The sequence below is a fragment of the Variovorax sp. GW823-FHT02B07 genome (assembly GCF_058797695.1).
In genome coordinates this window covers 942130-1056490 of the sequence record NZ_JBXAJX010000002.1, presented here as the reverse complement: position 1 = coordinate 1056490, position 114361 = coordinate 942130, and the positions used below count along the sequence as shown (strand labels likewise).

Genomic DNA, 114361 nt, shown 5'->3' with positions numbered 1-114361 from the left:
TCGACGAACTCCAGGCCGCCCGGATGCGCGCGCACACCCGTGACCCGGCTGCTGCGATCCCACAGCGGAACCCATGGTGGCCCCTCGGGTGCGCGGGCGCCGTGGTACGCCAGGAACGGTGGCCCCAGGCAGACCGTGCGGAACACTTCATGGAGGCACTCGCCCATCGCCAACTTCACCAGGGGCGCAGACGCCCCGAGTCGCTGCAGTGTCGACATCCGCAAAGTCTCCACAACCACCGTCATCCTGTGTCCTCCTTGATCTGTTGTCGGCCGATGTTAGCCATGCTCGCCCGGTGCAGCCGCTCTTGTATTCTTGCTTCCACGTCGCGCGACGTTCATTGGCGGACTGCGCGGCCGCTTCAAGCCATGACTCCCTCTCACACCGACTTCTTCACCGACAAGGGCTATGTGCGGTTGGAAGACTTCCATCCGCACAAGCAGATCGCGGGCCTGCGGCAGAAACTGCTCGATGAGATCAAGCGCCTGAAAACCATGTCCGGTGGGAAGAGCCTGTCGGGCGCGCTGCAAAAACTCCCCGTCTTCCAGCAGATCGGCAAGCTGTCGGCGCTCGTCAAGGTGCCCGGCGTGCATGAAGCGCTGGTGACGCCGGCGCTGATCGACTGCGTCACCCGACTCGGTGGACGTGCCCCGACCGCCATCCAGGACACGCAGCTGCTGCTATCCCCGCCCCTTCAAGGCGCCTCGACTTTCACCAGCCTGAACTGGCATGTCGACGTCTCGGTCCGACCGCAAGATCCGCTGCCGGGAATCCAGGCCTTCTTCCTGATCGACGACGTGGCACCCGGCGGCGGCGCGACGCTGGCGTTGGCCGGATCGCATCGCGTCGGCACACCGGGGCGCGTTGCGGCCTCCGAGCTGAGGCAGCTTCTGAAGACGACCGGCGACCTGGCGCAAAGCCTTCACCCGCTGGGCATCGACCTCGTCGAGATGTCAGGACGCGCCGGTGACGTCTTCCTGATGGACCTGCGCCTCTTGCACACGCCCTCCGTCAACTCGACGAAGAACGTGCGGATGATGGCGACGACGCGCTGCTTCCTGAACACCTGAGGCGAGTGCACGACAGCGCCTCGCATCACCAAACAGGTTACCCACCGCACTGGCATCGCGCCCGCCTCAGGCGTAAGCTGACCACCACCCGGCCAGCCAAGGCCATGCCGCCAAGCGGCACCCGCTGCGCCGAACTGTGCGAAAGGACCCACCATGCTGTCCGATTCGTCTGTCACGACCATGCTTCCGGTGAAGGACATGGACCGCGCGCGTGCTTTCTACGAAGGCTGCCTGGGCCTGAAGGCGGGTGGCTTGCGGCCCGACGGCAAGTTCGTCTACACGGTGGGCGGCAGCACGCTGGCGCTGTTCCCTAAACCCGAGGGCACCAAGGCCGACCACACGGCGATCAGCTTCCAGGTGCCGGACATCGCCGCCAGCATCGACAAGCTCAAGCGCGCCGGCGTGGTGTTCGAGGACTACGACTTTCCCGACCTGAAGACGGTCGACCATGTCTGCGTGCTCGGTTCGGAAAAGGCGGCGTGGTTCAAGGACACGGAAGGCAACTTCCTTTGCATCCACGAGGACCTTGCGCCGGCGTAGCTGGCTCGCCGTGAGCAGCTACGGCGCCAGAGATTGGCCGTCCGGCAACTTCCGTCCCGCGGCGCGACGCGTCGAGGCGAACACGCTGGTGCCCAGCCACCGCCACAGGTCTTGCGCGTCGCACCTCGCCCCATCGACACGGATCTCGCGCGACTGAAGCGCCTGCGCAGGCGTGCGATCGCCCGTCCACACTTCGGTCAAGGCGCGCACGGAGGCATCCACCACGAGCGTCAGCTCGCGCCCCGGGTCGTCGCGGCACAGATCGGCCACGCCGTCCTCCACCACGAGCCACCACGTGCGCTCGCGCGTCCGTGCGTCGCGCAGCTGGAAGTGGATGATCACGGGCCGAGGCGGGAACTCCTGAATGCACGCGAACCGGCGCATGTCCCACATGAGCAGGCCCGCATCCAGTTCATCGTCGCGCAGGCGGCTGCCGATCCACTGCGCACCCCAATGGCCCAGTGCCATGACGATGGGTCGAAGTTCCTCGCCGGCCTCGGTAAGGCTGTATTCCCACACCTTGCCGACGGTGTTGCGGCGCACGACACCGAATTCCTCGAGGCGATGAAGCCGCTGCGCCAGCAGGCTGGTGGACATTCGCGGCACGCCGCGATGCAGGTCGTTGAAGCGCTTGCTGCCGCACAGCAACTCGCGCACGACCAGCGGCGTCCATCGCTCGCACAACACCTCGGCCCCCCTGGCGACGGTGCAGAACTGACCGTAGGTGTTTTCCATCGCCTCGTCTCCAGAGCGGCAACGCTTCAGATTCTGGACTTGTTCGCCCGCCTGGTCACGCGCAAGCTGCCCCCGACTTCCTCACTCTTTTCGGAGACGACTCATGACGATCCAACTCACACGCATGGACGGCGGGACCGTGGACCTTTCGCCGGAGATCCTGCAGTCGTTCAAGGCCACGTTCAAAGGCCAGGTGCTGACCGCGGAGGACCCGGCCTACGAGGAGTCGCGCAAGGTCTGGAACGCGATGATCGATCGCCGCCCGGGCCTGGTGGCGCGCTGCACCGGCACGGTCGATGTCGTGCAGGCCGTCCGGTTCGCACGCCAGCACGGGCTTCTGAGTTCCGTGCGCGGCGGCGGCCACAACATCGCCGGGCTTGCGGTCTGCGAGGGCGGCCTCATGATCGACATGTCGCTGCTCCGAGGTGTCTGGGTCGATCCAGCGCGTCGCACGGCGCGCGCGCAAGCGGGCTGCACGCTGGGCGACGTCGACCGCGAGACACAGCTGCACGGGCTCGCCGCCGTGCTCGGTTTTGTGTCTGCGACCGGGATTGCAGGCCTCACCGTCGGCGGCGGATTCGGCTACCTCACGCGCCGCCACGGCTGGACCTGCGACAACGTGGTCTCGATGGAGGTCGTGACGGCCGGCGGCGAGGTCCTGCGTGCGTCTGCGGACGAGAACGAGGACCTGTTCTGGGCGCTGCGTGGTGGCAGCGGCAACTTCGGCATCGTCACCTCCTTCGAGTACCGACTCTTTCCCGTCGGCCCCGAAATCCTGGGCGGTGCGATCGCATGGAGCGGCGACGACGCCCGGCAGGTTCTCGACGCCTACCGTGCGTTCAGCGCAGAGGCCCCGCGCGAACTGACCAGCGTGGCGGTTCTGCGGATCGCGCCGCCGGCCCCCTGGCTCCCGAAGGAGGTGCACGGCAAGCCGATCGTGGCCATCTTCGTCTGCTACACCGGCAAGGTCGAAGAGGGAGAGGCATTGATCGCACCGCTGCGCGCGCTTGGCCGGCCGGTGGCCGACATCGTGACGCGCCGGCCCTACACGCAGATGCAGAGCCTGCTCGACGCCACGCAGCCCAAGGGACGGCGCTACTACTGGAAGTCGCACTACCTGCCAGGCATCGATCAGCGGACCATCGACCTCGCCGTGACGCATGCGGGCCGGATTCAATCGCCCCATTCGGCCATCCTCCTGTTCCAGATACAGGGTGCGCTGGGCGAGCTGCCTGCCGGGCATTCGCCGGCGGGCAACCGGGACGCGGCCTATGTGCTGAACATCGCGGGCTCCTGGGAGAAGCCGGGCGACGACGACATCCACATCCAGTGGGCGCGGGACTGCTTCGAAGCGACGCGCGCCTGCTCGACAGGCGGGGCCTACATCAACTTCCTGACGGAGGAAGAGGGTCAGGACCGCATCGAAGCCGCGTACGGCCGGGCCAACCTGGACAAACTCGCGGCACTCAAGCGCAGGTACGACCCCGAGAACTTCTTCCGTCACACAAAGAGCGTCTCCGGCTGAACCGATCGTCGGCGACTTGTTGGCGGCCCTTCAAAGGTGCATTCAGCGCGGCCCCCCGGTGACCTAGTCCCACGCAGGAAGCTGCAGCAAGGCATCGGTGGGACGGTCCAGGATGTCGACGCCGGCGAAAGCGGTCCCGCCCGGCAAGAGCCGGGCGTCGCAAATGACTTCCCAGCCGTGGTTTTCAGTGCGCCGGGCCAGGCACACCTCCTCGCCGGCCGCAAGGAGCTTGACGCATTCGCCGACGCTGACGCGCTGTGCCGTGCCAAGGGCAAATTCCGTCGAACCGAACTCCTTCTCCACGACCGGGTGAATGGCGACGAGGTCCACCTTTCCGTCCTTGAAGTGAACCGCGGTAATTGCGTGCTGGGCCATCTTCGACCTCCATTCGTGCAGAGAGAGCCCCGACAGGCCCACGCTTCGACTGTACGCCCGCAGCGGCAAGCTCTGCGTCGTCATGGCGAAAAGCCGATGCCGGCGAAGGGGGCGGCCGGCGCGTCAGCAGACGCTACAAGCTGTGGGCGATCTGCTCGCGCAGCCACCGATGCCCCGGGTCGCGATGCCGCCGCTCGTGCCACAGCATCGCCATCTCGTAGCCCGGCACCTCCAGCGGCGCCTCCACCACGCGCAGCCCCGGCGCGCCCCGCGCCAGGCGCTCGGGCAGCATGGCGACCATGTCGGTGCTGGCGAGCACGGACATCATGAAAAGAAAGTGCGGCACCGACAGCGCCACGCGCCGCGTGAGGCCCTGCGCCGCCAGTGCCTCGTCGGTGGGGCCGGCAAAGCCGCCGCCGCTGAGCGACACCACCACATGCTCCAGCGCGCAGAACTGCGCCAGCGTGGGGCGGCGCTTCAGGCGCGGGTGCCCTGCCCGCCCGGCCAGCACGTAGCGCTCGTGGAACAGCACGCGCCGGTGCAGGCCCGGCGGCGCGCCCACGCTGGTGTGGAAGAACAGGTCGATCTCCGCCTGCTCGAGCTGGCGCGCCATGCGCGTCGGCACGGCCTCGACCACGGCCAGCCGCGTGTGGGGCGCGGCCGCGCGCAGACCGGCCAGCGCAGGCAGCAGGATGGCCGACTCGGCGTAGTCGGCCGCGGCCACGCGCCAGGTGGTGGTCGCCTTGGCCGGGTCGAAGGGCTGGCTGGGCGCCACCGCGCGGCCCAGCGATGCGAGCGCTTCGCGCAGCGGCTCGCGCAGTTCGTCGGCGCGCGCGGTGGGCCGCATGCCGCGCTGCGCGGGCACGAGCAGCGGGTCGTCGAAGAGCTCGCGCAGCTTGGCCAGCTGCACGCTCACCGAGGGCTGCGAGAGGTTGAGGCGCTCGGCCGCACGGGTCACGTTGCGCTCGGCCAGCAAGGTGTCGAGCGTGACCAGCAGGTTGAGGTCGAGGCGGCTGAAATTGTTCATGGCGATACCTGGCATTCAAACTATTCATTTCCAATATAGCTTGGCAATACCTAACCTGAGGGCATCTTCACTCGAACCCTTTGACACCGTGAACATCCTGCTGGTCCTTGCCCATCCCGAAGCCGCCTCCTCGCTGAACGGCTCGCTCCATCGCTTCATGGTCGAACGCCTGACGAGCGCGGGCCATTCCGTGCGCGTGTCGGACCTGTACGCGATGCGCTGGAAGCCCGCGCTCGACGCCGACGACTTTCCCGCGCGCGACACCACTGCGCCCTTCGACCCCGTGCTCGACTCGCTGCGCGCCTTCGAGGGCGGCACGCAGACCGCCGACATCGCCGCCGAGCAGGAGAAGCTGCTGTGGGCCGACGCGGTGATCCTGCAGTTCCCGCTGTGGTGGTACTCGATGCCCGCCATCCTCAAGGGCTGGATCGAGCGCATCTACGCCTACGGCTTTGCCTACGGCGTGGGCGAACATTCCGATACACACTGGGGCGACCGCTTCGGCGAAGGCACACTGGCCGGCAAGCGCGCGATGCTGGTGGTGACGACCGGCGGCTGGGCCTCGCACTACGCCCCGCGCGGCATCAACGGGCCGATGGACGACCTGCTGTTTCCCATTCATCACGGCATCCTCTACTACCCCGGCTTCGACGTGCTGCCACCCTTCGTGGTGCACCGCACGGGCAAGGTCGATGCCGCAGCCTATGCACGCATCACCGGCGAGCTGGGCGAGCGGCTCGACACGCTGTGGACCACCGACCCGATTGCGTTCCGCCCGCAGAACGGCGGCGACTACGAAATTCCGGCGCTCACGCTGCGCGAACACATCGCGCCGGGCCGCGCGGGCTTCGGTGTGCACCGCAAAAACAGCGAATCTGAAACTTTGGTTTTCGAGCCCGGCCGCCTTTAACCACGCCGGGAACAGGTGGATTCGCGGGAGACTTCAAATCGTCGCGACAACGCAGCAAGATGCGCATCCGCCGATTCGTCCGAAGGAGCTTGTCCATGTTCGCTACGCCAGAACGCACCGTCAAGATTCCGGGCCCCGACCATGCGATCACCATCACGCCGAATCCGTTGCGCGTGGTGGTGTCGGTGGGAGGCCATGTCATTGCCAGCTCGCGCGAGGCGCTGACCTTGCGAGAGTCGCATTTCGGCACGGTGCATTACCTTCCGCGCAAGGACGTGCGCATGTCGCTGCTGGAGCGCACCACGCATGCGACCTACTGCCCGTACAAGGGCGAGTGCGCCTACTACAGCATTCCAGCCGGCGGCGAACGCTCAGTGAATGCCGTGTGGACCTACGAGTCACCCTATGAATCGGTCGCGCCGATCAAGGACTACGTGGCCTTCTATCCGGACCGCGTGGGCACGATCGAAGAACGCTGCTTCTGACGACCGCCCCGCCCCGTCCGTGAAAAAACCGGCCCTTGCTTTCGCAAGGCCGGTTTTTCTTTCCCTGGCCCGCCGACACCCGCCCCGTGGGGCCGAGTGCGCGTGCCTGCCTGTCAGACCGATCGATTACAGCGGCAGTGCCTCGCCACGTGCGGCGGCACGGGCCTCGGCGCGCACGCTGGCGCGGTCCAGGCCGCTGGCCAGCACCGGAGCCACGCGAGAGGTCACGGCTTCGCTGTAGGGGTTCTCGCTGCGAGCGGCCACCACGGCCTGGGCGCGCACGGCGTCGCGGCTCACGGTCGACACGAACACCTGGGCGGGGCCTGCCTCGGCGCCGGTGGCATAGGGGTCGGCGCTGTGCGCGGCCACGACGGCTTGTGCGGCGACATCGGCGCGGCTGGCGGCCGAGGTCAGGCGATGCACGCCTTCGTAGGTTTCAGCGTGGGCGGCACCGGCGACGGCCATCAGGGCAACAGCAACGGCGGAGAGGATCTTCGAGGCGTTCATGGCGGTTTCCTTCTTCAATTCAGTTCAGTAGTACAAGTGTTTGCTTGGATGGTTTGAACCGGTCTTGGGTGGGTCACCGTCCCTCTTCTTGAAGGGCGGCCAACTCGCTCGGGGCCTGTTCATCCGGATCAGCTCGGGGCCGGTCCGTGAGGTGAATTGTGCGGCGGGATCTAGGTAAAAACCCGCAACAAAAAGAACCACGGCGTTCCCGAAAAGGAAACAATGCGGCGCGCCGGCACCGCCATCACCCCCAGGTCAGCGGGTCGAGCCGAAGATAGAACTCGAGCCGGCCGTCGTCGGGCGCGTCGATGCCCAACTGCGCGAACAGCAAGGCATGCGCGGCGCGCGCGTCGGCCGCATCGCGCCAGCTCTCGCGCGCATTGCCCAGCAGCAGCGACAGGTCGACATACCGGTCCGCCGTGCCAAGCCGCCCCACGTCGATGAGGCCGGTGCATTGCAGCGTCTGCGGATCGACAAGGAAGTTCGGCAGGCAGGCATCGCCGTGGCACACGACGAGGTCTTGCGCCTCCTGCGCCACCCGGCGCGGCAGATCGGCGTGCAACCGCGCCAACAGGTGCGGCGGCGGCACGTCCTGCTGGTCGGGGTCGAGGAACTCCGGGTTCACCGCGCCGCGTGCGACGACATCGGCGGCGCGGTCGAACATGGATGACAGCGGGCGCGCGAAGGGGCACTCGCCCGCCGGGATCTCGTGCAGCGCGCGCAGGCGCCGCGCCATCGACGGCCAGGCGCGCAGCAGCTCGGCCGCCGGCAGGTCGCTGGCCGGCACGCCCGGCACCGCGGCTGTGACCAGGCAGGCGCCCTCGGGCGTCGCGCGCCAGTCGAGCACGCGCGCGGAGCCGACGTTGTATGGCGCGAGCCATGCGGTGCGGCGGCGCTCCTCGTCGAGCTGCGCGGCGCCCGCACCGAGCGACACCTTCGCGAAGGCCGCGCCGTCGCTGCGGCGGAACACCGCATCGCCCGACTCGCCCTCGCTGGCCGGTGTCCACGTCGTGCCGGCGGGCAAGCGGGGCAGCAGCTGTTCGATCGTGCCCATGCCTCAGTGCCCCACCGACTTCGAGAACACGTTGACCACCACCACGCCCGCGATGATGAGCCCGAGCCCGACGATGGCCGGCGCATCGAGCGTCTGGCCGAACCAGAGCCAGCTCACCACCGAGATCAGCACGATGCCCACGCCCGACCAGATCGCGTAGGCGATGCCGGTGGGCAGCACGCGCAGCGCGAGCGAGAGAAAGTAGAACGACACCGCGTAGCCCACCACCGTGGCCACGCTGGGCCAGAGCTGGGTGAAGCTGTCCGAGGCCTTGAGGAAGCTGGTCGCGAGCACTTCGACGACGATCGCGACAGCGAGGTATGCATAGGTCAGGGTCATCGCCGGACTCTAATCGCGCCCGGCGCGGCAGGCGCCGGAGCCCTTGCGCGACCCGGGGCCGCTCAGGGCGGCAGCAGCAGCGGGCCGCAATTGCTGTCGGTGACGAACACCGCCATGAGCTTCGCGGGCTTCACCGGGTCGGGGTTCTCCGCGAACATGTGCAGCGTGTTCGGCGGCTCGAAGAAGGTCTCGCCGCTCTTGAAGGTGCCCACCGGGCCGCCGCCCAGCTGCGAGCGGATGGTGCCTTCGACAATGATCGCGGTCACCGAGCCCGGGTGGCGGTGCGCGGGCGAATAGGCCAGCGGTGGAAAGTCGACCAGCACCGTCGTCACCGACTTGCCGGGCACATGCGGCAGTGCCTCGCACGACAGCACCTTGACCTGCGTGGCCGGCCGCGCCGTCGCCTCCGAGCCTGCGGGCACGGGCGCAGACGCGAACATCGGCCGCGCCACCGAACTGCACACGTCGGCGAACCACTGCACGGCCTCCTGCTGGCCGGTGCGCGGCATCAGCGCCCAGCCGGCAGCGAGCACCAGCGACAGCCCTGCAAGACCCGCGCCGATCGACGGCGTGCGATGCCAGCGTGCGGCCTTCATGACACGACCTCCTGCGACGACCGCAGCGCCGCATGCCACGCCAGTTCGCGCTTTGCCTTCTCGCTGCTGACCTCGGGGCTGTCCTCCGCGATGTTGAAGATGCCGCCGCGGGCATGCCGCATCGCGAGCAGCGCCGCCCAGGCCGCGGCCTCGACATGCACCGGGCTCGCGCCCTTCGGTGCCGCATTCGAAGTGCCCGGCCCATGCAGCTGCCCATAGCGCAGCACCGTGCCCGTGAGGCCGACGGCACCCAGCACGCTGCGCTCCAGCGCCGCCACGCCGTCGATGCTGATGCGGCGACCGCCTTCGGCCCCGCGGTCGAGCGGGTCGTCCTCGGTGTGCGGCGTCGGCCCCGGCGCATAGGCCCAGGCGATGCTTTGCGCAATCAGCTGCTTCGCACCGGCCGCCAGCGTCGCCGCCACGAGGTTCCGCGTGCCCTCGATGCGCACGCGCGCATTGCGTACCACCGCCTCGGCCATGAGCGCCGGGTCCAGGTCCCGGGGCAGATCGGTGAGCTGATGGATGACGACCGTGGGCGCGATGCGCACCAGCGCGTCGCGCAAGGCCTGCGCGTCGAACACATCGACGACGACCGGCGTGGCGCCGCGTGCCTCCAGCGCCGCCGCACGATCGGCCCGGCGAGTGCCGCCATGCACCGTGTGGCCGGCCTCGATCAGCAGCGGGATCAGCGCCGAGCCCACGGCCCCGGTCGCGCCCGCCACGAATACCTTCTCGCCCATTGCGTGTCCTTCTTTCCTGCTGGCTGTTCGAAGCCACGAGCTTAGGATCGGGATGCACCAGATGAAAGAACCAAGAATCGTCAAAATGACTGGGCCATGATCGATCCAAAAGACAACGCCCTCCCCGGCATCGACCGCTCGACCGCGACCCCGCTGCATCGCCAGGTCTACGAGCGCTTTCGCACGGCGATCGAACACGGCGTGCTTCGCCCCGGCGACCGCGTGGCGTCGGCGCGCAGCCTGGCCAGCGAGCTGGGCGTGGCGCGCGGCACTGTGGAAGCGGCCTACAGCCAGCTCGCGGGCGAAGGCTATTTCTGCGCGCAGGGACAGGCGGGCACGGTGGTGTCGCCGTCGCTGCCGATGCAGCGGCCGGTGCGCGCCGGTTCGCGCCCCGTCGCGGATGCGCCTGCACTGGCGGGCCCCGCCGCCCCACCGCCGCTGCAGCTCGGCATCCCGGCACTCGATGCCTTTCCGCGCAAGCTCTGGGCACGGCTGATGGCCCGCCGTGCGCGCGCCATGGGCGCGGCCGACCTTTTCTACGGTGACCCCGCAGGCCATGCGCCGCTGCGCGAGGCCATCGCGGCCTACCTGCGGGTGTCGCGCGGCGTGACCTGCCAGCCGGCGCAGGTGTTCGTCACCGGCGGCTACCGCGCGTCGCTGGCGCTGGTGGCGCGCACGCTGCTCGCCAAGGACGACCGCGTGTGGATCGAAGACCCCGGGTATGCGCCCACGCGCGACGTGCTGCACAGCGCCGGCCACCGCGTGGTGCCCGTGCCGGTGGACGACGAAGGCCTGGTGGTCGCGCGCGGCGTGCGCCGCTCGCCGAAGGCTCGCATGGCGGTCGTCACGCCCTCGCACCAGGCGCCGCTGGGGGTGTCGATGTCGCTGGCGCGCCGGCTGCAGCTGCTCGACTGGGCCTCGCGTGCGAAGGCCTGGATCGTCGAGGACGACTACGACGGCGAGTACCGCTATGCCGGCGCACCGCTGCCCGCGCTCAAGAGCCTCGACGGACACGACCGCGTGCTGTACGCGGGCAGCTTCTCGAAGGTGCTCTACCCGGGCCTCGCGCTGGGCTACCTGGTGGTGCCCGAATCGCTGCGCGAACGCTTCGAGGACGCGGCGCGCATCGCGTCCAACGGCTGCCCGCAGATCACGCAGGCGACGGTGGCCGACTTCATGCGCGACGGCCACTTCTCGCGCCACCTGAAGAAGATGCGCCTGCTCTACGCGCGCCGCCGCGCCCTGCTGGTCGAGGCCTTGCACAAGGCCTTCGGCGACGGCGTGCGCATCGACCTGCAGGCCGGCGGCATGCACCTGATCGCGCGCTTCGAAGGGCACCGCGACAGCGACATGCTGCTCGCGCGCCGCGCGCAATCGGCCGGCCTGAACTGCCAGCCGCTGTCGGCCCGGGGCACCACGTCCGTTGAAAGCCAGGGGCTGTTGATGGGCTTCACCAACGTCGCCTCGCCCACCCAGGCGCGACAGCTCGCGACCCGGCTGCGCGCAGCGCTGGGCTGAAGCTCAGGCGCGCAGATCGACTTCGGGCCGCATCGACGACGCGCCGTTCCAGCGCACCTCGAAGCCCGCGCCGCGAAACTGGCCGACCACCAGTTCGCCGACGCGCTGCATGTCGGCATCGCCGCCTTCGGGCGCACCCCAGAACGCGAGCGAGAGCTGGCTGGTGCGCTTGGCGCGGTTCTGGTCCTGCCGCGTGTAGAAGCAGAAGCCGTGCACGCCGGCCTTCTTGCCGCCGCGTTCGCGGAACGCTTCGGAGCAATCGGAGAAGCCGTCGGACTGCGTGTCGCCCGCGTCCTGCAGCGCGACCAGGCCCGCCTGCGTCAGCGCGGCGAACACGTCGGCGATGCGTGCCTCGGCGGCGCGCCACTGCGCGGCACTCATCTTCACCGGGTCGGGCTCGGGCGGTGGCGGCTCGGGCAGCGCGTGGCCGGTGATGCGCGACAGCAGCTGCGCGACCTCTTCCTCCATCGCGTTCTCCGTGATGTGGTTGCCGTGGCTGTCGCGCACGTCGGGGTTGGCGCCCGCGTCGATGAGCAGTTGCACCGGCTCCGTGGTCGGCGAGAACTCGGCCGTGAGGTACAACGCGGTGCGGCCGCCGGTGCCGGTGTATTCGAGCGGGCTGCCGGCCTCGAGCAGCAGTTGCAGCACGGCGAGGATCGGTTCGAGCTCGGCTTCGTTCGTACCCGCCGCGGCACATTGCAACGCGGTGAAGCCCTGCTTGTTCACGGCGGCCAGGTCGGCCCCGGCCGCGATGCAGGCGCGCACCGTGTCGACATCGGCTTCGCCCGCCGCGTCGAAGATCTTCTTCGGATTCATGGCATCTCCCTGTTGGTTTTTGGATTCTGCCGCAGGCGCCTTGCACTTCACAGACCGCGCGAACCTCGCTACATTCGACGCCTCGATCAACAAACCGGACTGGAGGTGCGCGATGGAAGACACTGCTATTCACTCTCCCTCCCACGTACGGTTCGTCGGGTCGCATCCGAACTGCTGCTGAAGCGCTTTTCGCGCACCCGGTGCCGCTGAAGGCACCACCAGCCAGCCCGTTCGACCCTCGCGGTGTCCTGCCGCGACACGCCGTCCGATTCAGACAACGCCACGCCGGCACACGAGTGCCGTGCGCGGTCCGTTCCCTTTTCGAATCAAGGCTCACCATGCTTGAAACCCGTGCCGCCGATGCGCGGCAGTTCACGACTTCTTCTTTCGATCCGCAGCGGGCGTCCGCTGAAGAATGGGCGCAGGCGCTGGCCTACTGGCGCCAGCGCCACGACGAAGACTTTCCGGGCGAGCCGCAGCCCGAAGATGCCCACACCCAGCAGAACGTGTGCCAGCACACGCCGCTGCATGTGGTGCACCGCGCCTTCGCGCGGGACGCACAGGGGCGCATCGTCGGCAGCCTCAACATGGGCGTGCGCCGCGAAGGCTCGCCCGACTATGCGACCTTCGCGCCTTTCATCGACGTGTGGGGCGGCGTGCTGCGATCGCACCAACGCCAGGGCGTGGCCAGCACCTTGCTGCACCGGCTTCTGGCGCTGATGGAGACTCGCGCCCCCACCACCGCGACCTTCAAGGCCCACTTGCCGGAAGGCCGGGCGTTCCTCGCGGCCATCGGTGCGACCGAAAAGCACCGCAGCATCGAGAACCGCATGGCCTTCGACAGCCTCGACTGGGCGGCGCTCGCACGCTGGCGCGCCGACGCCCTCGCGCCCACGCACGGGCTGCGCCTGGAGATCCACGCAGGCCGCGTGCCCTTCGATCGGCTGGCCACGCTGATGGCGCCGCTGTCCGCGCTGCTCGAAGACGCACCCACCAGCGCGCTGGAACGCGCGCCCCTGCGCTTCGAGCTGGAAGGCTTCCACGCCTGGTACGCCGAAATTGACCGGCGCGGCGGCGAGCACTTTCTCGTGCTGCTGCGCGATGCCAACGACGAGGTGGCCGCCGTGTGCGACGCCAGCTGGAACCAGCTGTACCCCGACCGCATGTTCCAGCGCCTCACCGGGGTTGCCCGCCATTGGCGCGGCAAGGGACTGGCCAAGGGCGTGAAGGCGATCATGTTGCAGCTCGTGCGCGAACGGCATCCCGAGGTGGTGATCGCCGTCACGCACAACGCCGAGGTCAATGCGCCCATGCTCGCCATCAACCACCAGCTGGGCTTTGCCCCGCACAGGCATGATGGCGCCTACCAGATCGGCACGGAAAGCCTGAGGGCCTTCCTCTCGACCCGCCCCCTGGCTGTGCCGGAGGCGCACGCATGAAGACACCCCAAAGACTGCAATCCCTCGTCGACGAAGGGCTGATCGACAGCGTCGTGCGCCAGCTCATGAGCGGCAAGGAAGCCATGGTCTATGTCGTGCGCTGTGGCGAGGACACGCGCTGCGCCAAGATCTACAAGGAAGCCGATAAGCGCAGTTTTCGCCAGGCCGTCGACTACACCGAGAACCGGCGCGTGAAGAACACCCGCGAAGCGCGCGCCATGGCCAAGGGCACGCGCTTCGGCCGCAAGGTGACCGAGGCCATCTGGCAAAGCGCCGAGGTCGATGCGCTCTACCGCCTGGCCGCGGCCGGCGTGCGCGTGCCCACGCCGCACAACTTCCTCGAAGGCGTGCTGCTCATGGACCTGGTGACCGACGCGAACGGCGACGCCGCCCCGCGCCTGAACGACGTGGCCTTCTCGCCCGACGACGCGCTGCGCCACCACGCGAGCCTGCTCAAGGAAGTGATGCGCATGCTCTGCGCGGGCATCGTGCACGGCGACCTGTCGGAGTTCAACGTGCTGCTGGCCGAGGACGGCCCGGTGATCATCGACCTGCCGCAGGCCGTGGACGCGGCCGGCAACAACCACGCCAAGCGCATGCTGCTGCGCGACGTGGAGAACCTGCGCAACTTCTTCGGGCAGTACGCGCCCGCGCTGCTGCAGACGCACTACGGCGACGAGATCTGGCAGCTCTACGAGCGCGGCCTGCTGCGCCCCGAGACCGAGCTCACGGGCACCTTCGTGCGCGAGACCGGCCCGGTCGATCTCAGCAACGTGCTGCGCGAAGTGGACGACGCACGGGCGGAAGAAGCGGCGCGCCAGCTGCGGATGCAAGCGCCGCGACAATAGCGGGCTGACTCCGCCCGCCCCGATGACTTCCAACGCCCTGCCCCAGCGCCCACCTTTTTCTTCCACCGCCGCGCGCCACATCGCCCGGGCCGCGGCCTTCGTGGCGCTGGGCCTCGGCCCGGCCGCGCACGCCGGCGCCATCCGGCTGGAAGACGACCGAGGCCGGGTGCTCGAACTGCAGGCGCCCGCCAAACGCATCGTGTCGCTGATGCCCTCGCTCACCGAGACGGTCTGTGCGCTCGACGCCTGCGACCGGCTCGTGGGCATCGACCGCCACGCCAACTGGCCGGCGGCGGTGAAGGGCCTGCCGCAGGTGGGCGGCATGGACGACGCGAACATCGAGCGCATCGTGGCGCTCAAGCCCGACCTCGTGCTGCTGCGCCCGCGCAGCCGCGCCGCTGAGGCGCTGGAACGCCTGGGCATCAAGGTGCTGGCGCTCGACGCCAAGACCCATGCCGACATGCGCCGCGTGATGGAAACCGTGGCCCGCGCCACCGGCAAGCCGGGCGCGGGCGAGGCCTTCTGGCGCAGCCTCGACGCCCGGCTGAACGCGGCGCGCGCCCGCGTGCCGCTGAACTGGCAGGGGCGGCGCGTGTACTTCGAGGTGCACGGCGGCGTGGCGGCGGCGAGCGAAAGCTCCTTCATCGGCGAGACCCTGGCGCGCCTGGGCCTGGCCAACGCGGTGCCCGGCTCGCTCGGCCCCTTCCCCAGGATGAACCCCGAGTTCGTGGTGCGCGCCAACCCCGACGTGCTGATGGTCTCGGCCCTCGGCGAAATCTCGGCCATGGCGGGGCGCCCCGGCTGGTCGGCCATGTCGGCCATCCAGCGCGGGCGCGTCTGCAGCTTTGCCTCGGCGCGCTTCGACCTGATGATGCGGCCCGGCCCCCGGCTCGACGAGGCGGCCGACGCCATCGTGAACTGCCTCGCGTCGCTGGATGCGCCGCGCAACTGACCTGCAGCACGCCATGCATCTCGACATCGTTCCCGCCGCGAACTTCGGCACCGACGAACTCACCGCCCTGTGGAACCGCTCGTACGAAGACTACTTCGTGCCGATCGCGTTCGACCGCGCGATGTTCGAGCGGCACGTGCGGCGCGCCCAAGCCGACCTTGGCCTCTCCCGCGTGATCATCGCCGACGGCGAGGCCTGTGGCCTCTCGCTCGTCGGCCGGCGCGGGCCGCGCGCCTACCTCGCGGGCTTCGGCATCGCGAGCGCGCAGCGCCGTCGGGGACTGGCGAAGCAGCTCATCGACGCGCAGCTGCGCGACCTGTCGGCGGCCGGCATCGCGCAGGTGCAGCTCGAAGTCATCGAACAGAACCCGGCGCGGCAGCTCTACCGGCAGGCGGGCTTCGTCGAAACCCGCACGCTCGAGGTGCTCGAAGGCAGCTTCGAGCCTGGTGCCGATACAGCTTCGACAGCGCCCGATACCGACGCGCTCGCCGCCCTGCATGCGGCCTGCGCGGCCGTCTCGCGCCCCACCTGGCGCCGCGAGTGGCCGACCGTGCAAGGTGCGCTCGCGCACGACGGCGCCGCAGCCCTCGGCGCGGCAACGGGCGGCTACGCCATCCTGCTGCCGCCGGCCTTGCCGCTGCACATGCTGCTGGACGCCGCCGCGCCCGACGAAGCCTCGGCCCACGCCTTGCTCGACGCGCTCGCGCAGGCACGCCCCGGCGCGCGCTGGCGGCTGGTCGACGAGCCCGAGGGCAGCGCGCTGCACCGCGCCCTCACCGCACGCGGCGCCACCGTTGTCATACGCCAGATCGAGATGACCGCGACACTCCAGCTCCAGCCCACCTCTTCTTCCGATTCCTCCCGCCCCGTCCGTTCATGAAGTCCCCCAAGCGAACCTCGTCCACCCCCTTCATCCGCGTGGGCCCCAGCGGCGTGCATGGCCTGGGCGCCTTCGCCACGCGCGACCTGCCGGCCGAAGCCTTCCTGGGCCTGTACGAAGGCCGCCGCTACACCAAGCAGGAAGTCGCCTCCAAGCTCTGGGACGACCAGCTCACCTACCTGTTCACGCTGACGACCGGCGAGACCATTGACGGTGCCAAGGGCGGCAACGCCACGCGCCACCTGAACCATTCGTGCGAGCCGAACTGCGAGGCGGTCGAGGAGTACGACGAGGCGGGCGAGATGGTGCTGCGTTTCCAGACGATGGAAGCGGTGGAGGCCGGCGACGAGCTCTTCATCGACTATTCGCTCACGGCCGACGACGGCTCGCCGCCGTCGAAGTACCCCTGCCATTGCGGCTCGCCGAACTGCCGCGGGACGATGCTGGCGCCGGTGGAGGCCGTGGCGGAGAAAGACGGTCCGGCCACCCCCGCCGATGTGGCGCCGGCTGTTTCAGACCCGCGCAGGCCGCTCAGCGAGCTGCCCTGGTGACGTAGCTCAGGGCGACTCGCTCTTCACGCTGCGCAGTTGCGCCTCCGCGCGTTCGAGCTCGGTGCGCAGCGCGCGGATCTCGCGTTCCAGTTTCTCGATGCGCGCTTCGCGGCTCATCGGCGCCAGCGCCTGGCAGCGCTGCTGCAGCACGCTCAGGGTGTCGGCCAGCTCGCGCCGACGCAGCATCTGGCCACGGGAACGGGCCAGGGCCATGTCGCGCTCCAGCACGGCTTCCTGCGCCTTGCAGTCGCCGGCACTCAACGGCTGCGCGGACGGCTCGGTTTGGGCAAAGGCGGCAGGCATTGCCAGGGTCAACGCAAGGGCCAGGAGACGGGGTTTCGGACGCATGCCGTACGGTACCCGAACTGCCTGGCTGAACAGGCCTTCAGCCCTTCAGGCTGCAGCTGTTCTGGCGATGCACTTGATCTCGATCAGCCAGTCCGGGCTGCCGAGCCGCGCCACCTGCACCAGCGTCTGCGAGATCTGCGGCTCGCCGCCGAACATCTCGGCGCGCAGGGCGAAGAGCGCGTCGGCCTGGCCGAGGAAGCCGTCGATGTCGGTCACGAACAGGGTTTCGTCCACCACGTCGGCCATCGAGGCGCCGAAGGATGCGAGCACGCTGCGCACGTTGACGTAGGCCTGACGCACCTGCGCCGCGATGTCGCCGGCGCCGAGGGTGCGGCCCTCGCCGTCCACGCTCACCTGGCCCGAGAGATAGATCGTGTCGCCGACCTGCACACCGTCGGCAATGATGTGCTTGAACGCGCCTTCGCGCACCACGCGGCGGGGAGTGACGGACATGGGGTTTCCTGGGTTTCGTTGGGAGCGCCGCAGTATCGAAGGCGCCACCTGCAGCGGTGCGCCACGCGGCGGATGCCCCTTCTCGTCCCAAGTCGATCCACGAGCGCCGGGGCGCGCCCCGCGATCCTGTGATTCAGGCGCTGAGGTAGCGTGCGTCCCACTGCGCCGCCAGCTGCCGGGCCCGGTGCAGCGGCGTGCGGGCGCGCTCGAAGTCCATCACGCAGGCGACGTCCGCCGCGGCGGGGCGCGCAGGGCTTTCGTTGCTGCGGCCGTCCGTCAGCAGCCAGAGCCAGCGCTGGCGGCTCTCGTGCTTTGCCAGCAGCTGCTGCGCGCGCAGCACGCCCAGCGCCAATGGCGTGCCGCCACCGGCCGCGATGGGCGCAACCCAGTCGTCGTTCCAGGCGCTGGCGCGGCGCGGCGGCAGGCGCAGCTCGACCACGTCGCCGGCAAAGCACAGCAGCGCCACATGGTCGCGCCGCTGGTAGGCCTCCTGCATCAGCGCGAGCAGCTGGCCCTTGGCGCGCGCGAGTTGGCCGTCGTGGCGCATCGAAGCCGAACAGTCGAGCAGGAAGCAATGCAACGCACCACTGCGCGCCTCTTGCGGGCGGTGGCGCAGGTGCGCGGCCTGCAGGCGGTCCGCGCCGCGGGCGACGAGCGTGCGCGGCCAATCGAATGCGGTGCCGCGCGCGGCGGCGCCGTGCCAGGCGTCCCGTTGCGTGCCCTGCCTCCGGTCACCCTGGCGTGCGCCAGCGGGTGCGGCGTCCCGGAGGCTCAGGCTTTTTTTGGGGCGGCCTGCTGGGTGGAGATCAGCGGGCGCAGCGGCTTCACGCGCTCGATGCCGACAGGCTCGGGCGGCATCGCGCCCCAGTCGCCGTCACCGGCATCGCGTGCAGGTGCATCGCCCGGATGGCGATGAGGTGCGGGCGACACCATGGGAGGCGCCGCCGCCGCTTCGGCCGCCGGATGCCGCCGGTGCAGCAGCACCGCTGCGGCCACGCGCTGCACATGGTCGTCGGTGATCGATGCCGCGCCTTCCCACGCCGCAAGCGCACGCGCCGAGCGCAGCATCACGAGGTCGGCGCGCAGGCCGTCCACGCCGGCCGCGATGCACAACGCGCCGACGGCTTCGTGCACCGCATCGCCATACGGCAAGGCCGCCGCGTCCGCCACGCGCGCGCGCGCACGCACCAGCGCCGCCGCGAGTTCAGCCTCCTCCTTCGCATGCGCCGCGCGAAAGCCTTGCGGATCGGCATCGAAGGCCAGCCGCGCACGCACGATCGCCTGGCGCTCGGCCGCGTCCTGCAGGTTGCGCAGCCGCACGCACAGGCCGAAGCGGTCGAGCAGCTGCGGGCGCAGCGTGCCCTCTTCCGGGTTCATGGTGCCCACAAGCACGAAGCGCGCGGCATGCCGGTGCGAGATGCCGTCGCGCTCCACCACGTTGACGCCGCTGGCCGCCGCGTCGAGCAGCGAGTCGATGAGCGCGTCGGGCAGCAGGTTGATCTCGTCGACGTACAGCACGCCGCCGTGCGCGCGCGCCAGCAGGCCCGGCGCAAACTTGAGTTCGTGGCCGGCCAGTGCCTGCCCGAGGTCGAGCGTGCCCACGAGGCTTTCGAGGCTCGCGCCCAGCGGCAGCGTGACGAAGGGCGCGCCGGGCAGCAGCTCGGCGAGTGCGCGCGCGGCCGTGGTCTTGGCGGTGCCGCGCGGGCCTTCGATGAGCACGCCGCCCAGCGCGGGATCGACCGCGGCCAGCAGCAGCGCCTGGCGCAGCTGCGGCTGGCCGGCGATCGCGGCAAAGGGGAACGGCACCGGCATCGGGGCGGCTGTGGTCATCGGGGGCTTCCTTCCATCTGCTGCTCGTGGTCGAGCAGCAGGTTTTCCAATTGGTCCTTGTAGTCGCCGGGCGACTGCCAGAGGCCGCGCTGCATGGCTTCGAGCAGGCGGTTGAGCATGTCCTGCAGCGCGCGCGGATTGTGCGCGTTCACGAAGTCGCGCGTGGCCTCGTCGAGCACGTAGGCGTCGGCCACCATCGCGTACTGGTGGTCGCCCACCACGCGCGCGGTGGCGTCGAAGCCGAACAGATAGTCGACCGTGGCGGCCATCTCGAACGCACCCTTGTAGCCGTGGCGCTTCACGCCGTCGATCCACTTGGGGTTGACCACGCGCGCGCGGATCACGCGGCTGATTTCTTCCTTCAGCGTGCGCACGCGCGGCGCCTGCGGGTTGCCGTGGTCGCCGTGGTACATCGCGGGCTGCTGCCCGCTCAGATGGCGCACGGCGGCGGCCATGCCGCCCTGGAACTGGTAGTAGTCGTTGGAGTCGAGCAGGTCGTGCTCGCGGCTGTCCTGGTTCTGCAGCACGACGTTCATGGCGCGCAGGCGGCGCACCAGCGCATCGCCCGCCGGCACGCCGTCGCTGCCCTGGCCGTAGGCATGGGCGCTGCCGCCGACATAGGCCTTCGACAGGTCGTCGTCGCTCTGCCAGTCGCCATGGTCGAACAGCGGCTGCAGGCCCGAGCCGTAGCTGCCGGGCGCGGAACCGAACACGCGCCAGCCGGCCTGCGTGCGTGCCTCATCGGGCGCCACACCCTGCGCTTCGAGCGCCGCGGCCTCGCGCAGGATGCGCGCGCGGATCGGGTTGCGCTCGGCGTCTTCATCTTCCTGCGCGGCCACGGCCTGCACGGCGGCGTCGAACATCTGCACGGCATTGGGAAAGGCGTCGCGGAAGAAGCCCGAGATGCGCAGCGTGACATCGATGCGCGGACGGCCGATGCCGACCGTTGGCAGCACTTCGAAATCGACCACGCGCTGGCTGCCCGGCGCCCACTTGGGCCGCACGCCGATGAGCGCGAAGGCCTGCGCCAGGTCGTCGCCGCCGGTGCGCATGGTGGCCGTGCCCCAGACCGACAGGCCGAGCGCGACCGGGTAGTCGCCATGCTCCTGCAGATGGCGTTCGACCAGCTGCGCGGCGGACTTGAGCCCGAGCATCCAGGCCGTGGGCGTGGGGATGGCGCGCGTGTCGACCGCGTAGAAGTTGCGCCCGGTCGGCAGCACATCGGGTCGGCCGCGCGAAGGCGAGCCGCTCGGGCCCGGCGGCACGAAGCGGCCTTGCAGTGCGCGCGACAGCTGACGCAATTCTTCCCCGCCACATGCATCGAGCGCGGGCGCGAGACGGTGCGCGATGCGGCCCATCACGGCAGCGGTATGCGGCAGTCCGGGCGGACAGGTGTCCGCTTCGAGCAGCTGCTGCGCCAGCAGCTCCAGCCGCTCGCGCGTGTCGCCCTGGTGGCGCCAGGCCTCGTCGCTCACGGCCGCCAGCAATGCGGGCCGCGCGCCCTGCCAGGGCTTCGCCGCGTCGATGTCGAGCGGGTCGAAGGCGTCGCCGGGCAGCAGGTCGGCCGCGAGCGCGCCGAGCAGCCCGGCGTTCTCGCCCGCGCCGTCGCCGGCCGGAAAGCGCGCGAGCGCGAGCAGCGTGTCGCGCCGCAGCCGATCGCGCGGCGACTCGCCGAACACATGCAGGCCGTCACGGATCTGGGTTTCTTTCAGTTCGCACAGGTACGCATCGACACGCGCCAGCACGGCATCGTCTTCCGCGCCCGGCATGCCCAACTCTTCGACCAGGTGCTGGGCGCGCACGGTCGCGAGGATCTGCGCGCGCAGCACCTTGGCGCGGCGTGCGTCGACCAGCAGCGCGTCGTAGTACTCGTCGACCTGCCGCTCCAGGTCCTGCAGCGGGCCGTGGTTCTCGGCGCGCGTGAGCGGCGGCATCAGGTGGTCGACGATCACGGCCTGCGTGCGGCGCTTGGCCTGCGCGCCCTCGCCGGGGTCGTTGACGATGAAGGGGTACACGTTGGGCAGCGGCCCGAGGATGGCGTCGGGCCAGCAGGTGGCCGCGAGCGCCAGGCTCTTGCCCGGCAGCCATTCGAGGTTGCCGTGCTTGCCGACGTGGACGACCGCGTCGATGGCGAACACATCGCGCAGCCAGAAATAGAACGCGAGGTAGCTGTGCGGCGGCACCAGTTCGGCGTCGTGGTAGCTCGCGTAGTCGGCCAGGCCCAGCGGGCCGAGCGCGCGTGCCGGCTGGATGCCGACGAACACGCGGCCCAGCCGCAGCCCGGCGATCATGAAGCGGCCCTGGCGCAGCATCGGGTCGTGCTCGGGCGGGCCCCATTGCGCGTCGATGGCGGCGGCCATGCCCTCGGGCAGCGCCGCCAGGCGCGCGCGATAGTCGGCGAGCGCGTAGCTCTGCCACGCGGGTCGCGCGGCCCATTGGGCGGAATCGTTGGCGATGCCCTCCTGCAGCGTGCGCATCAGCGCGTCGCCGTCCGCGGGCAGCGTGTCGAGCGTGTAGCCCTCGGCGCGCATCGTGCGCAGGATGGCCATCACCGAGGCCGGCGTGTCCAGCCCCACGCCGCTGCCGATGCGGCCTTCGCTGCCGGGGTAGTTCGCCAGGATCAGCGCGACGCGTTTTTCATCCGCGCGCAGTCTGCGCAGGCTGCACCAGCGGCGCGCCAGTTCGGCCACGAAGGCGATGCGGTCGGGCTCGGGGCGGTAGCCGACCACCTCGGTCTGCGTGAGTTCGCAGCGGTGCGACAGGCCCTTGAAGCTCACGGCGCGCGTGACGATGCGCCCGTCCATCTCGGGCAGCGCGATCTGCATCGCGATGTCACGTGGGCGCAGGCCTTGGCTGTCAGCCAGCCAATCTTCGCGGTTGCCGCCGCTCACGATCACCTGCAGCACGGGGGCGTCGCCCGCGAGTGCCAGAGGCTCACCGCTTTCGTCCGAAGCGCCCTGCCCCAGCGCGGCGAAGGCGGTGGTGTTGAGCACGAGCTGCACGTCGTGTTCTACACACAACGCGCGCAACGCGGAGAGGCACAGCGGGTCCTTGAGCGAATCGAGCGCCACGGGCAGCGGGTTCAGTCCTTGCGCATGCAGCGCGGCGGCCAGCGCGTCGAAGGCTTCGGTGTTGCCTGACAGCAGGTGCGAGCGATAGAACACCAGCGCGACCACGGGCGCATCCGCATGCCAGCCGGCGCGCAGGTCGTCGATGCCCGCGACCGTGTGCGTCGCGTCCATGCCGCCCGGCACATGCAGCGCCACCTGCGGCAGGCTGCGCGGCGGCAACGGTGCCTCGCCGTGGCCCAGGCCATGGAAGGCCACCGCGCGCAGGAACTGCGCCGCGTTGCCCGCACCGCCCGAGCGCAGGTACTGCCACAGCTGCCGGCTCACGCCGCGCGCCGCGGTGCCGCGCGCGAGCAGGTCTTCGTCTTCCTGCAGGTCGCCCGAGAACATCGCGAGTTGCTGGCCCTGGCGCTTCGCGAGCTTTTCGAGCTGCTGCAGGCCGTAAGCCCAGGCCGATTCGGCCCCCAGGTGATCGACCACCACCACGCGCGCATGCCGCAGCACCTCGTCGACGTACAGGTCGAGCGACGCAGGCTGGCGCAGGTGCATGAGGTTGGCCAGCCGCAGCGAGGGGTAGCCGGGGTCGGTGGCCGCCAGCGCCGTGCGCGCGGCGGCGAGCAGCGCGAGCGTGGTGTCGGCCGAGCTGAGCACCACGATGTCGCCCGGCGTCTGGTCGAGCCGGGTGACGACGCTCGGGTCGTCCTCGACGAAGCGGCCGGGCTGAGTGCTCAGCAGGTGCATGCGGTCAGGCGGGAACGGCCGCCACGCCTTCCAGTGCCTTGCGCAGCGCGCCTTCGTCCAGGTCTTCACCGATGAACACGAGCCGCGTGCGCTGCGCCTCGCCGTCGCGCCAGCGGCGGTCGAAGTGGTGGTCGAAGCGGCGGCCCACGCCCTGCACCAGCAGGCGCATCGGCTTGTGCGGCACGGCGACGAAGCCCTTCACGCGGTAGATGGTGTGCTGCTCGACCAGTGCGGTCAGCACGGCGATGAGACCGTCGCGGTCCACGGGCGGCAGCTCGATCACGAGCGAGTCGAACTCGTCGTGGTCGTGGTCTTCCTCGTGGTCGTGGTGGCTCTCGCGCAGGTGGATGGTGCTCTCGGCGGCGCGGCCCTGGCCCAGCAGCAGCGCGAGCGGCAGCTTGCCTTCGGTGGCGCCGACGATCTTCACCTCGGGCGGCAGCTCTTCGCGCACCAGCGCCTCGACCTGCGCGCGCGCGGCGGCGTCCATGAGGTCGGTCTTGTTGAGCACCACGAGGTCGGCGGCCGAGAGCTGGTCTTCGAACAGTTCGTGCAGCGGCGATTCATGGTCGAGGTTGGGGTCGGCGCGGCGCTGCACGTCGACCTGCGCGGGGTTCGCGGCGAACTGGCCCGACGCGGCGGCGGGGCCGTCGACCACGGTGACCACCGAATCGACGGTGAAGATGTTCGCGATGTCGGGCCACTGGAAGGCCTGCACCAGCGGCTTGGGCAGCGCCAGGCCCGAGGTCTCGATGAGCACGGCGTCAATCTGGTCGCGGCGCTCGGCCAGCTGCAGCATCACGGGCAGGAACTCTTCCTGCACGGTGCAGCAGACGCAGCCGTTGGCCAGCTCGTAGAGCGCGCCTTCGCGCTCGTTGCCTTCGTCGTCGCAGCCGATGCCGCAACCGCGCAGGATGTCGCCGTCGATGCCGAGTTCGCCGAACTCGTTGACCACCACCGCGATGCGGCGGCCCTCGGCATTGCCGAGGATGTGGCGCAGCAGCGTGGTCTTGCCGCTGCCGAGGAAGCCCGTGACGATGGTGACGGGGATCTTGGCGTTGCTTTGTGTCATGGAATGGATGCTTTCAGGCGCGCAAAGCGCGCGGGGAATCGGGCGCGCGGCGCGTGCGTGGCGCACGCGCCGGCGAACGGCACGCCCTCTTCAACGAGGGGCTGCCGGCGCGAATCAGACGGCGCTGTACAGGCGGCGCTCGACCAGGGCCGTGCCCTGCAGGCGGCGCCAGGCCTTGGCCGCGGCCAGCACGCCCAGGTCGACCAGCGGCTCGACCAGCACGACCGTCATGTAGGCCGCGCCGAAGCTGGCGATCTGGCCCAGGTTCTCGAGGCCCGTGCCGCGACCGTAGAGCGCCCAGAAGCCGACCCACACCACGATGCCGCCCTGGTAGGCCACCGACAGCTTGAAGGCCTGCTGGTAGCTGATGTCCACGTAGGCCATGTTCGCGGGAATGATGCGGCGGGCCAGCGCGGCGGTCGCGAACAGCGGCACGAGCAAGGTCGTGACGTTCATGCCGTACTGCGGCAGGTCAGGCGGTGCGAAGAACAGGCTCTGGATGAGCAGGCCGCCGGCCAGGCCGATGGCCGCGGGCGCGAGCCCGAAGAGGAGCATCAGCGTGGTGCCCAGGATCAGGTGCACCTCGGACACGCCCACGGGATGGTGCGGGAACACCTCGAAGAAGCAGAACACCAGCATCACGGTGAAGACCGAGCGCAGCAGCAGGCCGATGGGGCCGTCCTTGCGCAAGGTGTCGAAGGCGACCTTGCCTGTGTAAGCCAGTGCAGCCGCCCCCGTGGCATAGCTGAGGAAGATCTTGGATCCGTCGACGAGTCCGGGTTCGATGTGCATCGCGCACCTCCTGAAATGCACCGAAGTGCGAAAGTTGATTGTTGGGGGATGGACTGGCTTGCGCAAGTCCCCGTCATGAAACCCGGGAGCCTTGCAGCCCCCGTTGAACAGGCGATGGCTGTGGCTTGCGCCGCAGCCGTCGCCAGCCGATCACCACGCCGCTCGCCGAAGCGACGACACCGATGACCGACAGGAACCACATCACCAGGTCCCAGGCCGGCCGGTACTGGATGAGCCAGGGAAAGTCGAGGCTGTGCGCGGCGTTGAAGAGCCAGCGGCGCAACCGCGCGTTGCGGTCGTTGCTGCCGGCCACCTGGCCGCTCGTCGGGTCGATGTAGAGCCAGCTGCGCGCGGCGTCGTCGAACTCGAGCCGCCACACCGGCAGCACGCGCGTGCGATGGTGGCCGTACCAGTAGAAGTCTTCCTGCGTTTGCAAGGCGGCCTGTGTGATCGCGGCGCCGGGGTGCAGTCGGGCGGCGGCTCGCACGATGTCGTCGCGGGCGATGACGGCTGGTGCGCCGGTGGCGGCATCGACCACCTGCACGCGGGCCTGCGCATCGCGCAGCTGCAGCAGCGGCTTGCCGTCGAACCCCATCAGCAAGACTTCGCGCGGTGCGCCGGCGCCCTCGCCTGCCGGCACCACGGCCGGCGGCCAGGGGAACGGCGATGCGCCGGTGCCCGTGTAGCGCGCCATCGCGGCCGCATCGGCCGGCGCGCGCTGAAACCAGCCGTTGGGGTTCATCGAGAGCCAGCCGCTCACGATCCAGGTCAGCACGAAGAAGCCGCCGATCAGCCCGGCGATGTGGTGCCAGGCCATCCAGCCGGTGTACGGCGTGACCGCGCCGCTGCGAAAGCGCCACCGCAGCCGAAGGCGCAGGATGCCGATGACGATGCCCGTCACGGCCGAGACGATGCAGGCGGCCGACAGCCACACGACCACGTCGTGCCACAGCGGCGGATCGGCGCGCAGCGGCGTGAAGTAGATCCAGTGCGGCACGGCGCCCAGCCAGTTCCAGAAGCGCTCGGTGCGCGTGGTGTCGCGCACCACCTCGCCGGTGCGCGAGGACACATACAGCTCGGTGCCCGCCGCGTCGCCGACTTCGATGCGGTGCAGCGGGCGCAGCGGGTTCAGGCCCTGCGGCACCGTCCACTGGTCGCGCTCCAGCGTCTCGGCCCATCGTGCGCCGGGCTGTGCGGAGAAGTCGCGGGCGATGGCCTCGGCCCGCGCGGCATCGACCGGGCCGAGCACATGGCCGTCGCGCGCGGACACGGCATGCCGCCCGCCGCGCGCATCGACGATGCGCCACACGGGCTGCGCGTCGGTGCCGGCCTGCATCTCCAGCGCCATGCGCCGGGGCGGCTGCGTGCGCACCGCGAGCGGCAGCGCATCGAGCGCGACAGCCGGCGCGACCACCGCCTGTTCGAGGCGTACCGGGGCGAGCCCCGCGAGCCGCTCTTCGTCCGTGAGGTTCGGGTACCCCACGTACATCATGACCACGCCCGAGACGAACCACATGACGAACAGCAGGCAGCCGCCGATGCCCAGCCATCGGTGCGTCCAGTACAGCGCCCGCCGCAGCGGAGGCCATGTGTGTTGCCATGCGGTGCTCATGCGGCCATTCTTGTTCAGAAGGTCACGAACGCCGACAGCTCGAACGAGCGCGGCCGGCCCAGCAGCCACTGGTTGCCGCCGTTCGAGAACGAGACCGGGTACTTGCGGTCGGCGAGGTTGAAGGCGCGCAGCGCGAGCTTGAGCGACGGGTTCGCCTGCCAGCTCACGCCCGCGTCGGCCACGGTGTAGGAGCCGATGCGGCGCGTGTTGGCCGCATCGACCTGCCGCGCGCCGACGTGGCGCACGCCGAGTTCGGCCTCCCACTGCGGCAGGAAGCGCCAGTGCAGCCACAGGTTGGCAGCCACCTCGGGCACGCCGGCGGGCGTGTTGCCCGCGCGCGAGACCAGCGACTTGCCGACCGCCTCGTTGAAGTCGTCGTAGCGCGCACGCAGCCGCGCGGCGTTGGCTTCGAGGCGCAGCGTGGAGGTCAGCGCCAGGTCGAGCGTGGCCTCGATGCCTTCGGACGACTGCTTGCCGATCTGCTGCACGACGGTCGGGTCGTTCGCGTCGCGCGACAGCAGCTTGGTCTTCTCGATGCGGTAGGCCGCCACGCTCCACGCGCCGCGGCCCTCGGCCAGCTGGCGCTTGTAGCCCACCTCGACCTGCTTGCCGACGCTGAGCTCGAACGGCACCTGCGTGGCCGAGGTGCTGATGAGCCCGGTGAGCGGATCGGCCGCGCGCGCCACCTGCGCATAGAACGACTGCGCGGCGTCGGGCGCGTAGACCACGCCCAAGCGGCCCGTGGCGTACTCGAAGGTCTTGTCCAGGCGCGGGGCACGGCCCTGCGGGTCGGTGCGCACGATCTTCGCGTGGTCCCAGCGCAGGCTGCCGACCACCGACCAGTGTTCGTTGAAGGCCAGCTTGTCTTCGGCGAAGAAGGCGTAAGTGCTGGTCCTGGTCTTGTAGCGCGGCAGGTAGGGCGTGGGCGAGACGTAGTAGCCGGGGTTGAAGACGAAGGCGTCGACCACCGAGCGCCCGCCGTAGGGCGTGTCGCTCGAATTCAGGAAGTCGATGCGGTTGGCGTCGAAGCCCACCAGCACCTGGTTCTTCAGGCCGAACAGCGCGTGCTTGAAGGTGGCGTCGGTGCGGTTGCCGATCTGCTCCTGGTCGTGGCCGATTTCCAGGTAGTCGCCGCGCGTCACGCGGTTCGTGGTGGCGCTGTAGGTGTAGGTTTCGCTGTCGCGCCAGTGGCGCTTGCTGTCCAGGCGATAGAGCTGGTTGCGCACGGTGACGGCGTCGTTGGGCGTCCACTGCGCATCGAGGCGGGTCCAGCGGTCGCGGTACTTGACCTCGGCGTCGTCGAGGTTGTAGTTCTGTTCGCGGTTCAGGCTGCTCACGCGGCCGTTGACGAGCGGCACGCCAAAGTAGCGCTGCGGCGTCTGGCGGCCCTCGTCGTGCGAGAGCGTGAACTGCAGCCGCGGCGACACGTCGAGCCGCACCGCGCCGCCCACCGCCAGGCTCTCGGCCTCGCCGCGCCGCATGAAGCCGTCGGTCCTGCGGTGGCTGATGTCGAAGCGGTACGAGAGCATGTCGTTGATCGCCCCGCCGCTGCCGAAGGCGACCTGGCGCGTGGCGTCGGAGCCGACGGTCACGAGTGCTTCGTTGCGAATCGGGCCGCGCGTGGGCTTCTTGGGCACCACGTTGATCGCGCCGCCGATGGCGCCTTCGCCGAACATCACCGAGGCGGCGCCGCGCAGCACCTCGATGCGGTCGGTCGACCAGGTGTCGAACGGGAAGGTGACGGTGCCTGCGCCCACGTACAGGCGCGTGCCGTCGTACAGCTGCATCACCGAGCCGTGGCCGTTGAAGCCGCGCGCCGACAGCGACGAGCCGCCGTTGCCCGGCGCGGGCGAACCCGTGATGCCGGTGGCACGGCTCGCGGCCTCGACCACCGACACGTCGCCGCGCGCGCGGATGGCGTCGCCGGTCAGCACCTCGATGCTGGCCGGTGTTTCGAGCGGCGTGAGGCCCAGGCGGCTGCCGGTCTGCGTGGGCTCGTCCAAGGCCAGCGGCGTGTGGCGGCTGGCTTCGACCTGCACGGGCGTGAGGCTGGGACGGCCGGCCGTGTCGCCCGACTGGGCGAGAACTGGCCCGCAAGCGAGGCCGAGCCCCAGCGAAAGACCTGAAAGACCCGAAAGGCGCACCCGTTGCAGGGGCGGGCCCGAGCGATCGCGCGGCGGCGATGCAATGCGATTCATCCGACTTCTCCTCCAGCCCGCGTCCCCGCAGGCTCTTGACCGATCGCGGACGCCGAGGGAGAAGAGACGAGGGGCGGTGCCGTTTCGCGCGAGGGAAAAGCGGCAGGCCCGGACACGCACTCCCGCAGCATCCGAAGGCGGTTGCGAAGGCCGGTATCCGGGCTCGCGGAGTGCGTCGGGGTGCAATGCATGCACCTCGGCGCCGAAGCCCTCGCCTTCCCACGCCGAAGCGCAGTGGCTGCCCGGGCGAAGAATCGCCGAGACCTGAGGGTGTCGATGTCCGCTGACCGTTGCGGGGGCAGCGCAGGAATGGAAGGGTCGTTCGAAAAAACGACGCCTCGCACCTGCTTCCCGTTTAACCCCGCCGCCAATCCTGTGACTGGTCGTGCAGGGCACCTTCGAACCGTGGGGTGTTGGACGACACCGGTGTGAACCAATGTTTCCAACCGCCGGGATTATAGGGAGCGCCCTCCGGCAGCTCCCTTGCGGGCCCCGTCAGACGGGCTTGCCGTCGGGCCCGAAGAGCCGCCGCAGCACCGCCACGCCGGCCACCAGTGCATTCGAATACGTGCCGTAGGGCTCGTGGGCGGCTTCGAGCGGCACGTACACATGGGTGGAGTCGCCGGGCGAGCCGTCCACGGCCTCCATCAGCACCCAGTAGAACTCCCCTTCTTCCAGTTCGTGGACGGTGAGTGCGATGTCTCTCGGCGAAGGCATGACGGTCAAAAATGAAACAGGGAATGAACCCGCCTTTGAACGGGCAAGGGGCCGGCGCGGTTGTCAGTACTAGGGCTTCTCCTACAGTGCCCGGACGCCGCGCGGCCTAATGTTAGGGGTGGGGAGTTGCATCAGAACAAGGAGTCAGCATGAAACATTTCACGCTTGAACCCAACATGCGCGCCGCCTTCGGTGGCGCGTTCTACCCGACCGGTTACTCCCTGGTGATGTTTCCGAGCGTCGAAGACGCCAGCCGCATCGGCCACGGGCTGATCGCGAAAGGCATCGTGAGCGGCGACGAGGTCTACCTGATACCGGCCGAAACCGTCCTGGCGGAAATCGCGCCGACCGTGCATGCCTCGCACAGTCCCCTGCCCTCCGCCGGCACCGACGGCGACACGGTGCGCGCCTTCATCCAGCTGGCCCACGAAGGCCACACGGGCCTGCTGATCCGCACCAAGGACGGCGCCATCGCCGAGCGCGTGATGGAACTGGTGCGTACCGTGCCCTACTCGATCGCCGAGCGCTACCGCACGCTGGTGATCGAGGACCTTTGAGTTCTCAGGCCGGCACCGCCATCGCGGCGGCGCGCTGCACCACATCGCGGGCCATGGCCTGGGCGAGTTCCTGTTCGCCCAGGAACACCTTCGCGTCGGTTTCGGCGGCCAGCAGGCGGGCTTCCTGCTCGTTGTGGCTGCGCACCACGGTCTGGATGGTGGGGTTCAGCGTGCGCGCGGTTTCGATCATCTGGCGCACGTTCATGGCGTCGGGCGTGGCCACCACGAGCACGCGGGCGCGCGCCACGTGCGCCTGGATCAGCACCGCCGGGTCGGCCGCGTCGCCCCACACGGCGGGGATGCCGGCCTCGCGCAGCTTCTCGACCAGCTCGCGGTTCTGCTCGGCCACCACGTAGGGGATGTCGTTCGTCTCGAGCTCGGCGGCGATGCGCCGGCCCACCCGGCCGTAGCCGACCAGCACCACCTGCCGCGACAGGTACTTGGCCTCGGTGGTCATGGGCAACTCGGCCAGCGGGTCGCTGCGCGCGTCGAGTTCGCGTGCGAACTTCGAATGCGCGTGCAGCCATTTCTGCAGCGGCGCGATGAGGCTGAACCACAGCGGGTTGGTGGCGATGGAGATCAGCGCACCCGCCAGCACCAGGCTCTGCCCTTCCACCGGCAGCAGGCCGAGCGACACGCCCAGCCCGGCCAGGATGAACGAGAACTCGCCGATCTGCGCCAGGCTCGCGCTCACGGTGAGCGCGGTGGCCAGCGGGTAGCGGAACACCAGCACCAGCGCGCAGGCCGCGAGCGACTTGCCCAGCACGATCACCAGCACCACGGCCAGCACCTGCAGCGGTCGCTCCACCAGCACCGAGGGGTCGAAGAGCATGCCGACCGACACGAAGAACAGCACGGCAAAGGCATCGCGCAGCGGCAGCGACTCCTGCGCCGCGCGGTGGCTGAACTGCGACTCGCGCATCACCATGCCGGCGAAGAAGGCGCCCAGCGCGAACGACACGCCGAACAGCGCCGCCGAGGCAAAGGCGATGCTCACGGCCGCCGCCACCACGCACAGCGTGAACAGCTCGCGCGAGCCGGTGCGCGTGACCTGCCAGAGAATCCACGGGAACACGCGCCGCCCCACCACCAGCATCAGCAGCACGAAGCCGCCGACCTGCAGCAGCGTGAGGCCCAGCGTCTGCCAGACCGGCGCGCCGTTGGTGTCGGCGTTGGTGCCGCCCAGCGCGCCCGCCAGCGGCGGCAACAGCACGAGCACCAGCACCATCGCGAGGTCTTCGACCACCAGCCAGCCGATGGCGATGCGGCCGGTGAAGGAATCAAGGATGCCCAGGCTCTCGAGCGCACGCAGCAGCACCACCGTGCTCGCCACCGACAGCGCCAGCCCGAACACCAGCGCCGCGCCCCAGCTCCAGCCCCACCACACCGCCAGGCCGCCGCCGAGCAGCGTGGCGACGACGATCTGCGCGATGGCGCCGGGCAGCGCAATCTTGCGCACCGCGAGCAGGTCGGCCAGTGAAAAATGCAGGCCCACGCCGAACATCAGCAGCATCACGCCGATCTCGGCCAGCTGCGCGGCAATGCCGGCATCGGCCACGAAGCCCGGCGTGAACGGGCCGATGATCACGCCCGCCAGGAGGTACCCCACCAGCGCCGGCAATCGCAGCCGCGCCGCGAGAAAGCCGAACACCAGCGCCAACCCCAGGCCGGCGGCAATCGTATTGATGAGGGAGACGCTGTGGGGCATCGGTCCATTTTGCAGGAACGGCCCCCAACCTTTGAAGCCCGCAGGCTTCTACGGGCCTGCGTCTACACCCCTACGGAAGCGACGCGAACTATCGTAGGCATAAAGCACTTCTATTCGCATCGACACCTTTCTCATCCAGAATTTGAGCGGTCCCCCCGTCCCCCCAACAACAGGAGCCTCCCCATGAGCAACGAGAAAACCGAAGCGAAGTGCCCGTTCAGCCAGGCCACCGGCGCCGGCACCACGAACCGCGACTGGTGGCCCGAGCAGCTGCGCCTGGACCTGCTGCACCAGCACTCCTCCAAATCCGATCCCCTGGGCGCCGGTTTCGACTACGCCAAGGCCTTCCAGAGCCTGGACCTCGCCGCGGTGAAGAAAGACCTCGCCGCGCTGATGACCGACTCGCAAGACTGGTGGCCCGCCGACTTCGGCCACTACGGCCCGCTCTTCATCCGCATGGCCTGGCACAGCGCCGGCACCTACCGCATCGGCGACGGCCGTGGCGGCGCGGGCCGCGGGCAGCAGCGCTTCGCGCCGCTCAACAGCTGGCCCGACAACGTGAGCCTGGACAAGGCGCGCCGCCTGCTGTGGCCGATCAAGCAGAAGTACGGCCAGAAGATTTCCTGGGCCGACCTGTTGATCCTCACCGGCAACGTCGCGCTCGAGACCATGGGCTTCAAGACCTTCGGCTTCGGCGGTGGCCGCCCCGACGTGTGGGAGCCCGACCAGGACGTGTACTGGGGCCGCGAGAAGACCTGGCTGGGCGGCGACGTGCGCTACGCACAGGGCTCGCCCGGCGTCGAGAAAGACCGCGGTGTGCTCGTGAAGGACGACGACAGCAAGGTGCCGCACAGCCGCAACCTCGAGAACCCGCTGGGCGCCGTGCAGATGGGCCTGATCTACGTGAACCCCGAAGGCCCGGACGGCAACCCCGACCCGATCGCCGCGGCCCACGACATCCGCGACACCTTCGCCCGCATGGCCATGAACGACGAGGAAACCGTGGCGCTCATCGCCGGCGGCCACACCTTCGGCAAGACGCACGGCGCGGGGCCGGCCTCGAACGTCGGCAAGGAACCCGAAGCCGCCGGCCTCGAAGACCAGGGCTTCGGCTGGAAGAACAGCTTCGGCACCGGCAAGGGCGGCGACACCATCACCAGCGGCCTCGAAGTGACGTGGACCACCACGCCCACGAAGTGGAGCAACAACTTCTTCGAGAACCTGTTCGGCTACGAATGGGAGCTGACCAAGAGCCCCGCCGGCGCGCACCAGTGGGTGGCCAAGGGCGGCGCCGGTGCCGGCACCATCCCCGACGCGCACGACGCCTCCAAGCGCCACGCGCCGACCATGCTCACGACCGACCTGTCGCTGCGCCTGGACCCGGCCTACGAAAAGATCTCGCGCCGCTTCCTGGCCAACCCCGACCAGCTCGCCGACGCCTTCGCGCGCGCCTGGTTCAAGCTCACGCACCGCGACATGGGCCCGCGCGCCCGCTACCTCGGGCCCGAGGTGCCGGCCGAAGAACTCATCTGGCAAGACCCGATCCCGGCCGTCGACCACCCGCTGGTCGACGCCAACGACGTCGCGGCGCTGACGAAGAAGGTGCTGGCCTCGGGCCTCACGCCTGCGCAGCTGGTGTCGACGGCGTGGGCCTCGGCCTCCACCTTCCGCGGCTCCGACATGCGCGGCGGTGCCAATGGCGCCCGCGTGCGGCTGGCGCCCCAGAAGGACTGGGCCGTCAACCAGCCCGCGCAGCTGGCCCAGGTGCTGAAGGTGCTCGAAGGCATCCAGAGCGAGTTCAACGCGGCACAGACCGGCGGCAAGAAGATCTCGCTGGCCGACCTGATCGTGCTGGCCGGCGGTGCGGGCGTGGAACAGGCCGCGCGCAATGGCGGGCGTGAAGTGAAGGTGCCCTTCTCGCCGGGCCGTGCCGACGCCTCGCAGGAACAGACCGACGTGCCCTCGTTCGAGCCGCTGGAGCCCGCGGCCGACGGCTTCCGCAACTACCTGAAGGGCCGCTACAGCGTGCCCGGCGAAGCGCTGCTGATCGACAAGGCGCAGCTGCTCACGCTCACAGCGCCCGAGATGACGGTGCTGGTCGGCGGCCTGCGCGTGCTCGACACCAACGTCGGCCAGACGCGCCACGGCGTCTTCACGAAGACGCCCGGCACGCTGAGCAACGACTACTTCGTCAACCTGCTCGACATGGGCACGGAGTGGAAGGCGGTGTCGGACGCCAAGGAAGAGTACGAAGGCCGCGACCGCAAGACCGGCGCGCTGAAGTGGACCGGCACGCGCGTCGACCTGGTGTTCGGCTCCAACGCGCAGCTGCGCGCCATCGCCGAGGTCTACGGCGCTTCCGACAGCCAGCAGAAGTTCATCGACGACTTCGTGGCCGCCTGGACCAAGGTGATGAACCTGGACCGCTTCGATCTCGCCTGAGGCGGGGCGCCTCCGGGCGCCTGCGCCGTCCGCGCCCTAAGCCCTGTGCCGTCGGGCGCGGACGCCCACGAATTGGGGGGAAAACTCCCTCGGTACAGCACGCCGAGGCCGTCTTTTTCCTAGGACCGAATCAGTCGAACGGCTCTGCAAGAAAAGCATGAGTTACTGCATCCGAGTTGCGACATAGTCAACGCCATATCCGCTCAGATCCTTCCCTGTTGCTCGAAGACTTGTTGCTGTCAACTCCTGCACCGTGAATTCCTGTGTCGCCCCCTGCGGTGTCACATCTTCAAGACGAAAGCGTGATGCACCTGGAACAGCGGCGGCGATTTGGTCCAGATCGACATCGGCTTTCCCCGATTGGTGCTTCACTGTTTTGACCGTCTTCATGTCGACCAAAGTGATGGAATATTTCCCGCTCGTGGCTCGCCAAGTGCCTGTGGCGAGGATCCTCGACACGATCGCTGCATTCGGCCCGATTTTCTCGGCGTTTCTCAATGTGAGCTCGCCAGTGAAGTTGTAGTGCCCAGTCTGCAGGAATTGAGAATAGCCGCTGGATGTGAGTTCTCCTTCTGGCACAGCGTAGCGGGATATGCCGTGCCACTTGCCTATTAGCGGAGATGCCGTGCTTTGAACGCCCTGCCCTTCCGTGTTCACGTTCACCGTCGCGTTTTGGATCGAGATATTTCCGTACACATCGTTGTTGGTTCCCGAGACGGCAAAACTACCGTTGGTCGCCGCCGGCGGAGTACTCGTGGTGGCGGTTCCTGAGTTAATGAGGGCAACTACGATCCCTCCAATGACGGTGATCACGGAACCAATGAGAGTAAGTTTTGCGGGAGCATTCATGGGTCAGGATGATGGACATCGGCACTGACACAATCGTCCCGGTTTTCGATTGATGCCCGGTCGGAAAGTCGCATGCCGCGAACAACTTGTGCAACGGCAGTATGCCGTCGGCAACCAAAAGCGGGACTTCTTTTGCGTGGAGTTCCAAAAGATTGTGGCTAGAGCAAACGCAACACCTTGCACCTTCGCCACATCGGCGATTCGGATCGCAATGCACGATTGCGCGCCATCGCCGAGGTCTATGGCGCTTCCGACAGCCAGCAGAAGTTCATCGACGACTTCGTGGCCGCCTGGACCAAGGTGATGAACCTGGACCGCTTCGATCTCGTCTGAGGCGGGGCGCCTGCGGGCGCTTGCACCGTCCGCGCCTCTGGGGGGCCGCCCCCCGCGGGCGCGGACTCCCATGAACGAGGTATTCGGTTTCCGGGCCGGGGCACTAGATTCGGCCCCATGAAATTCGCGAAGGCATGGCTTGCCGCCGGCGTCATCCTGGCGGCCTCGCAGTTGGGCGCGCTGCATGCGCAGGACGGCAACCCCGAATGGCGCGCGCTGCGCCAGGAACTCGTTCAACGCATCAACGCCAACTGCTACGACGTCGGCACGCTTGAGCTGGCGCAGCAGGTGCTGCAGACGGCGCAACGCACGGGCGGGGCCGAGTCCGCCGACACGGCCCTCAGCCTCGTGCTGCTGGCCCATGTCCACCAGCGACAGGGGCAGCTGACCCGGGCCGCGCAGTCGTACACGGCCGCGCTCGCCATCCAGGAAAAGACCGCCGGGCCGGACAGCCCGCGGGTGGCGTTCACGCTGAGCGCGCTGGCCGGCCTGCACTACCGCCGCGAGGCCTTCGACCAGGCCATTGCGCTGTACGAACGCGCCCTGGCGATCCACGAGAAGCAGCGGCGCCCCGACGCACACGCCGTGCTGTACAGCCGGCAGAACCTGGCCGCGGCCCATCGCGCCCAGGGCGCCTACGCCAAGGCCGCCCCGCTGTACGAACGCGAGCTCGACGCCAGAGCGCAGCCGCTGCTCGCGGTGGCCCTGGTGCACTGACGTGCACTGAAGCGCACCGAAACGCGCCACACCGCACCGAAACGCGCGGGCCGGCGCCCTGCTCCCGCTACTGCGCCATCTTCGATTCGCGCGCGTTCACCAGCTCCTCGGGCTCCTGCGACTCGACCCAGCTCTCGTTGTTGAGCCCGGCCTGCAGCCGCTCGGTGTCCAGTTCGTTGGTCCACTTGGCGACCACGATGGTGGCCACGCCGTTGCCGATCAGGTTGGTGAGCGCGCGCGCCTCGGACATGAAGCGGTCGATGCCCAAAATGAGCGCCAGCCCCGCCACCGGCACATGCCCCACCGCCGACAGCGTGGCCGCCAGCACGATGAAGCCGCTGCCCGTGACGCCGGCCGCCCCCTTCGAGGTGAGCAGCAGCACGGCCAGCAGCGTGATCTCCTGCGTGAGCGTCATCGGCGTGTTGGTGGCCTGCGCGATGAACACCGCCGCCATCGTCAGGTAGATCGAGGTGCCGTCCAGGTTGAACGAGTAGCCCGTGGGAATCACCAGGCCCACGCAGGTCTTGTGGGCGCCCAGGTTCTCCATCTTCTCCATCATGCGCGGCAGCACCGATTCGCTGGACGAGGTGCCCAGCACGATCAGCAGCTCTTCCTTGATGTACTTGATGAACTTCCAGATGCTGAAGCCGTGAAAGCGCGCAATGAGCCCCAGCACCACGAAGATGAACAGCAGGCAGGTCAGGTAGAAGGTGCCCATGAGCTTGCCCAGCGACAGCAGGCTGCCCAGCCCGTACTTGCCGATGGTGAAGGCCATGGCGCCGAAGGCGCCGATGGGCGCGAGCTTCATGATGTAGTTGACGATCACGAACAGCACGTGCGAGCCCTTCTCGATCACGTCGAACACCAGCGTGCCGCGCCCGCCGAAACGGTGCAGCGCAAAGCCGAACAACACCGCGATCAGCAGCACCTGCAGGATCTCGCCCTTGGCGAAGGCATCAACGATCGTGCTGGGAATCACGTTGAGCAGAAAGTCGACCGTGCCGGTCATCTTGCCGGGGCCGGTGTAGGCCGCGATGGCCTTGGTGTCGAGCGTGGACGCGTCGATGTTCATGCCCGCGCCCGGCTTGAGCAGGTTCACCAGCACGAGGCCGACCACCAGCGCGATGCTGCTCACGATCTCGAAGTACAGGAGCGCCAGCCCGCCGGTCTTGCCGACCTTCTTCATGTCTTCCATGCCGGCGATGCCGACCACCACCGTGCAGAAGATGATCGGCGCGATGATCATCTTGATGAGCTTGATGAAGCCGTCGCCCAAGGGCTTCATCGACTCGCCGAGCGAGGGGTAGAAGTACCCCAGGAGCACGCCGACGATCACCGCAGTGATCACCTGCACGTACAGGGAACGGTAAAGGGGGAGCTTCCTGGGTACTGTGCTTGTTGTATGTGCCATGACTGCCTCCTGAAAAGATGAAGGAAAAACGCTGAAAAAAGGGTTCGTGCCGGGTTGCTTTCGATGGTTGAAGTCGTGTGTCCTGTGGGAGTGGTTCCGGCCCAAATGAAAAAACCCGCCGAAGCGGGTTTTTGTTTTCAGGGCGTGGCGCGCATGCTCAGTGCATGTGGAGGCCGCCGTTGACCGAGAAGTCGGCCCCGGTGCTGTAGCCGCCTTCGTCGGTGGCGAGCCACGCGATGATGGAAGCGATTTCGCTCGGCTCGCCCAGGCGCTTGACCGGGATCGTGGCCACGATCTTGTCGAGCACTTCCTGGCGGATGGCCTTGACCATGTCGGTGCCGATGTAGCCCGGGCTCACCGTGTTCACGGTGACGCCCTTGTTGGCCAGCTCCTGCGCCAGCGCCATCGTGAAGCCGTGCATGCCGGCCTTGGCCGCCGAGTAGTTGGTCTGGCCGGCCTGGCCCTTGGCGCCGTTGACCGAGCTGATGTTGATGATGCGGCCCCAGCCCTTTTCGACCATGTCGCCCACCACCTGCTTGGTGACGTTGAACATGCTGTTGAGGTTGGTTTCGATCACCGCGCTCCAGTCCTCGGGGGTCATCTTGAGGAACATGCGGTCCCGCGTGATGCCGGCGTTGTTGACGAGCACGTCAATCGCCCCGTGGGCCGCCTTGGCGGCGGAGAAGGCTTCGACGGTGGATTGCCAGTCGCCGACATTGCCGACCGACGCGTGGAACTCGAAGCCTTCGGCTTTCTGTTCGGCCAGCCACTTGGCGTAGTCCCGCGTGGGGCCGCAACCTGCGACCACGGTGAACCCGTCCTTGTACAGACGCTGGCAGATGGCTGTTCCGATGCCACCCATGCCTCCGGTGACATATGCAACTTTCTTGCTCATGAGATTTCCTTGATTGAAGCTAGCAAAAAGCCTGAACGGCCGCCTTCACTCTAGCCATTTTCAGGCCACACAACTCTGAGGGAGAACACTGAGCCAAGCTTGCAACCAGCTGTCACGGACATCACCTCGGCGGCACTCTATATGCTTGCGGCTTCGCGCCCGTGACACGGCCCCTGCCGGCCACCCCACCAGGAGTTCGCACGCATGAATTTCGCAATCGTCGTCTTCCCCGAGGTCGAGGAGCTCGATTTCGTCGGTCCCTGGGAAATGCTCACCATGTGGAGCAAGCTGGCCGGCGGCCCCGCGAACTGCCTCGTGGTGGCGCAAACGCACGGCCCGGTCGTCTGCGCCAAGGGGCTGTCGATCAACCCGCATGTCTCGTTCGCCGACTGCCCGCCGCTCGATTTCGTGCTCGTGCCCGGCGGCATGGGCACGCGGCGCGAGGTCGACAACCCCGCCATGGTGCAGTTCCTGGCCGCGCAGGCGCCCGGCTGCAAGGCGCTGCTGTCGGTGTGCACCGGCGCCTTCGTGCTGCATGCGGCCGGCCTGCTCTCGGGCCGCACCGCGACCACGCACTGGGGATCGCTCGACCGCCTGCGCGCACTCGGCGACGTGAAGGTGGTGGAGCAGCGCTTCGTGCAGGACGGCCATGTCTGGACCTCGGCCGGCGTCTCGGCGGGCACCGACCTGATGCTGGCCTTCATCGCCCATGTGGCGGGCGAGGAAGCCGCGGCCAAGGTGCAGCTGCAGGCCGAGTACTACCCGGCCGACACGGTGTACGGCCACACCTCGAGCCATGAGCGCGCGCCGTCGTATGTGCGGCGGCCAGGCTCGCGCGCGGGCCTCGCATGACCGTTCGCTCATTCGTTCACGCGTTCCCTTGATCGATCGAACGGTCGGTCATTTCTTCTTTCTTACTTCTTTCGACCTCCATGTCCACGCCCGACCTCACCGACCTCGAACCGCTTTCCGTGCTCGCCGCCCGCGTGGGGGCGACGCTGCGCGAGCGGCGCCAGACAGTGGCGGTGGCCGAATCGTCGGCCGGCGGCCTGGTCTCGGCCGCCCTGCTCGCCCTGCCGGGCGCCTCGGCTTACTTCCTGGGCGGCGCGGTCATCTACTCGCGGCGTGCCGGCAAGGCCCTGCTCGGCCTCACGCCCGAGGACATGGGCGACATGCGCGGCGAGACCGAACCCTACGCGCGCTTCATCTCGGACCGCATCCGTGATGCCCATCGTTCGAAGTGGGGCATCTGCGAGAGCGGCGCGGCGGGGCCGTCGGGCAGTCCGTACGGCGATGCGCCGGGGCATGTCTGCATCGCCGTGACCGGCGCGGACGGCCTCGTGGTCAGCCGCACGATCGAAACCGGCGCGACCGACCGGCCATGGAACATGGATGTGTTCGCGCGGCTGTTGCTGAAGTTGTTCGAGGAGACCTTGCTGGCGAACGGCGACGCATGACCGAGACAGTGATTTCGACCGCCTCCGAAGAGGAGGTCCGCTCCGGCGTCCTGGGCCGCAGGTTGCGCGAGTTCAACTACGGCTTCGTCGGCGAGTACCCCGATACGCAACCCGTATGGCTGAACGCGAAGGATGCGCAGGGCCGCCTGGTGGGCGGGCTGCGTGGCTTCGTGTTCCTCGAATGGCTGCGCATCGACGTGCTGTTCGTCGAGGAGGAAGCCCGGGGCACCGGCCTGGGCCGCCGCCTGCTCGCGGAGGCGGAAGCGCGCGGCAAGGCGCTGGGCGCCGGGAATGCCGCGCTCGAGACCTTCGAGTGGCAGGCGCGGGGCTTCTACCTGAAGCAGGGCTACGAAGAGTTCGCCCGCATCGACAACTACGCGCGCGGCAACTACCTCGCCTACATGAAGAAGAAGCTGTGAGCCCGGGGCATTGCGGCCCCCGACCCCGAACCTCTCAAGCTGTCGCGCTCAATCCGCCTGCACCCCCGCAGCCCGGATCACCTTCCCCCACTTCTCGATCTCCGCCGCCAGGTGGCTGCGCAGCGCTTCGGGCGTGACCTTGTCCATCGGCACGGCCTCGGTGCTCAGCTCGGCGAAGCGCTTCTTCACGTTGTCGTCCTGCAGCGCGGCGCGCAGGGCCACGTTGAGCTTCTCGATCACGGCCGGCGGCGTGCCCTTGGGCGCATACACGCCGTGCCACACCTTCACGTCGAAGCCCTTGAGGCCCTGCTCGTCGAGCGTGGGGATGTCGGGCATGCTCGACAGGCGCTTGGGCGTGGTCACGCCGAACACCTTCACGCGCTGGCCGTCCTTGATGACGGGCGCGGTCTGCGTGGTCTGGTCGCACAGCAGGTCGACCTGCCCGCCCATGAGGTCGTTGAGTGCCGGGCCTGCGCCCTTGTAGGGCACGGTCGTCAGCTGCACGCCGATCTGGTGCGCGAAGAGCATGCCGCACAGCTGCGAGACGGCACCGATGCCGGCGTTGGCAAGCGAGACCTTGTCCTTGTTGGCCTTCACGTAGGCCAGCAGCTCCTTGAAGTTGTTGGCCGGGAAGTCCTTGCGCGACAGCAGGGTCATCGGCACGTCCATGACCTGGCCGACGTACTCGAAGTCTTTCAGCGGGTCGTAGTTGAGCTTCTTGTACAGCGCGGGTGCGGTGGCCATGCCCATGTGGTGGATGAGGATGGTGTAGCCGTTGGGCGCCGCCTTGGCCACGCGGGTCGGCGCGATGGTGCCGCCCGCGCCCACGGTGTTCTCGACCACCACGGTCTGCCCCAGCGACTTGCCCATGGGCACCGCGAGCATGCGCGCCACCACGTCGGTGGGGCCGCCGGCCGAGTACGGCACGACCATCACGATGGGCTTGTCGGGCCACGCAGCCTGCGCGGCGGCAGGCGATGCGGCGGCGAGCAGGCAGGCGCCCGCCGATGCGGCGATGAGGGCTTTCAGTTTCCAGGTCTTCGTTGCGTTCACTTCTTTGTCTCCTTTTGGTTTGTCTGTGGATCAGTGCGTCACGGATGAATCGCCCGGGCCGTGAGATGTGGCCAGCGCGATCCAGCGCTCGGCCAGCCGCACCACGGGCCCGTCGACCATGCGGCCGTCGAGGCTCACGACGCCGCCGCCGGCCGCGCGCACGGCCTCGGTGACGCGGTGCGCCCAGGCCACCTCGTCGGCCGTGGGCCCGAGCGCGGCCTGCACGGGCGCAACCTGCTCGGGATGGATACACAGCTTGGCGCCGAAGCCGCCGCGCCGGGCGCGCGCGGTGTCGGCGGCGAGCCGCTGCGCGTCGCGCCAGTCGGGCGAGACGCCGTCGATGGGCGTGGCCAGCCCGGCGCGGCGCGAGGCCAGCACGAGCGCGAGGCGCACGGGCACCAGCTCGGCCTCGTCGGCATCGCAGGCCATGCCGAGGTCGGCCTGGAAATCGAGGTGGCCGAAGGCCAGCCGCAGCACCTGCGGCGCACCCGCGATGGCATCGAGCGCGGCGAGCCCCGCGGCCGATTCGATGAGCGGCACCAGCACGGCCTTCGGTCCGACCGTCGCGGCGAGCCGATGCAGTTCGTCGGCGTGCTCGGCCTTGGGCAGCACGACGCCGGCGATCAGGCCATCGGCGATCCAGCCGGCCGCGCGCGCGCAGTCGTCGTCATGCCACGGCGTGCCGCTGGCGTTCACGCGCACCAGAAGTCGCCCTCGCCCTTCGGCGGGCAGCGCCGCCAGCGAGGCGCCAAGCGCGTCGCGCGACTCGGCCTTGCGCGCGGGCGCCACGGCATCTTCGAGGTCGATGATCACGCCGCCCGCACCCGTCGCCAATGCGCGCGCGTGGCGCTCGGGCCGGTCGGCGGGCACGAAGAGAAAGGCGCGCGCAAGAGCGAGCGCTTGATTGGCGGGTCCGCTCATACCGCGCCGGCCGCGCGCAGCGCTGCAATCGCGTCGTCGCCGCGGCCCAGGCTGCGCAAGATCGCGTCGGTGTGCTGGCCGACCGCGGGCACCGGGTCCATGCGGTAGTCGAACGCACTCTGGCGACCGGCCGGCAGCAGCGCCGGAATGTCGCCGGCCGGCGAACCCACCTGGCGCCAGCGCTCGCGCGCCTGCAGCTGCGGGTGCGCCCACAGCCCGGCCATGTCGTTCATGCGCGCGTTGGCGATCTGCGCGGTGTCGAGCCGTTCGAGCACCTGCGCCGCACTGAGCGCTCCGAAGGTGTCGACGATGAGCGTGCGCAGCGCCTCGCGGTGTTCGTTGCGCCGGGCATTGCTGTCGAAGCGCGGGTCGCTCGCGAGCTCGGGGCGCAGCAGCACCTTGTCGCAGAAGGCGCGCCACTCGCGCTCGTTCTGCAGGCCGAGCATCACGGTGCCGCCGTCGCCGGCGGGGAACGGGCCGTAGGGATAGATGGTGGCGTGCGAGGCGGCGCTGCGCGGCGGCGGCGGTGCGCCGTCGTAGGCGTAGTACATCGGGTAGCCCATCCACTCGGCGAGCGATTCGAGCATCGACACGTCGATGTGCGAGCCCTTGCCCGTCTTGCCGCGCTGCATCAGCGCCGCGAGGATGCCGGTGTAGGCGTACATGCCCGCCGCGATGTCGGCGATGGAGTTGCCCGACTTGCACGGGTCGTCGGGCGTGCCCGTCACCGAAAGGAAACCGGCCTCGCTCTGAATGAGCAGGTCGTAGGCCTTCTTGTCGCGGTACGGGCCGTCTTCGCCGTAGCCCGAGATGTCGCAGACGATGAGCGCGGGGTGCTTCTCCTGCAGCACCTGCGCGCCCAGGCCCATGCGCGCGGCGGCGCCGGGCGCGAGGTTCTGCACCAGCACGTCGGCGCCGGCCACCAGCTCCTGCAGCACGGCGAGCGCGGCGGGCTGCTTCAGGTCGAGCGTGAGGCTTTCCTTCGAGCGGTTGACCCACACGAAGTGCGAGGCCTCGCCGTTCACGCGCTCGTCGTAGGCGCGCGCAAAGTCGCCGCCGCCGGGGCGCTCGACCTTGATGACGCGCGCGCCGAGGTCGGCGAGCTGGCGGGTGCAGAACGGCGCCGCGATGGCGTGCTCGAGCGAGATGACGGTGATGCCGTCCAGGGGTCTGGTCATGGGCTTCTTCTTTCTTTCCTTGCGTCAGGCGAGCACGGCCGTGGCCTGCATCGTGAGCCAGCCGTCGGCGTCTTCGCCCCACAGGCTGAAGGTCTTGCCGTCGGTGCTGCCTTCGGCGGGCTTGCCGTGCACGCGGAACGGCGCGATGTCGAAGGTCGGGCGCACGGCGCGGAACTCGAAGCGCGCGAGCTGCGCATCGGCCGGCGCATTGCGGCGCAGCAGGTCGACCAGCAGCGTCGCGATCAGCGGCCCGTGCACGATGAGGCCCGGGTAGCCCTCGACCTGCGTCACGTAGCGGCGGTCGTAGTGGATGCGGTGGCCGTTGAAGGTCAGCGCCGAGTAGCGGAACAGCAGCACGTCGTCGGGCACGAGGTCGCGGCTGAAGGCGGCGTCCTTCGGTGCGGGCGTGGGCGATGGTGCGGCCTCGCCGGGCGCGGCAGCGGCGCGGTAGACGATGTCGTGCTCTTCGGTCAGCGCGAGCCCACGCGCGTTGCGCACCTCGTGGCGAACCAGCACGAACACCAGCTCGCCCGTGCGGCCGGCCTTGTGCGTGACCGAGGCGATGGTCGACGTGCGCTCGACCGCATCGCCCACCTGCAGCGGATTGCCCGGCTCCCACGTCAACCGGCCGCCGGCCCACATGCGGCGCGGCAGCGGCACGGGCGGCAGGAAGCCGCCGCGCTTGGCATGGCCGTCTTCGCCGATCTCCGACTGGCGGTGGTGCGGCAGGAAGTAGAGCCAGTGCCACAGCGCAGGCAGGCGCGTGCCCGCCTCGGGCAGCGGGTCGTCGCGGTCGAGCGTGGCGGACAGGCCGCGCACGGGCGCGGCGGTGAGGTCGTCGCGCAGCGTTTCGCTGCGGCCCTGCCAGGCCTGCAGGTGCGCGAGGGCTTCGGCGTCGATCAGGGGAGAAGTCATGTCGTGTATGGCAAGAAGAGAAATGAGTCGATGGATCAGTCGACCGCGGCGCCCGAGGCCTTGACGATGCGCGCCCACTTGGCGAGGTCGGCATGCAGCAGCGCCGAGAACTGCTCGGGCGAGGTGGGCGCGGCGATCTCCACGCCCTGCTGGTCGAGCTTGTCGCGCAGGTCCTTGGCCGCGAGCGCCTTGCGCGTGGCGTCCTGCAGGGTGGCGAGCACGTCGGCCGGCACGCCCGCGGGCGCGAACAGGCCGATCCACAGCGTGCCGTTGTAGCCCGGCACCTGCTCGGCGATGGCGGGCACGTCGGGCAGCACGGGCGAGCGCTTTTCGCCGCTCACGGCCAGCGCGCGCAGCTTGCCGGCCTTGATGTGCGCCAGCGCCGAAGGCAGGCTCGCGAACACGATCGGCAACTGCCCGCCCAGCACGTCGTTGATCGCAGGCGCCACGCCCTTGTACGGCACGTGCTGCAGCGAGATGCCTCCCATGCTGTTGAGCATCTCGCCCAGCAGGTGGTTGAGCGTGCCGTTGCCGGCCGAGGCGTACTGGTAGTTGGCGCCCTTCTCGCGCGCCAGCTTCAAAAATTCGGCGAAGTTCTTCGCGGGGAACGACGGGTTCACCAGCAGCACGTTGGGCACGGCGCCGATCAGGCCGACGGGCTTGAAGTCTTTCTCGGGGTCGAAGCCCGGGTTCTTGTAGAGCGCGGGGTTGATGGCCTGGCTGCTGCTGATCGTCATGAGCAGCGTGTAGCCGTCCTTCGGGCCCTTGGCGACCAGCTGCGTGCCGATGTTGCCGCCCGCGCCGGGGCGGTTGTCGACCACCACGCTGGCGTTGTTCAACACCTCGCCGAGCTTCTGGCCCACGAGGCGGCCGACGATGTCGTTGGTGCCGCCCGCGGCCTGGGGCACGACGAGCGTGATGGGGCGCGAGGGGTAGGTCTGGGCGGTGGCCGGGCTGGTGGTCAGCAAGGCGGTGGCAGTGAGTCCGAAAGCGAGCAGCGCGCGGGCGCGGAATCTCATCGGGACAGAGCAACGGACTTTTAATCCGCTGGTGGTTGGCTTGTGTTGTGTCTCCATCGCCGCATGGTCTTCTGCCCGCCCCGCCGGCGCAATCTGCGATTTCGGAAGCCAGGCTTCTGAAATTCCGAAGGCTTGACTACCATCGCCCCATGCTCTTCGACCTCACCGACCTGCGCCTGTTCGTGGCCACGGCCGAACTCGGCAACCTCACGCGGGCGGCCGAGCGCCAGCACCTGTCACTGGCCGCGGCCAGCGCGCGCATCAAGGCGCTCGAGACCCAGGCCGGCCTGCAGCTGCTGCAGCGCGAGGCCCGCGGCGTGCGCCTGCTGCCGCCGGGCGAGGCCTTCCTGCACCACGCCCGGCTGGTGCTGCACCAGGCCGACCAGCTGCGCGCCGACCTGCTCGAGTACGGCGGCGGCCTGCGCGGCCACCTGCGCGTGTTCGCCAACACCACGGCGGTGACCGACTTCCTGCCCGAGATCCTGCCCGGCTTCCTGGCCGCCAACCCGCGCATCAACGTCGACCTTCAGGAAAAACCGAATGCTCAGATCCCGCGCGGCGTGCGCGACGGGCGCGCCGACATCGGCATCGTCGCGGGCCAGATGGACACGCTGGGCCTGGACACCATCCACTTCAGCACCGACCGGCTGGTGCTCGTCACGGCGCGCCAGCACCGCTTTGCGCGGCGCCGCCGCATCTCGTTTGCCGAGACGCTCGACGAAGACGCCATCGGCATGCAGCAGGGCAGCACGCTGCAGGCCTTCCTGGGGCAGATCACCGACCACCTGGGCAAGCGCCAGAAGCTGCGCATCCAGCTCGGCAGCTTCGACGCCATGTGCCGGATGATCGGCAGCGGCGTGGGCATCGGCGTGGTGCCGGAGTCGGCCGCGCGGCGCAACCAGGAGAGCATGGGGCTCGCGCTGGTCGAGCTCAGCGACCCGTGGTGCGTGCGCGAGCGCTACCTGCTCGTGCGCGACCGCGCCGCCCTGCCCGTGTACGCCCAGGCGCTGGTCGAGACCTTGTGCAAGCACTACGCCGAGGCGCAGGCCGAAACCGGCTGACGGCCGGTTTTCCGGCCAAAAACAGGCACTTGCAGGCGGCTTGTGAGAAACCCGATGTCTTCCCCATTTTCTGTGCACAACTTTGGGGGTAAGTCAGGGGCAGCGTTGTAAAGCGATTGCAAGTCGTTGTTTTATAAAGGGAATAGTTAGTCTGCTTAAAATTTTTGCAGTGCACAAGTCTGGCGACCGATGGGTCCCAAAATGGCTCTAAAACAGGAAAGTCAAGCGAAAAAACAGGGGGTTGCCTGTGCTAGGCCGCCCTTTGAAACCAACGACTTGCCGCCGGTTGTGAAGAAGTCCGCTTCAATCCCCACTTTCTGTGGGCAACTTTGGGGGTAACTGGGGTGGAGCTTTGTAAAACGAATGCAAGTTGTTGTTTTACAAAGGGATTCCACACATTGCTCAATTTTTGAGCGGTGAACAAGAGCGTCAGCCAGTTGGTGGACCGCCGCTCAAATGAATCCAAAGGTTCTCAGCATGCCGAATCGGGTCGATGCGAGGCGCGAAAGAGGGCCGCTACAGTCGCCCTGACATGCTCGAAGCGCTCAGCTCCCCCTGGTCCTGCCTCGGTGCCATCGCCGGGCTGCTGATCGCCCTGGGGGTCCACTGGCTGGCCCCGGCCGACATCGACACGGTGCACGCCGGCGCGTGGCTGGTGGGCATCGGCTGGCTCGCAGGCCTGGCCTGGGACCTCGTGGATTCGGACCGGTCGAAGTAATCCGCAGGCAAGACCCGCAAACAGCGGGCGCAAAAAAGGGAGGGGAGGCAGCGGCCCTTGCGAGCCCCTGCCTCCCCTCCCCGTACCGGTTCACCCGGTGCTCAGGCTCAGCGCTCGATCGTCAGCGCCACGCCCATGCCGCCGCCGATGCACAGCGAAGCAATGCCCTTCTTGGCGTTCTGGCGCTGCATTTCGTGCAGCAGCGTCACCAGGATGCGGCAGCCCGACGCGCCGATGGGGTGGCCGATGGCGATGGCGCCGCCGTTCACGTTCACCTTGTTCACGTCCCAGCCCATTTCGCGGTTCACGGCACAAGCTTGCGCGGCGAAGGCTTCGTTGATCTCGAGCAGGTCGAGGTCGGCGGCCTTCCAGCCGGCGCGCTGCAGCGCCTTCTGCGATGCCGGCACGGGGCCCATGCCCATGATGGTCGGGTCCAGGCCGGCGGTGGCGTAGCTGGCGATGCGGCCCAGCGGCTTCAGGCCCAGGGCGGCGGCCTTCTTGGCCGTCATGACCATCACGGCGGCAGCGCCGTCGTTCAGGCCCGAGGCATTGCCCGCGGTCACGCCGCCGGCCTTGTCGAAGGCGGGACGCAGGCCGGCCAGCACTTCGGCGTTGGTCTTGCGGTTGATGAACTCGTCCTGGTTGAAGACGATGGGGTCGCCCTTCTTCTGCGGAATGCTCACGCCGACGATTTCGTCCTTGAACTTGCCGGCGTCCTGCGCGGCAGCAGCCTTGGTCTGGCTGGCCAGGGCCAGTTCGTCCTGCGAGGCGCGGTCGATGTTGTACTTCTTGGCCACGTTCTCGGCCGTGATGCCCATGTGGTACTGGTTGTACACGTCCCACAGGCCGTCGACGATCATGGTGTCGACCAGCTTCCAGTCGCCCATGCGCTGGCCGTTGCGCGAGTTGGGCAGCACGTGCGGCGCCATGCTCATGTTTTCCTGGCCGCCGGCGATCACGATTTCGCTGTCGCCCGTGGCCACGGCCTGCGCCGCCAGCATCACGGCCTTCAGGCCCGAGCCGCACACGGCGTTGATGGTGAGCGCCGGCGTTTCCTTGGTGCCGCCGCCCTTGAGCCAGGCCTGGCGCGCGGGGTTCTGGCCGGCACCGGCCGCGAGCACCTGGCCCATGATGGCCTCGCCCACCTGGTCGGCCGTGAGGTTGGCGCGCGCGATCACTTCCTTGATCACGAGGGCGCCCAGCTCGGTGGCGGGAATGCCGGCGAGCGAGCCGCCGAATTTGCCGACCGCCGTACGCGCAGCCGAAACGATGACGATGTCTTCCATGAGGTTCTCTCCGTTGAGGTGATTTGAAATCGGTTGCGATCTTGCGGGAGCTGGCGCCCGTTCAGGCCTTGGCCTTCACGTAGCGTCCCGGCGCCGGTTCGATGGCCTTGTAGGCCTTGCCGTTGCCGTAGCCCTTGGGCGCGGGGATCTGCTTGCCCGCGTGGCCCTTGAGCCATTGTGCCCAGTCGGTCCACCAGCTGCCCGGCTGCTCCTGCGCGCCGGCCAGCCATTCGGGCTGGGTCTTGGGAAACTTGCCGTCCTCGCGCAGCCAATGGCTGCGCTTGTTCTTGGCCGGCGGGTTGATCACGCCGGCGATGTGGCCCGAAGCGCCCATCACGAAGCGCTTCTTGCCCGTGAGCAACTGCGTGGAGGTGTAGGCGCCGCCGATCGGCACGATGTGGTCTTCGCGCGAGCCGTAGATGTAGGCCGGGATGTCGATCTTGCCCAGGTCGACCTTCTCGCCGCACACCGTGAGCGCGCCGGGCTTGGCCAGCTTGTTCTCGTGGTACGTGTTGCGCAGGTACCAGGCGTAGAACGGGCCCGGCAGGTTGGTGGCGTCGCTGTTCCAGTACAGCAGGTCGAAGGCCGGCGGCGTCTCGCCCTTGAGGTAGTTGCCGACCACGTAGTTCCACACCAGGTCGTTCGGGCGCAGGAAGCTGAAGGTCGAGGCCAGGTCGCCGCCGGGCAGCAGGCCGCCCTTGCCCAGTTGCATCTCGCGGTACTGCACCATGGGCTCGTCCACGAAGATGTCCAGGATGCCGGTGTCGCTGAAATCGAGGAAGGTGGTCAGCAGCGTGACCGACGCGGCCGGCTTCTCGCCGCGCGCCGCGAGCACGGCCAGCGCGGTGCTCAGGATGGTGCCGCCCACGCAGAAGCCCAGCGTGTTGATCTGCTTGCTGCCGCTGATCTCCTGCACCGTGTGAATCGCCTTGATGGCGGCGTTCTCGATGTAGTCGTCCCAGGTGGCCTGGGCCAGCGACTCGTCGGGGTTGCGCCAGCTCACCACGAACACGCGGTGGCCCTGCTCGTTCGCATAGCGGATGAGCGAGTTGTCGGGCTGCAGGTCGAGGATGTAGAACTTGTTGATGCACGGCGGCACCAGCAGGAACGGCCGCTCGTACACCTTGGCGGTGAGCGGCTTGTATTCGAGCAGCTGGAAATACGCGTTCTCGAACACCACGGCACCTTCGGTGGTGGCCACGTTGCGCCCCACTTCGAAGGCGCTCTCGTCGGTCATGCTGACATGGCCCTGCTTCATGTCGTGCAGCAGGTTCTGGATGCCCTTGGCGATGCTCTCGCCTTGCGTGTCGATGGCTTTCTTCTGCGCCTCGGCGTTGAAGGCGAGCGAGTTGCTGGGCGAGGCCGCGGCCATCCACTGCTCGACCGCGAAGCGCAGGCGCGCCTTGGTCTTGTCGTCGGCGTCGATGGCCTCGGCCATGCGCATCATGGTGCGGCCGTTGAGCAGGTACACGGCGGCCGAGAAGGCCGCCATGGGGTTGCTGCCCCAGGCCTCGGCGGCAAAGCGCTTGTCGCCCTCGGGCCGGGCACCGAAGCCGCGGCGCCAGAGGTCGGTGGCGTCGCTCAGGTACTGCTGCTGGATGGACTGCAGCTGCTCGGGATCGATGGAGAACTTGGGCAGCTCGGGCATGGCGGCTGCGCCCGGGAATTGCGCCATTTGTGGCAATTGCCATAGCGGCGTGCCGCCGACGTCGAAAGCGGCGGAACCACCTGGGCCCCCAGCTTTCTGGAAAGCCTCCATGGCCTGGGTCCAGCCCTGCGTGAGGGCTTTTTGAAAGGGCGCGAACGCATCGGCCCCCGTGTCTTGTTGCTTCATCATGTCTCCTGGCCGTGGCCTGGGTCGATACGAACGGATGGCTTGCGTGTTTTGAGTATGCTGCATTCGCAAGGCACTCACAACGCCGCGCTTTCACTAATCCCTTGAAACAAAACGTCTGCGCCTGTGTTCATCCATTTGATCGTGATCGGCTGGCTCTATGTGGCCGTGATGATGGCGGTGGCCGAGGCCACCAACACCACGGGCACGGTGCTGGGCGCCATCTTCACATTTCTTCTTTACGGCCTCGCGCCGGTGGCTCTGGTGATCTACCTGATGGCCACGCCGGCGCGCCGGCGGGCGATCAAGGAACGCGAGGCGCAGGCCCAGGAGGCCGCGCGCCGCGCCGCCGCGGAAGCCGCGGCCTCAGACCTTCCAGACCAGCGCGGCGAAACGCCCGCTGACGCCGTCGCGCCGGTGCGAAAAGAACCGTGACGGCTGCGCGACGGTGCACCATGCATCGCCGCTGTCGTTGCCATGGAGCGACTCGACACCCACCGCACGCAGCCGCTGCCGCGCGAGGGCAGGCAAATCGGCCAGCCACTTGCCTTCGCCTGCTGCGGGCGTGAAGCACGACGCCGCCTCAGGCGACTGCGCCTCGAAGGCGGCCTTGACCTCGGCCCCGACCTCGAAGGCCTTCGGGCCGATGCAGGGGCCGAGCCAGGCCATGAGGCGCGGCGCGCCACCGTCGTGTTGCGCGAAGCCGCGCACGGTCTGCTCGAGCACGCCGCCGGCCAGCCCGCGCCAGCCCGCATGCGCGGCGGCCACGCGGTGGCCGCGTGCGTCGGTGAAGAGCACGGGCAGGCAGTCGGCCACCATGACCGTGCAGGCGCGCGCGGTGGTCGTGGCCGTGCAGGCATCGGCGACGGTGCCGTCGGGCACGGCATCGTCGAGCGACACGAGCCCCGTGCCATGCACCTGCTGCAGGAACACCGGCCGCGTGCCGATCGCCTGCTGCAGCCGCCGCCGGTTCTCGGCGACGTGCGCGGCGTCGTCGGCCACGTGGTCGCCGAGGTTCAGGCTGTCATAGCGCCCGGTCGACACGCCGCCGTCGCGCGTGGTGCACAGCGCGCGCACGTTCGGCGGCGCGGGCCACTCGGGCACCAGCCATTGCGGATTCATCGCGACGCGCCGGCTCAGGGTTCCGCGTCGGGCGACTGCGAGGGCTGCGCGCGCTGGAAGGCGTCGAGCTTCATGCAGGCGTCGAAGGCGGCCATGGTGCGCGGCAGGCCGCTGAAGTCGCAGTCGAAGCGGCGGCCGTTGAAGATCTGCGGCACGAGGCAGCAGTCGGCGATGGTGGGCGTGTCGCCCCAGCAGTAGGTGCCGCCCGGGTGCTGCGCGAGCTGGCGCTCGAACGACAGCAGGCCGTCGCGCACCCAGTGGCGGTACCAGGTGTTCTTGGCTTCGTCGTCGACCTTCAGTTCCTTCACGAGGTACTTGAGCACGCGCAGGTTGTTCAGCGGATGGATCTCGCAGGCGATCGACTGCGCCAGCGCACGCACATGCGCGCGGCCCACCGGGTCGCTGGGCAGCAGCGCCGGCTCGGGGTGCGTTTCGTCCAGGTACTCGATGATGGCCATCGACTGCGAGAAGCGCTCGCCCTCGTCCTCGAGCAGCGGCACGAGCATGTCGGCCGAGATCGCCGAGTACGGGCCGGTGCGGTGTTCGCCGCGTGCGATGTGCACGGGCACGTAGTCGTAGTCCAGGCCCTTGAGGTTCAGGGCGATGCGCACGCGGAACGAGGCGGAGGAGCGGAAATAGTTATGCAGCTTCATGATTTCTCGAGGATAGCGCCCTCTCAGGAGCGTGGTGTGGCCGGCAATGCGCAGCGGAAATCGCGCAGCCGGGCTTCGGGGTGTTCTTGCTGCCACGCATCGAGCAGGCCGCGCGCCGCGGCTTCTTCGCGCGCGGCGATGCCCAGGTGCCACGGCCCTTCGGCCGCGGGTGGCTCGCCGGGCGCATGGTTGTGCTGGTCGTCGGGGCGGCCTTCGGAGCAGGCCTTGCACAGCACCTGCATGCTGCTGGTCCAGTTCTCGGCGCTGAGACCCGCTTCCTCGAAGCGGCGCACCAGCGCATCGATCGCCTCGGCCTGCACCTCTTCGACGAAGACTTCGTAGGTCGCGTGGTCCGACGGCGCGATCAGCGCGAGCGCGTCGAACACCGGCACCTCGCGCTCGCCGCGGCGGCGGTAGCCGTTGGCGGCGCCGTCGTGCAGCACCAGGTCGCCGTAGCGGTGGCCGCTGGCGGGCGTGGGCACGTTGCGCAGGATGGCGCGCGCCGGGTCGATGCGGTCGGCCCAGACCACCTCGCTGGCCTCGTCGCCGTGCACGCGGATGGGCGTGAGGCCGACGAAATAGTCGACCGGCCCTTCACCGTCCGGGATGCCGATGCCGTACTGGCGCCACGCGCGCCGCGCCGTGGGCCAGTCGCCCAGCGCGGTGGCCGCGATGCCCAGGTTCCACAGCGCGCCTTCGTTGCCCGGCTCGCACTGCACGGCGCGGGCGTTGGCCTGCAACGACGCGGCCCAGTCGCCGCGGTACTTGTGGATGAGCCCGGCGTTGTACCAGGGCGCCGACCAGTACGGATGGATGGCGCTGGCCTGCGCGTAGGCGGCCAGGGCGCCGTCCTGGTCGCCGGCCTCGTCGCGTTCGCGGCCGAGTTCGTTGAAGGCGGTGGCCTTGCCGGCTTTGCCGAGTCGGATGGGCATGATGGAGCGAGGGAGAAAAGAGGTCGGGGAAACGCGCAGAAGCGCCTATTGTGGGCCGCCGCAAAATCCCGAGTCCGGCGTGCCGGCAAGCGCGCGCCGCCTCTGGCACACTGCCGGTCTCCCCTCCCGCTTCGCTGAAAAAGGACACCTTCCCATGGCTTCCGAGTTTGTTTTCGCCCCGCCGGCCACCGTTTCGGTGCCGGTGGCCGGTCAGCCCGCACGCTTCCCGGTGCACCGCATCTATTGCGTGGGCCGCAACTACGAAGATCACGCCAAGGAAATGGGTTTCACCGGCCGCGAGCCGCCCTTCTTCTTCATGAAGCCGGCCGATGCACTGGTGACGGTCGATGCGGGCCAGACCGGCACCATGGCCTACCCCACGCTCACGAAGAACCTGCACCACGAGATCGAGCTCGTGGTGGCCATCGGCACCGGCGGCAAGAACATCAAAGCCGCCGACGCGCACAAGCACATCTACGGCTACGCCGTGGGCCTGGACATGACGCGCCGCGACCTGCAGAACGACATGAAGAAGCAGGGCCGCCCCTGGGACATCGGCAAGAGCTTCGAGCAGAGCGCGCCCATCGGCCCGATCGTGCCCGTGGCGCAGGCCGGCAACGCCGAGCAGGCCGAAATCTCGCTGCAGGTGAACGGCGAAGACCGCCAGCGCAGCACCGTGAGCAAGCTGATCTGGAACGTGGCCGAGACCATCGAGCACCTGTCGGCGGCCTGGGAGCTGCAGCCCGGCGACCTGATCTTCACGGGCACGCCCGAAGGCGTCGCGGCCGTGGTGGCCGGCGACACGCTGGTGGGCCAGGTCGCAGGCCTGCCCGCGCTGACCGTCAAGATCGTCTGACGCCCGCGCGGTCCCGCTTCATGCTCCTTCGCGTACCCATCAAGCATTGCAAGAACTGCGGCACGGCGGTGGTCTACCGCGTGCCGGACGACGGCGACACCAAGCAGCGCGCGGTCTGCCCGGCCTGCCACACGATCCACTACGAGAACCCGCTGAACGTGGTGGGCACCATCCCCGTGCTGGGCGACAAGGTGCTGCTGTGCAAGCGCAACATCGAGCCGCGCTGGGGCAAGTGGACGCTGCCCGCGGGCTTCATGGAGCTCGAGGAGACCACCGCCGAGGGCGCGGCCCGCGAGACCGACGAGGAGGCCGGCGCGAACTTCGAGATCGAGGGCCTGTTCGCCGTGATCAGCGTGGTGCGCGTGGGCCAGGTCCACATGTTCTACCGCGCCCGCCTGCTCGACGACCGCTTCGACCCGGGCCACGAGACGATCGAGGCGCGCCTGTTCACCGAGGACGAGATTCCCTGGGACGAGATCGCCTTTCGCACCGTGCGCCAGGCGCTCGAACACTACTTCGAAGACCGCAAGCGCGGCAGCTTCGACCGCGTCCACGAACTCAGCATCGTTTGAAAAATTTCCCCATGCTCAAGACCCTGCGCGCCACCCTCCTCTGTGGCGCCAGCCTCGGCTTCGCACTCGCAGCTTCGGCGGCCAAGGCGGACACGGTCGGCGAGGTCGACACCGCCTTCAAGCTCATCGGCCCGGACCACAAGATCGTGGTCGAGGCCTACGACGACCCGAAGGTCAGCGGCGTCACCTGCTATGTCTCGCGCGCGCGAACCGGCGGCATCGCCGGCGCCTTCGGCGTGGCCGAGGACAAGGCCGAGGCCTCCATCGCCTGCCGCCAGGTCGGCCCGGTGAGCATCACGCAGCCGCTGCCCAAGCGCGAAGAGGTCTACAGCGAACGACTGTCGGTGCTCTTCAAGCGCCTGCGCGTGGTGCGCATGGTCGATCCCAAGCGCAACACGCTGGTCTACCTGACCTACTCCGACCTGCTGATCGACGGCTCGCCCAAGAACAGCGTGACGGCCGTGCCGGTCGATCGCGGCACGCCGATTCCGCTCAAGTGAAGGGGCTGCTGAAGGGCTCGGCGATGCGAGTTTGCTAGCATCGTCCGAGCGGCCGACACCGAGATGTCGGCCTTCGACGGAACCCTCCGCAACGAATCCGTTCCAACAGCGTCATGCACCTTCAGACTTTTGTTTTCCGAACCGCCGCCACGCTCCTCGTGGCCGGGGGCATTGCCGCCTGCACCACGCCCGGCCCCACGCCGCCGCAGCAGCCTGTTCCAGGCGCCACGCCGCCGCCACCGCGCCAGGCGCTCTTCATCCGCCCCGCCGCCGGCACCACCGTGGGCCGCTTCGACGGCGTGCGCAACAAGGGCCTGGACATCGCGGGCAACCTGGGCGACCCCATCGTGGCCTCGGCCGACGGCCGCGTGGTGTACGTGGGCGGCGAACTGCGCTCCTACGGCAACATGGTCATCGTGAAACACAACGAAACCTTCCTCACGGCCTACGCCCATGCGAAGACCATCCTCGTGAAGGAAGGCGCCGTGGTGCGCCAGGGCCAGAAGATCGCCGAAATGGGCAACAGCGAATCCGACCGCGTGAAGCTGCATTTCGAGATCCGCAAGAACGGCACCGCCGTCGATCCCGAGCCGTACCTCAACGGCCGTTTGCAGCAGTAAACGTAAAAGCCGTTACAGCAGGCTTTCGGGCACCAGGGGCGCCAGCAGCTCCAGCCGCCAGCGGGCCCAGAAATGGGTTTCGGGCTCGGTGTGCAGGATGGTGTCCGCCCCGTCGCCCGACGCCGGGTTCACCCACTCGATGCCGCCGCGCGGCCCCAGCTGCAGCTGGTAGGCGCCGTCCAGGCGCATGAAACCAATCAGGCTGGTCAGCTGCTGCGCGATCTGCGGGCTGAAGATGAACAGGCCGATCTCCGTGTTGTGCAGCGCCGAGCGCGGGTCGAAGTTCATCGACCCGACGAACACCACCTGCCCGTCGATCACGGCCGACTTGCCGTGCAGCCGCCCGCTGGCCGAGCCGTAGATGCCGAAGCGCTTCGTCTGCTCCACGCGCTTGGGGCTCAGCTCGTACAACTCCACACCCAGGCGCAGCATCTGCGCGCGGTAGCGGCGGTAGCCGATGTGCACCAGCGACTCGTCGGTGGCCGCCAGCGAATTGGTGACGATGGTGTAGCCCACGCCGTTGCCGCGCACGATCTGCATCGTCTCCATGCCGCCGCGCCCTGGGATCAGGTACGGCGTGGTCAGCAGCACCCCGTGCTGTGCGCCGCGCAGGTAGCGCTGCACGTTGTAGAGCACGCTGTCGGCGGCCTGGTCGGCCGGCAGCCCGCGCCCTTCGTCGGTGGGCGCCAGCGCCTTGGCGGGCGCATCGGCATACGCCTCGGCGCGCGCCCAGCTCAGCGCGAGCTTGCCGGCGTTGAGGTCCTTGGCCAGCGGGTTGTGGCCCAGCAGGTCGGTCGATTCGGGCTCTTCGGGATGCAGCGTTTCGGGCCCCGTGGTGAGCCGGTCGAAGCGCTCGCGCAGCGCCTGCGCCGACTCGTTGCCGCGCGACACCAGCGACTCGATGGGGTACACGTACAGGCTGTTCCAGTACATGTCGAACAGCGAGGACAGCCGGGGCACCACGGCGCCGGCCACCAGCGTGTCGATGTCGATGAAGTTGGAGCCGCCGTCGCGCAGGAAGTACTCGTTGGCGATGTTGCGCCCGCCCATGACCGCCATCGTGTTGTCGACCACGAACAGCTTGTTGTGCATGCGGCGGTGCACGCGGTCGAAGTCCAGGATCGACCAGGCCCAGCGCGTGCCGAAGCGCGAACGCCCGGCCGGGAACGGATTGAACAGGCGCACCTCGACGTTCGGGTGCGAGGCAAAGCTGGTGAACAGCGGGTCGGCGCCCGCCGTGTACAGGTCGTCCACCAGCAGGCGCACGCGCACGCCGCGGTCGGCCGCGTCGCGCAGCGTGCGCAGCAGGTAGCGGCCGGTCTCGTCGTTCTGCACGAGGTAGTACTGCACGTCGATGGAGCGCTGCGCGCGGCGCGCCAGCTCGATGCGCGCGTGCAGCGAAAACTGCGGCATCGGCAGCAGGCGAAAGCCGCTGAGCGGCTCGCCCGGCGGCGCGGCGGCCCGCACGAGGCGGCCCAGCGCGGTGTCCGCGCCGTCGGTGATGGCAGTCGAGGGCTTGCGCACCACCTCGGTCGGCAGGCCGGCGCAACCGGCGAGCACGAGCATCGCCAGGCTGCACAGCAGCCAGGCGAACCACCGGGCGCGCGGCACGTCAGCCCGGGGGGACAGGTTGCGCATGAACGACAGAAAAGAGGGAGGGCAAGGGCACGGGAGCGAAGGAGAAAAAACGCCGCTGCCGCGCGGCGCGGTGCACGACCGCGCCCACGGGTGGCGGTTTCTACCACGCGCGGCGCGAGCGCGCAGCCAATGCCTTCGTCAGTGCGCGCGCTCGGACCACTGCCGCACGAAGTGCTCCGCGCGCACGTTCGCGCGCGCCACGGCTGAGTCCCACGACAGCTGCTGGGTGATGACCAGCGCGCAGCGCGGAATGCCGTCCAGGCTCAGCGCCGCGATGCCGGCGTAGGTGCCCTTCGGGGTGCGCGTGAGTTCGAACCATCCCGTCCAGCCACCTGGCACGTGAAGGTCGAGTCGGGCGGAGTCCATGATGAATTCATCATAGGCCTTTAGTTTTCATTTGCAAACATTGCATACAAAAGCAACGGCTCAGGCATGCATGTCCGAGCGGCGACCGGTCGGCAGGCGCTGCAGCGCCTGGCGCAGCGTGGAATCCACCCGCCGCAGCGACAGCCCGTGCCGCACCGCCACCTCGTGCCGCGTCAGCTCGTGCACGCGCAAGGCCACGAAGATGTCCTGATGGCGGTGCGGCAGCCCCTGCATCGCGCGTTCGACCGCCTTCAGGTCGGAGCGCGCCTCGGCGATCAGCTCGGGCCCCGGTGCGTGATCGGCCAGCTGGGCGAGGGTGTCGTCCGCCTCGCCCGCGTATTGCCAGGGGCGCTCGGCGCGCAGGCGGTCCATCGCCGCATTGCAGGCCACGCGGAAGATGTAGGCCACGGGGTTCTGCAAGGTGTCCGCGAAGGCGGCCTCGCCCAGACGCAGCCAGGCATCGTGCAGGCTTTCGGTGGCGGCGTCGGCACACCCCAGGTGCAGCGACAGCCGCCGGTGCAGCTGCGCGTAGTGCGCCACCAGGAGTTGCTGGACGTCCGGCGGCGCAGGGGCGGTCCCCGCGGCATCGCCGCGGGGCAGCAGGCAGGCGTGCGACATGGTGCGTCGCCGCCTAGCGGCCGCGCGGCAGGCCGCGTCGTTCGGGCTCGTTCAGGCGCGTCAGTTGCGCGTCGGTGAGCGCACCGTGCCCCACCATCTGGACGAAGCCCGACGGGTCGTAGCTCGCCTGCTCCGCCGGCCTGCGCCGCACCTCCGGGGCCTCGGGCGCGCCGGACGCGGGCTCGTTGCCGAAGCCCAGCACGCGCACCGAGAACACCGACGGCAGGCTCTGGCGCGCCGCCGCGCGTTCGCGCTGCATCACGTCCTGCGCCGCCGCCGTGGCCTGCGAGGCCGCGGCGCTGGCGTTGGTCAGGGCTCCGACATTCACCGACGCCACCACCGGCAGCCCCGTGCTCTTGCCCTGCACCGCCATGTTGTCGGCATTCACGATCTGCAGCGCCGCCAGGTTCACGTTGCCCGACACGCGGATGCCCGCCTCGCCCGCGTCGATGGTGCCCAGCGGCGCGATCAGGTCGATGTCGCCGGCCGGCACCTCCGGAATCGGGTTCAGCGTGGCAATGCCCGCGCCCGTGCTCGGCACGTCCGACGACAGCACCACGTTGCCCCAACGGTCGTATACGCGCTTGGGCGGCGTGTAGACCACCGTCGTCTTCGAGCCGCGACCGGCGTTGATGTCGCCTTCGGCCGACCAGCCCAGCACGCTGCCGCCGAAGGTGGTCATGATCCGGCTCTGGCCCAGCAGGATGCTGCCCAGCGCGTACAGAGAAATGTCGCCCGCACCCTGCGTGATGACGCCCGGAATCAGCGTGCCCACGGCCTGGGGCGCTGCGCCCTCGATGCCGAACACCTGGCGTCCGCCCGGCGTGAGCAGCGCGATGTCGCCGCCGAACAGCGTGTTGATGCCGGCCGCGCCGAACATCGTGATGTCGCCCCTGTAGCTCGTGCCCGGGAACAGCGACGCGATCGCGTTGCGCCCGCGCAGGTAGCTGCCGTAGCGCACGCCGGCCTCGTCGTTGTATTCGCGCCCGCCCTCCTTCAGTTCCGCGAAGTACACGCCGCGCAGGTAGCTGCGCTGCTGTTCCGGCGGCAGTGCGTTGAAGAAGGCCAGCGCCTCCTGTGCGCCGCCCTTGCCGCTGTAGCCCTGCGAGGCTTCGAGCCAGTTCACCAGGTACAGCTGGCTCGCCTGCCGGTAGTCGTTGGCGAGCACGCGGCGCGGCGTGCCGGTGTCCGCGTCGAGGCGGGCTTGCCGCTGCGCCATCCAGGCCGCCGCGCCGTTGTCGTCGCCGCTGTAGCCATGCTCGGCGCGCAGCCAGTCGCCCAGCGTGAGCTGGCGGTTGTAGTTCTTCACCACCTTGCCGGCCTGGTCGGCCAGCGGCTGGCCGCTCTGCATCAGGTGGGCCGGATCGAGGTAGCGCTGCGCGAAGCCCGCGTAGTCGGGCCCGTGGGCGCCCACGCCGGCCAACATCGCGATGCCCGCACCAGGCCGGCTGTCGCCCGGCACCACAGCGCCGAGGCTGCTGACCGAGGCCCTGTTCTCCATGCGAATGTCGCGCCCGGCCGTGATCTCCAGCGTGCCGGGGCCGGCCACGTTGAAGGTGCTGAACAGGATGTCGCGGCCCGCCGAGACCACCGAGATGTCGCCCGGCTTCTGGTGCGCGAACAGGTTGCCGCTGCTCGCGAAGTAGGTCTGCGCAATGCCGCCCGAATCCTCGGCCTGCCCGATGGGCGTGCCGCTCGCCACGATGTCTCGCCCGGCCATCATCCACACCGGCTGCGCGCCCTCGTACCAGGTCTGGCCGGCACGCGTCGCGTCGTCCGGCGCGAAGCGCAGGATGCGCCCGCTGCTCACGCCGACCAGGTCGCCGTGCACGGCGTAGAACCGCGCCGGCTGCGTGCCCACCGCTTCACCCGACACCGTGTTGGGGCCGAAGGCGAACAGCGGACGCACGCCGTCGCCGGCCAGGTTGTTGCCACCCGACAGGTTGCCTAGCACCGTGCCGTCGCTGGTGGTGCCCTGGAACGCCGGACGCCGCGGCGTCGCCAGCGCAGAGGCCGCCGCGCCCGACTGGCTCACGGTGTTGCCTCCCGCATAGATCGAGTCACTGGCCAGGAACTCCAGCGTGCCGTGGGCCGAGGGTGCCAGTACCAGCGGCGTGCCCGTGCCGGTGTTGTCGAAGGTCGCCGCGTCGCCATAGAACAGGCTGCCGCTGGCGGCCACCGCACTCAGGATCGAGGGGTAGACGAACGCCGAGTCGGTCACGGGAATGCCCGCGCCGCCCGTCACCGGCACCAGGTCGCCGCCCGCCCCGAAGAGGCGAATGGCGGTGTGCGGCGTCCACAGGGTGAACCAGCTCTGGCCTTGTCCCGCCAAGCCGTTGGCGCTGAACGGCGTGGCATTGGCGAGGTCCACGCGCGTGGGGTCGATCACGCCCTTGACCACCAGGTCGCCACGCGTGGCGAGCGTGTAGTTCGCATCGCCCGGCGCCAGCACGATGCCGCCTTGCGCCATGCCGCGGGTCGCGGTGTAGGGGTCATAGGCGCGGGTCTCGCGCGGCGACTGCGTCCGTTCGGTGAGGCCGTAGACCAGGGGCAGGCTGCCGAGGGTGCCGGCCTGCAGCTGCACGTCGCCCCGGAGGTTGACGATCGCCCCGTTGAGCCCGGCGTCGGTGTCGCCACCGGCACCCTCGACGTAGGGCCTGTGGAGCGGATTGAAGGCACCGCCCACGCGCACGAGCACGTCGCCGCCGCCCGTCAGGCTCAGGCTGCCGTCGGCCAGCACACGGCCGGTGCCGCCCACCGCCAGCACCAGGCCCTGGCTGCGCCGGCTGTCGGCGTACGAATCTGTCTTGGCGCCGCGCCGTCCCTGCAGGCCCGCGTTGCCGCCCACGTCCACGCGCAGGTCGCCGCCGCCCAGCGTGCCGAAGCCGGTGAAGCCGAGCAACTTGTCGGCCGCCCCGGTCGTGCCGACATACGAGCCGAAGTTGATCCACCACGCCGTGGGCTGGTCCTGCGCGCCGCCGAAGCTGTCGCCCGTGCCCTGGCGCCACAGCCAGTTGCCGATGGCGCCGCTGCTGAAGCCCTTGTCCGCGGGATTCGGCCGCCCCGCACCGCTGCCCCCGGCGACCAGCATCATGTCGCCGGTCAGGTCGCCGCCGGCCTTCAGCGTCAGGTTGCCGCCGGAGGCGGGGTACCAGGCGCGTGCCAGGTTCTGCGTGCCGCCATCGACGAACTTCTCGTAGCCACCGCTCGCGTCGTTGAGCACCGTGCCCTTGGCGCCCACCGCGCGCGGCAGGTTGTAGGGGTCGCCGGCCCGCGTGGCCTGCGACGAGGCGCCGGCGGTGTACACGCCGAACAGCGAATCCATGCGCAGGTTGCCAGCAGCCAGCAGGTCGAGATCGGCCGCGCCGGTGCGCACCACGCTGAAGCGCGTGCTGCCCGGCAGGTAGCTGTACTCCGGGGCGGCGATGACGCAATAGCTGGGAAGGTCCACGCAAAGCTCCGGGTACTGGATGTCCGCGAAATCGATGGGCTTGCCAGCCATGCTCTCGTCGCCCACGAAGTTGATGGACCCTTCCACGCTCCACAACTCGCCGCCGGGCTTCAGCTTGCCGAACATGCCGTAGTGGCTGTCCGCCAGCCGCAGGTCGCCCCGGCCCGCCGCCGGATGCACCTGCACGATGCGGTTGTCGGCCGCGCCCAGGTCCGCGCCGGCCACCAGCCGCACCGACCACGACTGCGAACCTTCGGGCAGCATCGCCGCCGCGGCCCACAGCCTGCCGGCGCCGTCCGGGCGCAGGTTCACCGAAGTCACGCCGGCGGGCAGCTTGATGTTGGTCGCGGCCGGGAGCAGCGCGCCCAGCGGCAGCGTGAGGGCGCCGTTGAGCACGAACTTCTTGCCGTCGCCGGGCAGCGGCACGCCCTTGGGCCACACCACGCCCGACAGCGTGGCTGCCGACGGCAGGCGCATGCCGGCTCCCAGGCGCGTGCCCACCGGCAGCGTCACCTTGGCGCCGCTGACGATGCTGCCCGCCGCGAACAGCAGCGCGCCCGAGGCGTCGCGCACGTCAGCGCTCAGCACCGTGCCCACCTTCAGTTCGAGCGCCTTGGCCAGCACGCTGGCCACCGGCATCACCTGCCCGGCCCCGAAGGCCGTCGACTTGATCGGCAGGTCGTAGTTGAGCGTGCCGGCGCCTCCCTCGAAGGTCGTGCCGTCGGCCAGCACCACGCCGCCGCGCGGCAGCACGGTGTCGCCGCGCAGCAGGTTGACGCCCGGCAGCAGCAGCCAGCCGCCGTCGTCCGGCGTGGCGGGCGGCGGCGCAAAGCCGTCGTTGATGCTGCCGAAGATGTCGAGGTTGCCGCCCGCGCGCAGGGCCAGCGCGCCCACCTCGCCCGAGCCGTACACGCCGGTCTTTGGTGTGTGCGGGTTGGCGCTCGCATAGCGGTAGCCCGACAGGTCGATGTCGCCCTGCACCACCATGTCGCCGTCGGGCGTCTTGCTGACGATCTGCACGCCGGGGCGCAGGTGGAAGGCATCGGCATAGCGCGCGTTGTTCAGGCCTGCGAGCTTGCCGTTCATCAGCGCGCCGTTGGCCAGCGCGTTGTCGATGAAGACGGTGCTCTGCAGGTGCTTGGCGTCGAGGTACGCCTGGTCGACGACCTGGTAGGGCCGGCCGGTGGCCGCGGCGTCGGTGCCGAAGCGTGCATCGTCGTAGCGCCACATGCCGTTCACGGCGATGGAGCGCGCGCCCTCGATGGCGATGCTGCCGCTGGCGTCGATACGGATGTCGCCGACGGTCTCACCGGTGCGGCCCGCGTTGAGCTCCAGCGTGCCGCGCGCCCGGCCGTCGTTCTGACCCGGTTCGCCGCCCACCTGGGCGTCGGTGCCGTGGCGCAGGTCGATGCGCGAACCCGAGGCCAGCGTGAGCTGCCCGTCGTTCGACGTGAGTTCGACCATTGCGCGGTTCGGCGAATCGATGATCTGGCCGTGGCTGTCCACGCGCAGCGTGCGGCCGTGCGCATCGAGCACCGCGCTGCCGGCCAGCGTGAGGTTGTGCTTTGCGGCCAGGCTGATGCGGCCCACGCGCTCGCCGCTGGCGTCGATGGTGCCGTTCACGGTGAGGCTGCCGTTGTCGAGCGACACGTTCACCTCGCCGGCCTTCAGGCCGTCGCCGATGACGAGATCGCCCTGGCGCAGCTGGAAGCTGCGCGCGCCGAACACGCCGCCGTCGTTGAGCCGCTGGTTGAGCGCCGCGAACTCGGCGTCGCCGAGCTGCCGCGCGCGCACGTCCACGCTGCCCGCCGCGAACGGCACCCGCGTGCCGCCCGCGTCGTAGTGGCCGCTGCTCGTGCCGAGGATGCGGCCCTGCAGATCGACGGCCCCGGCCGCATCGTCGAGCGCCATCGCCTTCAGCGTGCCCGCACGGTTGTTCTGCGCCGAAATGTCGATCACCGACCCCGCCGCCTGCCGCAGGTTGCCGTGCAGGCTTTCGAGCACCACGTCGCCGCCGGCGCTGTACCTGCTCACGTCGTTGAACACCACCTGGCGGCCCGACAGGTCGAGCAGCGCGCGGTCGCTCAGCGTGAGGTCGCGTTCGGCGCTCAGCGTGAGCTTGCCGCTGGGCAGCGCCACGGCGGTGTCCAGCGTCAACTCACGCCCGCGCAGGCTCAGCTCGCCGCCCAGCGCGGCATCGCCGGTGGCCGCCGCCGGCGCGCCCGCGGGTGCGGCCACGCGCAGCGTGCCGCCCGCCGTGATGCGGTTCACCGAGCCCGCCTCGCCCGTCAGCAGCGGCGAGACGATGCTCAGGTTGCCGCCGCTGTACGCGTAGCCCTTGCCTGCTTCGTACGCGCCCTGCGACTGGTAGACCGAGAGGCTGCCCTTGTGGTTGGCGCTCACGCGCTCGCTCGCATTGAGGTTCACGTCGGCAAAGCCCAGCACCAGGCGACCCGCGTCTTCCAGGCCGCTCGGCTGGCTGTGGGGGCCGTAGCCGAACTCGATGTGCTCGGCCTCGATGTTCAGCGTGCCGCTGCCCGTGCCCGCGCCGCCGCGCACCACGGCGGAAGGCGCGATGGTCGCGCCCTGCCACACCAGGCGGCCGGTGCGGATGGTGGCCACGTCGCCCGCGCCGCCCTGACCGTAGATGGCGGGCGTGGCCAGCACCAGCTGCGCCATCGTCGCCTTGCCGGTGGCGGGGTCGATGGTGTCCAGCGCCGCGGTGCCGAAGAAGTTGACGCCGCCGCTGGCGCTCAACTCCAGCGTTTCGAGCGCGGGCGCGCCGTACTGCCGGTCGCCGCGCAGCAGGCGGTCGAGCAGGGCCTGGCTCATGGCCAGTCCCGGCGGCAGCGTGTGGTTCTGCGCGGCGGCGGCCAGCGCGGCGCTGTCGCCCACGTTGATGCCGCGCACCGCCAGCGTGAGGTGGCGCGTGCCGTAGCGCACCGCCTCGTTCATCTCGAAGCGGTCGGGTGTCACCATGGCGATGGTGCCTTCGGAATACAGCTCGGTCTGCCCGCTGCACGACGCGCTGGCACACACGCCGATCTGCAGGCTGCGGTTGTCCGACGTGGCCTGGGTCTGCGGCACCGGCAGCGTGCTCACCCGGCCGTTGGAGACCATCAGCATCTGGCCGGTCGCGGCGTAGACGAAGCCGTCGCCGGCATCGTAGGCGGCCTTGCCACGGCCCAGGGTGTGGATGCGCGCGCCCTGCTCGACCACCACGCCGAGCGGCGTGCCCTCAGTCGCGCCCACCGCGGCCAGGAACACCTCGGGTGCGGACAGCACCGCCCCCTGGCGAAGCACCACGCTCTGCCCGCCGTCGCCGGTCTGGATGACGTTGCCGCTCTGCCCATAGTCGGCGCCCTGCAACCCGCCGATGACCAGACGCGACGCGCCCATGCCGCTGAGCGCGCCCGCATCGAGCGTGACGCCCTGGAAGCCCGCCGTCGCCGGCGCGCCGGCCGCGACGATCTCGAGACCGAGCTGCTCCTCGCTGCTCGTGGCCACCACGGAACCGCCCCGCCCGCCCTCGCCCACCTGGAAGCGCGCCGTGCCGTCGAAGCGCAAGGCCTCGGCGCCCGCACCGGGCGCGAGCTTCAGGTGCAGGTTGCGCGCGTCCGCCGGCAGCATGGCGCGCGGCACGCCCACGCGCAGCGCGTCGGCGCGCACGAAGTCGCCGTAGCCCATCTCGTTGTATTGCGAGTAGCTGCGCAGCACCTCGCCCGAAGTCACGATCGCCTGACGGAACAGCGTGTCGCCGATGCCGGTGCGGCCCACGCCCAGCTGCGCGGCCGTGAGCCACGAGCCGTTGCGCATCGCCAGCGTGCCGGTGGGCGCGCCCAGGCCGGCCGCGCCGTTCAGCTCCACGCGGAAGGCGCCTTGCTGCAGCGCATAGGTCGAGGGCATCAGCGTGTAGGTGCCCGCGGGCAGGCCCGGCACGCCGGCGCCGATGGTGATGTGCTGACCCACGAGCGGATCGACCGCGCCCTTCTCCGCGCCGGTGGGTGCCACCGCCGGCTGCACGCCGGGCACGATGGCATACACGGGGTTCGTCGCGAGCCCCGGCAGCGTGAAGCCGCCGCGGGCGCCGACCTGCATCAGCGGGCTGAAGCGCGCGTCGGTCGAGCCGCCGCGTCCGCTCACGAAGCCCGCGCCCCTGAGGTTGCCGCCGCCCGACAGGTCGAGCGTGGCGCCTTCCTGGCCTTGCACGCTGGCCCCCATGAACGTGAGGCCGATCGTCTGGTTGCGCTTGTAGGTGTCGCCCGCGCCCACGCCGGTGAGCTTGACCTGCTTGCCGTCGTACAGGTAGTTGATGCCGTCGACCGTGCCGCCATAGGGCATGTCCAGCCCCTCGCCGCTCACCGACGTGAGGCTGCCGGGCATCAGCCTGACCTGCGTGGTGAGCGCATCGCCGAGCGTCAGCTGCCCGAGCGGCACCCGCACCACGCCGCCTTGCTCGATGACGCCGGCGCGCAGCGACAGGTCGCCGAAGGCCGAGTACGGCACCTGCGGGCTCGCGCCGGTGCCCTCGATGCGCAGCGCCGTGTCGGGCCGGTAGGTGCCGTCCGGCGCCAGGCCCGCGGACACCAGCGCCACCACGCCCGTGGCCGGGTAGATCTGCGCGGCGCGCAGGGTCAGACTGCCGGGCACGACGAGGCTCGTGGAAACGCCGACGTCTTGCTGGCCTTGCAGAAAGCGCAGGTCGCCGCTGCTGGCCAGCGTGACATGGCCGAAGGCGGCCAGGTCGACCGTGGGCGACTCGCTCGCGCTGTCGAGCACGGGGACCTTGCCGTTGACGCCGAAGCCCATGCCATCACGGATGTCGATCAGGTCGCCAGCCACATCGAGGCGGGCGCCGGACGGCACGCGTACCACACCGCCTTCGGCGATGGGCGCCCTCAGCACTTCACGCGTGAACGAAGGCATCGCGCCGGCCAGCCGCACGTGCGCAGCCGCGAGCGCCACGTGCGCGTCGTCGGGCGCGTTCGTGCCGAGCGCGAGGCCGCCGGCGTAGATCTGCAGGCCCTGCCGCATGCGCAGGTCGACGCCGTCTTCGAAGGCGAGCGTGGAGCCGGCAAACAGCGAGAGGCTGTCGAAGCCGCCGCGCCGGACCGTGTCGGTGCCCAGCCGGGCCTGGCCGTAGGCGAGCGCGCCGTCGTCGACGCCGGCCTGCAGGGTGTCGGGCGCGAGCGGTGCGCCTTGTTCCACACCCAGCACCAGCACGCGGTGCCGGCGCACGCGGTCTTCCGCCTGCTGCAGCGGGTCCAGGTGCAGGCGCAGGCCCGGCGTGCCGAGCACCACGGCCAGCGTGCCACCGGCCGCGCGCGCGCCGCCCGCGACGGCGCGCAGGGTGCCGTCCAGCTGCAGCCCGTTGTACGACGCGAGCGAGATGCTGCCGCCATTGCTGGCGACATCGGTGGCGCCCATGCCGGGCACGTCGAGCACCGCATGCGTGCCCGAGGCGTCGAGCAACGCGCCCGGGCGCACGACGACGAAGTTCTGCGACGCGGTGGCCTTGCCAGCGACCGGATCGATCTCGCCGCCGACCACGATGCTGCCGCCGTCGCGCACCAGGCCGTAGCGCTTGCCGGTGGTGTCGGTGGCGGTGGCCGCATGTGCCGACGCATCGAGCACCGCCTGCCCGCCGATCCAGATCGAGCGGGCATGGGCCTTTGCATTGGCAATGTCCGATTCGAGGTCGGTGATGTCCACCGTCTTCAGCACGATGCGCCCGCCGTTCGCGCGCAGCGTGCCGTCCACCGTGAGCTGGCCGGCGCTGCGCGCCTCGATGGCCTGGCCCGGGTCGACGTGGATGGCCGCGCCCTTGCCCACCACGGCCTGCACCGTCGGCAGCTCCTTGGCGAGCGTGGTCGTCGTGCCGGCCTGCAGCGACAGGCTCGCGCCCTTGCGCTGCGTGAGCACCGCTTGGGTGGCGTCTTCCTGGTAGAGCGGCGGCGTCCACACCTCGAGCGCGTCGGCCGGACGGCTGCCGGTGGCGATGTCCTGCGCGTGGGCGCCGAAGCGATACACCGGCATCGTCACGTCGATCCGCGCACCGTCGGCCACCGTGAGGCCATGGTTGCCGATGAGCGCATAGCGGCTGAAGCCCTTGTCGAAAAAGCCGGCGTCGAGCATCAGCGTGTCGGCCTGCGCCGTGCCCGAGGTGTCGCCGATGGCGACGCGCATCGTCTGCACGGTCAGCGTGCCGCCACCGTCCACGCCGTGGCCGCGCAGCACCGCGCCGTCGAGCGCGACATGGCCGCTGCCCGTGTTGAAGCCGTCCGCCTCGAGCGTGACGCTGCCGCCCTTGCCGCCTTGCTGTTTGGCCTTCGACAACAGCGCCGCGCCGGACGACACGTCAATGACGCTGCCGGTGCCCAGCACCACATCGCCGGTGCTGCGCACAGACACGCTGCCGCCGTTGCGATACGCCACGCCGCCCGCGTCGGCCGGGTTCGTCAGCAGATGGGTCCACAGGCCGCGGGTGTCGAGCGTTGCGCCGCCCGCGAGCACCACCGAGGTCGTGCCGCCGTCGGGCGCGGTGAGCGTGCTCGTGTCCTTCAGGTAGTTGAGGCTGACCTGTTCGAGCACGTTGCCCAGCTGGATGCCGCCGCCGCGCGCGACGAGGTCGGCGTTGACCTTCACGTTCGGGCTGTACAGCGTGAGGTGGCCGCCGTCGCCGACCTGCAGTGCCTTGTCGACCGCGATGCTGTCGGTGGCCGCGATGCGCACCGCGCCCAGGCGAAAGCCGCTGAGCTGCGCCGCATCGAGCACCAGCGTGTCGCGGCGTTCGGCCGGCAACACCGTCGCGAGGTCGAGCCCCGCGGCAATGCCGTCGGCCGTATCGCCCAGCACCACGTTTTTAATGCCGGCGCTGTCGAGTCGCCGGTGGATCGCACCGGCCGTCTTGTCGTAGTAGGCGTCGTAGCGGCCCACGACGAGCTGCCCGCGCTGCGCCGCCGCGCCGGTCGACTGCTGGTAGCCATCGAGCCCGGCCTGCCGCGCCTGCGTCTGGCGCTCGCCCTGGAAGGTCTCGCCGACGATCGCGCCTTCGAGCACCGCGGCCTGCGTGCCGACGATGAGCAGCCCGGCATCGCGGCCCACGGTGTAGCCGCTTTCCAGCCGCGTCTGCGGGCCGATCAGCGGGTTGTAGAAGAAGCCCGTCGTCTTCTTGCCCCAGCGCGCGTGCTCGTCTTCGAAACCCTTGTAGACGCCCGTGTAGCGCAGGTCGCCCGGCGCCTTCGACACTTCGTACAGCCGCCCGTCCGCGCCCTTGAGCCAGCTCTGGTTGAGCCTGCCCGTGAGCACGTCGAGCGTGCCGCCCGAGATGTTGATGCTCGCGCCGCGCTGCGTGACGAGTTCGCCGCCGCTGAAGCCCACCACGCCGCCCTGCGCCATCCACTCGCCCACGCCGTGCGCCTGCGTGCCGAGGTAGCCGCCCACCTCGAGCAGGCCGCCGCCGGTGTACCAGCGTTCGCCCTGGTAGCCGCCGGTGCCGCCGGGCACGAAGACCAGCGAGCGCCGGTCGATCCACAGGTCGTTGTTGTTGAGGTTCTTGCTGTCGCGGTTGAGCGGCGCATCGCGCTGCTCGTTGCCCTGCACGTTGATCTTGATGTTGTTGGACTCCATCGCGAGCTTCACGCCCACCGCGCCCGACACGTCGATGCGCGCACCCTCGCGCACGAGGCTGCGCTGCTTCGCGTCGACCACCACCTGGCCGCCGGTGGCCAGCGTGAGCGAGCCGGCCTTGAACTCGACCGTGCCGCCGCTGGCGACTTCGACGCGCGACAGGTCGCGGCGGTCGTTGCCCGCCAGCACGATGCTGCCGGTGCCCAGCTGGACCGCCGGCGCCATGAGCCCGGCGCGCTGGCTGTCGAGCGCGGTCGCGCCGCTGGTGTCGAGCACGATGGCCGTGGTGCTGCCTTCGCCGAACCGGACCTGGCCCGTGGCGCCGGTCGCGTTCAGGTGCACCGTGCCGCGTGTGTTGACCGAGGTGCTGGAAAGGACGACGCCGCCCTGCACCACTTCGCGCCCGGCCAGCGTGACGTCGCCGGTGGTCGCCTGGATCAGCCCGGTGTTGCGCACCGTGCCCGCCGGGCTGTTCGTGTCCAGCGTCACCGCGACTTCGTTGCCGCGCGTGGTCGAACCCAGGTTGCCGTCGGTGCCCACGCCCTTGCGGATGGCGAAGCTATCACCCGCCGCGAGCAGCGTCTGCCCGCCGGGCGTGGCGATCTCGCCGGCGTTGTGCACCTCGGCGCCCAGCAGCAGCACATAGCCGCCGCCCTGCGTGGCCGAAGCGGGTGCGGGCGTGGAAAGCCTGGCACCGGCCTGCACCTCGACGCGGCCTTGCGCGTTTTTGAAGTTGGGCGCGCTGCCGTTGGCGTACACGCCGTGGGCCTGGAACTGCGCGTCGTCGATCTGCGCCGCCGCGGCCACGAGGTTGCGCGTGTCGACCTGGCTGCTGCCGCTGAACACGATGCCGTTGCGGTTGAGCACCATCACCGTGCCGTCGGCCTTGATGCGGCCCTGGATCTGGCTCGGCCGCGCCTGCGGGTCGTTCACCCTGTTGAGCACCGCCCAGTCTTTCTGCTGCGCGAAAGCCACCGTGGTGTTCTTGCCGACGTTGAAGGTCTCCCAGTTCAGGATGGCCTTGTCGGCCGTCTGCTCGACGGTGACGACCGTGCGGCCGTCGACCTGCCGCTGCGAATCACCGGTCAGTGCGCGCGCGTTCGACCAGCCGGCAGTCAGCGAATTCGTGTCGACCTTCAGGCCGCCTTCGGTCAGGCCGTCGGGCACCGAGGGGTCGTTCTGCGCGGCGCGCCGCGCGGCCGCCTGTGCCGCCTGCTGCGCCGCGATGCCGCGTGCCGCCAGGTTCAGGTTGCCGATCGACTGCTGCAACTGCTCGCTGGCGCGCTGCTGCTGCGCGAGTGGACTCGTGAGCTGCGCCGCCGGCAGCCCGTTGGGCATCAGACCGGTGGCCGTGGCGGTGGCCTGCGCCGCGCCCTTGGCGTTGAACCAGGTCGGGCTGAAGGCGCGCTGCGCATGGGCCGGCGCGGCAGCCGCACCGGCGGCCAGTGCCAACGCCATGGCCTGTGCCAGCGGCGAAATCCGGAAGCTCCTCGCCTGCACGGCAGCGCCCTGGCGGCGGCTGCGGTGTCCCTCGTGTGTGTTCATCTGACGCCCAGTAAAGAATGAAATGCACCAGCACGGAATCCGTGCCCCTTACTGGACAGACCGACAGACGCAAACAAAACCGCTAAGTTTCTGGACCAATCCTGAGCGCACGCGAGGGCCAATCAGGCTGTCACATTCATCAGCTAAGCAGCAGCACGCCGCCCGGCAGCGCGCGCGCCTCGAGGTCGTACGAGCGCTGGATCTGCACCAGCACCGTGTCGAGCGAGGCGATGGCGAAACGCCCGCTGACTTCGCGCCCGGCCAGGCGCTGCGCCAGCAACACCACGCGGCCAGGCCGGTAGCGGTTGATCTCCTCGATCACGTGCGCCAGCGGCGTCTGCCGGAACACCAGCACGCCGCTGCGCCAGGCCGAGGCTTCGCGGGTGGCCACAGCCGCCACCGGCCCGAGCGAAGCCGCGTCGTACAGCACCTGCTCGCCGGCCTGCAGATCGCGCGTGCCCTTCGCGTGCGTGACGCGCACGCGCCCTTCAAGGCAGGTCACGCAGCCCCGGCCCGCGAGGTAGCGCACCTCGAAGCGGCCGGCCTGCGCCTCACTGCGGGCCGCGCCCGCCACGATGCCGAAGGGCTGCGGCCCGGCCACCAGGTCGACCGCCGCCTCGCCCGCGATCAGGTCGATGCCGACGACGCGGCCCTCGACGCTGCGGCGCTGCACGCTGGTCTGCGTGTTGAGCACCAGGTCGACGCCCTCGGCCACCTGCACCGCGCGCTGCTCGCCGGTGGCCGTGCGGTAGTCGGCGTTCCATTCGCCGAACGAAGGCCACAGGCCCAGCGGCGGAGAGACCACCGCCACGCCCGCGGCGCCAGCCGCGCCCACCGCCGCGCCGAGGAACGCGCGGCGTGCGGCCACCGGCCGCGCCGACAGCACGGGAGCTCGCTGGACCTCGGCCGGCATGCCGCCGATGGCCGGGTCGAGCGCTTGCCACAGGCGCCGGGCCTGCGCCAGCGCGGGCTGGTGCTGGGGGTTGCCATCGCGCCAGCGGCGAAAGCCCTCGACGTCGTGCTGCGTGGCCGCGCCGGACGACAGCCGGCGCAGCCAGGCCTGCGCTTCGCGCAAGGCCTGGGCGTGTGCATCGGGCGGGGTCATCGGGGCGTCAACCCGTGCGCGTTGAAAGATGTCGCATACCCATGAGACGGCTCTCGACGCGATGAACCGCACTTTATTTTTCATGCGGCTCCCTCCCTTGCGGCATGCGGTCCGCGCGGCCCATGCGGGCGGCGATGTGGTCATGCGCCTCCTTGAGTTCCTTCTCCACCGTGCGCAGCGAGATGCCGAGCCGCGCCGCCACCTCGCGCTGCGGCAGGTGCTGCCAGCGCACCATCACCAGCACCTGCCGGCGCCGTGGCGGCAGCCGCTCGATGAGCGCGCGCAGCGTGGCCAGTTCCGCGCGGTCCTGCGCGATCTGCGCGGGCCCCGGCGCGGGGTCGGGCGTTTCGTCGAGCAGCGCCTCGATCTCGTCGGACGTGGCCAGGCGCCCCTGCTTCGCGACCTGGTCGTAGGCCAGGTTGACGGCCACGCGCAGCAGGTAGGCGGCGGGGTCGTGCACGCCGTCGATGTCGTCGCGGCTTTCCAGGCGCAGCCAGGTGTCCTGCAGCGCATCGCCGGCGCGCTCGGCGTTGCCCAGCCGCCGCGCAAGCCGCTGCTTGAGCTCGTCGTAGCGCGCGACCAGGAAGTCGCGCAACGCGGGCAGCGCGTTCTCGGGCATGGCGGTGGCGTCAGTGGCGCACCGGGCACTCGAGCCCGGGCGTCTGCGAGCGCGGCAGGATCAGCATCGTGAGCGGCTGCGCCATGTCCGGCGGCGGCGCGCGATCGATGCGCAGCTGCCGCAGCGTGTCGAGGATGGCCTCGTCGCGCGCGCGCTCGCCGCTGGTGTGCAGCAGGAAGGCATGGGCGATGCGGCCGGTGCCGTCGATCACGAAACGCATCGCCGCGCGGTAGCCGCCCGGTGCCGCGCGCGGGTGGGCGCACAGGGCTTCCCAGACGCGGGTCTGGACCAGCCCGTCGTAGCCGCGGTGAACGGTGGCGGGCGCGGCCTGCACCGCGTCCAACGGCCGTGCCGGCACCGGCACAGCCGGCGCGAGCCGGAGCACGAAGGCGGTCGTGCCCCCCACGCCGGCGTCGTCGGCGACCAGGCCCGTGCCCGCGAGCAGCGCATCGAGGGCGGCCTGCGCATCGAACAGGCCGTGCACGGGCGCGGCTTGGCGTCCGGCCACGCGTTCGGCATCGAAGAACACGGGCAGCCCGGTCGCGCGGCCGTACTGCTCCAGCGCCGCGGCCAGCGGTTGGACTGCGATGTCGAAGGCGATGCGCGCGGCCTGCGGCCGAGGCGGCGCCGCGTCGGACTGCGCGCGGGCGCTCATCCACGGCCCGGTCATGCAGGCGACCAGCGCGATGCCGACCAGGGAGACGAGAGGAAAGGAAGGAGGTGCATGCCGCATGAGTTCGATACGCCCGGCGAAAGCCACGGCCCGGGGGGCATGTCGAAGCGGATGCTAGGTTCGCTGCATGACGTTCGGATGACTTGGCCGGTCAGCGCGAGGCCTTCTCAGCACTTCGGCGACCCGGCCTGCGCGCAGATCGGCACGAAGATCCGCGCCCCCGCGCGCTGCACCAGCAACGCCGCCGTGCCGTCGGCCCCTTCCAGCGCCTGGGCCAGGGCTTCGGCGCTGTCGATCGGCTGGCCGTTGAGCGCCAGGATGACGTCGCCCGGCTGCACGCCCGCGCGCGACGCCGCCACGTTCACGCGCTGCACCAGCAACCCGCCCTCCACGCGCAGGAACTGCCGCTCGGCCGGCGCCAGCGGGCGCACCGCGAAGCCCAGGCGCGAAGGCACCGAGGCCGCTGCCGCCGCGTCGCCCTGCAGGCGCGGCGTGTCGTAGCCCTCCACCTTCACCTCGACCACGTGCTCGGCGCGGTCGCGCCACACCATGAGGCGTGCGCGCTGCCCCGGCACCTGCTCGGCGATGAAGCCCAGCGCGTCGGCCGCCTGCACCACCTCGCGGCCCTGCACCGACAGGATCACGTCGCCGGTCTTCAGCCCGCCGCGCGCCGCCGCGCCGCGCGGCTCCACGTCGGTCACCAGCGCGCCGGCCGGGCGCGGCAGGCGGAAGGTGTCGGCCAGCGCCTGCCCCACTTCCTGCACGGACACGCCGATGCGCCCGCGCGTGACGGTGCCGGTGGCCAGCAGCTGGTCCTTGATGCGCATGGCGGCGTCGATGGGAATGGCGAACGACAGCCCCTGGTAGCCGCCACTGCGGCTGTAGATGCGCGAGTTGATGCCGATCACCTCGCCGCGCAGGTTGAACAGCGGCCCGCCCGAGTTGCCGGGGTTGATCGGCACGTCGGTCTGCAGGAACTGCATCGACTCCGCGCCCGGCAGCAGCCGCCCCTTGGCGCTGACGATGCCGGCCGTCACCGAGTTGCCGAAGCCGTAGGGCGAGCCGATGGCCGCCACGCCGTCGCCGGGCTCCACGTCCGCCGGATCGCCGATGCGCACCGTGGGCAAGCCGGTCGCGTCGATCTTCAGCAAGGCCACGTCGGCCAGTGCGTCGAGGCCGATGAGCCGCGCCCGGAACTCGCGCCGGTCGGGCAGCTTCACGCGGATCTGCGTGCCGTGCGCGACCACGTGCGCGTTGGTCAATATGAGCCCGTCGGCGCTCACGAGGAAGCCGCTGCCCAGGCTGCTCTCGTCGGCCTCGGCCGGCGGTGCGCGCAGCAGCCAGCGGTCGCTGAAGCGGCGCGCCGGCGCCGACGGCCGCTCCACGCCGATGTGGACCACGGCCGGCCCGAAGGCCTTCACCAGCGCCGCGAGCCCCGGCACGGGCCAGGGCATGGCGGCGTGCAGCGGCACTGCAGCCGCAAGGCCCAGCAGCGCCACGCAAAGGCGCCGCGATCGGTCAGGTGCGCGCGACAAAGCTCAGCGTGAGTTGCAGCACCATCGGCTGGCGCATGTCGCGCGGCGGCGGCTCGGCCAGCGGCTGCGCGGTGAGCAGCGCGCGCAGGTCGGTGTCGGCCTGCGCATCGCCCAGCGACTCGAAGGCCACACGCTCGACCTTGCCGCTGGCCGCGACCCACACGCGCACCACCACCGGCGCGGGCGGCACGGGCTGGCCCTCTTTCAGCATGCGTTCCTGCATCCACGTGTGCAGCCGCACCACGGTCTCGCTGGCCGGGTCGCTGAGCGACGACTGCAGCTGGTTGCTCGCGAGGTTGGCGTAGCTGATCCAGTGCTGCGGCACCTGCGGCTGGGCCTGCGCCGATGCGGCCAGGGGCGCGGCGGCGGCGGACAGCCCGAGGCCGAGCCCGCCGAGCGCCAGGCGCAGGCGGCGCCAGCCGAGGGTTTTGCCGAAAGAAAAGGTCATGGGAGTTCCAATGAAAAAGTCGAAGAAGGACGCTCAGCCGCACAGCACGCCGACCGACAGGGTCGAGGCCCGTGCGGCGGGCGACTGCTGGGGGCCGAGCTGCGGTTCGCGGCTGTGCGTGTAGGCGATGCCGTGGGCGTCCAGGAAGTCGCGCAGGCGCGCCGCCGGCACCGCGCGCACCCGCGTCACGCCGCCCGCCACGCCCGCGGCCGAGGCCGCGCGGCTGAGCACCATGCCCGACGCATGCGGCGCGGCGGCGACACGCTCGACCACCACGCCGAGCAGCAGGCCGTCGGCGCCCAGCACCGCGCTGCCGCTGGCGCCGGGTTGCACGCCCGACAGCAGCTGCAGGCCTTCCACGCCGGGCACGGTCATGGCGTTGCTGAGCAACGCCGCGCGATCGGGCATGCGCTGCAGCACCGCGTAGGCCTCGGTGAACACACCCACGCTGCCCGGGGCCGGCGTGCGCGCGTCCGCCGCGAGCGTGGCGTGCAGGTACGGCGTGAGGGTGGTGCGCAGCACCGCGACGTCGAGCTCGCCGCTCTCGGCGATCACCCGGGCCTGCGCCACCTGCGCGTCCTTGAGGGCGAACAGCGAACGGCAGTCCGCCACCGCATGGCGCGCGGTCAGCACGTCGCCGGCGGTGTTGAGGAACACGCCGCTGGCGTTGGCCTCGGGCGGCGTGCCATGCGCCGCACCGGCCAGGGCGGCGAACGCCGTGGCCAGCAGGAACGACGCCCACGGGCGGGGGCCGGCAGAAGACAACAGCAGAGGGGGCATCGGGCAGTCACGAAAGCTCTGAGACAAAGACGGAACTGCGCGCCCCGGAATGTCGTTTGTCACAAAAATTTCATCTGCCGCCCTTCCCTCTCACTGCCCCAGCAAACGCCGCTCCTGCGCCGTGAGCTTGGTCTTCTGCGCATCGCCCAGCGGCCCGCGCCCCAGCACCTGCACCGGGCTGTGCGCGTCGTAGCCCACAGGGCGCGCCGCGGCGCGGCCCGCGTCGGACGGCGCGGCGGCGCCTTCGGCGGCCTCGTTGCCGAAGCCCAGCACGCGCACCGAGAACACCGACGGCAGCGCCTGGCGCGCCGCCGCGCGTTCGCGCTGCATCGCCTCCTGCGCCGCGCCCACGGCCTGCGAGGCCGCCGCGCTGGCGTTGGTGAGCGCGCCCACGTTCACCGAGGCCACCACCGGCAGGCCGGCCGACTCGCCCTTGACCTGGATGTTGGCCGCGTTCACCACCTGCAGGGCCGCGAGGTTCACGCTGCCCGACACGCGGATGCCCGCCTCGCCCGCGTCGATGGTGCCCAGCGGCGCGATCAGGTCCATGTCGCCCGCCGGCACTTCGGCGATGGGCGCCAAGGTGGCCAGGCCGGCGCCCGAGCTGGGCACCTGCGACGACAGCTTCACGTTGCCGATGTTGTCGTACACGCGCTTGGGCGGCGTGTAGACCAGCGTGGTCTTGGAGCCCCGGCCGGCGTTGATGTCGCCCTGCTCCGACCAGGCCAGCACGTCGCCGCCGAAGGTGGTCATCACGCGCGACAGGCCCAGCAGCAGGCTGCCTTCGCTGAACAGCTGGATGTGGCCCATGCCCTGCGTGATGACGCCCGCGCTGCCCGGCGGCACCGCGCCCTGCACGCCCACCACGATCTGCCCGCCCGGCGCGAGCATCTGGATGTCGCCGCCGAAATCGGTGTGCACGCCCGAGGGGCCGTACAGGATGATGTCGCCGGTGCGCACGATCTCCTGGCCCGCCGCGTCGAGGTCGGGGAACAGCGTGGCGATCATGCCGCGCCCGCGCAGGTAGCTGCCGTAACGCGGGCCGTCCACGTCGTTGTACTCGCGGCCCCCGGCACGCAGCTCGGCGAAGTACACGCCGCGCAGGAACACGCGCTGCTGTTCGGGCGCCAGCGCCTTGAAGTACGCGAGCGCACTGCCCGGGTCCTTCGCGTCGGCGCTGGTGGCGACGAAGCCGTAGCGTTCCTTGAGCCATGCGGCCAGTTCGGCGTCATAGGTCTTCACCACGCGGCCCGGCTGGCTCGCCAGCGACTGGCCGGGGCCCGACTCGGCGCGCTTCGCGGGGTCGAGGTAGCGGTCGGCGATGGCCGAGAAGTCCGGCCCGCCCACGCCCATCGGGCCCATGCCGGCCATCATCGCGATGCTCGCGCCGGGGCGCGTGTCGCCCTCGGCCAGCGCACCGCGGCTCACCACGCTGGCGCGGTCGTCCTGCGTGATGTGGCGGCCGGCCGACACCTCCAGCGTGCCGGGGCCCGCCACCTGCAGGTTCGCGTACAGGATGTCGCGCCCGGCCTGCACCAGCGACACGTCGCGCGGGTCGTTGTTCACGATCAGCGCCTCGGTGCCGACGATGTCGCGCCCGGCGCGGATGCGCGCCGGCGCGGCCGAGCGGTACCAGGTCTCGGGCGCGGGTTCGCCGCTGGCCAGCACCTTGCGCGCCGTGCCGCTGGCCAGGCCCAGGATGTCGCCGCGCACGGCATAGAACAGCGAGGGCGGCGCATCGGCCGGGTGCAGCGCGCGGGGGCCCAGCGTGTCTGGTCCGAAGGCGAACAGAGGGTGGTTGTCGACCACCCCGTAGTTCGGCACGCCGGGCGACCCGACCATCGAGCCCTCCGGGCTGGTGTTGTAGACCACCGGCCGCTGGCGCGAGTTGTAGCCCACGAAGGCGGGCGCCCAGGGCGTGGGCAGCGGCGTGACCGCGCCCGACATCCCCACCGGATAGCCGCCGCCGAACAGCGAGTTGCCCGCCAGGAACTCGAGCGCCCCTGATGGCGACGGCGCGAGCACCAGCGCGCGGCCGGGCGCCTGCGTGGCGGGCGTGGCCGAGAAGCCGAAGTACAGGCTGCCCGAGGCCGCCGTCGCGCGCAGGATCGACGGGTAGACCGTGACGTTGTCGCTCATGTTGATGCTGCCCAGGTACCGGCCGGCGGCCTCCCGGTTCGCCAGGTCGGTGCCGGGCGTGAGGTTGCCGCCCGCGCTGAACAGGTTGATCGCGGTGCGGTCGGTCCACAGCGTGAACCAGCCCTGGCCGATGCCGTACTCGGTGCCGCCGAACTTGAATGCCGAGCTGTTCGGCACCCGCGCGCGGCCCGCGTCGGCCACGCTGGTGAGCACCAGGTCGCCCGGCGTGTCCAGGTACATCGCCGAATCGCCCGGCACGAGCACGATGCCGGCATTGCCGACGCCGATGGTCGGGGTGAAGGGGTCGATGGGGCGCGTGTCCTTCACATCGCCCTCCTGGCCCGGCAGCGAGAACGCGTACTTGCGGTAGCGCACCTCGACGCCGCCGATGGCGGAGGCCGACACGGTGGCCGCGCCGCGCAGGTTGACCAGGGCGCCGTTGAGGTCCTGGTACTGCGTATTGGTGCCAGAGCTGCCGTACTGCGCCGCGGCCAGGTTCGGATTGACCACGCCGCCGATGCGCAGCTGCAGGTCGCCGCCGCCGGTGAGCGTCAGTTGCCCGTTCGCATCGACGCGGCCCGTGCTGCCGACCGCCGCCACGATGGCCTCGCTGCGCTGCCAGACCTGGCCGTTGCCCAGCCGCGTGGTGAGGCCCGCGTCGCCGCCCGCGCGCAGCGTGAGATTGCCGCCGCCCAGCGTGCCCATGCCGGTGAAGCCCACCAGGAAGGGCTCGGGGCTGCTGTCGGTGCTGACCTGCGCACCGGCCGGCAGTGCGTAGGTGCCGAAGTTGATCCACCACGACGTCGCGATGCGGTCGCTGCCGGCCAGGGCCGTGCCCGAGCCCTGGCGCCACAGCCAGCTGCCCACCGCGGCGCTCGGCGCCTGTCCGCGCTCGCCCCCGAAATGACCCCAGACGTCGCCGACGACGTTGCCGCCCACCGTGATGTCGAGGTTGCCGCCCTGCTCGGGGTACCAGGCCTGGTAGGCCGCGAGCGCGGCGCTGTAGTCCGCCGTCTGCGGGCCGATCACCGAGCCGCCGACGGCCTTGCCGCGTGCGAGGTTGAAGGGGTCGAGGCCGTTGGCGTCGAGCAGCGGCGCCGAGCGCGTGCCGGCCGTGTAGACGCCGAACGGCGACTCCATGACGAAGTTGCCCGCCGCCGCCAGGCCCAGGTCGCCCGTGCCGGTGCGCAGCACGCTGAACATCGGCGACAGCGGCGTGTATTTGGTGACGTCCTTGACGGGGTTGATGACCGTCGTGCAGATGCCCGGCCCCCACTCGCAGATCGTGACGTATTCGGGCAGCACCGGCGTGCCCTCGACGAAGCTCGGGTCCCAGTCGTCGCCGTTGGGGCCCCAGAAGTAGGAAAGGCGCGCCGGGTCGACCACGCAGGTGCCCTCACCGCCCCAGTCGCAGTAGCCCGCCTCGAAATCCAGCGGGTCCATCGGCGTTCCCTCGTCGTGGCCCCACATGGGCCCGTTCGGACCCCACAGGAAGCCGCTGCCGCCCGGCGTGAGCTTGACGTTGTACATCGCGTGGCTGTCGGCCAGGATGAGCGCGCCGTGCTTGGCCGGGTCGACCGCGCGGCGGTCGGCCGAGTCCAGGTCGGCGCCGGCCGTGAGCTGCAGGCTCCAGCTCGTCGCGCCCTGCCCCAGCATCGGCGCCACGGCCCAGTTGCGGCCCTGCACGCCGTCGACTTCGGGCCGCAGGTTGACGGCCGCGTCGTTCGGCAGCTGCACATCGGTCAGCGACGGAATCACCGCGCCGCGCGCCAGCGCGATGGTGCCGTCGGCCTTCATCGCGACCGGCAGGCGCACGCCCTTGGGCCACACCATCGCCTGCACGCTGGCCTCGGCGCGCAGCGCGGTGCCCGCGCCCAGCTTCATGCCGCTGTCCAGCACCACGGCCTCGCCCAGCACCGTGCCGGCCTTCAGCCGGACGCTGCCGTCGGCGTTGTAGACGTTGGCGCGCAGCACCGTGCCGGCGGGCAGCGTGTAGGCCGCGCCCAGCGTCACGGTCACGGGCAGCACCGTGCCAACCGGCAGCACCATGGCTTCGGCGGGCACGTCGTAGTTCAGCAGCGCGTCCTTCGGGAACACGGTGCCCTTGTCGAGCACCACGCCGTCGATCGGCACGACGATGTCGCCGCCGTCGGGCGTGAACGGCGTGCCGAACTTCGTGCGCTGCTCGGTGAGGTACCAGCCCTTGTCGTCGGGCGTGGCCGGCGGCGGCGCGAAGCCGTCGTTGATGCTGCCGTACACGTTGAGGTTGCCGCCCGCGCGGATCACCAGCACGCCAGGCTCGCCGAAGCCGCGGCGCGCCGGATCGTTGCGGTCGGCACCGGGGCCGTAGCGGTAGCCCGAGAGGTCGATGTCGCCGACCACGCTGAGGTCGCCCTCGCCGGTGCTGCTGACGATTTCCACGCCGGGGCGCAGGTGGTAGCTGCCCAGGCCTGCGAGGCGGGCCGAGAGCGAGGTGTTGGCCAGCGCCTTGTCGATGAAGGCGCTGCTGTGGCCGTCGATCTCGTCGAGGTACTTCTGCGTGATGAGCTGCGGCACGTGGCCGGTGACGTCGGGCGCGCTCGCCAGCGGTGCGTCGCTGTAGGTGCGGAAGGCGTTGACCGCGATGGTCTTCGCGCCCTGGATGGCGGGCGTGCCGCCGACGTTCACCGCCACGTCGTTGTCGCCGCGCCGCGGCGCGTTCAGCGCGAGCGTGCCGCGCGATGCGCCGTCGTTGCCCTGCGCCGCGCCCACGGCCGTGCCGGCACGCAGGTCGATGGCCGCGCCGCCGCCCAGCGTCAGCGTGCCGTGCGTGCTCGTGAGGTCGACGATGGCGCGGTTCGGGCTGTCGATGATCTTGCCGTAGCTGTCCACGCGCAGGCCGGTGGCGTGCGCGTCGAGCATGCCGTTCACGGTGAGGTCGCCCTTGGCCGCGAGGCGGATCGCGCCCACCTGGAAGCCGCTCGCGTCGATGCGGCCGTTCACCGTGAGGCTGCCGCCGTCGAGCGTAACCTCGACCACGCGCGCCTTCACTTCGTCGCCGATGGCGAGGTCGCCCTGCTTGATCTGGAAGCGCCGCGCGCCCGTCACGCCGCCTTCGTTCAGGCGCGTGTTCAGGCCCGCGAAGTCGGCCACGGTCTGGCCGCGCACGCTGATCTCGGCCGCGTCGTAGGGCACGATGGTGCCGCCCGCGTCGTACGTGCCGCTCGCGGTGCCGAGGATGCGTCCGCCCAGGTCGATGCGGCCCGCGCCTGCGCCCAGCGCCGTCGCCTGCAGCGTGCCGCCGCGGTTGTGCGTGGCCGACAGGTCGATCACCGAACCCGCCGCCTGCACGATGTTGCCGGCCGAGCTCGTCACCTCCAGGTCGCCGCCGCGGCTGTAGCGCGTCTGCTCGAAGAACGTCACGGCGCGGCCCGCGAGGTCGATGCGCGAATTGGCGCCCAGCGTCACGTCGCCGCTGGCCGTGAGCTGCAGCTTGCCCGAGGGCAGGCCCACCGTGCCGTCGATGGTGATGTTGCGGCCGGTGAGCGCCAGCTGCGCGCCCAGCGCCGCGTCACCGGCGGGCTGCGCGCCTGCCGGTGCGCTCACCGCGATGTCGCCGCCCGCCGTGATGCGGTGGTTCGAGCCGGCCTCGCCGGTGAGCAGCGGGGTACGCAGGTTCAGCTGGCCGCCCGTGTGGTCGTAGCCCTTGCCCGTCACGTACTCACCCTGCTGGTGGTACACGCCCAGCGTGCCCTTGCCGTTGGCGGTGATGCGCTCGCTCGCGTTCAGGTTGACCGTGCCGAAGCCCAGTGCGAGTCGGTCCGCCGAGTAGCCCGCGTCGGGTTGCGTGTGGGGCGCGTGGCCCAGCACGATGCGCGCGGCCGACACGTCGAGCGTGCCGTGGCCCAGCAGGCTGCCGATGGCGCCGCCCGGTGCGTTCCCGCCGGGAAAGATCTCGTCGTTGCCGGGCGGGCGCGGCGTGAGGCCGGTCCAGATGAATTCGCCGGTCGTGATCTTCGCGGTGTCGCCCGCGCCGCCGTAGCCGTAGATGGCGGGCGTGCCCAGCACCAGCCGCTCGATGGACGACACGCCGGTGGCGGGGTCGAGCGTGTCCAGCGACACCGCGCCGTAGATGTTCACCGACTCGCGCGCGTTCAGCACCAGCGTCTCGACCGCGGGCACGCCTTCGCCCTTGTTGCCGGCCAGCAGGTTCGCCAGGATGACCTGGTTCATCGACAGGCCCGACGGCAGCTGGCCGTTGGCCGCCGCCTGCTGCAGCGCCGCGTCGCTGCCCAGGTTGACCGAGGACACCGCCAGCAGCAGGTTCTTCGCGCCATAGCGCACGTTGTCGGCCATCGTGAACGAGCGGTTGGTGGCCACGGCCAGCGTGCCCTCGCCGTACAGCGTGGTGTGGCCGGTGCAGGCGCCGCTGGGGCACGCGCCGATCTGGACCGTGGCGGGTATCCCCCCGGCGACGGGCGGCAGCAGGTTGATCCAGCCGTTCGACAGGCCCAGCACCCCGCCCAAGCCCGCCGAGAACACCACGCCGTCGGTGGAATCGTAGGCCGGCGCACCGGCACCCAGCGTGTTCAGCGACGCGCCCTGCTCCACCTGGATGCCGTCGCCGTAGCCGCCGGCCACGAGGAAGATTTCGGCGCCGCGCAAGGTCGCGCCGCTGCGCACGACGACATGGCCGGTGTTCGACTTGAAGGTTGCGTAGTTGTCGGCATACGGCAGATCGATCTGGCCGCCCAGGATCATCCGTGGTGCACCGAAGGCGTTGAGCTGGTCGGCCTGCAGCGACGCGCCCGTGAACCCGGCCGTGCGCTGCGCGCCCGGCGCCGTCACCTCGATGGCGATGCCCTTCGCCGACAGCGTGCCGCCGAAGCCCGCGCTGCCGGCCGCCGGATTGAACAGCGCCGTGCCGTCGAACTGCAGCATCGACACGCCGTCCTTCGGCTTGGAATAGAAGTAGTCCAGCAGCAGGTTGCGGGCGTCGGCCGCGATCTCGCCGCGCACGCCGCCACGGCGTGCCGCGTCGGCCACCACGAAGGCGTCGTAGCCCATCTCGTTGTAGCTGGCGTGCTGCTTCACCAGCGCCGCCGGCGTGACGACCAGCTGGCTGGCCAGCGACGACTTCACCGCCGTGTTCGCCACGCCGAGGTAGCCGCTCGCCACGTACGAGCCGTAGCCGGCCGGCAGCGGCGTCGCGGGCAGCGCGCCTTGCGCCCCCACTTCCACGCGGAAGGCACCGGGCAGCAGCGCGTAGGTCGAAGGCAGCAGCGTGTAGGTGCCGGCCTTGAGCCCGCCCACGTCGTGATCGAGCGTGACCTGCCGGCCGATGGCCGGCTCGCCCGCGCCGGCGTCGGGCGACACCGGCGCGTAGCCGCCCTGGAAGCCCGGCACCATGGCGTACACGCCGTTGCCCGCCTTGCTGAAGGTGTTGGCCGGATTGGCATTGGCCAGCGGCGTGCGCAGCACGTCCACCGAACCGCCGCGACCGCTCACGAAGCCCGCGCCCGTGAGCTCGCCGCCGCCCGACAGGTCGAGCAGCGCGCCCTGGTGCCCGACCACGCTGTCGCCCGTGAGCAGGATGCCGCTGCTGCCGATGGCGCGCTTGTCGATGGGCGTGCCGGCCACGCTGTAGCCGATGCCGTCGGTCGTGCCGCCGTAGGGCATGAGCAGGCCGGCGCCGCTGACCGAGGTGATGCTGCCCGGCAGCAGGTCGACCACGCTGGCGCGCGCCTCGAAGGTGCTGCGCCCGTCCTGTCCCACGATCAGGTTGCCCAGCGGCGCGCGCACGATGCCGCCCTGGCGCACCGTGCCGCCGCCGAGCGCGAGCGTGCCGAATGCCGACTGCGGCATCGCCACGTCGCCCTCGACCTGGCGGCGGATGTCGAGCACGCGGCCCTCGTCGTAGCCCGCGCGGATCTGCGCGTTGGCGCCGGTGGCGGGATAGATCTGCGCGGCGGTGAGCGTGAGGTCGCCCAGCGTCGCCAGCTCGGTCGTGGTCGCGCCGAGCAGGCCGAGCGTGGGCGTGCCGCCCAGCAGGCGCAGGTCGCCGCGGCTGGTCATGTGCACGGCGTCGAAGCCGCGGCGGTCCACCACCTGCGCGGGGCCGGTCTTCATGGCGATCTCGCCGTGCGCGCCGAAGCCCACGCGGTCGCGGATGTCGATCAGGTCGGCCTCGGCCGTGAAGGTGGCCTCGCTCGCGCGGGTCGATGCGCCGTGGCGCCAGGTGGTGGTGTAGATCACCTCGTTGTCCTGCTTGGGCGCACCGGTCACGCCGGCCAGCCGCAGGTAGGACGAGGCAAGCCGCACGTTCGAATCGGTCGCCGCGCTGTCGGCCAGCGCGAAGCTGCCGGCGTACACGCGCAGGCTCTGCGCGGTCGTGAGGTCGACATGGCCGTCGAAGCTCAGCAGGCCGTTGACCAGCAGCGACAGGTTGCCAAAGCCCCCGTCCCGCACCTGGTCCGCGCTCAGGCGCCCCTTGCCGTAAGCCAGTGCCGCATCGGCATGGCCCGGCTTGAGGGTGGCCGGCAATCCGCTGGGCTGCTGCGCCTGCGAGATCACCAGCTCGCGCGCCTGCCGCACGGCGTCGTCGACGGTGTAGATCTTCGAGAACACCGGCGCTTCGAGCGCCACCGCGAGCGTGCCGCCCGCCGCATTCGCGCCGCCCGCGTGGGCGCGCAGCGTGCCGTCCAGGTACAGGCTGTGCGCCGACTTGAGCACGATGCTGCCGCCGTCGCTGGCCACGTCGAGTTCGCGCCACAGGCCGCCCACGGCCGGCACGTCGATGCGCGCGTGGCTGCCCGAGGCATCGAGCAGCGCGCCGGGGCGGATCACCACCGCCACGTCGGGCGCGTTGGCCGCGCCCTTGGCCTCCCAGTCGAGCGCACCGCCGATGGAGATGGTGCCGCCGTTGCGCACGCTGCCGTAGCGGCGGCCGTCGTCGTCGGTGCCGGTCTGCGCGCGCGCCGCCACGTCGAGCACCGCGCCCTCGCCGATCCACACCGAGCGGTTGTGCGGCTGCAGCGAGGTGCTCAGCGGCGAGTTGAACGCCGGCGCCTCGATGTCGATGGCGATGCGCCCGCCCCAGGCGTTGAGCCGGCCATCGACCACGAAGCTGCTCAGGCCGCCGCCGAGCAGCTGGATCGAGCGGCCCGGATCGACCGTCACCACCGCCCCCGCGCCGATGGCGACGTTGCCGCCTTCGGTAATGCGGCGCTGCGAACGCAGCACGAGGTCGGCGCCCTGGCGCTGCACGGTCTGGCGGTTCACCGTGTCCTGTTGCAGCAGCGGCGGCGTCCACAGTGGCAATGCGATGCCGCCTTCATGGTTGGCACCGGCCCCGGGCGCGATGCGGTAGACCGGCATGAGCACGTCGAGCTGCGCGCCCGGCGCGACCGTGAGGCCCGCGTGGCCGTTGAAGTCGTAGGTGGAAAAGCCCGACTGCAGGCGCGACGCGTCGAGCACGAGCTGCGTCGCGTCCGACAGCGCCGGGTCGGGACCGATGAGCAGCGCGTGGCCCGTTTCGATCTTCAGCGTGCCGCCGCCGGTCACGCCATGGCCGCGGATCTCGCCGCCGAGCGACAGGCGCCCCTTCGCATCGGTGGGCGACGCGGCCGAGTCGGCCACCAGCGTCACGTTGCCGCCCTTGCCGCCCTTCTGCTTGCCCTTGGCCAGCAGCGCGGCACCCGACGACACGTCGATCAGGCTGCCCTGCCCGACCGTCACGCCGTGCGTCGATTCGAGGCGCACCGTGCCGCCGTCGATGACCGCGAGCGTGGCCGAGTCTTCAGGCGCCGTGCCGATGTCGACCCGGCGTCCGCGCAGGTCGAGCGTGACGCCGTCGCGCACGGTGAGCGACGAATCGGCGTCCTTCACCAGCACGCGCGGCTGGGCCCCCGCCACCGGCGACATGAAGACATTGTCGGCCTCCAGCGCGCCGCCGCGCACCGTGACGTCGGCGCCGATGTCGATGAACGCGCCGAGCAGGGCCATGCGTCCGCCGTCGGCCAGCGTGAGCGCCTTCTCGACGTTGATGCTGCCGCGCGTGCCGATGTCCAGCACCGACAGGCGCTGCGCATTCAGGTGCGCCGCGTCGAGCCACAGCGTGCCGATGCGCTCGTCGGCCAGTGCGTCGGCCGCGGCCATCTGCTGCGTGACCGGTGCCACGTCGCCGAAGCGCACGTCGGTGTCGAACAGGTCGATGCGACCGAGCGCGCCGTAGCGCCCCACCGCCAGCACGCCGCCGCGCGCCACCGCGCTCTGCGACTGGCGGTAGCCGTCGTCCAGCGCGGCGTCGCGTGCGCGCGTCTGTTGCGCGCCGTTGAACACCTCGGCCACGATGTCGCCTTCGAGCACCGCCGTGGGCGCGCTCACCACCAGCCGGCCGGCGTCGCGCCCGACGGTGTAGCCGTTCTCCAGCTTGCGCTGCGGCCCGATCAGCGGGTTGTAGAAATAGTCGGTGTTCGCCTTGCCCCAGCGCACGTGCTCGGCCTCGAAGCCCTTGTAGACGCCGTCGTACAGCAGGTCCGACGGCGCGCTGTTCAGGTTGTACAGCCGCCCGTCGCTGCCCTTGAGCCAAGTCTGGTAGATCTTGCCAGTCTGCACGTTGAGCGAACCACCCGACAGGTTGACCGTCGAGCCCGCCTGCGTGAGCACCTCGCTGCCGCCCAACACCACCGTGCCGCCCTGCGCAGCCCATTCGCCGATGCCGTGACCCTGGTTGCCCAGGTAGCCGCCGACCTCCAGCAGGCCGCCCGCCGCGTACCAGCGCTCGCCCTCGTAGCCGCCCACGCCGGGCGCCACGCGCACGAGCTTGCGCCGGTCGATCCACACGTCGTTGTTGAAGAGCTTGCCGCTCTCGCGGTTGCGCGGGGCGTCGCGCATCTCGTTGCCCTGCACGTTGACCTTGACGTTGTTCGATTCCATCGTCACGTTCACGCCCACCGCGCCCGACACATCGAGGCGCGCCTTGTCGGCCACGAAGCTGCGGCGCGTGGCGCTGGCCGCGATCTGCCCGCCGGTGGCCAGCGTGAGCGACTCGCCCTCGAAACGGATGTCGCCGCCCGAGACGATCTCGATGCGCGACTGGTCGCGCCGGTCCGACAGCCGCGAGAGGTTGTCGAAGAGCGCGGGCGGCACGAGCGCGCGCGCGGCGTCCTGCGCGGCCGATTCCTTGATGAGCGCGTCGCGCTGGCTGTCGAGTGCGCTGGCCTTGCCGTCGTCCTCGATCAGCACGGCCGTGACCGCGCCCTTGCCGACGGCCACGTTGCCGCGCGTGTCGGCGGCCGAGTTCAGCAGGTGCACCGTGCCGCGCACGGCGACGGTGGAGGTGGCCAGCGCCACGCCGTCCTGCCGCACGTCGCGACCCGCCAGCGTGATGTCGCCTTCGCGCGCCACGATGAGGCCGGTGTTGCGCACCGTGCCCGCCGTGCTGTCGGCTGCGAACTGCGGCGCGATCTCGTTGCCGCGCGTGGTCGAGAAGGCGTTGGCCTCGGTGCCCATGCCCTTGCGGATCACGAAGCTGTCGCCCGCCGCGAGCTGCGCCTGGCCCTTGCGCGCGGCGATCTCGCCGGCATTGGCCACCTCCTTGCCCAGCAGCAGCACGTAGCCGCCGCCCTGCGTGACGGAGCCGGGCTCCTTGGTGGTCAGCCGTGCGCCGGCCTGCACCTCGACCTTGCCCTGGTCTTCCTTGCGCGTGGTGAAGCTCGGTGCGGTGTCGTTCGAGTAGATGCCGCGCGCCTTGAACTGGTCGTCGCCGATGTGGGCGGCCGCCGCCACGAGGTTGCGCGTGTCGGTCTGGCTGCTGCCGCTGAACACGATGCCGTTGCGGTTGGCGATGAGCACCGTGCCGTCGGCCTTGATCTGCCCCTGGATCTGCGACGGCCGCGCCTTCGGGTCGTTCACGCGGTTGAGCACGGCCCAGTCGGCCTGCTGCTTGAAATCGACCGTGGTGTTGCGCCCGACGTTGAAGGTCTCCCAGTTCAGGATGGCCTTGTCGCCGGTCTGCTCCACAGTGACGACGGTGCGGCCGTCGACCTGCTTCTGCGAATCGCGGTTCAGCGCGCGGGCGTTGAGCCAGCCGGCGCTGAGCGAATTCGTGTCGACCTTCAGGCCGCCGTCGGCCAGGCCGTCGGGCACCGAGGGGTCGTTCTGCGCCGCGGCGCGTGCGGCGGCCTGCGCGGCCTGCTGCGCGGCAATCGCCTGCGCCGCGAGGCCCAGGTTGCCGAGCGACTGGCGCAGCTGCTCGTTGGCCTTCTGCTGCTGCGCCAGCGGGTTCGTCAGCATCGAGGCCGGCGTGCCGTTGGGCAGGTAGCCCGTGACCACAGCGGTGCCCTGCGCCACGTTCTTCTGCGCCATCCATGCGGCGCTGAAGGCGCGCTGCGCCTGTGCATTGCCCGCCAGGCCCGCCATGGCCAGCGCGAGGGCGGCGGCGTGCGCGACCGGCGCGCGGCGGAATGTCTTGTTGCTCATGTCATACCCCAGAGAAAAACCGTTCTGGAGAAGAGACCGGGCTCACCGGATGCGACCGACACGCGCGCTGCAAAAGTTCAGGAGAATTTGCGAACGCGGACGCGGCACTGTTTTTTTCACAGCCGCGTCACACAGCGCGGCTAGCCCAGCAGCACGATGCCGGCGGGCAGCGACGTGAGCTTCGCGCCGTAGCTCACGGCGATCAGCGTCTCGACATGCGGCAGCTCGTCCAGCCGCAGCCGTGCCTGCACCTTGCGGCGGCCGAGTTCGGCGCGCGTGACGATGAGGCGCCCCGGCCGGTAGCGGTTGATCTCGTCGACCACGGCCGCCAGCGGCGTGTCGTCGAACACCAGCACGCGCTCGCGCCAGGCGGCCACTGCCGCGAGGTCGGGCGCGCGCGCCACCTCGGCCTCGCGCCGGCCGCCGTAGCGGATCTGCTGCGCCTGCCCGGCCACCAGCACGCGCTCACCGTCGCGCAGCTCGACCGAGCCCGCGAAGCAGGTCACGCACACCTCGCCGCCGGTGGCGCGCACATTGAAGCGGCTGGCCGACGCGGCCACGAGGCGCGCGCCGCCCACCGTCATGGTGAAGGGCGCGCGGCGCGCCGCGTCAAGCTGCACCTGCGCCTCGCCGCCGAGCATGTCGAGCACGGGCGGCTCGCCCTCGGCGCCGCGCGCGAGGTTGAGGCTGGTCTGCGTGTTCATCTCGACCACCGCCGCCGCGTCGGCCAGCACCACGCGGCGCTGCTCGCCGGTGCCGGTGCGGTAGTCGGCCGTCATGTCGGACAGCGCGGGCCACAGGCCGGCCGGCGGGCGCACCACCACGAAGGCGGCGGCACCGGCCGCGAGCGCGGCGCCGAGGAACTGGCGGCGGCCGAACATCGGCGGGCGCGACACGGCGATGGCCGTGCGCGGCGGCGTGTCCATGGCAGGCATGCGCTGTGCCACCGCTTCGGCGGCGGGCCGGGTCAGATCCCACAGCCGCGTCGCTTCGGCCATGGCCTGCGCGTGCTGCGGGCTGCGGGCGCACCAGCGGCGGAAATCCTGCGCGTCGCCGGTGGTGGCGCGGCCGGAGGTCAGGCGCACGAGCCAGTCGTGCGCCTGCGTTTCCAGCGCGGCGCGTTCGCGGTCGGTCGGGGTGGGGGCGGCCATCATGTCTTCTCAGACTGTTTTCCGGCGCCGGGACCGAACCTCTGGATCACATCGCGTCCCAAACGACCCGCGCAATGCACCAGCGCGGCCTTCACTTCGCGCTCGACGATGCGCACCGACACGCCGTAGCGCCGCGCCAGGTCGGCATGCGGCGTCTCGTCCACGCGCGAAGCGATGAAGATGTCGCGGCGGCGGCGCGGCAGCTCCTCGAGCGCGCGCTCCAGCGCCTGCACCTCGCTGCGCGCCTCCGAGACGCGGGCCGGGTCGTGGCTGTCGTCCGAAAAGTGCAGCAGCTCCTCGACCTCCACGAAGTCGAGCAGCCGCCCATGGGAGATGCGCCGGTCTTCCGCCACGTTCGACGCGATGCGCAGCAGGTAGGCCATGGGGCTTTGCACCGGGCCGGGGTCGCTCATGCGCTGCACGCGCAGCCAGGTCTCGTGCAGCACGTCGTCGGCCTGCTCTTCCGAGCCCAGGCGGCGGCGCAGGCGGTTGCGGAAGTCGATGTAGCGGCTGGTCAGCAGGCTGCGCAGAAAGCCGGGGGTGTCCTGTTCCACGGCGTGCTCAGGGAGAAACCGCTGCGTCGCAGACGTCGGGGCGGTCGCCGGTGCGCGGCAGCAGCAGCACCGTGAGCGGCTGGTCGGCCTCGCCTTCGGGCGGGCGCTCGAGCACCAGCGTGTTCATCGCGGCTTCGAGCGCGGCATCGCGCTGCGCCAGGCCGGTGGAACTGAGCAGCCGCGTGCGCCGCACATGGCCGCCGGGCCCGACCCACAGCTGCACGAGCGCGCGGTAGGTGCCGGGGCGCGCATGCGGCCAGCGGCACAGCGTGCGCTCCAGCGCCTGTTGCACCACGCGCGCGTCGCGCGGGGACATGGCGGGAACGGCGGGCGTGGCCGGCGCCGTCGCAACCACGGGCGGCGCTGCCTCGGCCTCGACCAGCGTGAAGGTGCGCGCATCGGTGTGGCGCGCAGCCAGCCGCGTGCCGGCGAGCAGGTGCTGCAGCGCCTCGCGCGGAGTGAACAGGCCGTGCAACGCGGCGGATTCGAGGCCGGCGGTGAGCTGCCCGTCGAAGAACACGGACTGCCCCGTCGCCTGCGCGTAGACCTGCACGGCGGTGGCCAGCGGCTGGGCCGGCAGGTCGAAAGCGATGCGCCCCGCCGCATCGGGCGAAGGCACAGGTTCGCCGGCATGCGACACGGCCGCGAGGGACAGAATTCCGAGGATCAGGGTCAAGACACACACCCACCGTGACCGAGCAACGCGAGACATGCCGGGTCCTGTGACGAAGGAGGAATCGCAGGCGCCGGGCCGGTGCCGCGTACTGCTTTGGTGCTCGGAATGCTAGTGACGCTTTGTGACAGCTTGAATGCATCGCAGGCGCCACCCGCAGTCCGAAGCGCCCCTGCCGCTGGCGACAATGCCCCCATGACGTTCGACCTCTTCGACGCCCCGCCGCGCGCCGCGCGCGAGCCGATCGGCCCGGCCGCCTTCGTGCTGCCGGGCTTTGCGCTGCCGCGCGCCGAGGCGCTGCTCGACGCCATCGACGATGTGGCGGCGCGCGCGCCGTTCCGCCACCTGGTCACGCCGGGCGGCTTCACCATGTCGGTCGCGCTCACCAACTGCGGCGCGCTCGGCTGGACCAGCGACCGGCGCGGCTACCGCTACAGCGCGGTCGACCCCGACAGCGGCGTGCCCTGGCCCGCGATGCCCGAGGCCTTTGCACTGCTCGCGCGCGACGCGGCGGCGCTGGCGGGCTTCGACGGCTTTGCGCCCGACGCCTGCCTGGTCAACCGCTACCAGCCGGGCAGCCGCCTCTCGCTGCACCAGGACCGCGACGAGCGCGACCACGGCGCGCCGATCGTATCGGTGTCGCTGGGCATGCCGGCGGTGTTCCAGTTCGGCGGGCTCGCGCGCGCCGACAAGACCACCCGCATTCCGCTGGTGCACGGCGACGTGGTGGTGTGGGGCGGCGTGGACCGGCTGCGCTTTCATGGCGTGCTGCCGCTCAAGGACGCACCGCATCCGCTGCAGGCACGGCTCGGCGCGCAGCGCATCAACCTCACCTTCCGCAAGGCGGGTTGATGCGCGCATGACGGGTTCGACCACCTCCTCCACCGAATCCCCCGGCCGCGCGATCCGCGCGCTCTACGCCGCGCTGTGGCACTTCGCCGCCGGTGCGCGTGCGCAGCTGCTGGCCGCCACTGCGCTGCTCGCGAGCTCCCAGCTGATCCGCCTCACGCTGCCCTACCTCGCGGGCCAGGCCATCAACGCGCTGCAACGCGGCGACCTGCCTGCGGCGGGCCGCTGGATCGCCACGCTCGCGGGGGTGTACGTCGGCGCCTGGGCGCTGCACGGGCCGGGCCGCATCCTGGAGCGCAACGTGGGCCTGAAGGTGCGCGAGACGCTGGCCGACCAGCTCTATGCGCGCATCGCCGCCGCGCCGCTCGCCTGGCACGACAGCCACCACTCGGGCGAGCTGCAGCACCGCGTGCACCAGGCCAGCCGCGCGCTCGCCGACTTCGCGCAGAACCAGTTCATCTGGCTCACCAACGCCGTGAACTTCGTCGGGCCGCTGGTGGCGCTGGCGCTGCTGTCGCGCACCAGCGGCGTGACGGCGCTCGCGGGCTATGTGCTGATCGGCGTGGTGATCGTGCGCATCGACCGCGCCCTGATGAAGCTCGCGCGCGCCGAGAACGACGCCGACCGGCGCTACGTGGCCGCGCTGCTCGACTTCCTGGGCAACGCCTCCACGGTGATCGGCCTGCGGCTGCAGGGCGCGTCGCGCCTGTTGCTGCGTCGGCGCATGGCGGCCGTGTCGCTGCCGCTGAAGCGCACCGTGGTGCTCAACGAGGGCAAGTGGTTCGCGGTCGACCTGATGGGGCTGGCGCTGACCTGGGGCCTGGTGGTGATCTATGTGTGGCAGGCGCGCGCGCCGGGCCAGGCCGTGATGCTGGGCGCGGTGTTCATGATCTACCAGTACGCGCAGCAGGCGGCGGGCGTGGTCACCTCGGTGGCGGCCAACTTCAGTTTCTTTGCGCGCATGCACACCGACTACAGCAGCGCCGAACCGATCTGGCACGCGCCGACGAGTGCCACGCTCGAGGCCCCGCCCGAGGAGGTGCCGGCGCACGAACGCATCGACATGCAGGCGCCTTGGACGCAGCTGCAGGTCGCGCAGCTGCAATGGCGCTATGCCCCGCGCGGCGCCGTCGCGGAAGACCCGGCCGCGCCCGCGCGCAGCGGCCTGCACGACGTGGCGCTCTCGCTGCGCCGGGGCCAGCGCGTGGCGCTGGTGGGCCCCAGCGGCGGCGGCAAGAGCACGCTGCTGCGCGTGCTGGCCGGCCTGTATGCACCGCACGGCGGCACGCTCTCGCTCGACGGCGAGCGGACCGACTGGGCCCGGCTGCGCCAGCTCGCCACGCTGATCCCGCAGGAGACCGAGCTGTTCGAGGCCAGCGTGCGCGAGAACCTGGCCTTCGGGCGTCCCTGCGACGACGAGCGCCTGCGCGCCGCGCTGCACACCAGCACCTTCGACGAGGTGCTGAAGGCCACGCACGGCGACCTCGACAGCGCGATCTCGGAACGCGGCTTCAACCTTTCGGGCGGCCAGCGCCAGCGGCTGTGCCTGGCGCGCGGCGTGCTCGCGGCCGAAGGCAGTTCGCTGCTGCTGCTCGACGAGCCGACCAGCGCGCTCGACGCCGCCACCGAGGCGCGCGTGCTGGGGCGCATCGCGGCGGCGTTTCCGCAGGCCTGCGTGATCGCCTCGGTACACCGGCTGAGCCTGCTCGAGCGCTTCGACACCGTGATCTTCATGGAGGCCGGCCATGTGCGCGACCACGGCCCGCGCGACGAGGTGATGGCGCGCCAGCCCATGCTTCGGGAGGCCGTGTCCGGTCACAGGCAGTAGGAACCCTCCTGCGCCAGAACGCGGCGTTCACACCCGCCGCGCTGGCATGCCTTCTGCAACAGTATCGGCATCCATTTGTTCACGCTTGGTCCTGTGCGGTCCCTTTTTGCGCCTCGGCTGCGTTCCAATCACATGGTTCTTCATTCCGCGAGCGTTTCCCGCCCCATGCGTTCTTCCCGCGCCACCCTTCCGCTCGCCCTGCTCGGTGCCCTGCTGGGCCTGTCCGCCTGCACCACCGGCACCACGGCCGAACAGCGCCAGGCCGCCGCCAGCAAGCCGCCGCCCACCGACTGCACGGCCTGGGTCGGCGCCGACCGCAACGCGCGGGTGGGCGGCTACCTGCTGCCGCAGGCCGGCACCGCGGTGAACGCCGGCGGCCCGCGCGTGTGCGTGCCCGTGCTCATGAGCGCCTACCCCGTGCCCACCAATTACGCGGGCGGCGACTACCACGTGGGCGCGTTCACCGACGACCAGCTCAAGGCGCGCTGGCGCACCTGCAAGGCCGAGCCGGCCTGCTTCGAGCGCGTGAACGCGCAGATGCAGCGCTGGCTGCCGCCCAACAAGGCGCGCGCCACGCGCGTGACGGGCGCGGTCGATCCGGCCGGGCGCATCGATGCCGACAGCCCGAACGTCGACCTGAAACAGATCCGCCGCCCCGCCTTCTTCGCGAAGGCGCCCTACCGCGAAGGCATTGCCGAGGCCGACGCGCGCACCCACATCGTCGAGTTCACCGTGCCGCGCGACACCTTCGAGCGGCTCGACCTGAAGCTCGCCGACCCGATCAAACTGCGCGGCTGGTACCTCGAAGGCGCGGGCGTGGACGACGGGCGCGGCCGCAAGGTGCGTGCCCTCGCCGTCATGGCGGCGGGCGGCGGCGGGCAGCTCACGGCCCTCCAGCATCCGGACGAGGTGGCCTACCGCATCGAGGGCGCCAGCGGCAAGGCCATGCCGGTGTCCTTCCCCAACGGCACCACCGAGGCCATGGGCCAGCGCTGGTGGCGCGAGAACCTGCACGCGCTGAACCAGGCCGGCTTCGACGTGCTGGCCTACGACCGGCGCGGCGAAGGCCTGTCGGGCGGCGTGAGCGACACCAACACGCTGGAGCAAGGCGAGGACGTGTTCCGCGTGCTCGCCCAACTCGAGCACGGCCAGGGCCTGCGGCTGCTCACGCCGGCGGGCCAATTGCTCGAAGGCAATGCCGCACGCGGCCGGTTGCTGGCGGGCCAGAAGGCCAGCGAGATTCCGCTGGTGCTGGGCGGCTACTCGCGCGGCTCGATGTCGACCGCCTGGGCCATGACGCGCAACTACGTGGCCGCCTGCAGCTTCGACATGCCCGTGCCCAACTGCACGCCGGCGCGCGGCTGGCGCAACATCCGCGGGGCCATCCTGCTGTCGTCGTTCGCCAGCGGCGCGGGCTACCTGCCCGACGCGCCCGACCTGGCCGACCGCAACTTGTTTTTGGGCGGCATGGCGGCGGAGCACCACATCCTGTTCTATCCGAACTCCGCCACGCTCGCGGGCATGGACCGCTGGCCCGCCGCCTTCTTCGGCAAGGGCCTGTGGGACCGCGCCGAATCGCTCGAAGGCACCGTGGCCGCCTACAACCGCATCCGCGGCGTGAAGGAGATCGTGCTGTCGCGCGGCCCGCACGCCATCGAGACCTGGCCCGAGTCCGAGCGGCGCTACCTGCGCGAGCGCATGGTGGCCTACGCCAAGGTGGTGATCGTCGGCGGGCGCACGGTGCCGGGTGCGCGGCCATGGAAAGACTTCAAGTCGCTGGTCGCCACCACGCCCGATGTGTGGGAGCCTTCGTCGCGGCCGGGCACCGGGCCCGGACGACAGCCCTGACATCAACGGTCGGCCGCCACAATGGCGGCCATGGACCTGCTCAAGACCCTCGGCCTCTTCATCGCGACCGCGCTCGCGGAAATCGTCGGCTGCTACCTGCCCTACCTGTGGCTCAAGCAAGGCCAGTCGGCCTGGCTGCTGCTGCCCGCGGCGCTGAGCCTGGCGCTCTTCGCGTGGCTGCTCTCGCTGCACCCGACCGCCGCGGGCCGCGTGTATGCGGCCTACGGCGGGGTCTACATCGGCGTGGCCATCCTGTGGCTCTGGGCCGTGGACAAGGTGACGCCCTCGGCCAGCGACTGGGTCGGCGTGGCCGTGTGCTTCGTCGGCATGGGCATCATCATGTTCGGGCCGCGCAGCGCGGCTTGAGGCGCGTGATCACGATGAGCCTGCGCGACTGGGCGCGCCGCATCAAGCGCGACGCCGTCACCCTCTGGTTCGCCTGCCGCGACCCCGCCACGCCATGGCTGCCGAAGGCGCTGTGCTGGTTCACCGTGGCCTATGCGCTGAGCCCCATCGACCTGATTCCCGACTTCATTCCCGTGCTCGGCTACCTCGACGACGTGCTGCTGCTGCCCGCGCTGATCTGGCTCGCGGTGCGCCTGCTGCCGCCCGAGGTCATCGTGCGCAGCCGCGTGCGGGCCGAGGAATGGATGGCGCGCACGGGCAGCAAGCCGACGAGCAAGGCCGGCATGGCGCTGGTCATCGGCATCTGGGTACTGGTTGCGGCCGGGCTGGCATGGTGGCTCTGGCCACGCTGACGACAATCCGCTGGAAGTTCATCCGCTTCACAAGGAGTCGAAATGTTCTCTCATGTCTTCTTCAGCGTCTCCGATTTCGACCGCGCGCTGGCCTTCTACGACGCGGTGATGGACGGCCTCGGCCTGGAGCGCCGCTTCTGCGAGCCGGCAAAGCCCTGGGCGGGCTGGCACAGCGCGGGGCGCGCACGGCCCTTCTTCGTGATCTGCCAACCCCACGACGGCCGGCCGCACGACGCGGGCAACGGCCAGATGGCGGCGTTCACCGCCGGCACGCGGGCGATGGTCGATGCGGTGCACCGCATCGCGCTCGCGCACGGCGGCAGCTGCGAAGGCCCGCCGGGGCTGCGCACGCACTACCACCCCGACTACTACGGCGCGTACTTCCGCGACCCGGACGGCAACAAGCTGTGCGTCGTGTGCCACGACGCGGCGGGCTGAGCTTCTAGCTCGCGCGGCTGCGCGAACTCTTGCGCGGGCTCTCGGTGCGCGCCACGCGCGCGGCCTCGGCGGCGGCGTTCACCTGCTCGATCCACAGCAGCGCATCGACGTGCGCCATGAAGCGCTGCAGGTACTGCGGCGACAGGTCGCGCATCAGCGTGAGCGCGCGCTGCACCAGGTGGTGCGTGTTGAGCGGGCCGGCGTTCTTCGGCACCTTGGCGAGCGACTGCGTCACGCGCTGGTCGGCGGCGAGCTTGGACCAGGTGCCGCGGAAATAGCTCAGCGTCTTGAGCTCGGGCGCGGTCGAGAGGCTGGGCACGGTGTCACCGTCGGTCGCCTCCGCGTCGGGCAGGGGCGGCAGCGGCGCGAGCTGGGCGATGTGGTTCATCAGCTCGGCGAGTGCGGTGTGCAGCGGCGCATCGGCCGGCGCTTCGGCCTCGGGTTCGACCTTCTCCAGATCGGCGCGGTAGGTCGCCATGAGGCTGGCCAGCCGCGCATCGAGCAGGCGCCGTGCCTCGCCCTCGTGCGCCGCCGCGCGCAGCGCCATCGCCTCGATGAAGCGGAAGCGCACCGGGTCGAAGCGGTCGTCGCCGCGTGCGCGCCAGGCGTCGAGCGCGGCCACCGCGTCGACCTGATCGTCCGGTGCGGCGTCGTTACTCACGGGGCTTCGCAGCGTCGGGTGCGTTCTTGGGCCGGGGCGTCGGCGCCATCTCCACGCGGCGGTTCTTCGCGCGGCCTTCGGCGTCGCTGTTCGAGGCCACGGCCTGCTCGGCACCGAAGGCGGCAGCGAACACCGACGACGAGGGCACGCCCTCTTCGATCAGCGCGCGCGTCACGGTGAGCGCGCGCTGGGCCGACAGCTCCCAGTTGTCGGCGAACAGGCGCGCGCCGTCGCGCATCTGCCGGTCGTCGGTGAAGCCGCTCACCATCAGGATCTCGTCGCGCGCCTTCAGGTAGGCGCCCAGCGGGCCAGCCAGGCTTTTCAGCAGTTGCCGGCCGCCGGGTTGCAGGTCGGCGGAGTTGAAAGCGAACAGCACGCTGCCGCTGATGCCGATGCGGCCGTTGTTGAGCGTCACGCGGCCCGCGGCGAGCGGACCGGCCAGCGCCTGCTCGAGCGCCTCGCGACGCTGCGATTCGGCGCGGCGCTGCTGCACCTCGGTTTCAAGGCGGCTCGCCAGGTCCAGCTGCATGCCGAGCACGCACACCAGGATCAGCACGAACGCGCCCAGCATGCCCGCCATCAGGTCGCCGAACACCGCCCACACGGGGACGGTCGGCTCCAGGCCGGCGTCGAGGTCGATCTCGTCGCGCACCATCTCAGGCCTCGCTGCCTGCGGTCTGGCGGCTGGCGAACTGCTGCAGGTCTTCGACGATCTGCTTTTGCGACATGATGCTCAGGTCGATCACCTCGCGCGCCTGCGCCACGTAGTAGGCCAGCTGCTCGTCGCTGCGCGCCAGCGACTTGCCCAGCGCACCTTCGATGCGCTGCAGGTGCGCCACCAGCTTGTCGTTCGATTCGCCGAAGCGCTGCACGGCAAAGCCGAAGGCCTCGCCCAGGCTCGCCACCTCGACCGCGCCGCCGGTGATCTGCGCGGCGATGCCGGCCATCTTCTCGGTCTCGCTCTCGACCTTCTCGGTGAAGCGGCTGCCCACGCGCTCCATCATGTCGGCCGAGGCCGTGACGAGCGCGTCGATGGCGCTGCGCTGCTCGGTCGAGGCATGGTTCACCGCGCCCAGCAAGGTCTCGAGCGTGCCGAGGATGCGGCTGCGCTCTTCGAGCATGTCGTTGTCGCGCGCCATGCCGTCGGACAGCTTCTGGCGCAGCTCGGCGATCACGTCGGCCGCGGCCTTCGGTGCTTCGGCCGCCACCTGCAGCAGCTGCGCGACTTCGGCCACGGTCTGCTTCGCGTTGGCCTCGGCCTGCGCCGACATGTCGCGCACGGTCTGCGCCAGCGTCTCGCTCATCTGCTGCTGCTGGCTCAGGCTGTGCGCGCCGGCCTGCTGCCATTCCTTCTGCAGCGAGGCGGCCATGGTCTCGAGCGACCCGCTCCAGGCCGCGAGGCGCTGCGCGTCGCGCGTGGCGAGCTCGGTCTGCAGGTTGGCGTGCGCCTCGCGCACGGTGTCGAGCAGCGAGGCGGCAGCGCGGGGCGCGTCCGACGCGGCCTGCAGCAGCTGCGCGACTTCGGCGACGGTCTGCTTCGCATGCGCCTCGGCCTGCGCCGACACGTCGCGCGCGGCCTGCGCCAGCGTGTCGCTCAGCTGCTGTTGCTGGCTCAGCGTGTGCGCGCCGGCCTGCTGCCATTCCTTCTGCAGCGACGCGGCCATGGCTTCGAGCGACTGGCTCCAGGCCGACAGGCGCTGCGCATCGCGCGCGGCCAGTTCGGTCTGCAGGCTGGTGTGGGCCTCGCCCACGGTGCGCAGCAGCGACACCGAATGCTGTTCGAAGGTGGCGGCAGCAGCGGCGAGTGCCTGATGCGAATCGCCCGAGAGTTTTTCGCTCACGCGCTGGTGCTGCGCGAGCGCGCTGCCCCAGGTGTCGGACACGCTGCCCACGGTGCTTTCGAGGCGGGCCGACACGCCCTCAACCAGCGCGGCCGAGCGCTGCTCGAAGGTCTCGGCAAAGCGTTCGAGCGTGCCGCGCAGGTCGCTCGACAGCGCCCCGCTCGCGCGCTCGTGTTCGGCCAGCGCGGCCTTCCAGGTGTCGGCCACGCCGGCGGTCGAGGCCTCGAAGCGGCCCGTGAGGCCCTCGAGCTGCCGTTCGACGGCCTGCGCCATGCCGCCTTGCAGCGAGGCCGCTTCGCGCGCGATGCCGAGCATGGCCGCCTCGACCACGGGTTGGATCGTCGCGCCGGCGATGCGGGCGGTGTCGGTGAGGCTGTCTTTCAGCGAGCGATCGACCGAGGCGGCCAGGCCGCTGTACGCGGCCTCGGCCTTCTGGTGGAAGCTGTCCTGGCTGGCGACGAGGCGCTCGTTCTGTGCCTGGCCCTGGCGCTCCAGCGCGGCCATCATGGTCTGCAGCTGGCCGACCAGCTCGGGCATGACCTTCGCCACCGGCTGGATGGTTTCACCGGCGATGCGGGCGCTGTCGGCCAGGCTGTCCTTCAGCGAGCGGTCGACCGAAGCGGCGAGCCCCGTGTAGGCGGCTTCGGCCTTCTGGTGGAAGCTGTCCTGGCTGGCCACGAGGCGGTCGTTCTGCGCCTGGGTCTGGCGCTCCATCGCGGCCATCATGGTTTGCAGCTGGCCGACCAGCTCGGGCATCACCTTCGCCACGGGCTGGATGGTTTCGCCGGCGATGCGGGCGCTGTCGGCCAGGCTGTCCTTGAGCGAGCGGTCGACCGAGGCGGCGAGCCCCGTGTAGGCGGCTTCGGTCTTCTGGTGGAAGGTGTCCTGGCTGGCGACGAGGCGTTCGTTGATCGACTGGCTCTGGCGGTCCATCGCGGCCACCATGGCCTGCAGCTGGTCGACCAGCGCGGGCATCGCGTGCGCCTGTTGCTGCATCAGCTTGAACGACTCTTCGCGGCGGTGCGCCAGCGAGTGGCCGCGCAGCGACGTGGCGATGAGCGTGTCGAGCGACTGCCCCGCCAGCAGGCGTTCGCGCCGGCACAGCGCCGAGGCCAGGCCCAGCATGGCCGATGCGGCCACGCCCGCCACCGAGGTGCCGAAGGCCAGGCCCAGGCCGCGCACGGGCGCCGACAGCGAGTTGCGGATGGCCTGCACGTCGGTCGCGCTTTCGAGCGCCAGCCCCGTGCCGTTGAGCGTGACCACCATGCCCAGGAACGTGCCCAGCATGCCCAGCAGCACCAGCAGACCCGCGAGGTACGGCGTGAGCGCCGGGCCCGGCAGGCCGACGCGCTCGCCTTCGATGCGCAGGCGCACCGCGTTGCGCAGCGAGGGATGCAGGCCGGCGAGCCAGTCGCCGAGGCTCGTCGGCGGCGCCGACAGGTCGTTTACCGCATGCGAGAGCGTGCCGGTGGCCTGGTGGAAGCGGTGCAGCTCCAGCGCGCCCATCAGGTAGAACGCGCCGATCAGCGCCGTGATCACCAGGGCCAGCGGGTTGTGGCCGACATAGCTGGCGCCGACCCAGCACACGACGGCCAGGCCCACGAGGAAGACGGCGTAATGGAAAAATCTGTTCATGGAAGCTTGTTGTCTCTTGTAGGGCGGCACGCTAGCGGTCGCGAAGGGCCTCGAGCAGGCCTTCGACCGGTTGCATGCGAATGTCCAGCTCGGCCCGCAGCACGCTTTGCATGTCGCGGCCGAACACGTCCAGCCAGCCGGCGGCGGCGGTCGCTGGCGGCTGGGGGTTGTCGGGGTTGGCGTCCTGCGCGGCCTGATGGGCCTCACGCAGACGCTTGAAGTGTTTCTCCAGCAGCGTGGGCACGGTCGCCAGCAGGCTGCGTTCGCGGGCGCCCACCACCTGTTCCAGGATGGCGTCCACGGCGGCCAGCCGGGCCAGCTCGGGCGAGCGGGTGGCGAGCCGGGCCCGCAGGCGCGCGCGCAGCGGTTCGATGGCCGTTTCCATGGCCTGCTGCCGCGCGAAGTAGCGGCGGCGGTACGGCGGAAAGTCGTCGTTCGCGCCGGGCAGCACGGAGGCCACACCGCCGTCTGCATTGCCCTTGGCCAGCGCGGCCTTCAGGCGCGCGCACTCCTGCGCCTCCTCGGCGCCCTCGGACGCCCGGGCGCCGGACACGGCGACGCCCAGATCGGAATCCAAAGCTGCAGACAAGGAGATGGCGTCGGTCCAACTGAACCACTGACTCAAACGATCCGCGAGGGCTTGCCTGGATTCGGGAACGTCGATGTCGCTCAATTGAGCGAGCAAGCGAGTGAGCGCCGAGCCGGTGAAGCCTGTGCGCCGTGACACTTGCACCATACCGCGAGAGAGGGAGAAAACCGGGCAGTTTACACCGGTCAACTGGCGGCTTTCCCTCTGTGAACTGGTGCACACGAAGCGCGGGAGAAGTGAAACGGGGTGTGACAGGAGCCGAGGAAATCCGGGCCTTCCCGCCACGTTCCTTCTGCCCTTTTTTGGGCGGGCTATGAGCGATTGGAGCTGGCCGCGGTCGGGCTCGACGGGGGCCTTGCGATCGAAGGTGATGTCGATCCATCCGCCGGATGACGCGAGGCATACCCCGTCATCTGCTCGAGTTGCTTTTGTCGTTCGGCAATCGCCAGCTCCCGCGCCCGGGGTCCGTATCGGCCAACCGAAAAAGCCTTGCTGACCGATTTCTCCGGGCTGACTCTGGTCATCGCGATCCACATAGGATTCTTCCCGCCCGGCTCCTCCCGAAAATACACCCCCGCCACACCACTCTTGTTGTCACGCCGCACCCGCTGAGCGATCTCGCGCTTCAAGACCGGCAAGTGTTCGCGCACGAATTGGTCCCGATGGGCTTGGGCATGCGCCAATGCGCCCTCGCGACCGCCGTGGGTGTTGAAGTAGAACGCCTTGACCATGCGGACCTTGTTGCGGCGAATATCGACACTCCAATAGTCGTCGTAGCCGTAGATGCCATACATCGGATTGGGGTTGGGGGTGCCTCGTGGCATGGATGCTCCGAAAGATCGCGCCGCTTGTCGACCTCAATTGATTTGCGCGTTGCGCATCTCCAAGTGCTCGAAGTAGCTACCGGTGAAGTCCACATGCTCTCCGCGCAGGCCATCGGCCTGAACCGTGGTGCCCGTGCATCCAAGCACGGCGACATCAGACCAGTGACCTCCATCGAAATTCAAGCCGTTCCACTGACAGTTGTTGAACTGACAAGCGCTGAGCCGACTTTGCTGGAACCGCGACTGGGAGAAAGTGCAGTTGGAGAACGCGCACCCGGAGATGGAAATGCCCTCGAAGTCGCACGCGGTGAAGGTGCAGCCTGTGAACTGGCATCCAGTCCAACCGGCCTGCTTGAACGTGCATGCAGCAAAGCTGGTGCCGGTGAAGACAGTGGTGGCGAACTGGGCGAGGTTCAGGTCCAAGCCAGCGTAGGCATAGCTGTCGGCCATGCCGGCAAGACCTGCGGGGGCACCACCGGCGCCTTTGCGCCAGAGATTGTGGTTTTGGATGATCAGTTGGGAGGGCATGATTTTTGGCTCATGGATGGCAGCACAGAAATTAAAAATTCAAATCACAGCCTCATCAAGATGAGATTTGAAATTTCTTCGATTTCCCTGCTGGAAAATGAATCGATCGGATCGATCTTTGCACCATAGAAAAGGTCAACCTTTATATTGATGCGCCTCCCCAAGAATCGGCAACGCAGCACATCCGCCTCCGCAATAGAAATCGCCTCCTCAAGAAGAAGGCCATCATCCTTCAACTGCTCAACTACCCTTTTAGCCTCCTCGATCGTAAGCGCATGAAATCTCGTCATTAAAGGCGTCCTGGCTTGCATGGAAATTCGCTACGAGCGTGAAATTTCAGCCAATATCTTGATAAATACTCCAGCTCGAGATGTCAAAATCCGAATCATCTTCGAAGCTCTCTGAGATTATCTCGATTGAATTTCCAGAAGGATCCAAAATCCTGGCAAAATAAAATCCAGGAGTACGTGCAAGCATGTCAAACTCGACCCCTTTCTCCTTCAAATCCCGACAAACACTGGGAAAATTTTTCTCAATAAAAAACTCGTAGAGCGAATTTTTTTCTTTTCCATTGCTCCCTTCAGCCAAATTTGAGTACTTGAAGCAAATCGCCAAACTCAAATGACTCGGCACTCGAAAAAAATTCAACTCCGAATCTCGTTCATATCTCAGAATTCCTTCGTAGAAGGCCTCCATTTGTTCGAGCGTTCCTTTTTTTCGGAGCATCGGAAGATGAATAGTGAATCGCTTCATCATCTTTCACATCTTCCCTTGCTCTGAAGCCACAGCTTGCTTTCGAGGCGTCCCTGGAAATTTCTCGCCATGAGTAGTTTAAATTTCTTTCCCACAACTGATGCCAATACATCAGTGCGCTTGGGATTTCAATAAAAATCGGAATTCGAGAACAAGATATTGTTTCCAGCAGGATCCTTCAAATAAATCCACTCCCCGTATGGCTGAGAAACATGTTTGATAACAAGATCATTGAAGCTCTTGAAAATCAAATTTTGCCAATCAAAAAAATCCTCATCCCAAGAAGAAATCAAGCCGAACGCCACCACAGGAAGATCCGTGCTATCGACCTCTTTGTAGGCAAGCAACAGAGGGTTATTGTCGCGAAAATTAAGTACCAGAGACGGTGCGGCACTGTGAGTCATTCTTGCGATTCGGATTCCAGACCCGTCAACGTCGTCATCTACAAGGATAAATCCGAATTTTTTATAGAACTCCACACTGCCCGGGATATCGCTTGCATGAAGATGGACAAGTATTTTCATCATTTAAAACCTTTCAGCACCCCTTCGACATAAGAAGAAGAAACCTTCATCTTATTAGCATAAGACTCTGACATTTCTCGCTCCAACTGATAATAACGAGAAATCGGTTTTCCATCGGCCACAGCCTGCGGGTCTCTGCCAATGTCAACTATCTTGCATCCATTGCGCTTTGCCATTTCAATGAATTTTCTGTTCTCCTCGAGCGACAAGGCCCATTGAGCTTCGTTCTTAGGCCCTCCTGCGAATGTCGCCTCTTTCGCCCATGAAAATCCCGGGTAATTATTGATCGTGTAGATCGAATACCCTTGACTTGCCGCCAATGGTTGACTGAGGCGCGCATACGCATTCACTCTTCTTTGATTTTCCCCAATTACTATCGCGCACTTCTTCAATCCGAGCGGATCAATCCATTGCGTGGAATTGGGAGCAAGCTGATAGGGATTCATGCCCCCCATCAGGCGAATTGGGTCTTTACTTGCAAATCGCCCACTTTGTGGATCGTAGTAGCGGTGCCGGTTGTAGTGCAGTCCGGTCTCTTCGTCCGCGTACTGCCCTTGGAATCGGATCGGATTCGTGATCCCCGCGACCCCGGCCGCCTTGCTGATCGCCTGCTTCGCCTCGCCCCAAGCCTTGTAGTTCGCGCTCCAGCAGACCAGGCCTTCCGAGTCGGTCAATTCCTGTGGCGTGCCCAGGTGGTCGCACTGGTAGAAAGCGATCTCATCAGGCCTGAACGGCTCGGCGCTGGCTTGCTGCAGTCCCTGTCCGTTCCACAACGGGTCCTGCTCGATGTCGTAGGCCCCGCCGTTGGCCTGCATCAGCGCCTTCACGTCGGTGGTGGGGCTCAGTTGAAGGGGGAGCTGCCTTCGCACCTGCACCAGCGGCACGAAGCTGTCCTTCTCGTGGACGTAGTGCACGGTGTGCGCCTGCTCTCGGGCCCTGGGGTCCAGCGGCGTTGCGCTTTCGTAGGCGAGGTTGTCGCCGTCCCAACCGAAGAGGGTCTCTCTCGATCCGCTTGTCTTGGCAATACGCCGGCCCATCGGGTCGTAGCGGAAGGTCGTGGTGCCCTCCTCGCTCTTTGCGCTGACCATGCGGTTGAAGCCGTCCCAGCTGAAGAGGGTCTTCTGCCCGTTCTTCGTGCGCTCGATGAGGTTGCCGTGCTCGTCGTATTTGTAGCTCGTGCCAGCGTACTCCTTGAGCAGGTTGTCCAACAACTTGCCGGGGGCCACGCGCTGTTCGCGCGCGAGCGCTGACGTGCCGAGGTCCTTCTGCACCGGGTCGGCGATATTGCCTGCAGGGTCAAAGGCGAACACTTCCTTGCCCAGTTGACCCTGGGCTTCGAGCAATCTCCCGACCGGGTCGTAGCGGTAGTCCAGGCGCCCGCGCCGGCTGTCGCCGATGCCGGTGAGCTGGCCGGCTTTGTCGTAACGGTAGCTGCGGCGGATGCCGACCGCGGCGGTGCTTGTCGTGCCGGGAGTCGGCTTCGTGTGCGTGATCTGCTGCTCGAGCAACCGTCCGGCGGGGTCGTAGGCTTGCGTCTGGGCCAGGCCGTTGTGCTGCTGGCGGCCGACTTCACGGTGGAGGTCGTCGCGCTCCAGGCTCAGGATGTCCTGGCCGTCGAGCAGCAGGCCGTGCACATGGCCGCTGCCGTAGGTGAGCCACTCCTGGGTGTGGCCGTCGGGGCGGGTGCTGCCGACTCTCTGGTTGAGTTCGTTGTAGCGGTGCTGCCAGATGGCGGTGTGCCCCCTGGCGAGATCGGCGTGGTGCTCACGGGTGAGGTTGCCGGCGGGGTCGTAGAACCACTGGAGCTTGGCATCCTGGTTCCGGGCTTCGACGAGGCGGCCGTTGCCGTCGTAGGCGAAGGTTTCGGCTTGGGCTGCGGCCTCGCGTTCGACAAGTCGACCCAAGGGGTCGAAGGCGAGTCGGGTGACCTGCCCTGCTTCTGCCACTTCGGTGAGCACGCCGCTGGTTGCTTCGTAGCGGTACTGGGTCACCTTGCCGTCGAAGCCGGTTTCTTCGAGCAGGCGACCGACGGGGTCGTACTTGAAGCGGTAGTGGCTGCGGTTCTCGTTGTCGAGCTGAGTGAGGCGCCCCAGTTTGTCCCATTGGTAGCTCAGCGTGTGGCCTGCAGCATCAGTGCGCCCAGCGATGAGTCCCGCATCGGCGTAGCGGTAACGGGTGCTGCGCGCCAAGGCGTCGGTGTGCATCAGCAGGCGGCCTTCGGCGTCGTGGGCCAGGCGCTCGCTGGTCTGATCGGGGTGGGTCACTTCTTCGAGCTGACCCGGGTGATTGGCACCCGTCTGGGCTGCCGTCAGCGTTTGCTCGTCGAGCGTGGTGTAGCGGTACCTGGTGACCTGGCCGGCGGCGTCGGTGCTTTGGGCGAGGCGGCCTTGAGGGTCGTAGGTCCAGGTGGTCGTCTTGCCCGAGCAGTCGGTGTAGCTGGCGAGTTCGCCGGTCGGGGTGTAGGCGAGCTTCTTGACACCGCCCTTGGCGTCAGTGATCTGCACCGGCCGTCCGGCCTTGTCGTAGGCGTATTGGGTCTTGTGGCCGAGCGGGTCGGTTTCCTCGGTGAGGTGACCCTGCGGGTTGTAGTCGCGCCGCCAGGCGCCGCCTTCGGCATCGCGCACGCCGGTCAGGCGGCTCAGCTTGTCGTACTCGAAGTGGACCTGGCTGCCATCGGCCTGCGTGTGGGTTTGCAGGTTGCCGGCGTCGTCGTAGACGTAGTCGTCGGTCGCGCCGTCCGCGTGCACATGGCGGGTGATGTTCTTGGCGTCGTCGCGGAAGAACCATTCCTCGCTCTCGTCCGGGTGGATGACGCGGTAGGTGTAGCCAAGGATGTCGTAGTAGATCCACGTTTCCTGGCCCAGCGCATCGGTCACATAGGTCAGGCGGATGTTCTCATCCCACTCCAGACGGGTGTCGAAGCTGCCGTCGTCCGCCCATTCACGAATCGCCTTGGCCTGCGCCCCCGTGCCGTCGTAGGCCAGGTTCATGCCGCGGCCCGTGCGGTCGGTGTAGCGGGTGATGAGGTGCTGGCTGTACTGGTAGGCCCAGGCGGCGCCGTTCTCGTCCTGCGCCGCGACCAGATCGCCCGCTTCGTCGTGCGTGTACGCGGCGAGTTGACGAACGACCTGCCCGTCTTTCAGCTCCCAGACGGATTCGATGCGCCCCGAGATCGCATGCGGCCGGATGCCGACGTGTGCAAGCGTGACATCACCCTGCTTGCTGACGACATCGCTCAGCACCTGCTCGCCGGAAGGCAATGCATGGTCGTAGCGCAGGCCGATCGCGGCACCGTTCTTGGCATGTTGAGCCACCAGGCGGAAGTGCTGCTTGCCTTGGGTGGCGGCCTTGCTGCCGACCGTGTCGACGAGTTCGTAACTCTCGCGCCAGTCGGCCGGTTCGCCGGCGGGCAACGGCTTGCCGAAGTCGAGCACCAGCAGCGTGTCGCTCAAACGCGTGGCACTGAATTCCTCGATGGTGTTGCGATGGCTTTGGCCCACGGCCAGCCAGGGGATGTCGTGGCTGCGACCGTCGGCGGCACGGTAGACCAGTGCGCGTCGCCCTCTGGACTCGACGACGTCGATGCGGGTCGTGTACGGGATCAACCAGCGCGCGCCGAAACTGCCCTGGCCATAGGCTTCGAGGTCGCTGCTGTAGGTGCGATTCCATTCGATGGGCAGCGTGGCCGACAACACGAAATCCGTGTGGGTGAAGCTCTCGCTTCCTGTGGCGAAGCTGATGGACTTGCGGGTCTTGGCCTTGGCTGCGCCCTGCTTGCAGCAGTTGCCACTTCCCGTGGCGCCAGCCTGGGTGTTCACGGCGCCGAGTTCGTGACCCGGCTTGGTGGCCTGCGCCTGGGCGCCCTTGGTGGGCGGCACGACAGCGGCACGCTTGGCCTTGAATTTCTTGACGGCGGCAAACAGGCGCTTGAGCAGCCACATGATCGAGCGCTCGGTCTCGGCGCTGGCCAGAGCCATCAACTTGGCTCGCAGCGCCCCCTTGAAGTCGGTCAAGCTGCTGATGACGATGTTGACCACCGCTTTGGCCTTGTCCGGCAGGCGTGCGGCCGCCAGCTTGACGGCATAGTTGGCCGCCTGTTTGGCATACCGGTCCGCGGCGGCGAGCATGCGGTTCCACATGCTCTCCCTCTTGGGGTTATAGGTGCTCCTCTCCGGCTTGGGGCCCGCGATCTTGAACAGGTCTTCGCCACCGGTGCAGCGACGCAGCACGCTGATGAGGTCGTCGACGACGCCATCGGCCTTGTCCGCGCAATTGTTCAGGATGCCCGAGAGCTTGCTCATCGCGCCGTCGACAAACTTCTCGATCTCGCCGGCGATCTTGTCGTTGAGGTGCATCACCAGCACGGAGATCAACGCGTCGCCGATGTTGGAGGCGCTGTGCTTGAGTTGCTGTTTGACGAGATGCAGTGCCGGGCGCAGGCTCATGCGGGCAGCCGCCATGCTCGGCGGTGCGGGAATGATGCCGATCAGGTTAATGCCCAGGTTGACCCACGCAAGAAAATCAACAGCCTCTTTCTTGATGAATCGTCCGCTGATCAGGACGATGTCCATGATCACGTCGATCAACGCCATGATGTTGCCGATGACAGGCAAGCTGCCGGCCACGGTGCTCAAGCGTTCCAGCGTGACGTAGTCGTTGCTGATATCGCGCAACCACTTGTCGAAACGCGCCGCGCCGGCACCGATGTCCTGCGGAGCGATGGCGTTGAGCGGCGCGACTGCGGTCTGCTTTTCGCGCGGCTTGGTTTCCTGCGGTCCCTGCGTTGCCATTTTTTGTACTTCCTCGATCTGATTTGTTCTCTTCAGGCCCTCGCAGCCGGCGGGCCTGTGTCGCCGTCAACCTGCGAAGCCGGGCGTTCTGCCGGCCATGGCTGTCGCAGGGTTCGCGCCGCCCAAGGACGGCAGGCTGGGCAATGCGCCAGGCAGCTTGGGAACGACCGACGCCACCGCACCACTCACGCTGCTCTGCGCCGCGGCAGCTGCACCCGCCAGCCCGCCATTCATGCCACCGGCCACCACACTGCCGGCCACGCCTGCTGCAGGCGCACCCATCGGGCCGAGCGCGCCGCCAACGGCCTTGCCAATAGCCTGGGTCGCTGCGCCAGAGGCCAACTGCCCCACTTGTCCCAGCAATGCCTGCGCGCCGCCTTGCTGCACGGCCTGGACGGCCGCAACGGCTTGTTGCGCCGTTCCGGCCACCTGGCCGATCTGCCCCAACGCGCCCTTGGCCCCGCCCAGAACGCCCTTGGCCGACAGCAGGTTCGCTGCAGGCAAGGCCCCTGCATCGCCTGCAGGGCTCGTCGTCGATTTCTCGTCCAGCGGCTTGGGTGGCCATTCGTGCGGTGGCCCGAAGTAACTGCCCTCGTCCCAGGGATCGCGCGGGTCCGGACCAAAAGTGATCTTGGCGCCACCGATCGGCAAGCCCGACACCGTTGCGAAACCTTTGGCATCGAGGTTGCCGTTGTGGGTGCCGCCTTCCGAATCCACCACGGTGTACTCGCCCTGTTTCACGGCCTGTCGCGGCGTGCCATCGCTCTTGATGTAGTGGTTGTGCAGATCCAGTTGCCCTTTCGGCAGCTGGGTCGGCTCCGGCAGCTTGGGCGACCCTTTGCTGTTGGGGCCGACCAGGCTATGCACGGCCGCATGCTCGCGCCAGATGCCATTGGTGCCGCTCTCGATGCCGCTCGCGTTCCAGCGCGTGTAGCTGGTGCCGCCATTGACTAGGACCTCTTCCTTGGCAGTGATAGTGATGCGATTGGCCTCCATCTTGATGTCGAGCTTGGCGATGACATTGATGCAACTCTTGAGGGCAGTGATGTCGATGTCCGCCGCTGCCGCCACCAGGCGAATGCCTTTCTCGAAGGCTGCGATGCGCACCGCGTCCTTGGCACTGACCAGCAAGCTCTTGCCCGCCGCAATGCTGGTGTGCGCCCCACTGGTGATCGCGTGGTGCTCGGTACTCACCAGGTGCATCGAACCACCCGTGGTGGCCTCGATCCCCACAGGGCTGGCCAGCACCACATGCGGCTCGTTGAGTTCGGGGAACTCGCCCTCGGCCTTGTTGCCGCTGCCCGAGCCCTTGATCGCATCGTTCTGCGCCTTCAGGCTTTGGGTCACCTCGTCCTGGTCCCCGGCCTCGTGTGCCTTGGCCTGTTGCGCCGCTTCGCTCAAGCCCTCGTGCAGCTCCCGTCCCTGGGTCAGGCGCTGCACCGTCTCGCCCATGTCGGTGATGTGAGCCTGCGCGTTGGCACGCGCCTCGGTGCTGATCAGGAGCCCGTCCTGGGCCCGGATCGCACCGTGACCGTCCGTGCGCAGCTCGAAGCCCTGGCCCCGGGCATCCTTGCGTCCGGCGTTGTCTTCGACGCGCGTGATGTGCCCCAGGCTCAGGGAACTGCTGTCGTGGTCGCTCTTGAGCTGTGCCTGGATCTTGCCTTCGGTGTCGTCCAGCAGCAGGTGGTTGCTCTTGCCGCCGGCCTCGTTGCCGCTGGCGCCTGCGAGTTCACGGCTTCTGAGACCCATGAGGGCCTTTTGCTCGGGCAGCTTCCACGGCGGCATGCGCTGCGCGTTGTAGACCACACCCATGACGATCGGGTGGTCGGGGTTGCCGTCCAGGCATTGCACGATGACTTCCGAGCCGACGCGGGGCGTGGAGACCGCCCCGGTCTCGCCGCCGGCCCACGGGCTCATCACACGCACCCAGGCGGAGCTGCGTTCGTCGCTCTGGCCTTCGCGGTCCCAGTGAAATTGCACCCGGATACGGCCGTACTCGTCGGTGTGGATGCTGCCTTCGGCGGACGGCCCCACCACGGTCGCCGTCTGTGGCGCCATGACGCGCTGCTCCACGCTGTGAAAGCCGCGACCGGGGCGCCAGGGAACGAAGCGGCGGCTGCAGCTGAAGCGGTTGCTGTATTGGGCAAGCTCGCCTGCGCCTTGCAGGTAGTTGTTGCTCGCGCTGTGCTCGATCTCCAGGATCAGGAATTCGCTCTCGGGGCCTGCACCCTGGGTGCGCCCGAAGTGATCGGTGAGGCGAAAGTAGCGCCCGGGCAGTACTTGCCGGTTGTTGCCGCGCGCATCGAAGTGCTTCGCAACTGCTTCGATCTCTTCGACGCGCCGCTTGGCAAGCGCATCGCCTTCGCGGCTGGTCTTGAAGTGCCGGTGGCCGCCGTATTCGTGCACTTCCAGCTGAGGGACGTCGCCTTGCTGGTTGCCGCTGGGGGTATCGGCGTGCTGGGCTCGCGGGTTCTTGAAGTCGAAGGCGCTGACGGCCGTGTGCCCGGACACGAGGGTGCGTGCAGCACTCCACTGGTGGATGGCATCTTCTTCCTGTGCGCCACCTTCGCGCTGGAAGCGGATGTCGGGCGTCGGCCCGTCCACGGCTTCGGCCAGTGTGGTGTCGTCGGCGAGAACGAGGGTGTGGCCTTGGGCCGTATGTTCGTACCAGTAGCTGTAGCCGGCGGCTTCCCAGCGCCGGTGCAGGTAGTTGTGGTCGCTCTCGCCTTGGGCACCTCCGCCTTGGGCGGCCATGGTGATGGGGAGGTCTTCGCTGCGGACTTGCCACTTCCATTGCGGCAGGGTGTCGTAGTCGTTGAAGATGGCCTGGGTCTGCTCTTGCAGGTTCTGGCGGTGAAACAGGCGGTTGTTCGAACGCAGGCGCAGGTATCTCAACCAGGGGCCGAGTCGGGCTTCATAGAAGGCCAGGTTGCCGTCGGTCTTGACGAGACGGAAGGCAAAGACGATGCCGGTGAAGTGGCGCAGGCTGCCATCCGCACGCACGAGATCGATGCACAGCATCTTGCCCTGCAGGTCTTTGAGCGCCAGGTCGGCATTGCTCGAGAGCAGCTCAGCCGTGTATTCGAAGTCGCGCGACACGCCTTCACTGGCTTCCAGCCGGTTGATGACCAGCCGCGCACCCGCAGGTTCGCCGCCCTGGGGGAACGACAGGCGCAACAGCCGGTCGTGCTGGCGGTCGAGAAGCGCCCCTCTGCTTTGGATACCTTCGGCCATTTGGCTCTACTCCCTTACAAGAAAACTGGTTGAAGACCGCCGCCATCGGGTGGTGGCCTGCTGGTATCTGCCATGCTCGTCACAACGCCTCAGATCGCACAGGTCGTGATGAGGGCCTTTCGTTCCTTCGCAGGTCTCATGCTTGCGATGCGCCCCGCGACCTTCTGGCATTCGGCAAGATTTGGCTTGTCTGGTGTGGCATCGTTTTGATCTATGGTTTTCACAGCACGCAGGTAATCACTTGCTGTCTCCTGCCATTTTTCTTTGGGCCAGCCAGCAATGGCACTGAACACCGCTCTCTCACCCCTTGCCCAAATCGGATCCCCTCTTGTTTTTGGCGCGACCGCAGCGACGAGATCTATGGCGCGCATTCCTCCCACGCACCACCCGAACCGTCCTTTCGCCCGCTCCAGGATGGCCTGGGCAATATCCATCCGGCGCTGGCTCAGGGCATAGACAAAAAGATGTTGCAGCGCCTCCTCTCCAACCCGAAAGGGAGGGGCCCGATGCTTGGCGAGCACGTCAAGCATTTCCGTCCGCAGGGGCTTCTGAACCTCCTCCTCGGCGCCGACGGCTCGCAACTGATCGACTCGGCGCAGGTCGATCGGCGGCATCAGCCATGGCGTGAGATCGTCCCGTTGCGCGAGCCGCACCACGCAGTGGGGCTGCTCCAGGTCAGGTGAATCGCCCCCCCAGGATGGGCGCTCGCTCGCAGACGCCTGCGCTTCGATCTGGGTCAGGTAGTGGTTCATCACGCGCCATGCGTTGGCAGTGAACGCTTCGCCGAGCAAGCCGGTGTAAGCCAGGTCGCCAGGACCTTCCTCCACTCGGCACTGGGTTGAATGGAACCGCCCCTGAAGGTGTGACGGTATGGTGCTGTACAGGGACAAGCAAGCTTGCCCGGCATCAGACAGTGCGCCGAGGTCGTCAGCATCGATTGCTTTGCGGATCTTCGACGTCTGCAGCTCAAAGGCAGCCTCCCACGGTGCGATTTCCACTGCATCTTGCATGAGTCTTTCTGCAGCGAACTGCTCTGATGCCCGCTTGTTGCCAATCCCCCAGGCCTGAAACAAGGCGATGGCCGCAACGAATGCGACAGCCGCCCACCTGACCTTGACGTTGAGAGCCGCAACGACGCCGAGGCAGATGCCATACGCGATGGCAGCCATGCCGGCCCACAGCAGCCCATCGTACGTGTCGGGAATTTGCACACCGCGCACCCCGCCGATGGCACCGAGCCCGTAGTAGAGGCGGTACCCGATCCAGAGCCCGCAGAGCACTGGGCCGACAACAATCAGTGCGACTGCGATCAGTGCGAGCGTGCCCCGCCGACACACCCCAGATCGGACACCGTTCTTCTTGCATTCGTTCTCACCGCGCTGATCGGACATTCGCAGCCTTCTCGCGCCTCAACGTGGCAGCTTGATGTTGGAGCCTTCCAGCTTCAAGCTGCGGCCTAACCTCTTTAGGTCGGTCATCCCGCTTTGCTTGAACTCCTTGATCTGAGCTCCGCTCATATTCACGGACTTTGTGAAACTCACATCGTCCAGTTCCAACACCTCCGCGCGAGTGTTCGTGAAATCAGCGTCCCCAATCTCCACCTTCCTGAGTACAAGAGTTTTAGTATTGAGATGCTGAGATTGCAGTTGGGGAATCTTGCTATCGCGAATCAAAATAGATTGACTGATGTTCGAGGTGCGGGTCGGATCCTTAAGAGAAAATCCGCCTGCGATCGTGACCCCGTCGGTGCCGTTACCTCCTCGTATCGAGCCTACGCCGAAGATCGTTCCCTCAATCGCGATGGTCCTGATCCCACCTGCAAAGGCCTCGAACACATCCATACCGTTGCCTGTGATCTTGCTGTCTCGCACAGTAAGACTTTTGGCTTTCTTGACGTAGCCAAGGATCACGCCGGCAGTCACTCGCTCCATCAGGATGTCGCCGTTGACCGTCGCGCTTGTCATGTTGAAAGTGCCTTCGATGAGAGTGTCGCGGATGGTGAGGGATTGGAAGTCTGCGGGCACCATGCTGAAGTCGCCACGCAGCTTGCAGCCTTCAATCAACACGTCAGCGAAGACTCCGCCCGACTCCTTGCTTCGGGGGGTGCACTTCA

General features: G+C 69.3%; 92 protein-coding genes and 1 riboswitch (1 of these 93 cut by a window edge). Of the genes, 31 read left to right on the top strand and 61 right to left on the bottom strand.

Annotated elements, in window-relative coordinates:
• Positions 1 to 245, bottom strand: the start of a protein-coding gene (locus AC1RGU_RS15895) for a hypothetical protein (RefSeq protein ID WP_492696840.1). Its footprint begins 265 nt before the window's first position; the window shows 245 of its 510 coding nt (coding positions 1-245); it begins with the start codon at positions 243 to 245; its stop codon lies beyond the left edge, outside the window.
• A gap of 123 nt (positions 246 to 368) precedes the next feature.
• On the opposite strand from AC1RGU_RS15895, the gene AC1RGU_RS15890 reads away from it, so the two are divergent.
• On the top strand, positions 369 to 1070 hold the full coding sequence (locus AC1RGU_RS15890; protein WP_492740799.1) for a phytanoyl-CoA dioxygenase family protein: 702 nt from the start codon (positions 369 to 371) through the stop codon (positions 1068 to 1070).
• Between the two features lie 153 nt (positions 1071 to 1223).
• Positions 1224 to 1610: a VOC family protein gene (locus AC1RGU_RS15885; protein WP_095745770.1), complete on the top strand. Its 387-nt coding sequence runs from the start codon at positions 1224 to 1226 to the stop codon at positions 1608 to 1610.
• Between the two features lie 18 nt (positions 1611 to 1628).
• Here AC1RGU_RS15885 and AC1RGU_RS15880 read toward each other — a convergent pair whose 3' ends face one another.
• Complete coding sequence (locus tag AC1RGU_RS15880; protein ID WP_095745771.1) at positions 1629 to 2345, bottom strand: winged helix-turn-helix transcriptional regulator; 717 nt, start codon at positions 2343 to 2345, stop codon at positions 1629 to 1631.
• Between the two features lie 103 nt (positions 2346 to 2448).
• Here AC1RGU_RS15880 and AC1RGU_RS15875 point away from each other — a divergent pair, with 103 nt between their 5' ends.
• Positions 2449 to 3870, top strand: a complete 1422-nt coding sequence (locus AC1RGU_RS15875; protein WP_492696838.1) for an FAD-binding oxidoreductase — start codon at positions 2449 to 2451, stop codon at positions 3868 to 3870.
• A 63-nt stretch (positions 3871 to 3933) separates the two neighbouring features.
• On the opposite strand, the gene AC1RGU_RS15870 is transcribed toward AC1RGU_RS15875, so the two are convergent.
• Both AC1RGU_RS15870 and AC1RGU_RS15865 read right to left on the bottom strand, forming a co-directional pair.
• Complete coding sequence (locus AC1RGU_RS15870; RefSeq protein ID WP_260684859.1) at positions 3934 to 4329, bottom strand: hypothetical protein; 396 nt, start codon at positions 4327 to 4329, stop codon at positions 3934 to 3936.
• Positions 4330 to 4378: 49 nt separating this feature from the next.
• Positions 4379 to 5272, bottom strand: a complete 894-nt coding sequence (locus tag AC1RGU_RS15865; protein ID WP_492696837.1) for a LysR family transcriptional regulator — start codon at positions 5270 to 5272, stop codon at positions 4379 to 4381.
• An 88-nt stretch (positions 5273 to 5360) separates the two neighbouring features.
• Between AC1RGU_RS15865 and AC1RGU_RS15860 the strand changes: the two genes are divergently transcribed.
• Both AC1RGU_RS15860 and AC1RGU_RS15855 read left to right on the top strand, forming a co-directional pair.
• Positions 5361 to 6182: an NAD(P)H-dependent oxidoreductase gene (locus AC1RGU_RS15860; protein WP_492696836.1), complete on the top strand. Its 822-nt coding sequence runs from the start codon at positions 5361 to 5363 to the stop codon at positions 6180 to 6182.
• A 95-nt stretch (positions 6183 to 6277) separates the two neighbouring features.
• A complete protein-coding gene (locus AC1RGU_RS15855) occupies positions 6278 to 6667 on the top strand; it encodes a DUF427 domain-containing protein (RefSeq protein ID WP_062481469.1) in 390 nt (129 codons plus the stop codon).
• Positions 6668 to 6793: 126 nt separating this feature from the next.
• Here AC1RGU_RS15855 and AC1RGU_RS15850 read toward each other — a convergent pair whose 3' ends face one another.
• The 5 genes from AC1RGU_RS15850 to AC1RGU_RS15830 form a co-directional block, all read right to left on the bottom strand.
• Entirely contained in the window at positions 6794 to 7174 is a 381-nt protein-coding gene (locus tag AC1RGU_RS15850; protein WP_095947133.1) for a helicase SNF2, read from the bottom strand.
• 244 nt (positions 7175 to 7418) lie between these two features.
• Positions 7419 to 8228: an APH(3'') family aminoglycoside O-phosphotransferase gene (locus tag AC1RGU_RS15845; RefSeq protein ID WP_492696835.1), complete on the bottom strand. Its 810-nt coding sequence runs from the start codon at positions 8226 to 8228 to the stop codon at positions 7419 to 7421.
• A gap of 3 nt (positions 8229 to 8231) precedes the next feature.
• A complete protein-coding gene (locus tag AC1RGU_RS15840) occupies positions 8232 to 8567 on the bottom strand; it encodes an SMR family transporter (RefSeq protein WP_062481473.1) in 336 nt (111 codons plus the stop codon).
• Positions 8568 to 8629: 62 nt separating this feature from the next.
• A complete protein-coding gene (locus AC1RGU_RS15835) occupies positions 8630 to 9163 on the bottom strand; it encodes a cupin domain-containing protein (protein ID WP_159276347.1) in 534 nt (177 codons plus the stop codon).
• The gene (locus AC1RGU_RS15830) at positions 9160 to 9903 is read right to left on the bottom strand and encodes an NAD-dependent epimerase/dehydratase family protein (RefSeq protein ID WP_492696833.1); all 744 of its coding nucleotides are present in this window, start codon (positions 9901 to 9903) and stop codon (positions 9160 to 9162) included. Before AC1RGU_RS15830 ends, AC1RGU_RS15835 begins: the two co-directional genes overlap by 4 nt.
• A 96-nt stretch (positions 9904 to 9999) precedes the next feature.
• Here AC1RGU_RS15830 and pdxR point away from each other — a divergent pair, with 96 nt between their 5' ends.
• The gene (gene pdxR / locus AC1RGU_RS15825) at positions 10000 to 11421 is read left to right on the top strand and encodes a MocR-like pyridoxine biosynthesis transcription factor PdxR (RefSeq protein WP_492696832.1); all 1422 of its coding nucleotides are present in this window, start codon (positions 10000 to 10002) and stop codon (positions 11419 to 11421) included.
• 3 nt (positions 11422 to 11424) lie between these two features.
• Here pdxR and AC1RGU_RS15820 read toward each other — a convergent pair whose 3' ends face one another.
• On the bottom strand, positions 11425 to 12237 hold the full coding sequence (locus AC1RGU_RS15820; protein WP_492696831.1) for an ankyrin repeat domain-containing protein: 813 nt from the start codon (positions 12235 to 12237) through the stop codon (positions 11425 to 11427).
• A gap of 338 nt (positions 12238 to 12575) precedes the next feature.
• On the opposite strand from AC1RGU_RS15820, the gene AC1RGU_RS15815 reads away from it, so the two are divergent.
• The 5 genes from AC1RGU_RS15815 to AC1RGU_RS15795 are packed head-to-tail and all read left to right on the top strand — an operon-like array spanning position 12576 to position 16907.
• On the top strand, positions 12576 to 13676 hold the full coding sequence (locus AC1RGU_RS15815; RefSeq protein ID WP_492696830.1) for a GNAT family N-acetyltransferase: 1101 nt from the start codon (positions 12576 to 12578) through the stop codon (positions 13674 to 13676).
• On the top strand, positions 13673 to 14524 hold the full coding sequence (locus AC1RGU_RS15810; protein ID WP_492696829.1) for a PA4780 family RIO1-like protein kinase: 852 nt from the start codon (positions 13673 to 13675) through the stop codon (positions 14522 to 14524). The genes AC1RGU_RS15815 and AC1RGU_RS15810 overlap by 4 nt, the downstream gene beginning before the upstream one ends.
• Before the next feature lie 22 nt (positions 14525 to 14546).
• Positions 14547 to 15476, top strand: coding sequence for an ABC transporter substrate-binding protein (locus AC1RGU_RS15805; protein ID WP_492696828.1), 930 nt, complete (start codon positions 14547 to 14549; stop codon positions 15474 to 15476).
• A 13-nt stretch (positions 15477 to 15489) separates the two neighbouring features.
• A complete protein-coding gene (locus AC1RGU_RS15800; RefSeq protein ID WP_492696827.1) occupies positions 15490 to 16356 on the top strand; it encodes a GNAT family N-acetyltransferase in 867 nt (288 codons plus the stop codon).
• On the top strand, positions 16353 to 16907 hold the full coding sequence (locus AC1RGU_RS15795) for an SET domain-containing protein (RefSeq protein WP_139703075.1): 555 nt from the start codon (positions 16353 to 16355) through the stop codon (positions 16905 to 16907). The genes AC1RGU_RS15800 and AC1RGU_RS15795 overlap by 4 nt, the downstream gene beginning before the upstream one ends.
• A gap of 6 nt (positions 16908 to 16913) precedes the next feature.
• Here the strand turns inward: AC1RGU_RS15795 and AC1RGU_RS15790 are convergent, their stop codons facing one another.
• From AC1RGU_RS15790 to AC1RGU_RS15745, 10 genes are all read right to left on the bottom strand, one after another.
• Entirely contained in the window at positions 16914 to 17210 is a 297-nt protein-coding gene (locus tag AC1RGU_RS15790) for a DUF1090 family protein (RefSeq protein ID WP_492696826.1), read from the bottom strand.
• A gap of 90 nt (positions 17211 to 17300) precedes the next feature.
• The gene (locus tag AC1RGU_RS15785) at positions 17301 to 17708 is read right to left on the bottom strand and encodes a RidA family protein (protein WP_492696825.1); all 408 of its coding nucleotides are present in this window, start codon (positions 17706 to 17708) and stop codon (positions 17301 to 17303) included.
• Between the two features lie 133 nt (positions 17709 to 17841).
• Positions 17842 to 18288 carry a vWA domain-containing protein gene (locus AC1RGU_RS15780; RefSeq protein WP_492696824.1) on the bottom strand — a complete coding sequence of 149 codons (447 nt, stop codon included), beginning with the start codon at positions 18286 to 18288 and terminating at the stop codon, positions 17842 to 17844.
• Between the two features lie 191 nt (positions 18289 to 18479).
• The gene (locus tag AC1RGU_RS15775) at positions 18480 to 19538 is read right to left on the bottom strand and encodes a magnesium chelatase ATPase subunit I (RefSeq protein ID WP_492696823.1); all 1059 of its coding nucleotides are present in this window, start codon (positions 19536 to 19538) and stop codon (positions 18480 to 18482) included.
• A complete protein-coding gene (cobN, locus tag AC1RGU_RS15770; RefSeq protein ID WP_492696822.1) occupies positions 19535 to 23347 on the bottom strand; it encodes a cobaltochelatase subunit CobN in 3813 nt (1270 codons plus the stop codon). Before cobN ends, AC1RGU_RS15775 begins: the two co-directional genes overlap by 4 nt.
• Before the next feature lie 4 nt (positions 23348 to 23351).
• Positions 23352 to 24416, bottom strand: a complete 1065-nt coding sequence (gene cobW / locus AC1RGU_RS15765) for a cobalamin biosynthesis protein CobW (RefSeq protein ID WP_070061111.1) — start codon at positions 24414 to 24416, stop codon at positions 23352 to 23354.
• A 114-nt stretch (positions 24417 to 24530) separates the two neighbouring features.
• On the bottom strand, positions 24531 to 25208 hold the full coding sequence (locus AC1RGU_RS15760; protein WP_062480892.1) for an energy-coupling factor ABC transporter permease: 678 nt from the start codon (positions 25206 to 25208) through the stop codon (positions 24531 to 24533).
• Positions 25209 to 25281: 73 nt separating this feature from the next.
• Entirely contained in the window at positions 25282 to 26820 is a 1539-nt protein-coding gene (locus tag AC1RGU_RS15755) for a PepSY domain-containing protein (RefSeq protein ID WP_492696821.1), read from the bottom strand.
• Positions 26821 to 26834: 14 nt separating this feature from the next.
• Positions 26835 to 29018 (bottom strand): TonB-dependent receptor, encoded by a 2184-nt coding sequence (locus tag AC1RGU_RS15750; RefSeq protein WP_492696820.1) that lies wholly within the window; start codon positions 29016 to 29018, stop codon positions 26835 to 26837.
• A 131-nt stretch (positions 29019 to 29149) separates the two neighbouring features.
• Positions 29150 to 29432: riboswitch (cobalamin riboswitch) on the bottom strand.
• A gap of 81 nt (positions 29433 to 29513) precedes the next feature.
• A complete protein-coding gene (locus AC1RGU_RS15745) occupies positions 29514 to 29735 on the bottom strand; it encodes a hypothetical protein (RefSeq protein ID WP_492696819.1) in 222 nt (73 codons plus the stop codon).
• Positions 29736 to 29884: 149 nt separating this feature from the next.
• Here AC1RGU_RS15745 and AC1RGU_RS15740 point away from each other — a divergent pair, with 149 nt between their 5' ends.
• On the top strand, positions 29885 to 30292 hold the full coding sequence (locus AC1RGU_RS15740; protein ID WP_070061115.1) for a hypothetical protein: 408 nt from the start codon (positions 29885 to 29887) through the stop codon (positions 30290 to 30292).
• Positions 30293 to 30296: 4 nt separating this feature from the next.
• Here the strand turns inward: AC1RGU_RS15740 and AC1RGU_RS15735 are convergent, their stop codons facing one another.
• Positions 30297 to 32000: a cation:proton antiporter domain-containing protein gene (locus AC1RGU_RS15735; RefSeq protein WP_492696818.1), complete on the bottom strand. Its 1704-nt coding sequence runs from the start codon at positions 31998 to 32000 to the stop codon at positions 30297 to 30299.
• A gap of 183 nt (positions 32001 to 32183) precedes the next feature.
• Here AC1RGU_RS15735 and katG point away from each other — a divergent pair, with 183 nt between their 5' ends.
• Complete coding sequence (gene katG / locus AC1RGU_RS15730; protein ID WP_492696817.1) at positions 32184 to 34442, top strand: catalase/peroxidase HPI; 2259 nt, start codon at positions 32184 to 32186, stop codon at positions 34440 to 34442.
• A gap of 162 nt (positions 34443 to 34604) precedes the next feature.
• Here katG and AC1RGU_RS15725 read toward each other — a convergent pair whose 3' ends face one another.
• A complete protein-coding gene (locus AC1RGU_RS15725; RefSeq protein WP_492739312.1) occupies positions 34605 to 35291 on the bottom strand; it encodes a hypothetical protein in 687 nt (228 codons plus the stop codon).
• A gap of 177 nt (positions 35292 to 35468) precedes the next feature.
• On the opposite strand from AC1RGU_RS15725, the gene AC1RGU_RS15720 reads away from it, so the two are divergent.
• Together AC1RGU_RS15720 and AC1RGU_RS15715 are read left to right on the top strand one after the other, a co-directional pair.
• Positions 35469 to 35624: a hypothetical protein gene (locus AC1RGU_RS15720; protein WP_492697108.1), complete on the top strand. Its 156-nt coding sequence runs from the start codon at positions 35469 to 35471 to the stop codon at positions 35622 to 35624.
• Between the two features lie 117 nt (positions 35625 to 35741).
• A complete protein-coding gene (locus AC1RGU_RS15715; protein ID WP_492696815.1) occupies positions 35742 to 36341 on the top strand; it encodes a tetratricopeptide repeat protein in 600 nt (199 codons plus the stop codon).
• A 67-nt stretch (positions 36342 to 36408) separates the two neighbouring features.
• Here AC1RGU_RS15715 and AC1RGU_RS15710 read toward each other — a convergent pair whose 3' ends face one another.
• Positions 36409 to 37752 (bottom strand): dicarboxylate/amino acid:cation symporter, encoded by a 1344-nt coding sequence (locus tag AC1RGU_RS15710; protein WP_492696814.1) that lies wholly within the window; start codon positions 37750 to 37752, stop codon positions 36409 to 36411.
• A 157-nt stretch (positions 37753 to 37909) separates the two neighbouring features.
• Positions 37910 to 38647 carry an acetoacetyl-CoA reductase gene (gene phbB, locus AC1RGU_RS15705; protein ID WP_062480872.1) on the bottom strand — a complete coding sequence of 246 codons (738 nt, stop codon included), beginning with the start codon at positions 38645 to 38647 and terminating at the stop codon, positions 37910 to 37912.
• Positions 38648 to 38851: 204 nt separating this feature from the next.
• Between phbB and AC1RGU_RS15700 the strand changes: the two genes are divergently transcribed.
• From AC1RGU_RS15700 to AC1RGU_RS15690, 3 genes are all read left to right on the top strand, one after another.
• Positions 38852 to 39499, top strand: a complete 648-nt coding sequence (locus tag AC1RGU_RS15700; protein WP_070061119.1) for a DJ-1/PfpI family protein — start codon at positions 38852 to 38854, stop codon at positions 39497 to 39499.
• 80 nt (positions 39500 to 39579) lie between these two features.
• Positions 39580 to 40104, top strand: a complete 525-nt coding sequence (locus AC1RGU_RS15695) for a CinA family protein (protein WP_492696813.1) — start codon at positions 39580 to 39582, stop codon at positions 40102 to 40104.
• A complete protein-coding gene (locus tag AC1RGU_RS15690; RefSeq protein WP_492696812.1) occupies positions 40101 to 40523 on the top strand; it encodes a GNAT family N-acetyltransferase in 423 nt (140 codons plus the stop codon). The genes AC1RGU_RS15695 and AC1RGU_RS15690 overlap by 4 nt, the downstream gene beginning before the upstream one ends.
• Positions 40524 to 40571: 48 nt before the next feature.
• Here the strand turns inward: AC1RGU_RS15690 and AC1RGU_RS15685 are convergent, their stop codons facing one another.
• Genes AC1RGU_RS15685 through AC1RGU_RS15665 form a run of 5 tightly spaced genes read right to left on the bottom strand, consistent with a single transcriptional unit; the run spans position 40572 to position 45609 of the window.
• Positions 40572 to 41576, bottom strand: a complete 1005-nt coding sequence (locus AC1RGU_RS15685) for a tripartite tricarboxylate transporter substrate binding protein BugD (RefSeq protein ID WP_062480864.1) — start codon at positions 41574 to 41576, stop codon at positions 40572 to 40574.
• Positions 41577 to 41606: 30 nt separating this feature from the next.
• Positions 41607 to 42497 (bottom strand): HpcH/HpaI aldolase/citrate lyase family protein, encoded by an 891-nt coding sequence (locus tag AC1RGU_RS15680; protein WP_492696811.1) that lies wholly within the window; start codon positions 42495 to 42497, stop codon positions 41607 to 41609.
• Positions 42494 to 43675 carry a CaiB/BaiF CoA transferase family protein gene (locus tag AC1RGU_RS15675; protein WP_070061123.1) on the bottom strand — a complete coding sequence of 394 codons (1182 nt, stop codon included), beginning with the start codon at positions 43673 to 43675 and terminating at the stop codon, positions 42494 to 42496. Before AC1RGU_RS15675 ends, AC1RGU_RS15680 begins: the two co-directional genes overlap by 4 nt.
• Positions 43676 to 43699: 24 nt before the next feature.
• Positions 43700 to 44590: an HTD2 family dehydratase gene (locus AC1RGU_RS15670; protein ID WP_492696810.1), complete on the bottom strand. Its 891-nt coding sequence runs from the start codon at positions 44588 to 44590 to the stop codon at positions 43700 to 43702.
• Positions 44591 to 44625: 35 nt separating this feature from the next.
• Complete coding sequence (locus tag AC1RGU_RS15665; protein ID WP_492696809.1) at positions 44626 to 45609, bottom strand: Bug family tripartite tricarboxylate transporter substrate binding protein; 984 nt, start codon at positions 45607 to 45609, stop codon at positions 44626 to 44628.
• Between the two features lie 149 nt (positions 45610 to 45758).
• Between AC1RGU_RS15665 and AC1RGU_RS15660 the strand changes: the two genes are divergently transcribed.
• Positions 45759 to 46670: a LysR family transcriptional regulator gene (locus tag AC1RGU_RS15660; protein WP_487849375.1), complete on the top strand. Its 912-nt coding sequence runs from the start codon at positions 45759 to 45761 to the stop codon at positions 46668 to 46670.
• 493 nt (positions 46671 to 47163) lie between these two features.
• Positions 47164 to 47388 (top strand): hypothetical protein, encoded by a 225-nt coding sequence (locus tag AC1RGU_RS15655; RefSeq protein WP_492696808.1) that lies wholly within the window; start codon positions 47164 to 47166, stop codon positions 47386 to 47388.
• 107 nt (positions 47389 to 47495) lie between these two features.
• On the opposite strand, the gene AC1RGU_RS15650 is transcribed toward AC1RGU_RS15655, so the two are convergent.
• Complete coding sequence (locus tag AC1RGU_RS15650) at positions 47496 to 48674, bottom strand: acetyl-CoA C-acetyltransferase (protein ID WP_062480264.1); 1179 nt, start codon at positions 48672 to 48674, stop codon at positions 47496 to 47498.
• 61 nt (positions 48675 to 48735) lie between these two features.
• Positions 48736 to 50508 carry a class I poly(R)-hydroxyalkanoic acid synthase gene (gene phaC / locus AC1RGU_RS15645; protein ID WP_492696807.1) on the bottom strand — a complete coding sequence of 591 codons (1773 nt, stop codon included), beginning with the start codon at positions 50506 to 50508 and terminating at the stop codon, positions 48736 to 48738.
• 126 nt (positions 50509 to 50634) lie between these two features.
• Here phaC and AC1RGU_RS15640 point away from each other — a divergent pair, with 126 nt between their 5' ends.
• Complete coding sequence (locus tag AC1RGU_RS15640) at positions 50635 to 50943, top strand: hypothetical protein (RefSeq protein WP_492696806.1); 309 nt, start codon at positions 50635 to 50637, stop codon at positions 50941 to 50943.
• On the opposite strand, the gene pgeF is transcribed toward AC1RGU_RS15640, so the two are convergent.
• The 3 genes from pgeF to AC1RGU_RS15625 are packed head-to-tail and all read right to left on the bottom strand — an operon-like array spanning position 50875 to position 53215.
• On the bottom strand, positions 50875 to 51630 hold the full coding sequence (gene pgeF, locus AC1RGU_RS15635; protein WP_492696805.1) for a peptidoglycan editing factor PgeF: 756 nt from the start codon (positions 51628 to 51630) through the stop codon (positions 50875 to 50877). The two genes, AC1RGU_RS15640 and pgeF, sit on opposite strands and share 69 nt — an antisense overlap.
• A 14-nt stretch (positions 51631 to 51644) precedes the next feature.
• A complete protein-coding gene (gene maiA, locus AC1RGU_RS15630) occupies positions 51645 to 52283 on the bottom strand; it encodes a maleylacetoacetate isomerase (protein ID WP_062480269.1) in 639 nt (212 codons plus the stop codon).
• 23 nt (positions 52284 to 52306) lie between these two features.
• Positions 52307 to 53215, bottom strand: coding sequence for a tetratricopeptide repeat protein (locus tag AC1RGU_RS15625; RefSeq protein ID WP_070061131.1), 909 nt, complete (start codon positions 53213 to 53215; stop codon positions 52307 to 52309).
• Between the two features lie 154 nt (positions 53216 to 53369).
• On the opposite strand from AC1RGU_RS15625, the gene AC1RGU_RS15620 reads away from it, so the two are divergent.
• From AC1RGU_RS15620 to AC1RGU_RS15605, 4 genes are all read left to right on the top strand, one after another.
• A complete protein-coding gene (locus AC1RGU_RS15620) occupies positions 53370 to 54071 on the top strand; it encodes a fumarylacetoacetate hydrolase family protein (protein ID WP_070061132.1) in 702 nt (233 codons plus the stop codon).
• Positions 54072 to 54091: 20 nt separating this feature from the next.
• Positions 54092 to 54643, top strand: a complete 552-nt coding sequence (locus AC1RGU_RS15615; RefSeq protein WP_062480276.1) for an NUDIX hydrolase — start codon at positions 54092 to 54094, stop codon at positions 54641 to 54643.
• Positions 54644 to 54654: 11 nt separating this feature from the next.
• A complete protein-coding gene (locus tag AC1RGU_RS15610) occupies positions 54655 to 55143 on the top strand; it encodes a CreA family protein (RefSeq protein WP_062480278.1) in 489 nt (162 codons plus the stop codon).
• 113 nt (positions 55144 to 55256) lie between these two features.
• Positions 55257 to 55763 (top strand): murein hydrolase activator EnvC family protein, encoded by a 507-nt coding sequence (locus AC1RGU_RS15605; RefSeq protein ID WP_062480281.1) that lies wholly within the window; start codon positions 55257 to 55259, stop codon positions 55761 to 55763.
• Between the two features lie 12 nt (positions 55764 to 55775).
• On the opposite strand, the gene AC1RGU_RS15600 is transcribed toward AC1RGU_RS15605, so the two are convergent.
• The 14 genes from AC1RGU_RS15600 to AC1RGU_RS15535 all read right to left on the bottom strand — a co-directional run bounded on the left by AC1RGU_RS15600 (position 55776) and on the right by AC1RGU_RS15535 (position 91151).
• A complete protein-coding gene (locus tag AC1RGU_RS15600; protein WP_492696804.1) occupies positions 55776 to 57401 on the bottom strand; it encodes a phospholipase D family protein in 1626 nt (541 codons plus the stop codon).
• A 138-nt stretch (positions 57402 to 57539) separates the two neighbouring features.
• On the bottom strand, positions 57540 to 57767 hold the full coding sequence (locus AC1RGU_RS15595; RefSeq protein WP_070061133.1) for a hypothetical protein: 228 nt from the start codon (positions 57765 to 57767) through the stop codon (positions 57540 to 57542).
• Positions 57768 to 57827: 60 nt separating this feature from the next.
• Positions 57828 to 58385 carry an RNA polymerase sigma factor gene (locus AC1RGU_RS15590; protein ID WP_492696803.1) on the bottom strand — a complete coding sequence of 186 codons (558 nt, stop codon included), beginning with the start codon at positions 58383 to 58385 and terminating at the stop codon, positions 57828 to 57830.
• A 13-nt stretch (positions 58386 to 58398) separates the two neighbouring features.
• Entirely contained in the window at positions 58399 to 71010 is a 12612-nt protein-coding gene (locus tag AC1RGU_RS15585; RefSeq protein ID WP_492696802.1) for a filamentous hemagglutinin family protein, read from the bottom strand.
• A 139-nt stretch (positions 71011 to 71149) separates the two neighbouring features.
• Positions 71150 to 72115: a FecR family protein gene (locus AC1RGU_RS15580; RefSeq protein WP_492696801.1), complete on the bottom strand. Its 966-nt coding sequence runs from the start codon at positions 72113 to 72115 to the stop codon at positions 71150 to 71152.
• Positions 72116 to 72188: 73 nt separating this feature from the next.
• On the bottom strand, positions 72189 to 72734 hold the full coding sequence (locus AC1RGU_RS15575) for an RNA polymerase sigma factor (RefSeq protein WP_390343183.1): 546 nt from the start codon (positions 72732 to 72734) through the stop codon (positions 72189 to 72191).
• A gap of 10 nt (positions 72735 to 72744) precedes the next feature.
• Entirely contained in the window at positions 72745 to 73467 is a 723-nt protein-coding gene (locus tag AC1RGU_RS15570; protein ID WP_492696800.1) for a TonB C-terminal domain-containing protein, read from the bottom strand.
• 107 nt (positions 73468 to 73574) lie between these two features.
• Positions 73575 to 74906 (bottom strand): trypsin-like peptidase domain-containing protein, encoded by a 1332-nt coding sequence (locus AC1RGU_RS15565; RefSeq protein WP_492696799.1) that lies wholly within the window; start codon positions 74904 to 74906, stop codon positions 73575 to 73577.
• A 19-nt stretch (positions 74907 to 74925) separates the two neighbouring features.
• Complete coding sequence (locus AC1RGU_RS15560) at positions 74926 to 75390, bottom strand: YbaB/EbfC family DNA-binding protein (RefSeq protein ID WP_492696798.1); 465 nt, start codon at positions 75388 to 75390, stop codon at positions 74926 to 74928.
• 33 nt (positions 75391 to 75423) lie between these two features.
• Positions 75424 to 76170, bottom strand: coding sequence for a S1 family peptidase (locus tag AC1RGU_RS15555; RefSeq protein ID WP_492696797.1), 747 nt, complete (start codon positions 76168 to 76170; stop codon positions 75424 to 75426).
• A 90-nt stretch (positions 76171 to 76260) separates the two neighbouring features.
• A complete protein-coding gene (locus tag AC1RGU_RS15550) occupies positions 76261 to 88770 on the bottom strand; it encodes a filamentous hemagglutinin family protein (protein WP_492696796.1) in 12510 nt (4169 codons plus the stop codon).
• Positions 88771 to 88910: 140 nt separating this feature from the next.
• Positions 88911 to 89921: a FecR family protein gene (locus AC1RGU_RS15545; protein WP_492696795.1), complete on the bottom strand. Its 1011-nt coding sequence runs from the start codon at positions 89919 to 89921 to the stop codon at positions 88911 to 88913.
• Positions 89921 to 90475, bottom strand: coding sequence for an RNA polymerase sigma factor (locus tag AC1RGU_RS15540; RefSeq protein WP_070061142.1), 555 nt, complete (start codon positions 90473 to 90475; stop codon positions 89921 to 89923). Before AC1RGU_RS15540 ends, AC1RGU_RS15545 begins: the two co-directional genes overlap by 1 nt.
• 7 nt (positions 90476 to 90482) lie before the next feature.
• Complete coding sequence (locus AC1RGU_RS15535; RefSeq protein WP_492696794.1) at positions 90483 to 91151, bottom strand: STN domain-containing protein; 669 nt, start codon at positions 91149 to 91151, stop codon at positions 90483 to 90485.
• 192 nt (positions 91152 to 91343) lie between these two features.
• Here AC1RGU_RS15535 and alkB point away from each other — a divergent pair, with 192 nt between their 5' ends.
• The 6 genes from alkB to AC1RGU_RS15505 all read left to right on the top strand — a co-directional run bounded on the left by alkB (position 91344) and on the right by AC1RGU_RS15505 (position 96869).
• Positions 91344 to 92000, top strand: a complete 657-nt coding sequence (alkB, locus tag AC1RGU_RS15530) for a DNA oxidative demethylase AlkB (protein ID WP_492696793.1) — start codon at positions 91344 to 91346, stop codon at positions 91998 to 92000.
• 7 nt (positions 92001 to 92007) lie between these two features.
• On the top strand, positions 92008 to 93825 hold the full coding sequence (locus AC1RGU_RS15525) for an ABC transporter ATP-binding protein (RefSeq protein ID WP_492696792.1): 1818 nt from the start codon (positions 92008 to 92010) through the stop codon (positions 93823 to 93825).
• 165 nt (positions 93826 to 93990) lie between these two features.
• Positions 93991 to 95673, top strand: coding sequence for an alpha/beta fold hydrolase (locus AC1RGU_RS15520; RefSeq protein WP_492696791.1), 1683 nt, complete (start codon positions 93991 to 93993; stop codon positions 95671 to 95673).
• Between the two features lie 30 nt (positions 95674 to 95703).
• Positions 95704 to 96039: a YnfA family protein gene (locus AC1RGU_RS15515; RefSeq protein WP_062474197.1), complete on the top strand. Its 336-nt coding sequence runs from the start codon at positions 95704 to 95706 to the stop codon at positions 96037 to 96039.
• A gap of 14 nt (positions 96040 to 96053) precedes the next feature.
• The gene (locus AC1RGU_RS15510) at positions 96054 to 96431 is read left to right on the top strand and encodes a YkvA family protein (RefSeq protein WP_492696790.1); all 378 of its coding nucleotides are present in this window, start codon (positions 96054 to 96056) and stop codon (positions 96429 to 96431) included.
• A gap of 42 nt (positions 96432 to 96473) precedes the next feature.
• A complete protein-coding gene (locus tag AC1RGU_RS15505) occupies positions 96474 to 96869 on the top strand; it encodes a VOC family protein (protein WP_492696789.1) in 396 nt (131 codons plus the stop codon).
• Between the two features lie 4 nt (positions 96870 to 96873).
• On the opposite strand, the gene AC1RGU_RS15500 is transcribed toward AC1RGU_RS15505, so the two are convergent.
• The 13 genes from AC1RGU_RS15500 to AC1RGU_RS15440 all read right to left on the bottom strand — a co-directional run.
• Positions 96874 to 97530, bottom strand: coding sequence for a DUF2894 domain-containing protein (locus AC1RGU_RS15500; RefSeq protein ID WP_492696788.1), 657 nt, complete (start codon positions 97528 to 97530; stop codon positions 96874 to 96876).
• Positions 97523 to 98185: an OmpA family protein gene (locus AC1RGU_RS15495; protein ID WP_095745829.1), complete on the bottom strand. Its 663-nt coding sequence runs from the start codon at positions 98183 to 98185 to the stop codon at positions 97523 to 97525. The genes AC1RGU_RS15500 and AC1RGU_RS15495 overlap by 8 nt, the downstream gene beginning before the upstream one ends.
• Before the next feature lies 1 nt (position 98186).
• The gene (locus AC1RGU_RS15490; protein ID WP_492696787.1) at positions 98187 to 101006 is read right to left on the bottom strand and encodes a DUF802 domain-containing protein; all 2820 of its coding nucleotides are present in this window, start codon (positions 101004 to 101006) and stop codon (positions 98187 to 98189) included.
• 31 nt (positions 101007 to 101037) lie between these two features.
• Entirely contained in the window at positions 101038 to 101742 is a 705-nt protein-coding gene (locus AC1RGU_RS15485) for a DUF3348 domain-containing protein (protein ID WP_492696786.1), read from the bottom strand.
• Positions 101743 to 101906: 164 nt separating this feature from the next.
• Positions 101907 to 102419 carry a hypothetical protein gene (locus AC1RGU_RS15480; protein WP_492696785.1) on the bottom strand — a complete coding sequence of 171 codons (513 nt, stop codon included), beginning with the start codon at positions 102417 to 102419 and terminating at the stop codon, positions 101907 to 101909.
• 33 nt (positions 102420 to 102452) lie between these two features.
• A complete protein-coding gene (locus AC1RGU_RS15475; RefSeq protein ID WP_492696784.1) occupies positions 102453 to 102947 on the bottom strand; it encodes a pentapeptide repeat-containing protein in 495 nt (164 codons plus the stop codon).
• A 44-nt stretch (positions 102948 to 102991) separates the two neighbouring features.
• The gene (locus AC1RGU_RS15470) at positions 102992 to 103258 is read right to left on the bottom strand and encodes a hypothetical protein (protein ID WP_492696783.1); all 267 of its coding nucleotides are present in this window, start codon (positions 103256 to 103258) and stop codon (positions 102992 to 102994) included.
• 25 nt (positions 103259 to 103283) lie between these two features.
• Positions 103284 to 103703 (bottom strand): VOC family protein, encoded by a 420-nt coding sequence (locus AC1RGU_RS15465; RefSeq protein ID WP_492696782.1) that lies wholly within the window; start codon positions 103701 to 103703, stop codon positions 103284 to 103286.
• Positions 103704 to 103828: 125 nt separating this feature from the next.
• Positions 103829 to 104224 (bottom strand): VOC family protein, encoded by a 396-nt coding sequence (locus AC1RGU_RS15460; protein WP_143599011.1) that lies wholly within the window; start codon positions 104222 to 104224, stop codon positions 103829 to 103831.
• Positions 104224 to 109014: an RHS repeat-associated core domain-containing protein gene (locus AC1RGU_RS15455; protein ID WP_492696781.1), complete on the bottom strand. Its 4791-nt coding sequence runs from the start codon at positions 109012 to 109014 to the stop codon at positions 104224 to 104226. Before AC1RGU_RS15455 ends, AC1RGU_RS15460 begins: the two co-directional genes overlap by 1 nt.
• A gap of 66 nt (positions 109015 to 109080) precedes the next feature.
• Positions 109081 to 112248 (bottom strand): type VI secretion system Vgr family protein, encoded by a 3168-nt coding sequence (locus AC1RGU_RS15450; RefSeq protein ID WP_492696780.1) that lies wholly within the window; start codon positions 112246 to 112248, stop codon positions 109081 to 109083.
• 89 nt (positions 112249 to 112337) lie between these two features.
• The gene (locus AC1RGU_RS15445) at positions 112338 to 113639 is read right to left on the bottom strand and encodes a hypothetical protein (RefSeq protein WP_492696779.1); all 1302 of its coding nucleotides are present in this window, start codon (positions 113637 to 113639) and stop codon (positions 112338 to 112340) included.
• A gap of 18 nt (positions 113640 to 113657) precedes the next feature.
• The coding region (locus AC1RGU_RS15440) for a hypothetical protein (RefSeq protein WP_492740798.1) at positions 113658 to 114361 on the bottom strand (704 nt) is incomplete at its 5' end.

Excerpts from the sequence above, each read along its gene's own strand:
- AC1RGU_RS15890 (WP_492740799.1), top strand. The coding sequence starts at position 369 with ATGACTCCCTCTCACACCGACTTCTTCACCGACAAGGGCTATGTGCGG.
- AC1RGU_RS15885 (WP_095745770.1), top strand. The coding sequence starts at position 1,224 with ATGCTGTCCGATTCGTCTGTCACGACCATGCTTCCGGTGAAGGACATG.
- AC1RGU_RS15880 (WP_095745771.1), bottom strand. The coding sequence starts at position 2,345 with ATGGAAAACACCTACGGTCAGTTCTGCACCGTCGCCAGGGGGGCCGAG.
- AC1RGU_RS15875 (WP_492696838.1), top strand. The coding sequence starts at position 2,449 with ATGACGATCCAACTCACACGCATGGACGGCGGGACCGTGGACCTTTCG.
- AC1RGU_RS15870 (WP_260684859.1), bottom strand. The coding sequence starts at position 4,329 with ATGACGACGCAGAGCTTGCCGCTGCGGGCGTACAGTCGAAGCGTGGGC.
- AC1RGU_RS15865 (WP_492696837.1), bottom strand. The coding sequence starts at position 5,272 with ATGAACAATTTCAGCCGCCTCGACCTCAACCTGCTGGTCACGCTCGAC.
- AC1RGU_RS15855 (WP_062481469.1), top strand. The coding sequence starts at position 6,278 with ATGTTCGCTACGCCAGAACGCACCGTCAAGATTCCGGGCCCCGACCAT.
- AC1RGU_RS15850 (WP_095947133.1), bottom strand. The coding sequence starts at position 7,174 with ATGAACGCCTCGAAGATCCTCTCCGCCGTTGCTGTTGCCCTGATGGCC.
- AC1RGU_RS15845 (WP_492696835.1), bottom strand. The coding sequence starts at position 8,228 with ATGGGCACGATCGAACAGCTGCTGCCCCGCTTGCCCGCCGGCACGACG.
- AC1RGU_RS15840 (WP_062481473.1), bottom strand. The coding sequence starts at position 8,567 with ATGACCCTGACCTATGCATACCTCGCTGTCGCGATCGTCGTCGAAGTG.
- AC1RGU_RS15835 (WP_159276347.1), bottom strand. The coding sequence starts at position 9,163 with ATGAAGGCCGCACGCTGGCATCGCACGCCGTCGATCGGCGCGGGTCTT.
- AC1RGU_RS15830 (WP_492696833.1), bottom strand. The coding sequence starts at position 9,903 with ATGGGCGAGAAGGTATTCGTGGCGGGCGCGACCGGGGCCGTGGGCTCG.
- pdxR (WP_492696832.1), top strand. The coding sequence starts at position 10,000 with ATGATCGATCCAAAAGACAACGCCCTCCCCGGCATCGACCGCTCGACC.
- AC1RGU_RS15820 (WP_492696831.1), bottom strand. The coding sequence starts at position 12,237 with ATGAATCCGAAGAAGATCTTCGACGCGGCGGGCGAAGCCGATGTCGAC.
- AC1RGU_RS15815 (WP_492696830.1), top strand. The coding sequence starts at position 12,576 with ATGCTTGAAACCCGTGCCGCCGATGCGCGGCAGTTCACGACTTCTTCT.
- AC1RGU_RS15810 (WP_492696829.1), top strand. The coding sequence starts at position 13,673 with ATGAAGACACCCCAAAGACTGCAATCCCTCGTCGACGAAGGGCTGATC.
- AC1RGU_RS15805 (WP_492696828.1), top strand. The coding sequence starts at position 14,547 with ATGACTTCCAACGCCCTGCCCCAGCGCCCACCTTTTTCTTCCACCGCC.
- AC1RGU_RS15800 (WP_492696827.1), top strand. The coding sequence starts at position 15,490 with ATGCATCTCGACATCGTTCCCGCCGCGAACTTCGGCACCGACGAACTC.
- AC1RGU_RS15795 (WP_139703075.1), top strand. The coding sequence starts at position 16,353 with ATGAAGTCCCCCAAGCGAACCTCGTCCACCCCCTTCATCCGCGTGGGC.
- AC1RGU_RS15790 (WP_492696826.1), bottom strand. The coding sequence starts at position 17,210 with ATGCCTGCCGCCTTTGCCCAAACCGAGCCGTCCGCGCAGCCGTTGAGT.
- AC1RGU_RS15785 (WP_492696825.1), bottom strand. The coding sequence starts at position 17,708 with ATGTCCGTCACTCCCCGCCGCGTGGTGCGCGAAGGCGCGTTCAAGCAC.
- AC1RGU_RS15775 (WP_492696823.1), bottom strand. The coding sequence starts at position 19,538 with ATGACCACAGCCGCCCCGATGCCGGTGCCGTTCCCCTTTGCCGCGATC.
- cobN (WP_492696822.1), bottom strand. The coding sequence starts at position 23,347 with ATGCACCTGCTGAGCACTCAGCCCGGCCGCTTCGTCGAGGACGACCCG.
- cobW (WP_070061111.1), bottom strand. The coding sequence starts at position 24,416 with ATGACACAAAGCAACGCCAAGATCCCCGTCACCATCGTCACGGGCTTC.
- AC1RGU_RS15760 (WP_062480892.1), bottom strand. The coding sequence starts at position 25,208 with ATGCACATCGAACCCGGACTCGTCGACGGATCCAAGATCTTCCTCAGC.
- AC1RGU_RS15755 (WP_492696821.1), bottom strand. The coding sequence starts at position 26,820 with ATGAGCACCGCATGGCAACACACATGGCCTCCGCTGCGGCGGGCGCTG.
- AC1RGU_RS15750 (WP_492696820.1), bottom strand. The coding sequence starts at position 29,018 with ATGAATCGCATTGCATCGCCGCCGCGCGATCGCTCGGGCCCGCCCCTG.
- AC1RGU_RS15745 (WP_492696819.1), bottom strand. The coding sequence starts at position 29,735 with ATGCCTTCGCCGAGAGACATCGCACTCACCGTCCACGAACTGGAAGAA.
- AC1RGU_RS15740 (WP_070061115.1), top strand. The coding sequence starts at position 29,885 with ATGAAACATTTCACGCTTGAACCCAACATGCGCGCCGCCTTCGGTGGC.
- AC1RGU_RS15735 (WP_492696818.1), bottom strand. The coding sequence starts at position 32,000 with ATGCCCCACAGCGTCTCCCTCATCAATACGATTGCCGCCGGCCTGGGG.
- katG (WP_492696817.1), top strand. The coding sequence starts at position 32,184 with ATGAGCAACGAGAAAACCGAAGCGAAGTGCCCGTTCAGCCAGGCCACC.
- AC1RGU_RS15725 (WP_492739312.1), bottom strand. The coding sequence starts at position 35,291 with ATGAATGCTCCCGCAAAACTTACTCTCATTGGTTCCGTGATCACCGTC.
- AC1RGU_RS15715 (WP_492696815.1), top strand. The coding sequence starts at position 35,742 with ATGAAATTCGCGAAGGCATGGCTTGCCGCCGGCGTCATCCTGGCGGCC.
- AC1RGU_RS15710 (WP_492696814.1), bottom strand. The coding sequence starts at position 37,752 with ATGGCACATACAACAAGCACAGTACCCAGGAAGCTCCCCCTTTACCGT.
- phbB (WP_062480872.1), bottom strand. The coding sequence starts at position 38,647 with ATGAGCAAGAAAGTTGCATATGTCACCGGAGGCATGGGTGGCATCGGA.
- AC1RGU_RS15700 (WP_070061119.1), top strand. The coding sequence starts at position 38,852 with ATGAATTTCGCAATCGTCGTCTTCCCCGAGGTCGAGGAGCTCGATTTC.
- AC1RGU_RS15695 (WP_492696813.1), top strand. The coding sequence starts at position 39,580 with ATGTCCACGCCCGACCTCACCGACCTCGAACCGCTTTCCGTGCTCGCC.
- AC1RGU_RS15690 (WP_492696812.1), top strand. The coding sequence starts at position 40,101 with ATGACCGAGACAGTGATTTCGACCGCCTCCGAAGAGGAGGTCCGCTCC.
- AC1RGU_RS15680 (WP_492696811.1), bottom strand. The coding sequence starts at position 42,497 with ATGAGCGGACCCGCCAATCAAGCGCTCGCTCTTGCGCGCGCCTTTCTC.
- AC1RGU_RS15675 (WP_070061123.1), bottom strand. The coding sequence starts at position 43,675 with ATGACCAGACCCCTGGACGGCATCACCGTCATCTCGCTCGAGCACGCC.
- AC1RGU_RS15670 (WP_492696810.1), bottom strand. The coding sequence starts at position 44,590 with ATGACTTCTCCCCTGATCGACGCCGAAGCCCTCGCGCACCTGCAGGCC.
- AC1RGU_RS15665 (WP_492696809.1), bottom strand. The coding sequence starts at position 45,609 with ATGAGATTCCGCGCCCGCGCGCTGCTCGCTTTCGGACTCACTGCCACC.
- AC1RGU_RS15660 (WP_487849375.1), top strand. The coding sequence starts at position 45,759 with ATGCTCTTCGACCTCACCGACCTGCGCCTGTTCGTGGCCACGGCCGAA.
- AC1RGU_RS15655 (WP_492696808.1), top strand. The coding sequence starts at position 47,164 with ATGCGAGGCGCGAAAGAGGGCCGCTACAGTCGCCCTGACATGCTCGAA.
- AC1RGU_RS15650 (WP_062480264.1), bottom strand. The coding sequence starts at position 48,674 with ATGGAAGACATCGTCATCGTTTCGGCTGCGCGTACGGCGGTCGGCAAA.
- phaC (WP_492696807.1), bottom strand. The coding sequence starts at position 50,508 with ATGAAGCAACAAGACACGGGGGCCGATGCGTTCGCGCCCTTTCAAAAA.
- pgeF (WP_492696805.1), bottom strand. The coding sequence starts at position 51,630 with ATGAATCCGCAATGGCTGGTGCCCGAGTGGCCCGCGCCGCCGAACGTG.
- maiA (WP_062480269.1), bottom strand. The coding sequence starts at position 52,283 with ATGAAGCTGCATAACTATTTCCGCTCCTCCGCCTCGTTCCGCGTGCGC.
- AC1RGU_RS15625 (WP_070061131.1), bottom strand. The coding sequence starts at position 53,215 with ATGCCCATCCGACTCGGCAAAGCCGGCAAGGCCACCGCCTTCAACGAA.
- AC1RGU_RS15620 (WP_070061132.1), top strand. The coding sequence starts at position 53,370 with ATGGCTTCCGAGTTTGTTTTCGCCCCGCCGGCCACCGTTTCGGTGCCG.
- AC1RGU_RS15615 (WP_062480276.1), top strand. The coding sequence starts at position 54,092 with ATGCTCCTTCGCGTACCCATCAAGCATTGCAAGAACTGCGGCACGGCG.
- AC1RGU_RS15610 (WP_062480278.1), top strand. The coding sequence starts at position 54,655 with ATGCTCAAGACCCTGCGCGCCACCCTCCTCTGTGGCGCCAGCCTCGGC.
- AC1RGU_RS15605 (WP_062480281.1), top strand. The coding sequence starts at position 55,257 with ATGCACCTTCAGACTTTTGTTTTCCGAACCGCCGCCACGCTCCTCGTG.
- AC1RGU_RS15600 (WP_492696804.1), bottom strand. The coding sequence starts at position 57,401 with ATGCGCAACCTGTCCCCCCGGGCTGACGTGCCGCGCGCCCGGTGGTTC.
- AC1RGU_RS15595 (WP_070061133.1), bottom strand. The coding sequence starts at position 57,767 with ATGGACTCCGCCCGACTCGACCTTCACGTGCCAGGTGGCTGGACGGGA.
- AC1RGU_RS15590 (WP_492696803.1), bottom strand. The coding sequence starts at position 58,385 with ATGTCGCACGCCTGCCTGCTGCCCCGCGGCGATGCCGCGGGGACCGCC.
- AC1RGU_RS15585 (WP_492696802.1), bottom strand. The coding sequence starts at position 71,010 with ATGAACACACACGAGGGACACCGCAGCCGCCGCCAGGGCGCTGCCGTG.
- AC1RGU_RS15580 (WP_492696801.1), bottom strand. The coding sequence starts at position 72,115 with ATGACCCCGCCCGATGCACACGCCCAGGCCTTGCGCGAAGCGCAGGCC.
- AC1RGU_RS15575 (WP_390343183.1), bottom strand. The coding sequence starts at position 72,734 with ATGCCCGAGAACGCGCTGCCCGCGTTGCGCGACTTCCTGGTCGCGCGC.
- AC1RGU_RS15570 (WP_492696800.1), bottom strand. The coding sequence starts at position 73,467 with ATGCGGCATGCACCTCCTTCCTTTCCTCTCGTCTCCCTGGTCGGCATC.
- AC1RGU_RS15560 (WP_492696798.1), bottom strand. The coding sequence starts at position 75,390 with ATGACCTTTTCTTTCGGCAAAACCCTCGGCTGGCGCCGCCTGCGCCTG.
- AC1RGU_RS15555 (WP_492696797.1), bottom strand. The coding sequence starts at position 76,170 with ATGCCCCCTCTGCTGTTGTCTTCTGCCGGCCCCCGCCCGTGGGCGTCG.
- AC1RGU_RS15550 (WP_492696796.1), bottom strand. The coding sequence starts at position 88,770 with ATGAGCAACAAGACATTCCGCCGCGCGCCGGTCGCGCACGCCGCCGCC.
- AC1RGU_RS15545 (WP_492696795.1), bottom strand. The coding sequence starts at position 89,921 with ATGGCCGCCCCCACCCCGACCGACCGCGAACGCGCCGCGCTGGAAACG.
- alkB (WP_492696793.1), top strand. The coding sequence starts at position 91,344 with ATGACGTTCGACCTCTTCGACGCCCCGCCGCGCGCCGCGCGCGAGCCG.
- AC1RGU_RS15525 (WP_492696792.1), top strand. The coding sequence starts at position 92,008 with ATGACGGGTTCGACCACCTCCTCCACCGAATCCCCCGGCCGCGCGATC.
- AC1RGU_RS15520 (WP_492696791.1), top strand. The coding sequence starts at position 93,991 with ATGCGTTCTTCCCGCGCCACCCTTCCGCTCGCCCTGCTCGGTGCCCTG.
- AC1RGU_RS15515 (WP_062474197.1), top strand. The coding sequence starts at position 95,704 with ATGGACCTGCTCAAGACCCTCGGCCTCTTCATCGCGACCGCGCTCGCG.
- AC1RGU_RS15510 (WP_492696790.1), top strand. The coding sequence starts at position 96,054 with ATGAGCCTGCGCGACTGGGCGCGCCGCATCAAGCGCGACGCCGTCACC.
- AC1RGU_RS15505 (WP_492696789.1), top strand. The coding sequence starts at position 96,474 with ATGTTCTCTCATGTCTTCTTCAGCGTCTCCGATTTCGACCGCGCGCTG.
- AC1RGU_RS15495 (WP_095745829.1), bottom strand. The coding sequence starts at position 98,185 with ATGGTGCGCGACGAGATCGACCTCGACGCCGGCCTGGAGCCGACCGTC.
- AC1RGU_RS15490 (WP_492696787.1), bottom strand. The coding sequence starts at position 101,006 with ATGAACAGATTTTTCCATTACGCCGTCTTCCTCGTGGGCCTGGCCGTC.
- AC1RGU_RS15485 (WP_492696786.1), bottom strand. The coding sequence starts at position 101,742 with ATGGTGCAAGTGTCACGGCGCACAGGCTTCACCGGCTCGGCGCTCACT.
- AC1RGU_RS15480 (WP_492696785.1), bottom strand. The coding sequence starts at position 102,419 with ATGCCACGAGGCACCCCCAACCCCAATCCGATGTATGGCATCTACGGC.
- AC1RGU_RS15475 (WP_492696784.1), bottom strand. The coding sequence starts at position 102,947 with ATGCCCTCCCAACTGATCATCCAAAACCACAATCTCTGGCGCAAAGGC.
- AC1RGU_RS15470 (WP_492696783.1), bottom strand. The coding sequence starts at position 103,258 with ATGCAAGCCAGGACGCCTTTAATGACGAGATTTCATGCGCTTACGATC.
- AC1RGU_RS15465 (WP_492696782.1), bottom strand. The coding sequence starts at position 103,703 with ATGATGAAGCGATTCACTATTCATCTTCCGATGCTCCGAAAAAAAGGA.
- AC1RGU_RS15460 (WP_143599011.1), bottom strand. The coding sequence starts at position 104,224 with ATGAAAATACTTGTCCATCTTCATGCAAGCGATATCCCGGGCAGTGTG.
- AC1RGU_RS15455 (WP_492696781.1), bottom strand. The coding sequence starts at position 109,014 with ATGGCAACGCAGGGACCGCAGGAAACCAAGCCGCGCGAAAAGCAGACC.
- AC1RGU_RS15450 (WP_492696780.1), bottom strand. The coding sequence starts at position 112,248 with ATGGCCGAAGGTATCCAAAGCAGAGGGGCGCTTCTCGACCGCCAGCAC.
- AC1RGU_RS15445 (WP_492696779.1), bottom strand. The coding sequence starts at position 113,639 with ATGTCCGATCAGCGCGGTGAGAACGAATGCAAGAAGAACGGTGTCCGA.